The organism is Pigmentiphaga sp. (assembly GCF_033795525.1).
Classification (GTDB): Bacteria; Pseudomonadota; Gammaproteobacteria; order Burkholderiales; family Burkholderiaceae_B; genus Pigmentiphaga.
This window is the reverse complement of sequence record NZ_JARYGM010000002.1, coordinates 170,987-283,319: the sequence shown is the minus strand read 5'-3', so window position 1 is coordinate 283,319 and position 112,333 is coordinate 170,987. Positions and strand designations below refer to the sequence as shown.

Here is a 112,333-nt window from a genome sequence, read left to right as displayed (position 1 = left end):
AATGCGCCAGCGAACGGGCGCTTTGCTGCCCGCCCACCATGGTGAAATGATCCTGATGGCCGTTGAGCCAGGCCATGAACACAATCCCTGTCTTGTAGAAGCGCGTGGGCGCAGCAAAGATATGGCGGGACAGCGGCACCGTAGGCTGCAGGATCTGGTTGAACCGGTCGCGGTTGCCGGCGGCCAGTTCGCCCAGCGCGGCGCTGGCGGCAGGCGCGATGGCATCGAAGATGCCCAGCAGCGCATCGCTGTGCCGGTGGGTCGGCAATTCCCCCTGGCCGTCCCCTGCGATCAGCTCGGCGTAGTTGAAGTCGTCGCCGGTATACATGCGCACGCCGGCGGGCAGGCGCCGCCGCATGGCGATTTCCCTGCCCTTGTCCAGCAACGAGATCTTGATGCCGTCCACTTTGCCCGGATGGGCGGTGATGACGCCCAGCGCCGCTTCCATGGCCGCATCGAGGTTCTCGCTGCCCCAGTAGCCCTTAAGCGCGGGATCGAACATGTCCCCCAGCCAGTGCAAGATGACAGGCTGGCGTGCTTGGCCCAGGACGCGCTCATAGACCCGTTCATAATCGGCAGGGCCCCGGGCCACCCGGGCCAGGGCACGGCTGGCCATCACGATCAGCCGCCCGCCCAGGGCCTCGATGGCCTCCATCTGTTCCTCGTAGGCGCGGATGACGTCATCTACGTTGCGCGCAGCCTCGGGCGCCAGCTGGTCCGTCCCGCATCCCGACGCAACGAGCGCGCCCGGCACGTCGCGCGCCGCTTCCAACGAACGGCGGATCAACGCCAGCGAGGTGGGCCAGTCCAAGCCCATGCCGCGCTGGGCCGTATCCATGGCCTCTGCCACGCCCAGGCCCAGGGCCCATAGACGCTGGCGATACGCGATAGTCGCGTCCCAGTCCACCGAGCACTGCAGCCAAGGATCGACGTCAGCCAACGGATCGCTCACCACATGAGCGGCCGAATACGCAATGCGATTGAACCGGGGAGTGGCCGGCGGCTCGAACGGGGCGGCAGCACGCAGTTCGTAGCGCGACAGTCCCTGGCTCAAAGGCAAGGTGATGGACAGGCTCATCGCGCGGCCCCGACATCCAGCCTGGGCACGTCTACCCACCGGCGTTCTTTCCAGCTTTGCAGCGCCGCCTCGACCAGCTGTACCCCCTTGGCGCCTTCAGGCAGCGTCCACCGATAGGGAGCATCTTCCACGACATGGCGGATGAAGTGTTCCCACTGCACCTTGAACCCGTTGTCGTAGACCTGGGTGTCGGGCACCTCCTGCCACTGCTCGAAGAACGGCATGGTCTGCTTGACGTCGGGATTCCAGACCGGCTTGGGCGTGTTGACGCGCGACTGGGTCCGGCAGTCGGTCAGCCCGGCGACCGCCGATCCATGCGTGCCGTCGACATGGAAGGTCACGAGGTCGTCGCGCCGGACCCGCGTGACCCACGAGCTGTTGACCTGGGCGACCACGCCGCCCGCGAGCTCGAAAGTGGCATAGCAGGCGTCGTCGGCCGTGGCCTCGTAGGGCTTGCCGGCTTCGTCCCAGCGCGTGGGGATATGGGTCTTGCCCAGGCACGACACCGCCTGGACTTCGCCAAACAGGTTGTCCAGCACATAGCGCCAGTGGCAGACCATGTCGAGGATGATGCCGCCCCCATCCTCGGTACGGTAGTTCCAGGAGGGGCGCTGTATGGGCTGCAAGTCCCCCTCGAATACCCAGTAGCCGAACTCGATGCGCACCGAGAGGATCTTGCCGAAGAAGCCCGCCTTGTTGAGCATATCCAGTTTGCGCAGCCCGGGCAGGAAGAGCTTGTCCTGCACGGCACCGTGCTTGAGGCCCGAGTTCTCGGCCAGCCGGCAGATTTCTACCGCTTCATTGAGATTGGTGGCAATAGGCTTTTCGCAATAGACGTGCTTGCCCGCCCGAATGGCCTTGGCCAGGAGCGTAGGACGCATCTGCGTCGTTCCCGCATCGAAAAAAATCGTGTCGTCCGGATTGGCCAGGGCCTCGTCCAGGTTGGTCCCCCACCGCGGAATGTCGTAGGCGCGTGCGAGCGCTTCGATTTTTTCCGCGTTGCGGCCGATCAGGACCGGATCCGGCATGACCCTGTCGCCGCTGGATAGTGTGACCCCGCCCTGGTTGCGTATGGCCACGATGGACCGGATCAGGTGCTGGTTCATCCCCATGCGGCCGGTTACCCCGTGCATGATGAGGCCGAGTCGTTGTGTAGCCATGCGTTGTCTCCGTATCAGCGGGTGGTTTGCACTTAATTCACTATTTGGTGAATAGTGGAGACGAAGCGGCGGGATGTCAACGGCGCCCGCGCCATGCGGACAGCCGGATAAACCCTAGGTCGATGGGGCGCAAGGCGTGCACCGGCAGGGGACGAGCAAAAAAAACCGCGCCGGGGAAACGGCGCGGTTGCGTGGGGCAACGAGGCGGCTGCTTAGAAGTCCATGCCGCCGGCGGCAGGAGCCGGGGCCTTTTCTTCCTTGGGCAGCTCGGCCACCGTAGCGTCGGTGGTAAGGATCAGCCCGGCGATGGAGGCCGCATTCTGCAGTGCGGTGCGAGTCACCTTGGTGGGGTCCACCACGCCGATCGCGACCAGGTCGCCGTATTCCCCGGTGGCGGCGTTATAGCCGAAGTTGCCCTTGCCTTCGAGCACCTTGGACACTACGACCGACGGCTCTTCGCCCGCATTGGCGACGATGGCGCGCAACGGGGCTTCCAGCGCACGTTGCACGATGCGTATGCCCGCATCCTGGTCGGCATTGGCGCCCTTGAGCTGTTCGACCGCGGCTCGCGCACGCAGCAGCGCAACGCCGCCGCCCGGCACGATACCTTCGTCCACGGCGGCACGCGTGGCGTGCAAGGCGTCGTCGACGCGGTCCTTTTTCTCCTTCATTTCCACTTCGGTTGCCGCGCCGACCTTGATCACGGCCACGCCGCCGGCAAGCTTGGCGACGCGCTCCTGCAGCTTCTCGCGGTCGTAGTCGCTGGTGGCCTGCTCGATCTGGGTCTGGATGGACTTGACCCGGGCATCGATGCGCGACTGCTCGCCGGCACCGTCGATGATGATAGTGTTTTCCTTCTGGACCTCGACCCGCTTGGCCCGGCCCAGGTCTTCCAGCGTCGCCTTGTCGAGCTGCTTGCCAGTTTCCTCGGAAATGACCGTGGCGCCGGTGAGGATGGCGATGTCTTCCAGCATGGCCTTGCGCCGGTCGCCGAAGCCTGGCGCCTTGACCGCCGCGACCTTCAGCACGCCGCGCATGGCGTTGACCACCAGGGTCGCGAGCGCTTCGCCGTCCACGTCCTCGGCCACGATCAGCAAGGGCTTGCCCGCCTTGGCGGCCGTCTCGAGCACAGGCAGGAGCTCGCGGATGTTGGAGATCTTCTTGTCGTGCAGCAGGATCAGCGGATCATCGAGCTGGACGATCTGCTTCTCCGGCTCATTGATGAAGTACGGGCTCAGGTAGCCGCGGTCGAACTGCATTCCCTCGACGATGTCGAGTTCGTTTTCCAACGACTTGCCGTCCTCGACGGTAATCACGCCTTCCTTGCCGACCTTGTCCATGGCCTCGGCAATGATCTTGCCCACCGCTTCATCGGCGTTGGCCGACAGCGCCGCGACCTGGGCGATTTCCTTGCCGGTCGAGATAGGCTTGGAAAGCTTGCGCAGCTCGTCGACTACCGTCGATACGGCCTTGTCGATGCCGCGCTTGAGGTCCATCGGATTCATGCCGGAGGCGACATACTTCATGCCCTCCTGCACGATGGCCTGGGCCAGCACCGTGGCGGTGGTGGTGCCATCGCCGGCGACGTCGGCGGTCTTGGAGGCGACCTGCTTGACGATCTGCGCCCCCATGTTCTCGAACTTGTCCTTGAGTTCGATTTCCTTGGCCACCGACACACCGTCCTTGGTCACGACCGGAGCGCCGAAGCTGCGTTCGAGCAGCACGTTGCGGCCCTTGGGACCGAGGGTCACCTTGACCGCATCGGCCAGTATGTTGACGCCCTGCACGACACGGGCACGGGCGCTATCGTGAAACTTGACGTCTTTCGCACTCATGTTTTTCTCCTCGTAGCCGTTCGATCGTCAGGCAGCTTTCTTGAGTTCCCCCTGGTCACCCTCGAGGACCCCCAGTACGTCTTCTTCACGCATGACGAGGAATTCCTCGCCATCGATCTTCACGGTCTGGCCGGCGTACTTGCCGAACAGCACGTGGTCGCCGACCTTGAGCTGCAGCGGTCGCACGCTGCCGTCATCGAGCGTCTTGCCGGGTCCCGCCGCGACGACTTCCCCCTGTTCGGGCTTTTCCGCCGCAGTGTCCGGGATCACGATCCCCGAGGCCGTCTTGCGTTGCTGTTCGATCCGCTTGACGATCACCCGGTCGTGAAGGGGACGAATCTTCATGATCAATCTCCTAAGCGATTGCAGATCATCAAAAAGGGATACCGGCGCCCCCGTTGGGATGGGCGCCTGGCAGGCTATTGCTGCGGAGCGAAAATATGAGCGCCGCCTCGGCCTTCAAGAGGCCGAGGCGCACGCCATTTGTATCCAATTGAAACAATCAGAAAATAATGCGGTCGACCTTGCCGAGGCGATAAACAGCCCGCCCGGCGCGGGCCGTTTCAAGCGGATACGGCGCGAACGGGCACGGCAGCGCCCTACCCCCAGCGCTGTCGAGGGTGCTGTCCTCGTCGGCGACCTCCCCCCACAAGCCCCCCTTGCGGGGGCGGAACAGCCAGCGCACGTAGCCTTTGTGGGCCGCCATGCGCATCAATTCATCGCGGTCCGGCGCTTCCATGACGACGCCGGGCTCGCCGTCATCGGCATCGGGATAGTCACCAAAGGCGCGGTGCCCTGCCAGCGCCTCGCTGGCCGGTGCGCCCAGCCGCCACCAGGGCCGGCCCACCTGGCGCTCCAAGTCCCACGCGCCCAGCTGCCAGGCGGCATCGAGCAAGGACTGCTCGATCTCTTCGATGCCTTCGCCGCGCGCCTCGATTTGCAATGCCGAGCCCGCCACCGAGCGCAACGGCACCGGGATGCCGGGCAGCCTCAACGGCGTCTCCCGCGCAAAGCCATGCCAGTGGATGATAAGAATGATGGGCGTATCACGCCGCGGGACCGTCGCCGCGGTAACCGCGTAGATAGGCAATCGGGTGGCCGTCACCTGGGCCGAAATCGTTTCAAAGACGTCCATCTAGCCTCCGATTCGATTTGCGATCGTCTCGCCGCCTGCCCGGTCTACAGGCCGGACCCCGGGGCGAAAACCTGCAGCGCCGCCGCGCATGCATGCCAAAAATGTATCGCGGCGCCTCGGCGCCTTCAAGCATGCGGGGGCGCATGCCTGAGGGCGCCGGGCGCCGCAAACTAAATGCCCGGGGTCTCGGAGATGTGAGGTCAGCCGGCCTTCGGCGGCTCCGTGCCCTCGACCTGCACGCGGAAGCCCGAACGAACGTGGGGCCAGTAGTCCCAGATCGCCTTGTGATGAGTACAGCGGTTATCCCAGAACGCGATCGAATGGGGTTCCCAGCGGAAGCGGCAGGTCCATTCGGGCTTGTTGCAATGATCCACCAGGAATTGCAGGATCCGGTCGCCTTCCAGCTTGGGCAATTCGTTGATGCGCGCGGTGAAATCGGTATTCACGAAAATCAGCTTCTTGCCGCTTTCCGGATGCTTGACGATGACCGGATGCGACGAGATGGGCGTGCCGGGGCCGAACACCCGGGTGCCGTCGTGGGTCGCGGTGAGGCCCTCGAGGTAGGTCTTCATCCGGGGCGACAAGGCGTCGTAGGCGGCATACATGCTTGCGAACATGGTGTCGCCGCCGCCATGGGGAGGCACGGTGTGGTTGTACAGCATGCTGCCCAGCGGCGGGATAGGCGCGCAGGACTGGTCGCTATGGAAGTTCTCGCCCGAGATCTGCTTGGAGGTCTCGTCGTAGTGGAACTTGCGCACGTACGGGTTATCCGTGGTCTTGCTGATGGTATTGACGCCGACGTGCTTGCCGAGCGGACCGAAATAACTCGCGGTACGGATCTGGTCTTCGAAACTGATTTTCTGGTTTCTGAAGAAAATAACCTGGAATTCGATGAATGCCGCCTTCAGTTCGGTCACTTCCTGGTCCGTCAGGGGCCGGGTGAGATCGATATTTCCGATTTCCGCGCCAATATGCGGAGATATCGGGGTAACGGTGATGCATTCGTATTTCATAATCTGCTCCCTGACTCGGCGAAAATAAATCCGGAAAATAAAAATGCGAGGGCACCCAATCCGTACCCCTCCGGTATGGAGCGAATCATGCTCCTTGCCCGGCATTTCAGCTAGCATCGAGCTCGACTACTAGTTATGCACTTTTCGCATTACTCAGTCGATAGGCTCGCTGCCCACCAAGGTATCGGCCGCGGTTTGCCGCAGCAGGTCCACGGTTTTTGTCGTCAGCAGCGTCGGGGGACGCCGGCTGTGGGTCACCAGGCCGATGCTGGCCGCGATGACCGGCTCGACCAGCGGACAGATCCGCAATTCGGTACTTTGCATGCCGGCACGCACCAGGTTGTAGGGCACCACGGCCGCGCCGAATCCCTTGTCCACCAGCGCCACGATGGCTTCTACCCCATCGATCTCGAAGGCGATGTCCAGCGCGATGCCCTGGCGTGTGGCCTCGGTTTCCACGAGCGTGCGCAGCGGGTGGGGCTCGGTGGGAAAGATCAGCCTATGCTCGGCAAGATGGGAGAAGGCCAGCGGCTTGCTGTCCCCGCTTTCCTCGGTCTTGCGCAGGATCAGGCACAAGGGCTCGCGGACGATGGGCTCGATTTCGGTCAGCGTCGAAACGGAGGGGTCGTACATCAACGCCGCGTCGAGCTTATCGGATATCAGCCGCTCGTACAGCGTCATGCTCAAGGCTTCGACGATGGTCAGCCTGGCCAGCGGAAAGCGCTCGCTGAAAGCACGGACCAGCGGCACGGTAAGCACGCGCCCCAGGGACGGCGGCATGCCGACCACCACGCGGCCCGTGATCTCGGTTTCCGAGCGGGACAATACCTGGGTCGCCGCGTCGAACTGTTGAAGCACGCTGCGGGCGAACAGGCAGAATTGCTCGCCGGCATCGGTCAACGCAATGCCCCGCCCGTGGCGATGGAATAGCGTCTTGCGCAGTTCCACCTCCAGTTGGCGGATCTGCCGGCTCAGGAACGGCTGCCCCACCCCGAGCGCGGCGGCGGCGCGGCTGAAACTGCCGTGTTCGGCCACCCGGACAAAGTGCTCCAGCTGCTTGAAATCCATGTTTTTTCGCTTAACAGAAATGCATTATTTGCATAGCTTGTTGCTATCTTCCCGTCTCACGCCAGTTTTGACAAGCGGCGGGAAAAATTTCTTGACAGGCCAAGACACCGCCTTATAGTGTGTCACCAATTAACCATTGGACCATATACGAAACACCATACTGGGTTTTTACATCACTCATCTATCGGTTGTTCCTGATACCCGGCCATGGTTTGCGCAAATCGTCTGGTTTGCACGAATTACTTTAGGAAGAGACACCCGGATAAAAATCCGGAATACCTGAGCCGGTTCGGCCGGATAAATATTTTCTTCCCATTTTTTCGTCGAGAGAGCATTACCATGGCTTTGAGAAAATATGCGCTGCCCACCTGTGTTGCCGCAGCGATCGCATCCCTGGGCCTGGCCGGCGGCGCCCATGCCCAAGGTTATCCCGCCCGTCCCGTCACTATCGTGGTGCCGTTTGCAGCCGGTGGCTCTTCCGACATCCTGGCGCGTGCATTCGGCGCTTCCCTGGCTCAACGCCTGGGGCAGCCGGTCATCATAGAGAACAAGCCGGGCGCGGGCGGCATCATCGCCTCCGACTATGTCTCGCGCGCCCAGGCCGACGGCTACACCCTACTGTTCGGCACCATCGGCACGCACGCCATCAATGCCGTGCTGAAGAAAACCCTCCCCTTCGACGTCAGCAAGAGCTTTACCGCTATCGGCAGGCTGCAGGACGGTCCGCTGGTGCTGGTCGTCCACCCCAAGCTGCCGGTCAAGAACCTGAAAGAACTGGTTGATTATGCCCGGGCCAACCCGGACAAACTGTCCTACGCCTCGGCCGGCATAGGCGCGATCTCGCATCTCGGCGGAGAGCTGTTCAAGTCCGAAGCGAAGGTCGACATTACGCACATTCCCTATAAAGGGGGTGGCGCCGCGATGCCCGACCTGCTGGGCGGCCAGGTCGAGCTGATGCTCGAGACCATCCCCAATACCCTCTCCTCGGTGCGCGCAGGCAAGTTGCGCGCCCTGGCTATCAGCAGCGAAGCGCGTTCGGCCTCCCTGCCCGATGTGCCTACCTTCAAGGAAGGCGGCCTGTCCGGACTGAACGTCACGACCTGGACCGGTCTGTTCGGCCCTGCCGGCATGCCGGCCGACGTCACGGCGCGCCTGAATGCCGAAATCACCAAGATTGCCAGCGATCCGGACTACATCAAGCGCATCGAGGCGACCGGCAGCGAAGTGGCCAAGCCCATGTCCGGCGACCAGTTCGCCGCCTTCGTCGCCAGCGAAGTGACCCGCTGGCGGAAAGTGGCGGAAGCTGCGGGCGTCCAGCCGGAATAAGTCTCCATCGCCCTGTTAAACCCGGAAATGACCGCAACGGCGCTGTAACCCCTCATGGCGAAGCGGGCCGCTAAGCTGGGCCTGTGAACGAAGGGGACGCCCGCCATGCGTATTCCACCCACGACGCGCGAGACACGCTATACCGCCGAGGCGCATCTGCGGTCGGTCGTCTCGCCGCTGCGCCCGGATATCCCGGCGCACGCCGTCACCATCGAGACCGACGAACGGGGGCTGTGGAGCGCCCAGATTTTCGGTGTGGAGCAATCGCTGCAAAGCCCCGGCGAATCGCTGTACAGCGAGGTCCTGGACCGGCTGTCGCACTGGCACCCGATCTACGACCGGGAAGAAATGGCCGCTCTGCTGACTACCCTGAAGATCATTGCGCCCAAGGCAGGGGTGGCCATCCCGCCGGGGGCCCTGAAACTGATCGAGCTTCCGGCCGGCGTACTGGTGCTGACGCTGAACGACAGGGCCGTCGTGGCCTCCGAAGACCCGCTCCACCTGCTTTCCCAGGCCGTACTGCGGCTGCGCGCCCGGCAGGACGGCGCCCGCTAAGACCCGCGGCCCGTTCCAGGCGGCAGCCGGGCTGGTATCATTCTTTCTCCCCGCCCTGGCGGCGGGCATGCAACAGGTGAAGAATGTTTCCAGCACGACTCACGGACGGCTACCGCTCGTTCCTCGGCGGCCGCTTCAATGACGAGCGCGCCCGCTATCAGACGCTCGCCGAAAAGGGCCAGAAGCCCGAAATCATGGTTATAGGCTGTTGCGATTCGCGCGTGGCCCCCGAAGTGATCTTCGACGCCGGCCCGGGCGAGATCTTCGTCGTTCGCAACGTTGCCAATCTCGTCCCGCCTTATGAAGGCGGCACCCAGAACTACCACGGCACCAGCGCAGCGCTGGAGTTCGCGGTGCAGTCCCTGCGCGTCAAGCACATCGTGGTGCTGGGCCATGCGCTGTGCGGCGGCATTTCAGCCTTCGCCAATAGCGCCGACCCGCTTTCCCCGGGCGACTTCATCGGCAAGTGGATGCAGCAGATCGCGCCGGTGGTCGAACGCATTGTCCCGCCGGGCGAGAATCCAGCCATGTATATCAGGCAACTCGAGCTGGCGACGGTCGAACACAGCCTCGCCAACCTGATGAGCTTTCCCTGTGTCCGCATCCTCGTCGAACGCGGCCAGCTGCAATTGCATGGCGCCTACTTCGGCGTGGCGACCGGTGTGCTGCTGATACGCGATCCTGCGACAGGCGAATTCCGCCCGGTCACGGAAACCCCGCCGCTGGGCTGACCGGCGGCGCAACAACTTTTACGCAACGTCATCCGGCCCCGGCGGTCCAAGCCCCTTTAGGCGCTCACCGTCGGTGTGCATGGAGCCAGGATCATGATGCTACGGATTGCCGTCGCGGCGGCTTTATTCCTACCCCTGCTCGCTCACGCGGCAGGCACCGCAAAACTGGCTGGCGTGGATGACCAGGGCCGCCCCTTCTCCGCCTCCGTCGAATACTCGGGCGACCACCTGCGTGCCGCCTCGCCCCAGCAGCCGAATACCTACCTGCTGTCCCGTGGCGGCAAGGTCTATGCGGTCAGCAGCGTCAACGGCCAGCAGGTCGTAATGGAAGCAGCCGATCTCATGCGGGTGGCCGGTGGCCTGATGCCGAGCCCCACCGCCGCGCTCGAGCAGGTCAGCGCCATCGTTTCGCTGCAGCCGACGACGCGGCGGGAAACGGTCGCCGGGCTCGATGGTACCGTCTACGTCTTGACCTATGAAGACGGCCAGCGGCGGCGCCGCACCGAGGAGCTGGTACTGTCGCCGTCCCCTGCGGCGAGCGAACTGACCTCGGCAGCGGTGAGGCTGGGCAAGACGCTGGCGAAGCTGGCCGGCACGCTGCTGCCCAAGGGGGCCGACGAGCTGGCCGCCCGCCTGCAGGCCGACGGGCTGGGCCTGTTGCGCTTCGGTGACCGCTTCAAGGTAGAAGCCATCGATGACCGCCCTCCGGCGTCCCAACGTTTCGAGCTGCCCAGCGGCTCCTTCCAGTTGCCGGACCTGCGAGGCTTGCTGCCCGGGCTGGGAGGCCGCTGATTGCCCACACGTGCCGCCCGATTCAGCGTGGTAACGATTGCCGTGGGCGTCATCGTCCTCGGCATGAAATATGTGGGCTACCTGCTCACTGGCAGCATTGCACTCTACTCCGATGCCCTTGAGAGCATCATCAATGTCGCCACCGCCGTCGTCACGCTGATCGCGGTTTCGGTAAGCGCCATTCCCGCCGACTCCAACCATCCCTATGGCCACAATAAAGCCGAATACCTCTCGGCTGTGCTGGAAAGCACGCTGATCCTCGTGGCCGCGTTCACCATCCTGCGGGAAGCCTATGAAGGCTTCCTGCGTCCCCGCCCGCTGGAAACGCCGCTGCTCGGCACCGCCATCAACCTGGCCGCCACCTTGATCAACGGGGTCTGGGGGGCCATGCTGATGCGCTATGGCCGCCGGTGGCGCTCTCCGGCGCTGGTGGCCGACGGCCGCCACCTATGGACCGATGTCATATCGTCGGTCGGCGTGGCGGCGGGGGTAGCCCTGGTCGCGCTGACCGGGTGGCTGCGCCTGGACGCCATCGTGGCCGGCCTGGTTGCCCTGCACATACTGTGGTCGGGATGGCGGCTGATGCGCGAATCGGTCGGCGGCCTCATGGACGAAGCGCTACCCGAGGAAATCGTCGCCGGCGTGCGGCAGATCATCCGCGACACCGCGACGGGCGCGATGCAGGCCAATATGCTGCGCTCGCGGCGATCCGGCTCGCGCGTCTTCATCGAATTCAACCTGGTCGTTCCGGGCGACATGCCGGTCGCCGCCGCACATGCCATCTGCGACCGGCTGGAAGATGCCATCCAGCGCTATGTCGAAGGCAGTTCGATCGTCATCCACCTTGAACCCGAACAGCGAGCCCTGGCCTCGCCCGACGTCCGTATAAGCTGACAGACATGTTCACGTCCCCCTCCGATGCGCTTTCCCACGAGGCCATCATCGCCGCCGTCCGTACGTGGCTGGAGAAGGCCGTCATCGGGCTGAACCTGTGCCCCTTTGCCAAGGCCGTCCATATCAAGGACCAGATCGCCTATCGGGTCAGCGATGCCCGGGACCCGGACGCGCTGCTCGAGGACCTCGCCAGCGCGCTGCGCGAACTGGCGCAAAGCGATCCGGAGCGCGTGGATACCCTATTGCTTGTCCATCCTTGGACGCTGGCCGATTTCCATGACTACAATGATTTCCTGGATGACGCCGATGCGGCCGTGGAAGCGTTGGGCCTGGCCGGCGAAATCCAGGTCGCCAGTTTCCACCCGGACTACCAGTTCGCCGATACGGAACCGGACGACATCGAAAACTACAGCAACCGCTCGCCCTACCCCATTCTCCACCTGTTGCGCGAAGCCAGCGTGGACCGCGCGGTCGAGGCGTTCCCGGATGCCGAGCGCATCTACGAACACAACATCGAAACGCTGCGGGAACTCGGTCTTGAAGGTTGGAAGAAGCTGGGGCTGTAAAACGAGGGCAGCCCTTTCAGTCCTCGTTCACGCGGCCCCGCAGCCGCTTGATTTCGCCATGCTGCACCTTGCGCTGCAGGCGGCGCTGCTGCGAGCCTTTCGTTGGCCGGGTGGGCTTGCGCGGCTTGGGCGGCTCGGCCACCGAGGCCAGCAAGACCCCCAGCCGCTCCAGTGCGTCGGCGCGGTTCTTCTCCTGGCTGCGGTAGGCCTGGGCCTTGATCACCACCACGCCGGCACTGGTAATACGCCTATCCTTCTTCTGCAGCAATGCCTGCTTCCAGTCCTCGGGCAGTGAAGACGCGCCGATGTCGAAACGCAGATGGACGGCGCTCGACACTTTGTTGACGTTCTGCCCTCCGGCGCCCTGGGCGCGGATCATCGTCACGACGACCTCGTCCTCCTCGATCGCAACGCCCGGGGCGACATGAAGAAGCGGCATGCACGTTCCCGGCTAGTGAGCGCCGGTATCGGCGCGCATGCCGAGTCGCCGCAGCAGTTGCCGATCCGCCTCCGCTTGGGGGTTCTCGGTGGTGAGCAGGCGATCGCCGTAGAACATCGAATTGGCCCCCGCCATGAAGCACAAGGCCTGCAATGCGTCGTCCATTTGCTCGCGCCCCGCGGACAACCGCACCATTGCTTGCGGCATGGTGATGCGCGCCACGGCGATGGTGCGCACGAACTCGAAAGGATCCACGGCCTCGTTGACCGCCAGCGGCGTCCCTTCGACGCGTACGAGATTATTGATGGGCACTGACTCGGGATAGGGATCGAGGTTGGCGAGCTGTGCGATGAGCCCGGCCCGCTCGCGGCGCGATTCGCCCAGGCCGACGATGCCGCCGCAGCAGACCTTGATGCCGGCATCGCGCACCCGGTTCAACGTATCGAGCCTATCCTGGTAGGTGCGCGTCGTAATGATCTGCCCGTAGAACTCGGGCGACGTATCGAGGTTGTGGTTGTAGTAGTCCAGGCCCGCTTCGCGCAGTTGCTCGGCCTGGCCGTCGCGCAGCATGCCCAGCGTCACGCAGGTTTCCAGCCCCATAGCCTTGACCGCCTGCACCATTCCGGCAACGGCGTCGACCTGGTGGGGCTTGGGGCTGCGCCAGGCCGCCCCCATGCAGAAGCGCGTAGCGCCATTGGCCTTGGCCGCGCGGGCTGCCTCCAGCACCTCGTCCATAGGCAGCAGCTTCTCGGCCTCGACACCGGTTTCGTAGCGCGCCGACTGGGGACAATAGGCGCAATCCTCCGGGCACCCTCCCGTCTTGATCGACAGCAAGGTGGACAATTGGATGGTGTTGGCGTCGAAGTGCTGCCTATGGACTTGCTGGGCGCGATAGAGCAGGTCGGCAAACGGCAGCTCGTACAAACCCAGGATCGCCTCCACATCCCAGGATGTGCAATTGCGGCGAGATGTAACGGGCCGAGCCGCGGTGGCCACGGCAGGATCTGCTTGCATGAGGGACTCCTTCACAACCAATCGATGCACCGGCAGCCGGTGTCAGCGCACATGGTAAGCAAGCTGCACCGCATCATCAAATGCGTAAAATTCGCTTTTTCACGTAAAAATCGGCGAAATTGTTGCCTTCCCCGGGAATTTGAGCGCATTCCTCAGCAACATGCGCGCTACGGCTGTTGCAAATTTTCCTTTTTTTTGGGGTAAGGTGGGGCAACGCGCCCGCAGTAGCCGCTTTCGCAGGCATGAGCGCAAGGCGCGGTCACCCGTGGCCGGACTTGCATTTCTTCTCCAAGATTGTTTGAATGCCGGCTCTGTGCAGAGGCAGCCAGCCACTCCGGCGGTCTGCCGTATTTTTTAAGGAGTACGCATGCGCACCAAGAAGGAACTGATCGACGCTCTCGCCGAGCGCACTCAACAACCCAAGAATGTCTCCGAAGCCTTCATCGATGCGTTGGGCGATGCGCTGCGCGCCTCGCTGGCCCAGGGCGACGAGGTCGTGCTGCCTGGCGTCGGAAAGTTCTCGGTGAAAGAAAAAGCCGCCAAGACCGGCCGCAACCCCCGCACCGGCGAGGCCATCCAGATCGCCGCGCGCAAGGCCCCCGCATTCAGCGCCGCCAAGGTCCTGAAAGACGCCGTCGACGTCCGCTAACGTCGTGCGTACCGCCGCATCGAAGCCGTGGCTTCGGTGCGCTCCGCTGGCTCGGACGAATAAGTCTGCCTTACACTGGCAACAACCAGTCGTCCACGGAGCCATTCTTGTCCACCGAGCACGCCAACGAGCCGTTCAACGGGCCAAGCACCACTTACCTGATTTCTCAGGTTCACCATCCCCTTAGAAACTTCAGCGATGCCATCCTCAAGCCTTATGGGGTCACGGGCATCCAGTTCACCGTGTTGTCCGTGGTCGCGCACCGCGAAGGACTCTCGTCCGCGGACCTGTCCCGCCGCTTCTACGTCACGCCGCAATCCATGGGCCAGCTGCTGGCTACGCTGGAAGAACGCGGCTTGCTCGAACGCAAGGAAGACGCCAACAACCGCCGCATCCTGCGTATCACGCTGACCGCCGCCGGGCGCGACGTGGTGGAGTCCGGCAGCCACGAAATGGCCATGCTCGAGCAGGATGCGCTGCGTAGCCTGAGCGCCAAGGAAATCAAGACTCTGCGCGGCTTGCTGCGTACCGTGATCGACGACTTGCGCAGCCGGCGGATCGGGTCGGCGTGACGGCTGCGGCGGCACGCGGCGTTTCTATCGAAATTCCTTGTGATCCGATAATTATTATGTGATTCAACTGGCTGGGCGCTCGTCCTATATTGCCCCTCGCACCTATAACAGCAGAGAGGGGACGACGATGAACGCACCAGCCGACAAGACGGCGGCCTCGCGGCGCCGCATATGCCTGGGCATTCTTGCCACTGCCATCGCGACATTCGGCGCCGCGCCGCAGGCCGCGAACTTTCCGGAAGGCCCGGTCACCATAGTCGTGCCCTTCCCGCCCGGCGGGCCGACGGACACCACGGCCCGGCTCCTAGGCAAAACCCTGGCCCGGCAGCTGGGCCAGCCTGTCGTGGTCGAGAACCGGGCCGGCGCGGGCGGCACCGTGGGTTCGGCCTACGTGGCGCGCGCCAAGCCGGACGGCCATACGCTGCTGTGGGCCAGCACCAGCAGCCTGGGCGTAGCGCCCGGACTCTACCGCAACCTTCCCTACTCCCCCGTCAAGTCGTTCGAGCACATAGGCTTGGTGGCCCGCAGCCCCATCCTGCTGGTGGTACGCGCTTCGCTGGAAGTCGACAGTCTGCAGGCGCTGACCGAGTACGCCGCCAAGCACAAGGTTTCCTACGGCTCGGCGGGCAACGGCTCGATCAACCACCTGACCGGCGAATGGTTCAAGGAAGTATCGGGCGCCAAGCTGCTGCATGTGCCCTACAAGGGCGGCGCGCCGGCGCTGGCCGACATGCTCGGCGGCCAGATCGAAATGACGCTGGAGACGATCACCGTCGTGCGGCCTTACCTGGAATCGGGCCGCGCCAAGGTACTAGCCACCGCGGGCGCTACGCGCTCGCCCGACATGCCGCAGGTTCCCACCGTGCGCGAAATCTATGGACAAGACTTCGAGTCCTACTCATGGACCGGCCTGGTCGCCCCCGCCGGTACGCCGCCCGAGGTCGTGCGCAAGCTCAACGCCGCGCTGCATGCGGCACAGGACGATCCCGAACTGGTCGCGCAAATGAAAAGCGGCGGCCAGGACGTGACCAAGACTACGCCCGAAGAATTCAAGCGGTTCCTGGTTGGCGATACCCAACGCTGGGCCGAACTGATCAAACGCACCAACACTTCATTGGACTGATCCATGCGCATCATCATCGCCGGTGCCGGCCTGGGCGGACTCACCGCCGGGCTCGCCCTTCTCCAACAAGGTTTCGACGTCCGCATCCTCGAACAGGCCACCGCGCTCAAGGAAGTCGGGGCGGGCATCCAGCTCGGTCCCAACGCGGTCCACGTGCTGTACGCGCTGGGGCTGGAAAAAAGCGTGATGGAGCAGGCCTGCGAGCCCGAAGGCAAGATCGTACGCCTCTGGAACACGGGCCAGACCTGGACGCTTTTCAACCTGGGCGACGTCTCGCGCGAGCTCTATGGCTATCCCTACCTGACCGCGCACCGCGCCGACCTGCACCAGGCGATCGCGGCCGGCGTGCAGCAAGAGGATCCCGATGCGCTGGTGCTGGGCGCCAAGTTCGTCCGCTTCGAGCAGCACGCCGACAGCGTCACGGTGCATACCGCCGACGGCCGTCGCTTCGAGGGTGATGTGCTGATCGGTGCCGATGGGGTGCATTCCCAGGTTCGTGCGCAACTCTTCGGCGCGGATCGTCCCTCTTTCTCGGGCCTTGTGGCTTGGCGCGGCGTGATCGAGGCAGAAAAGCTGCCGGATCAACTGCGGCGCCCCGTCGGCGTGAATTGGGTGGGCCCGGGCGCCCACGTCATCCACTATCCGCTGCGCGCGTACAAGCTGGTCAATTTCGTTGCCGCGGTGGAGCGGTCCGACTGGCAGGTCGAATCCTGGACCGAACGCGGCACCACCGAGGAGTGCCTGGCGGACCTTAAGGGCTGGAACGAGGACGTGCATACCCTGGTGCGGGCCATCGACGTTCCATACAAGTGGGCGCTGATGGTGCGCGATCCCATGGCGAGCTGGAGCCGCGGCCGCGTGTCGCTGCTGGGCGACGCCTGCCATCCTACCCTGCCCTTCCTGGCGCAGGGAGCCGGCATGGCACTCGAGGACGGCTATATCCTGGCACGGGCGCTGCGTGCCTATGCCGATGATCCCGAGCACGCTCTGCAGCGCTACGAAGAAGCCCGCAAGGAACGCACGGCTGGCGTCATCAACGGCTCCAACGCCAATGCCAAGCGCTTCCACAACCGCGAACTTGCACACGCCGAAGGCGCCGCAGCCTACGTCAACCGCGAGTGGCAGGAAGAGCGGGTCAAGGAACGCTACGAATGGCTGTTCACCTACGACGTGGAAACCGTGCCGGTGTAGCCGCGGGACCGGCTCAGTCCTGTTCCATCACCGCTTTGAAGATGGCGGCGAACCGGGCCAAGGTCTGCGGCACCGGCGCGCCGGTGCGCATGACGTAGCTGAAATCGAACTTCACGGCCGGGCTGATGCGCCGCAGCTCGACCGCATAGCGCGCACAGGCGCTTTGCGAAAATGCGGGGACGATGGCGATGCCGAACCCCTGCTCGGCCATGCCCAGCGCCGTATCGAGGTGCTGGACAGCCATGCGGGCGCCGATGTCCACCTGGTACTTGAACAGCGCTTCTTCAGCCAGTTGCTGGATGGGGCTGTCCCCCGTCAGGGCGACGTACGGCTGGCCACGCAGGATTTCCCAGGTGGTGTCGTCCTCGCCCGGCGCGGAAGGCACCGGGCTGAACCGGCTGGGCGCGTAGACGGCCAGCAGTCCGGACGACGCCAACGGCTTGCGCACCAACCCCGAAACCTTGGTGAAGAAAGCGCCGAAGGCGGCATCGATTTCGCCCGTTTCGGCCAGTTGCTGGATCTCGAGCGGGCTGCCGGCGATGATTTCGACGTCCACGCCCGGACACTCGGCATGGAAGCGCTTGAGCGTCTCGGGCACCACGTTGGCCGCCATGAGCGGCGTAAACGCCAAGCGCAGCGCGGTCCCTTCCTGCCTTCCCATTTCCTTCAGGCGGGCCGCGGCGGCCGTCAGTTCGCGCTCGACCAGCTCGGCCGACGGAAGAAATGCCTTGCCGGCTTCGGTCAGCACCACCGCGCGGGTGGTGCGTTCGAACAACCGGGTATTGAGCTGGGACTCGAGTTCCCGGATGGTGGCACTGAGCCCGGCCTGGCTCAGATGCAATCGCTGGGCCGTCCTGGTGAAATTGCCTGATGCCGCAACACCGAGGAAGGCTCGTAGTTGGCGCAAAGAAATATTCATGCGCCAATTATTTCATGTTAATTCAGGTTCAGCCCCACCTGCTTGACGATGTCGCCCCACTTGGCAATATCGGTGGCGATCAGTTTTTGCAGTTCCTCGGGCGAAGTCGGACTGGGATCCGCGCCCGCGGCGCGTACCCGCTCGATGACCTGCGGATCGTTCAGCGCGGCAGTAATGGCTTGATTCAGCCGCTTGATGATGGGGTCAGGCGTTCCTGCCGGCACGGCGATCGCAAACCAGCCCATGGCCTCGTAGCCCTTCATGCCGGCCTCCGCCAAGGTGGGCACGTCCGGCAGCGACGACGACCGTTCGCTGGTCGTCACCGCGAAGGCCTTCAGCCGCCCTTCCTTGATATAGGGCACCGCGCTGGGGGTATCGCTCATTGCCAGCGGTATCTGGCCCGCCAAGGCATCGGTCGTGGCCGGGCCCGTCCCCTTGTACGGCACCAGTACCGTCTTGACCTGCCCTAGCTGGTTGAACAGCTCGCTGGCCAGATGCATGACCGTCCCCTGCCCGCCATGCCCCAGCGACAGCTTGCCCGGCGAGGCCTTGGCGTCGGCAAGCAAGGCCTGCACGTCCTTGTAGGGGGAATTGGCCGGCCCGACCAGTACGAACGGCGACGTGGCAACCAGGCTGACGGGCGCCAGGTCCTTGACCGGGTTGAACGGCATGGAGCGGTACAGCACGCTGTTGATGCCCAACGCACCCGCGCCGCTGAAGACCAGGGTATATCCGTCGGGTGCCGAGCGCGCCACCGCTTCGGCGCCGATATTGCCGCCCGCTCCGCCCTTGTTCTCGACCACGACCTGCTGGCCCAGGTTCTTCGACATGACGGGGGCCATGACCCGCGCGATCAAATCCGTGCTCCCGCCCGGCGGGAATGTCACGATCATGCGTATGGGCTTGCTGGGGAAATCATTCTGCGCCAGGACCGCTGGCGCGGCGAGCGCCGTCGCGGCTGCCACGGCGGCCAAGATGCTCTTCTTCACCGTTGTCTCCTTTGTAGGGTGTGCAACCGTGCTGCGCGAGCCCAGCCGGTTGTCTTTTTTTGATCAAGCTCAAATTTGATCGACGTTCATGATGGCTCATCCACCGGTATTGCGCATCAGGGCATTCACCATCATCGCGTTGACCTGGCTGCTCGCCTCATAGGCTGCCCAATGCCCCGCCCCGGGGACAAGATCGAACGACGCCTGAGGCAGAATTTCGAGCAACGCCCGGCCCTGCGCGGCGACATCGCCGCCGCCGTATACATCCAGTTCGCCGGCTATGCCATGGACGTCGCATCTGAGCGTGGTGAAGGCCTCCATCTGCCGGCTGGCCAGCAGCGGCCGGACGTCCAGCCTGCAACGCTCTACGTTGCGAGCCTGCACCGCGACCGCCGTGTCGTCGATCAGGTCAGGATTGCCGAACATCGAGACGGCCAAGTTGTGACGATGAATGCGTGCGCGTTCGGCCGGATCGTCGATGCCACGCCAGCGCATCAGGGTCTCCGGAGGCTTGGGAGAGGAGCGCATGAAGCTCCCGCGCAGCAGCACGACCTGCCTGACACTTGCCGGGCGCTGCATGGCCATGCTTTCCACCAGCAGTGAACCCAGCGAGAATCCCGCCAGGGCGACGCGACCTTCCTGTTGCGTCAGACGGTCGACGCCTTGCCAGAGCAAATCGGCGAAGTTCGCGCACGAGACCTCGCCCTCTGGCAGCTCGGAATCCCCATGCCCGGGCAGGTCGGGAACCAGCACCGTGAAATGCTGCGCCAGGGGCAGCACGTTGCGCACCCAGTGCGTCCACGATCCGCTGTTCCCGTGCACGAGCACGAGGACGGGCCCGCTTCCCCACTGGCGCCACGCCATGCCCCTGCCGCCGCAAGATACTTCGTGAACGACGGCAAGCCGTTCGGGTTCCTCGACCATGGCGTCCACGCTTGCCTCCTGGAAAGACGAGTTGCTACGCTGCCAAACAATAACGATACCTTATATAAGGTTGTCTTACTTAGTCAAGACTTTCCCCGGGATCCCGCCGCCTTTTCTTGCAGTCTTTTCTTCTAGAATAGGCGGCTGCTTCGGTTGCTCCGTTTCTCCTATCCATGTGCGCGCCTTCCCTTTCATGAAGAACCCGACTGCTTCGTCTGCCTACCCCCCGGAACTCGGTCTGCGCGAACGCGGCAAGCTGGACAAGCTCCGGCGCATCAAGCAAGCAGCGCGTGAAGTGTTCCTCGAGAAAGGCTACGACGCGGCCACCACGCGGGAGATCGCGCAGCGCGCCCAAGTGGCCATCGGCACGATCTTCGTCTACGCCGAAGACAAGCGCGACCTGCTGATGATGATCGTCAACAACGACTTGGACGCGGTCAACGTCAAGGGCGCCAAGGCCTTGCAGCAGGACGGCCCGCTCATCGAGCTGCTGATGGGGTTCTTCAGCCTGCGCTACAGGTACTGGGCCAGGAATCCTCAGATATCGCGGCCGGCCGTGCAGGCCACCTCCGACTTCCTCGCCACCATGGTGGACCGCGGCGAAGAGACCCGGCGTTTCTACGCCCGCCGCGCCAGCATTTACGCCATGCTGGCCGACGTCGTCCGGCGCAAGCAGGCGAACGGCGACATCGGCAGCAATGCAGACCCGGAGCTGATCGCGGCACTGTTCGTCACCATCTACCTATCCGAAGTCCGGCGCTGGCTGAGCCAGCCGGCGCCCAAGCCGACGGCCGGCCTGGCCCGCCTGCGGGCACTCCTGGAACTGGCCATCGAGGGATTGGGGCCGACGCCGGCCGAACGGCAGGCGCTCGGACGCAAGGACTAGAAAGCCGAGTCCTGCCGCGGCTATGCCGCTCCGCCCAGCAGGTCGTGGGAATCGAGCAGCGCGTAGACAATTTCCGGATTCTTTTCGAAACAACGCCGTATGGCGGCCGGTATGGCCTCCCGCGTCTTCCTGCACAATCCCGGCCGCTCTTCGATTTCGATGCTGATGCCCCGCAGCGTGCGGACGCCATAGATACTCGGAGTGATGTGCAGCACGATACCCAACTGCGCCTGCATGCGTGTTTCCATGTGCCTGAGGTCGTCGAAACTGGAGATACTCTCCAGGCGCGCCACCAGCCGTTTTTCTTCTTCCTTGGTCAGCCGCAGGATGCGCACGTCTCCCTGCGGATCGGCCAGCAGCCGATCGCGGTCGCATATGCATGCGCCCGGCGGGCATTCTTTACGGATAGGAAACGGAGCGTCCATGCCCCGGGATTTTATCCCCTGCCGAGCAAGGGCATGGAGAGAGGAAAGATCGTGCTTTCGTAAAGGTTGACTTCGGGCGGCAAGGTCGCCATCAACACGACCACGCGGGCCACATCCTCGGCCTTCATCAACTCTCCGGGCTCGAACTTGCGGCCGGACTTGGCCGCAAGGGCCGATTCGGTCACGCCCGGATGCAGCATGCTCACCGCGATGCCGTGTGCGCGCCCGTCCAGCGCCAAGGCATGCGTCATGCCGGCCAGCCCATGCTTGGTCGTGGTGTAGGGCACGGAGTCCGGACGCGGTACCTTGGCCGCCACGCTACCCATGTTGATGATGCGCCCGCCCGATTGCGCCTTCATGATGCGGAAAGCTTCACGGCTGCAAAGGAAGGCGCCGGTCAGGTTGACGTCCAGCACCTGCCGCCATGTTTCCAGGCTCATGGCTTCGATGGGCTGGCTCGTGGTCACGCCGGCGTTATTGACGAGTATGTCCACGCGGCCATAGGTGTCGACGGCAGCGGCGAAGAGCCGGGCCACGTCGTCCTCGCGGCTGACGTCAGCCGCGCAGGCCAGTGCCGCGCCCCCGACCTCCCGCACCTTGCCTGCGGCTTCCTCGAGGGCCTCGCGGTGACGGGCGGCCAGTACGACCGACGCACCCGCTTGCCCGAAAGCGATGGCTACCGCGCGGCCTATGCCCGAACTGGCCCCCGTGACAACGGCGACCCTGCCTTCCAGACTGCCCATAGCTGCTCTCCTGTCCAAGGACGCCGGCCGGCCGCCCGTATCATTCCGCCGTCATACCGGCCGCACGTATGATCTTGCCCCACTTTTCCGTGTCGACGGCCACCACGCGTGCCAGATCGTCGGGACCGCCGGGCAAGGGTTCGGCCCCGATGCTCCGCAGAAAGCGGGCCAGCTCGGGACTGGCGGTCACCTTGGCCAGGGCCGCGCTGAGCGTCTTGCGCACCGGTTCGGGCGCGTGCGCGGGCAGGAAAATGCCGAACCACCCCGAAAGATCGTAGCCGCGTACCCCTGCCTCGGCCATGGTGGGCACATCGGGTAGCGAGGTCGGGCGGGTGCTTCCCGTGACGGCCAGGGCCTTGACCCGGCCGCCCTTGAGCTGGGGAATCGCCAGCGTGGCGTCGGCGAACAGGAAGGTGATGCGGCCGCCGATCAGGTCCGTCAGCGCAGGCGGAACGCCCTTGTACGGAACGTTGACGGCGTCGACCCCGGCCAGTGTCTTGTAGAGCTCGCCGGCGACCTGCCCGGTCGCATTGCCGCTTCCCCAGGAGTACCTGCCCGGATGCTGCTTGAGCATCGCGGTCAATTGCTCAACGGAGCCGACCTGCGTGTGTTCGGGCGCGACCAGCAGCACGAAGCCCAGGCTCGCCACCGTGCCGACCGGCATGAAGTCCTTGATGGGATCGAAGGGCAACTTCTTGAACAGATGCACATTCGCCGCGTGCGTGGAATTGGGCGTGAACAGAATGGTGTAGCCATCGGGCGGCGCCTTCGCGACGAAATCGGCGGCCAGGTTCCCCAGCGCCCCGGCCTTGTTCTCGACGACTACCGGCTGCCCCAGCGCCTTCTCCATGCCAGCCGCCACTTGGCGCGCCACGTTGTCGATCCCGCTCCCCGCAGGATAGCCCAGCAACATGCGCAAGGGTCGCGCCGGATAATCCGCCGCGACCGCGGGTGCGCCCGCCGAGCAGGCAAGGACTGTGGCCAGCAGGGCCAGGAACTTCGTCACCATTGATTTCGTCTCCTATTTTCTTGCGGCGCGGATGCGCCTGGACGGCCGCCTTGCGGGAGCCGTGAACCGGTCCGCGGCTGCCCTCAACGGGCTACCCGGCCCCGCCTTATGGTTTCCCAGATGACCGGTGGCGTGGCGGGCATGGGAAGCTCTTCGGTGGTGACGGCTTCCAACGCATCCGCCAGCGCGTTGAAGATGGCTGCGGTCGCGGGCGTAATGCCGCTTTCTCCGCCTCCTTTCACGCCCAGCGCATTGCCGTGCGTCGGATCTTCGGTCAATTCAACGTCCAGCCGCGGCGGCATGACCTCGGCACGCGCCACGCCGTAATCCATGTACGAGCCGCTGAGTACCTGCCCGCTTTCGGGATCGATCTGGTAATCCTCCAGCAAGGCCTGGCCTATGCCCTGGGCCAGCCCCCCGTGCACTTGCCCTTCGACGATCTGCGGATTGATGGGGCGTCCCACATCGTCGATGGACGTGTAGCGGACGATCTCGACATCGCCCGTTTCCGGGTCCACCTCGAGCTCGCATACCGCCGTGCCGGTCGGATGCGCAGGAATCCGGCCATTGAACTCGGCGGCGGCCGCATAGCGCCGCACCTCGGGCTGGCCCGGCATTCCGTCCCGCTCGATACGCGCCGCGACCTCGAACAGGCCGGCCGACCGGCCGGTGGCCGGATCCACGAAGCGCCCCTGTTCAAAGCGCAATGATTGCTCGTCGCATGCGAGCAACAAGGCGGCGACCGGCGCCCCCGACGACCGCAACTGGGCGGCGGCGTCCCCGATCAAATGACCGACCAGCCGCATGGAGCGATCCGAATGGGACCCCCCTCCCACCTTGACGAAGGCGGTGTCCCCCGTGCGCATTCCTATGGACTCGAACGGCACGCCCAGCTCGTCGGCCAGGACCTGCCGGAACGTCGTCTCGTGCCCTTGGCCGGTACTCTGCGTGCCTACGACGCAATCGACCCTGCCATCGCCCGCGATGACGAGCTCGATCCGCTCCCGGGGCGCACCCACGGGTGACTCCACGTAATTGGCCAAGCCCACGCCCAGCCACTTGCCTCTCTTCAGCGCCGCCTGCTTGCGCGCCTCGCGGCCGTCCCACTCGCAGACGACGAGCGCCCTTTCCATATTGGCGGCGAACTGGCCGCTGTCGTAGGTCAGTCCCATGGGACTGCGGTAGGGCATTTGCTGAGGCTGGATGAGGTTGCGGCGTCTCAGTTCGATGCGGTCCATGCCGATCTGGCGTGCCGCGATGTCCAGCATCCGCTCCATCACATGCGTGGCTTCCGGCCTGCCCGCACCCCGGTAAGGGCCCGTCGGCGGCGTGTTGGTCAGCACGGCGGACAGCAGCGCCGTGGCCACCGGCACGTGATAGACCGTGGTCATGATGCGCGAGCCGTTGGCCAGCGGAACATAGGACACGGTGTGCGCGCCGACGTTGCCGATGACTTCGTTGTCGATGGCCAGGATGCGTCCTTGCTCGTCGAAGGCCATCGCGGCACGGATGACCTGGTCCCTGCCCTGGTAATCCGCGAGGAAGGCTTCGTTGCGGTCACTGGTCCACTTGACCGGTCGGCCCACCCGGCGCGCGGCCCACAACACCGCGAGCTGGTCGGGGTTCACGCAGCTGCGTGGGCCGAAGCCTCCGCCCACGTCGTGGGACACCACGCGCAGCCGCTCCGGGGGAATGCCCAGCGCATCCGCCATGCAGAGCTGTTGCCGCGTCACGCCCTGGCTGCCGGCGATCAGCAAGTATTCGTCCGTGCGCGCATCGTAGCTGCCGAGCACCGAGCGGGGCTCCATCTGGCAATTGACGATGCGGCTGTTGCGGAATTCCTGGCGCACCACATGGCGCGCGCGCGCAAACGCCTGCCGCACGGCTTCCTCGTCGCCGATGCGGGTCTGGAAGCACAGGTTGCCGGGCGCGCCGTCCCACAGCTGCGGCGCATCGGCGTCCATGGCCCGGACCGCGTCCACCACGGCCGGCAGCGGTTCGTAGTCGATCTCGACCAGGTCGCAGGCATCGCGGGCTTCGCGCACGCTGCGCGCCACCACCAGCACGACGGGCTCGCCGACATGCCGCACGCGGTCCACCGCAAGCGGCAAGTGCCGCTGGTTGAATATCGCTCCTGTCAGGGATTCGGTGAAGGCCCGTTCGCGGAAGGCGACGGCATCGGCCGGATTGGGAATGTGATCCATGCCCCGATGGCCGTCGTCGAGATAATCCTGGCCGCGCAGCACGGCCAGCACGCCAGGGGCCTCCAGCGCGGCTTGGGCATCGATGGCGCGGATCACGGCATGGGGATGAGGGGAACGAACGAAAACGCCATAAACCTGGTCCGGCAGGTTCATGTCGTCGGTATAGCGCCCCTGGCCGCTGACCAGGCGGACATCCTCCGCGCGGGGCAATGGCTGGCCTATGAATCTATCCATGGCGGTGCGTCCCGAGCGGCTTGCCGGCGGCCATGCGCGCCTGGGCGGCGTGCTTGACGGCACGAATGATGTTGACATAGCCGGTGCAGCGGCAGATGTTGCCCTCCAGCGCGCGGCGGATGTGAGCGTCGTCGAGCGAACCGTCGGTATCCAGGTAGTAATCGATCGCCATCATCATGCCCGGCGTGCAGAATCCGCACTGCAGGCCATGGCACGCCACGAAGGCCGCCTGCACCTCCCCCAGCGCATCCGGCCGGCCCAAGCCTTCCACCGTGACGACTTCACCGCCGCTGGCCTGCGCGGCCAGCACCGTGCAGGATTTCACGGCGGCGCCGTCGAGCTTGACGGTACATGCCCCGCATTGGCTGGTGTCGCAGCCAACGTGGGTGCCGGTCAATCCCAACTCGGAGCGCAGCAACTCGACCAGCAGCGTGCGGTCGTCGACCTCCCGGCTTACCGGCGCGCCGTTCACGCGCAATTCGACCTTGATCATGTCTGGGCCTTCTCGCCGGCCATGGCGCTGAAGCGCCGGAAGAACTCCTCGGCCAGCTTGTTGGCGACCGAGCCGATCATCCGCGATCCGATCTGCGCGAGCTTGCCGCCGACCTGGGCCTGGGCCCGGTACGACAGCAGCGTGCCCTCCCCGTCGTCGGCCAGTTCGACGTCGGCCACCATCTTGCCGAAGCCGGCCATGCCGCCATCGCCTTGGCCGACGAGGCGGTAGCGGATCGGCTCCTCCTTGTCGGCTATCGCCAGCGTACCTTTGAACCGGGCCTTGACCGGCCCGATGGCTGCGACCACGGTAGCCGCATATTGGTCGGCGCCGGTTTCGTCGAACGATTCGCAACCCGGCACGCAAGCCTGCAGGATTTCCGCAGTATTGAGGTATTTCCAGACCAACGCACGCGGCGCTTCGAGCCGATGCGATCCCTTCAGTTCCATGTTGTCTCCGACTGTGTTTTGGGTGCCGGTTTGCCGGCGCCGACCTATTCCGCCGCCCCGCCGGGCCCTTGCAGCGCAGCCCAGGCGCGCCGCGTCAGGACCCGTACCAGGTTGGCGCGATAGGCCGCGCCGCCGGCGCGATCCTCGTTCAGCGTGGATTCGTCCAGGCCCGCTTCCTCCACGGCCGCGATACCGCCGGCGGCAAGCGCCTGCTCCGCTTCCTGCCAGCGAAAGACGCATGGCCCGGCCCCCGTCACCGCTACCCGTGGCCCGGCAGCGGTCTCGGCGATGAAAACACCGGCGACGGCGTAGCCCGTGGCCTTGTGGCGGTATTTAGCGTAGGCACTGCGCCGGGGGATGGGAAACTCGAAACCGACGATGACCTCCCCGGGTTCGAGCGCGGTCTCGAACATGCCGGCGAAGAATTCGTCGGCCGCGATGCGGCGCCGGTCGGTCAGCACGGTGGCGCCCAGGCCCAACACGGCAGCCGGGTAGTCGGCGGCCGGATCATTGTTGGCGACCGAGCCTCCCATCGTGCCGCGATTGCGCACCTGAGGATCGGCAATGACCTCGGCCAGGCTGGCGAGCCCGGGGATGGCGCCGCGCACCACGGCCGACGCGGCCACCTCCGCATGCCGGGTGGCCGCGCCGACCCGAAGCAAACCATTGTCCGCCGACACGCCCCGCAGCTCCTGCAGCCGGGACAGATCCACCAGATGGGACGGCGCCGCCAGCCGCTGCTTGAGCGTGGGGATCAGCGTCATGCCGCCAGCCAGCGGCCTTGCCTCGGGTTCGCGCGCCAGCCAGTCCAGCGCCTCCTGCAGCGATGCCGGACGCACGTAGCTCAAGGGATACACGATGTCTCCGTTTATTGTTCCGGGGGCGGCAGCCGGCCGCCGCCGTATCGCGCTCTACTGTAGAAGAAACGGCCGTCCGGCTGAAACACGGGATTGCGATGGATTAACAAGCAATTTCGATCAGTGCGCGCGGCTCACGCCTCGTAGCGCTTGAGCATGGCGCGGGCGATGACCAGCTGCAGTACCTGGCTCGTCCCCTCGTAGATGCGCAGGGCCCTGGCATCCCGGTACAGCCGTTCGACATGGTGCTCCGCCACGTAGCCGGACCCACCGTGAATCTGCAGGGCCCGGTCGGCGATCCGGGACAGCGCCTCGGAACAGAAATACTTGGCGGCGGCCGCCTGGCTGCGCGCGTCTCCGCCGGCTTGCAGTACCTGGGCCGCTTGCGTCACCAGCGCATGCCCGGCCAGGTACTCGGTCTCGGAATCGGCCAGCATGGCCTGAACAAGCTGGAACTGCGCAATGGGCTGGCCGAATTGCCGGCGCTGCACCGCATAAGTGGCCGCTTCGTCGATCAGGCGGCGCGCCATGCCCAGGGCGGAAGCCGCGACACTGAGCCGGCCGCCGTCGAGGACCTGCATGGCCGTCTTGAAGCCTTTCCCCAGCGCGGCCTCGCCTCCGATCACGTTCGACACCGGGACGCGCACATCCTCGAAGATCACATCGCTGATGGGCGAGCCGCGCTGGCCGAGTTTCTTTTCCGGCTTGCCGACATGCAGGCCCGGCGTGTCCCGGTCGACGATGATGGCGCTGATGCCTCCGGCCCCTGGTACGCCTGGATCGGTACGGGCCATCACGGTAAAGACGTGTGCCCGGGTCGCGTTGGTAATGAAGCGCTTGGTGCCGTTGATGACCAGCATGTCGCCGTCGCGCTCGGCGCGGGTCTTCAGGCTGGCGGCATCGGAACCCGCATCCGGCTCGGTCAGGCAAAAGGCTGCACGCAAGTCGCCGCTCGCCAGGCCGGGCAGGTATTTGCGTTTCTGCTCCTCGGTGCCGGCCAGGACGATGCCCTTGCTGCCTATGCCCACATTGGGCCAGAACACCAGCCTGAAGGCAGGCGAGGTATAGCTGAAGGCCATCTGCACCTGTACTTCCTGCATCAGGTCCAGCTCGCACCCGCCGTACTCCTCGGGAATACCCAGGCCGAACAGGCCCATCCGCTTCATCTCCTCGATGATTTCGGGCGGCACCTCTTCGCGCTCTTCGACTTGCCGCTCCAGCGGCATCAGCCGCTGGCGGATGAAGCGGTCGATGGCATCCAGCAGTTGCGGAAAGGTCTCATGATCGAATGCCGGCATTGTGGGCTGCCTCCTGTCCAGCCATGACGAACAAGGCATCGAGTGCAACGATGCCCTCCCCTGCGGGCAGTGCGATAAGCGGGTTGACGTCTACTTCGACAATCTCGGGATTGGCCAGCACCAGGTCGGCCAGCTTGCGCACCGCCGCGGCGACTGCCGCCACATCCACGGCCGGGCGTCCGCGCAGTCCGGACAGCAGCCGGGCCCCCTTGAGCTTGCCCAGCTCGCGCACGATCTGGGCCTCGGTCAGGTCGGGCGCAAGCAGGCGGACGTCCTGCAAGGCTTCGATCCAGATCCCTCCCAGTCCGACAAGCGCCACCACGCCCCAATTCGGATCACGCCGGCAGCCTATGACCAGTTCCAACCCGGGTGCAGACATGGCCTCGACCAGCATGCCATCCAGCACCAGGCCCGGACGATACCGCCCGATTGCCGCTTCGATCCGCTGCCAGGCGGCTTCCAGTGCCTGGGCATCGGCCAGGCCGATCGCCACCCCGCCCGCATCGCTCTTGTGCATCAACGCATCGGCCTGGGCCTTGAGGACCACCGGATAACCTATCCTCCCGGCAATTTCCAACGCTTCCTCGCGAGTCCGGGCCAAGCCGCCCGAAGGCGTTCCGATGCCCAGATCGCGCAGCCATTGCTTGCCCTTGTACTCGGCCAGCGGCCCGGGGCGCAACTCCGGAATCCGGGCCCCTCTGCCTGCGCTGCGATCGCCGGCCGCAGCGCGCAACCGCCCGTAGCGGTGCACGTGCGCCATGGCACGCAATGCGCGGTCGGGCGACCTCAGGAACGGCATCCCGCTTTCCTTCACGCGCGCGAGGAATTCCTCGCCCAGCGGACCACTGTCGCCCATCATTACAAAACAGACGGGCTTGCTGGAGGTCTGCATGACCGGCAACAGCGACTCGGCCTTGGCCAGTTGCTGGGCGGGCGATCCCCCCATGAGCGGCATGACGAGGCTGCCTACGTCAGGGTCATCGAGGATGGCGCGTGCGGACTGACCGAAGATCTCCGGCTTTTGCATGCCGATGGCGGTCAGGTCCAGCGGATTATCGGGCGCCATGAAGTCAGGCAGGATCTCGGACAGCGCCTGCATCGTTGCCGGGGCAAACTCTGCCAGCTCGAGTCCGATGTCCTCGCAGAAATCGAGCGCCACGCCTCGCAGCGCGCCGGAATTGGACGCGACCGCCGCCTTGCCCTGCGCGACGGGCGCCGGATAGCGGGCCAGGATGGCTGTCACATCGAACAACTCGTCCATGGTGTCGACGACCACCACGCCTTCGCGCTCGGCCAGGGTGCGCATGGTCTGGTAGTCGCCGGCCAATGCTCCGGTATGGGACTTGGCGGCCTCGCGGGCGCGCTGGCTACGGCCCGGGTGCATCAGCACCAGGGGCTTGCCGAGTTCGCGAGCGCGCGCCGCCACCCGCAGGAAGGCAGCCGGTTTGCGCAGCATCTCGACGAAAACAGCAAGCGCGTCCACGTCGGGCGCCTCTACCAGCGCGGCAAGGAAATCCTCGGTGCTCAGCACGGCTTCGTTGCCGGTGGAAACCGAAAACGACACCCCCAGTCCCTTGCCGTGGAAAGCCTGCCGCAGGTTGCCGCTCATCGCCCCGCTCTGGGCGACGATACCGATCCGCGGCCCGTGCCCGACGGACACGGGCTGTACCGGCTCGAACGTCAAAGGCACGCCATCGGCGAAGTTGATGAACCCCAGGCAGTTGGGACCGAGCACCGCAACACCGCCTTGCCGGGCAATACGCGCCAGTTCATCCTGGCTTGCACGCCCGTCGTCGCCAAGCTCGGCAAAACCGGAAGCAAACACGACTGCCGCCCCGACGCGGCGGCGCCCGCACGCGGCAACCGCCTCGCACACCGCCGCCTGCGGCACGACCAGGACGGCAACATCGACACCTTCAGGCAGGTCATCGATGGTCTTGACGCACGGTATGCCGTCGACCTCGTCGCGGCTGCGGCTGACCAGGTGCAATTTCCCGGCATAGCCGAAGCGCCGCAGGTTGGCCAGCAGCAGCCCGCTGACCGACGCCGGCTCGGGCGAAGCTCCCACGACCGCGATGGACTGCGGCCGCAGCAAGCGGTCCAGATCAATGGAAGACATGGAAGCCCCCTGCGCTATCAGCGCTGATAGGCGCCGAGGCCCGGCTTGAACGTCTTTTCGTCGAGGAACTGCTTCATCGCGGTATCGCGGCCGCGCTCGGGATCATGGAACGTGCCCTGGTCGACCTTGGCCATGAGGTAGTCCGCGGCCTGCTCCCAGCTCATTTCCGCGGCATAGCGATGGGCGATCTTGGCCTGGCGCAGCACCGTGGGATTCTTCTCCATCAGGACACGCGCCAGTTCGCGGGTGCGCTCGCGCAGGCGCGCAAGGGGCACGGCTTCGTTGACCAGGCCGATGTCTGCGGCACGGCGGCCATCGAAGGTTTCGCCAGTCATGACGTAGTACATGGCCTCGCGTTCCCGCACCAGGGTAGCCAGCGCCCGGCTCACCACCCCTGCGGGAATGATGCCCCAGTTGATTTCCGAGAGGCCGAAGGTGGCTTCCTCGGCCGCAATGGCCAGGTCGCACGACACCAGCGGCGTGAAAGCGCCGCCGAAGCACCAGCCGTTGACCATCGCGATGGTGGGCTTGGAATAGAACCGCAGCTGGCGCCACTGCCACAGGCCGTTGGCCCGGAACAGACGGGTACGTTCCTTGGGATCGTTGTCCGTCGCGCGGAAGTACTCCCGCAAATCCATGCCGGCAGAAAAGGAATCACCGGCACCGGTGAGGACCATGACCTTGCAGCGGTCGTCCGCTTCCAACTCTTCCAAAATGCGGACCATGTTGTAGACGATGCCCGGATTGATGGCATTGCGTTTTTCCGGGCGGTTCAGCGTCACCCAGGCGATGCCGTCTTCGAAATCCACCAGGACGGGGGGACGGTCGGCGGGGGACTGGGATGCGGTATTGGCGGTCATGGGGTCTCCTCGATAAGTTGGCGCAATGGTGGTTGCGCGTGCGTCTAGTGCACCTACTATATAAACTTGGTTTATATAAAGCAACTTGTTTTTTTCGAGTAGCCGCCAGACGCCTTTCCCCCGCGGAAAGTAACCCGATAGCGCGACGGAAAGATTCCTTTGCTAGGGCGTATTGCCGGCAAACAGCGGGCGGGGACGCTGGCGCAACAAGAAGGCGGCACCGGCTGCCACGGCAAGGATGACGAACAGGAGCAGGCTCCACAGCTCGTAGCGCACGCCGAGCAGGTCGACCGCGGCATCGGCGCAAGTGGCGTAGATGCCGAACACCTGCGGCACCGCCTCGTCCAGGCCCGACGCGCTCATGAAACGGTCGGCGAAGGTCTGGGCGCAACTCATCAATTGCGAGGCCACGTTGTGCTGGTAGACCGCGGCGGCCACGCCCGCGACCGCCAGCAAGGCCACGACGCCCGCGCAGGCCTTCTGCGCGCCGGCGGCCCGCCGCAGCACCAGGCCCAGCACGGCGAATACCGCGATGGCCAGGTAGATCAAGCGTTGGAATACGCACCAGGCACAAGGCTGCATGTCGAACACATGTTGCGACACCAGCGCGATGGCGACCGCCCCCAGGCTGGCCATGGCAATAAACGCGAGCAGGCGATCGACGAGGACGGTTTTCATGAATGCGGGTTGCTCAGGTAGGTGGATACAACGCAGCCTGGCGCAAGATGCTCAGGATCATTTCGGACGCACCGTCCCAAATGATCTGGACTCCCAGGCACAACAGGATGAATGCGGACAGGCGCAGGAACACGGCCGTTCCCGTATCGCCCAGCAGGCGCAGGAGCTGCTGCGCATAGCGGAAGGCGAGCAGCACCGAGACGGCTACGATGACCAGTCCGAACACGGCCCCCACGATGCGGGTCGCGCTTATGATCAGCGTGGCGTGATCGTGCAGGCTCGCCCCGACAGTAATGGCGGCCGCAATCGAACCGGGCCCGCAGGCGATGGGGAACGTCAACGGAAAGAAGGCCCGGTGGTTGGCCATTTCGGCCGTAAAGCCCTCGGCCATGCGTGCCGAGCGCTCCGCCCCGCCGTCGCTGGAATTGAGCAGCCGCCAGGCGCTGGCCACCACCAGCAGCCCCCCGCCCACCCGCACGATGGCCAGCGAAATACCAAAGAAATCGAGCACGATGGACCCGATCAACATGGCGGCGCACAGCAACAGGAAAACGTTGCGGGCAATCTTGGCTGCCAGCACTTCCCGCATGCTTGTGGAAGCGCCTTCGGTCAGGGACAGAAATATCGGCGCCGTCGCGGTGGGATTCAATATAGGGACAAGCGTCGCCAGCGAGAACAGGAAGCTCTTTCCCAGCGCCAGCCCAAAATCTTCGATCAACATGACCGAAGTGTAAGAGAAATAGGGTCAGGCCGCAGCGATCTGCCCTGCTCCCTGGGCCGGCAGTTGCGCGCCCTGCTCGATCAGTTCGGCATAGACCTCGCCCACCAGGATCAGCGCCGGCCCGCCGGCCAATTGCCGCGCCGTTTCGGGCAGGCGCGCCACGGTGGTGGGCAAGACCCGCTGGGTCGGCAAGGTGGCATCCTCGACCAGTACCGCCGGACGCGCCGGGGGCACGCCGGCCGCTAACAGGCCCCCGGCGATCGCCTCTGCCTGCCGGCTCGCCATGTAGAGGACCGCGGTCTCGGCGCCCCTGGCGGCGTCGGCCCACGCATGGGGACGCTCGCCCGTGCCTACGGCGGGCGTCAGGAACACTACGCTGCGGCTCAGCCCGCGCCGAGTGAGCGAGCGGCCCAGCGCGGCACTGGCACCGAATGCCGCGCTGATGCCGGGCACGACCTCGACGTCGATGCCGGCATCGAGCAGCGCGGAGATTTCCTCCTGGGCGCGGCCGAACAGCATGGGGTCGCCCCCTTTGAGCCGAACCACGCATCCGTGGCGCCTAGCGGCGTCGACCAATTGGCGGTTGATGAAATGCTGCGCAGTGGACAGCTGGCCGCAGCGCTTGCCCACGGCCACGCGGCGGGCCTGCGGTGCCATGTCGAGCACCGATTCGTCGACCAGCGAGTCGTGGAAGACGACATCGGCGCGGGCCAGCACGCGTGCCGCCCGCAAGGTCAGCAGATCGGCTGCGCCCGGCCCTGCTCCCACCAGATATACCTTGCCCATCGGTGATCTCCCTGGACCGTCAGACGGCCTGCGGCACGGGGTAGGTTTTCTGGTAACCGGCGGTAAAAGTGCCCAATGCCTTCAGCGCCTCTTGCGGGTCATGACCGGGCTTGACCGCGAAGCTGTCGAACCCCGAGCGCGCCTGGTAATGAATGGTATCGATCATCACGTCGCCCACGGCGCGCAGCTCGCCCTGCCAGCCAAAACGCGTACGCAGCAAGTAAGCGATGGAATAACCGCGGCCATCGGTGTAGACCGGGAAATCGACGGCGATCAGCGCCAGGCCCTGCGGATCGACGCGGCCGCCTTCCGCCAGCTCGGCCGGGTCGTCGGCCGGCGCAAGCAGCACGCCCACCGGCTGGCTGCGGCCGCGCAACCGGGCCTGCGCCGACAGCCAGAGCGGAAGCGGCACCAGCCAGTTTCCGCTTTCCGGCGGCAAAGGTTGCGCGTCGGTCGCCTCGAAGCGCTGCCAGTTGTCGACTTCGAGCTTGCCTGCGCGGATCAAGGTAGCTTGTTGGCGGACTTCAGACATGAGCTGCCTCGGTAATGGCCTTGGCCTGTTTGCGTTCGGCATAGACCCGGGTTTTGAAAGGATCGATGCCGACGCGCTCGACGACATCGATGAAACGCTCGGCATCGCTGTCGCGCAGTTCGAGGTAGGTCTCGACCAGGTTGGCGACGACGTCGGCCACTTCGCCGCGCGCGAACGACGGCCCGATGACCCGGCCGATGGCGGCACCGCCGCCCCGCGTGGATTCGATATCGGGCAAGGGCTTGGCAGCCCCGCTCTGGCGACCGCCTAGCGTGACCTGGTACCACTCCTCGCCCGCCTTGTCGACGCCGAGGATGCCGATGTGGCCCACGTGGTGGTGGCCGCAAGAATTGATACAGCCCGAGATGTTCAGGTCGAGTTCGCCGATTTCGTACAGGTAGTCGAGATCGTCGAACCGGCGCTGGATGGCCTCGGCCACCGGGATGGACACGGCGTTGGCCAGCGCGCAGAAATCGCCGCCCGGGCAGGCGATGATGTTGGTCAGCAGGCCGATGTTGGGCGTGGCGAGCTTGAGCTCGTCGAGCTCCTTCCAGAGCGCGTAGAGCTGGCTGCGGGCGACGTCGGCGAAGACCAGGTTCTGCTCGTGGGTGACCCGCATTTCGCCGAAGCTGAAACGGTCGGCCAGATCGGCGACGGCATCCATCTCGTCGGCGGTGATGTCCCCCGGCGGCACGCCGGTGCGCTTGAGCGACAAGGTCACCGCCGCATAGCCCGGCACCTTGTGGGGATGGGTATTGCGCCGCAGCCACTGTGCGAAGCGCGGATCGTTGCCGGCGTGCTGGGTGGAGGTATCGAGCCCCGGATCGGCCGCGTACGGCGTGGCGGTGAAGCGGCCCGCGACGGCCTCCACCTGTTCCGCCGTCAAGGTTTCCGGCCCGTCCTTCAGGTGCTGCCATTCCTGTTCGACCTGCTCGGCAAACACCTGCGGCGTGAGGTCCTTGACCAGGATCTTGATCCGCGCCTTGTACTTGTTGTCCCGGCGCCCATGCAGGTTGTAGACCCGCAGGATAGCCTGCAGGTAGGTCAGCAGATGCTGCCAAGGAACATAGGAATTGATCAGCTGGCCGACGATGGGGGTCCGGCCCAGGCCGCCTCCGACCCAGACGCGAAAGCCGGTTTCGCCGTCCTGCTCGACGGCTTGCAGCCCGATATCGTGCACGCCCACGGCCGCGCGGTCGGTTACCGCCCCGCTCACCGCGATCTTGAATTTGCGCGGCAGGAAAGCGAATTCCGGGTGGAAGGTCGACCACTGCCGTATCAATTCGCACCACACCAGGGGATTGACGATCTCGTCCGGCGCGACCCCCGCGAACTGGTCGGTGGTCGTATTGCGTATGTCGTTGCCGCTGGTCTGGATGGCGTGCATCTGTACCTTGGCAAGTTCGGCGAGGATGTCGGGGACGTCCTCCAGGCGGGGCCAGTTGAACTGGATGTTCTGCCGGGTGCTGAAATGGCCATAGCCCCGGTCCCACTTGCGTGCAATGGTTGCCAGGGTACGCAGTTGGCGCGAAGCCAGCATGCCGTAGGGGATCGCGATGCGCAGCATGGGCGCGTGGCGCTGGATATACAGCCCGTTCTGCAGCCGCAGCGTGCGGAACTCGTCCTCGCTCAGTTGCCCGTCCAGGAAACGCCGCGTCTGGTCTCGGAACTGCGCGACACGCTGATCGACCAGCAGCTGATCGATGGGTTGGTACTGATACATGCAGCAAGCCTCTACGGATGTGGCCAAATAGGAGAAGGCGGTACGCGCCCGATCGGCAGGGAGCAAGCGCGCGCTAGCGCAGGACGAACGCATCCCCGGGCACAGCTTACAAATACCGGCTTATGAATAAAACGAAGGGTTCGTAATGTGTATATACAAAATAATGTCTAAAGCCAGGGTTCAGGTAGAACGTGCGCTTATATTCGCCGCCGGAAACGACAGCGCGCACCCGCGGTGCGCGCTTCGCCGGCCGCTGGCGCGCCGCCGGCCCGGCCCGGGGCCTCAGCCGTCGTTGGCGGCGTAGCCCATGTTGACGCGCAGGCCGCCCGCCCCGCCGTTGTCGCGGTCATTGCGCATGCGTTCGATGTGGTCCAGGTACTCCGGCGTCACGTCGCCCGTTACGTAATGGCCGTCGAAACACGAGGTTTCGAACTGCGTGAGCTGGGGATTCATATCGGTCACCGCCTGGCGCATTGCCGTCAAGTCCTGGTATACCAGCGCATCGGCGCCGATGACACGCGCGATTTCCTCGTCCGAACGGCCATGGGCGATCAGTTCGCTGCGCGTCGGCATATCGATGCCGTATACATTGGGGAAACGTACCGGAGGCGCAGCCGACGCGAAAAACACCTTGTTGGCCCCCGCGGCGCGCGCCATCTCGACGATCTCGCCGCTGGTGGTGCCCCGGACGATGGAATCGTCGACGATGAGGACATTCTTGCCTTTGAATTCCTCGCTCATGGCGTTGAGCTTCTGGCGCACCGACTTCTTGCGCACGGCCTGGCCCGGCATGATGAAGGTCCGGCCCACATAGCGGTTCTTGATGAAGCCTTCGCGATAGTCCAGGTTAAGCCGGGCGGCCAGCTGCATCGCCGCCGGGCGGGCCGAATCGGGAATCGGCATCACCACGTCCACCTCGCCCAGGCGCAGGTTGCGGGCGACCTTGTCGGCCAGGTACTCGCCCATGCGCAGGCGGGCGCTGTATACCGATACCCCATCCATCAGCGAATCGGGCCGGGCAAAGTACACGTATTCGAAAATGCACGGGCTCAGCTGCGGATTGTCCGCACACTGGCGGGCGCTGAAACGTCCGTTGTGGTCGACGAAGATGGCTTCGCCGGGCGCGACGTCGCGCTCGAGCTTGAATCCCATGCCCTCCAGCGTGACCGATTCCGACGCCACCATCCATTCGACGCCGGCCTCGGTTTCGACCTTGCCCACGCACAGCGGCCGGATACCGTAGGGATCCCGGAAAGCCAGCATGCCGTAGCCGGCGATTTCGGCCACCACGGCGTAGGCGCCTCGTACACGGCGGTGCACGGCCGATACCGCCTTGAAAATGGCGTCCTCGTCCAACGACACGCCGTTCGACGAGCGCTGCAGTTCGTGCGCGAGGACATTGAGCAGCACCTCCGAATCGGAGTTGGTGTTCATGTGACGCCGATCGACACGGAACAGCTCTTCTCGCAGCGATTCCCAGTTGGTCAGGTTGCCGTTGTGGGCGAAGGTGATCCCGAACGGCGCGTTGACGTAGAAAGGCTGCGCCTCTTCCGCGCTGGAGCTGGAACCGGCGGTGGGATAACGGACCTGGCCGATACCCGAGGTGCCGGGCAAGGAACGCATGTTGCGCGTACGGAACACGTCCCGAACCAGTCCATGCGCCTTGAACATATTGAATGTGTTGCCTTGCGACGTGGCAATGCCCGCCGCGTCCTGACCGCGATGCTGCAACAGCAGCAGACTGTCGTAGAGCAACTGGTTAACCGGCGCGTGCGAGACGACACCGACGATTCCACACATGAGAGCCTCTTATCAGCAGCACAAACTTCTTAATAGCGGATCCAGTCCGAGAACTGTTCCGGCAGATACGGCTTGATCGCCCGCACGCCTTGCTCGGCATAGGGAGACAAGGCCGCTTCGGTCCACCAGGCCTCCTTGGGCATGGGCGTGAACCCGGCGGCGACCACGAGCACCAGCACGATCACCAAGCCTCGCGCCAGGCCGAAAACCGCGCCCATGCCCCGGTCGGCCAGCGACAGCCCGGTGGCTTTGAGCAGCAGCCCAAGGGCGACATTGACGACGCCCACCGCCAGCAGCACGGCGATGAACACGCCCGCATAGCCGATCGCCATTCGCAACACGGGATTCTCGATGTACGTCACCAGCCATTCGTAAACCGCCGGTCCGTACCGCATCGCACCGACGAACGCCGCGACGTAGGCCACCAGCGACAAGATTTCCTTGACCAGGCCGCGAAACAGGCCGATTACCACCGACGCCCCCAGGATGAGCAAGACGCCGTAGTCGAAAGTCGTCACAACGGTACGATCGAACTGCTGAAGCCGGCCGACGTGATACGGGCGCGGGCGGCATCGGCGGCTTCGCGCGAGGCAAAGGGGCCCACGCGGACGCGGAACACGTCGCCTTTGCCGGTCTTGACCCGTTCGGTAAAGCTCTTGATGCCGGCGGCATTCAACCGGTCGCGCATGTCGTTGGCGCGATCCTCGGTGGAAAAGGCCGCGATCTGTACCGCGAAACTGCCCTTGCTTTCCGCCTTCGGCGCGGCCGGAGCCGCACCCCCGCCTTCCAGCAAGGCCCGGGCCCGGGCCGCCTCGGCGCGGGCAGCGTCGGCCTTGGCCGTGTCGCTGGGCGCCGGCCGTGTCGGAGCAGGCGGCGCCGCAGCCGGTTTGGGCGGCTCAGGTTGGACCGCGTCCGGCTTCGGAGGTTCAGGCTTTGCAGGCTCGGGTTTGGGTGGCTCGGGTGCCGGTGCCGGCTTGGGAGGCTCGGGCGCGGCCACGGGAGGCTCGGGCACCGGAGCCTGGGCGACAGGCGGCTCGGACGACATGTTGCGGTCGGGAATCTGGATGGGGATGTCGTCGGGCAGGAGCTGCGGCTCGGAGTCGAGCACCATGGGCAGCACGATCACCGCTGCCAGGACCATCGCGATGGCGCCCACGAGACGGCGGCGGGCGCGGCGGCGCGCTTCCTGTGCGGGATCCTGCGAGTCGGCCCCGGCTCCATAGCCGGCGCGGTTGGATTTGGCCGTGGTGGCCGCCTTCTTCTTGCGCTCGAGCAATCCCATTGATACGTCCGGCTGAAACACGCGGCGGCGGCCTGCGCCTGCCTTGCAAGGGCCCGGCTCAGCCCGCGCGGGCGGCCTTGGCCGCACGCATGGACGCCAGTACGCCCGCCACGGTAAGGAAAGATCCGAAGACCAGGATTCTATCACCCTCGCCCGCCCGTTCTTGCGCTGCCGCAAAGGCAGTTGCCGGATCGGCGTAGGCCTGGATCGACGAATCCTTGCCCTCCTGCACGCCCCGGGCCCGCAAGCGCTCGGCCAGCGCCTCCCCTGACAAGCCACGGGGACCGGGCAAGCCGGTGCAATACCAGTGGTCCACGCGATCGCCGAGCTTGGCCAGGACGCCATCGACGTCCTTGTCGTTCAGCATGCCGAATACCGCATGGGTATAGGGGTAGAAACCCATGTTGTCGAGGTTGTCCGCCAGCACGGCGGCCGCATGCGGATTGTGCGCCACGTCGAGGATGACGGCCGGCCGGCCCGGCAGGATCTGGAAACGGCCCGGCAATTGGACTTGCAGCAGTCCCAGGCGCACTGCCTGCTGCGGCACCGGCAACCGGTCGCGCAAGGCCTCGAGCGCGGCCAGCGCCGCCGACGCGTTCAGGAGCTGGTTGGCGCCTCGCAGCGCGGGGTATGCCAGCGCATTGCGCCGCTGGCCCCGCCCTCCGTAGCTCCACTGCTGCTTGTCGCCGGAATAGTTGTAATCGCGGCCGAAGCGCCACAGGTCCGCACCGATGGCCTCGGCATGGTCCAGCAGCGACTGCGGAGGAACGGGATCGGCACAGATTGCCGGCCGGCCCGGCCGATAGATGTGCGCCTTTTCCCAGCCGATCTTCTCGCGATCCTCGCCCAGCCACTCCATGTGGTCGAGGTCCACGCTGGTCACGATGGCGCAGTCCGCACCGACGATATTCACCGCGTCCAGCCGTCCTCCCAACCCCACTTCCAGCACGACCACGTCCAGGCCCGCCTGGGAGAACAGCCGGAGAATGGCCAGCGTGGTCAGTTCGAAATACGTCAGCGAAATATCGCCCCGCGCCGCGTCTACCGCCGTGAACTGCTCGGCCAGGGCTGCATCGGCGGCGGGCTCGCCGTTGATCCGTGCGCGTTCGTTGAAATCGAGCAGATGCGGCGAGGTATACAGCCCCACCTTGTATCCCGCGCACAACAAGATCGACTCGAGCATGGCGCAGGTCGAACCCTTGCCGTTGGTGCCGCCGACCACGATGGTCACGGCGCCGATCTCGAGCTGAAGCCGCTGCGCCACGATACGGACGCGGTCCAGCCCCATGTCTATCGGACGGCCATGAATGGATTCGAGATAAGTCAGCCATTGCGCCAGCGGACTTTGCGCATCGGGGCGGGGAACAGGTTGCGAAGACGACATGAAAACGACCGGAAAAAAAGACTATGGGACGCCGGCCTGACAGGCCTTGCGTGCCGGTGCTGAAAGGCTGCGCAGCCCGGCGCTTAGCGCTTCGCGGGCCACTCGGTGAGGATGTCGTAGCCATCGTCCGTGACGGCCACCATGTGCTCCCATTGGGCGGACAATGAGCCGTCCACCGTCACCACGGTCCAATCGTCGTTCAGGACTTTCACTTCATGGCGGCCGGCGTTGAGCATGGGCTCGATGGTAAAGACCATGCCCTTCTTGAGGCGCAGACCCGTGCCGGGGCGGCCGTAGTGCAACACTTGGGGCGGCTCATGGTACTTGCGCCCGATACCGTGCCCGCAGAAGTCGCGAACTACGGAAAAACCGGCGTCCTCGGCATAGGTTTGAATGGCCGCGCCGACATCGCCCAGCGTGGCCCCCGGCCGCACTGCGGCGATCCCGCGCAACATGCTTTCCAGCGTCACATTGACGAGCCGCTCGGCCTGCGGCGACGGCTTGCCGGCAAAGTACATCCGGCTGGTATCGCCATGCCAGCCGTCCTTGATGACGGTCACGTCGATGTTGATGATATCGCCATCGCGCAGCACATCCTGAGGTTTCGGTATGCCATGGCATACGACGCCGTTGATGGACGTGCAGAGCGTCTTGGGAAAGCCGTGGTAGCCGACGTTGGCCGGGACGGCCTTCTGTACCTTGGTAATGTATTCGTAGCAGCGGCGGTCCAGTTCTTCCGTCGAGACGCCGGGCTGCACGTACTCGCCTATCATTTCCAGGACCTCGGCCGCCATGCCGCCCGCAACACGCATAGCTTCGATTTCTTGCGGGGACTTGATCGTAATTGCCATGCAGGACTCCATGTTTACGCGATTTTACCGCTGCCCGTCGCCAGACTGGGGGGCCGGCACCGGGCGTGCGGTACGCGCCGGCGCGGCCTTGGCCGTCCACCTGTCCAGCGACCGCATGACAGCGCGGGGCCGGTCCAGTACATCGTGGCTCCCGCCGTAGCGGGCCTGCATGTCCATCAGCGCCGCCGAGGCGGCGCCGCGCACCCTGGCCGCATGAGCGGCCGCCCACTTGCGCTCGAGCCCGAAGGCGAGCGCGTAAGGCAAGTAGCGTTCGTAGCGCGCCAGTGCCGTCTCGGGATCTTCGGGCAGCGTACCGGGTCGCGCCAGGAAGCGCCGGAAACCGTCGATCCGGTTCCGCAGCTTCCGGCCTTGCGAGGTGTAGCCCCGCAAGCCCAGAAAACCGGCGCATACCCATGGCAACAGTAGCAACGGGGCCAGCGATACCAGCAGCAGCGTTTCCGATTCCGCATTCAGGGCAATCACGGCCACCCCGCCGGCCAGGCAACCGGCGGCGAACAGGCCGAGAACGGTCCGGCTCGCCACACTGGTGGCGCCGGTTCGCCATTGCTGGTATGCCGCAAAACATGCCGGCACCGCGGGTAGCGGCAACAGGATTCCCCATGCGGACCACGCGAGCAGCGTCCCCTCGCGTATGAGGACCAGACCCACCAGGGCCACGGTCATGACGATCCACAAATAGAGCCCCCGCCTCGCCGCCTCGTCGTAGGATACGAACAGGCGGCGCGCATAGGCTTCGTCCAGCCACTCGCGCTGGGCGCGCTGCGCTTCGTCATAGCAGTGCCGATACAGTCCGTCGAACCGCAACAATGTCCGGCCCGCGGAGAAGAACCGGCCCAGCATGCCGTTGAGCAAAGGATCGTGGCGGCCATCGGTCCCGGTCTGGTTGCGCAGCCGTTCGACATACCGCCCGTCCGGCTTGACGCAGACGCGGATGGAGCGCCGCGCCAGCAGCTCCATCATGCCCGACAGGAACACCCAGCGGTCATATCCTTTTTTATAGACATAGCGCAGCACAGGCGCCGACAAACCGTCGGGCGGTTCCGCCGCCATGCTCTTGTCCCGGCGCCCCAGCCTGTGCACGCGCGCCCAGGCCAGCAGGTAATGCAGCAGCAACAGCGCCGCACCGGCCGCGGCAACCCAGGATTCGGCATGGTCCTGCACGCCCAGCCACCAGGCCCGCAGCGGCCCGGGCCGGACCACGTGGCCGGCCGGCCAGGCCAGTTCGATGGCCATCGTTTCGCCAGGCGCCAGGGATCGGCCGGAAACGAATACCGCGCGCCCATCCTCTTTTTGTTGCACGACACCGGGCACCCTTTGCCCTGCCACGGCCGCGTGCAACACGGGCGCGTCATCCGGCAGGACGACACGCACGCGGACTTTGTCGATGGGAAACCGCCACGATGCGCCGGTCACGTCCCACGCGAGCCGGTCCTCGCCGCCGGCATGGATCAGTTGCCGGCTCACCCGGTAAGTCAAGGTGTACAGGTACTCGCCGGGGCGAAAGACGACGTCCTGGCGGCCAGTGGAGATGCGCACGCCATCTCTGAGGCGCGACGACACGAAGGGCTCGGCACGGCCGTCGCGCCGCACGGATATAACGTCCAGGCGCGCGGTGTTCCGCGAGCCGTCGGCGTGCCGGTACAAATGCGCGAAGTCCCGCTCGATCCCGCGCTTGATCTGCCTGCCTTCGGAGCGCACGCGCAGGTTCTCGGTGACCAGCAGGTCACCGCCGCGCTCCACTTTGATATCGCTGAAAAACTCGAGGACGCGCTCGTCCGCCTTCGCCGTGCCGCTCAGAACGAGCAGCCAGCACAGGGCCAGCAGCCAGACTCTCATGCACGACCCCGTCAAAGCACTGGGCCGGGCCGCCCGGTCCGAGCCGCGCATGGCCTGCCCACCCTAGTGGCAGCCTCGCCACGATCATAGAAAATGCCGGCCGCCCCGGCCATTAGGTTCGATCCGCAATCCGACATGACACCAGCCTTGTTTTCGCAGGACTGTACCACCGGCTACGCCCGCCGGCCCGGTAGCCGGTCTCAAGTTGTTTCCTTGCAAAGAGCCCGGGCGCCGCGCAAAGGCAACTGGACGATTGACATGCCGATATCTGGCACATAAAATTTTTGAACTATATGTTCATTTTTGTACACCTCCAAACAATACAGGGGAGTCTTATGGCATCGCCTCTCATCGGCATCAGCGGTGCAGGCATAGGCGGGCTGGCAGCGGCGATCGCCTTGCGCAAGCTCGGGCTGGAATCAGTCGTGTTCGAACAAACCGCCAAATTCGGACGTGTGGGGGCCGACATCAACCTGACCCCGAACGCCGTACTGGCGCTGGACGGTCTTGGAGTGGGCGCAGCATTGCGCGAGACGGCCGCCCGGCCCACGCACCGCATCAGCCGCACGTGGGATACCGGAGAAGAAACCTCGCGGCTGGAGATGTCGCAAGCCGCCGAAGCACGCTATGGAGCGCCGCAACTCACCATGCATCGGGCGGACCTGCTCAGCACACTGGAACAGGCGGTCCCGGCCGATACCATTCGCTTGGGCAAGCGCACGGTGGCCATCGAAGAGGACGGCGACGGCATTACCGTTCGATTCGAAGATGGCACTTCTCAGCGGGTGGACGTCCTCGTCGGCGCCGATGGCATCCACTCGACCGTGCGCAAATACTTGCTTGGCGACGAGTATCCGGAGTTCACCGGTGTCGTGGCCTACCGGGCGGTGGTTCCAGCCTCCAGGCTCGAAGGCCTTCCCAACCTGGGCGCGTTCACCAAGTGGTGGGGCCCGAACCCCGAAACGCAAATCGTTACCTTCCCCCTGAACCGCGGGCGCGACATTTTCATCTTTGCCACCACGCCGCAGGACAGCTGGCGCCATGAATCGTGGACCATGCCCGGCAGCGTCGAGGAACTGCGCGCGTCCTACGCCGACTTCCATCCCGAGGCGCGGGCGCTGCTCGATGCCTGCGACGAGGTGCTGAAGTCCGCCCTGTACGTACGCGATCCGCTGCCCGCGTGGTCGCGGGGGAACATCACGCTGTTGGGAGACTCCTGCCATCCCATGATGCCGTTCATGGCGCAGGGCGCCGGCATGGCGATCGAAGACGCGGTGGTACTGGCCCGCCAGATCGCCGCCTCCCCCCATGAGCCCGCCGAAGCGCTCAAGCGTTACGAAGCGGTTCGCCGCGAACGCACCGCCAAGATCCAGATCGGGTCGCGCGGCAACAACTGGCTCAAGGAAGGCGGCAATGCCGACTGGGTGTACGAATACAATGCCTGGAGCATGACTCTGGTCTGATTGCCATGTCCCTTCCTGCCGCAGCCCTCGATAACGACGAGCCCACCGCCAAGCCGGGTGCCCTGGTGTCGCCGGTGGTGCGGGCGTTTCGCCTGCTGCGCTACGTGGTCGAGGGCGGAAGCACCTCCAATCTCAGCGAAGTGGGAAGGACCATAGACGTCAACCGTATCACGGTCATGAGACTGATCGCCACGCTGGAACACGAGGGCGTACTCGAGGCCTTGCCGCAAGGCGGGCACCGGATCGGCCTGGCCTTTCTCAAGCTCGCAACGGCAGCCACCGCAGCCAGCGACATGCTGGACCTCGGACGGCGCGTGCTCTCCACCGTACGCGAGCAATTGAACGTATCGGCCTATCTTGCGGCGCTGGACGGCGGCTACGTGGTCTACCTGCTGCGCGACATGCCGGAAGCGGGACTGATCAGCAGCGTGAAAGTCGGTACGCGCGTCGCAGCGCATCTGACCACGCCGGGCCGCATGCTGCTGGCGTGGCAGAACGATCGCAGGCTGGAGGAGCTGTTGGCGAAGGAACCGCTCGCCGGCACCCATCCCGGCAAGCTGCGCGCCCAGCTGGCGACGGACCGCCAGCGCGGCTGCGCGTGGAGCTTTTCCGGTTTTGAACAAGGCATCAACGCTTGCGCGGTGCCGGTCTTCGATGCGCTGGGCGAAGCAGTCTGCGCCATCAGCGTGGCGGGGCCCGAACTGGCCTTCGACGGGGCCGCCGCGCTCTCCCGCATCGAACGCGCGGTCAAGGAGGCGGCGCGGGATCTCTCTTCATTGCTGGGGTGTCGCGACTACCCTTCGGCCGACCCGGCTCCGGGTCGCAGGCCTGCCCGCAGGCGCTGAGACCGTCCGCTATTCCGCCAGAAACCGTTCCCTGACCTGCCCCGCCGTCGCCAGAGGCCGTCCCAGCGCAGTCGCGACCTCTGCGACTTGCCTCACCAGCGCAGCATTGTCCGGTGCCAGCGATCCATCGCGCAGGCAAAGATTGTTCTCGAAGCCCACACGCACGTGGCCCCCGAGCGCCGCCGCGGCCGCCGCGCAGGCATGCTCGTGGCGGCCGAACGCGCACATCGCCCAGGGATACGCATGGTCGTAGACGCCCAGGAAAGGCAGCAGGTCGGCCGGCGAGGAAGTCTGGCCCTCGCTGTAGCGGCCCAGCACGAACAGTACGAACCAGGGAGCTTCGGGCACGGCTCCCTGGCGGCGATAGGCCAGCCAGCGCTCGACGTCGACGGTGTCGTACAGGATGACCTGGGTCATGACGCGCTCGCGCGCCAGCCATCCGAACAACGACGCCACCCGCGCATCCGCCTGCGGGCCCAGGGCGATCTCGCGCAACCCTACCGAGACCGCCTCGGGTCTGACCGCCATGACGGCGGCTACTTGTTCGTCCGGCGCATACACGCCAGCCGCCTCGGTAGTGACTTGCACGATCAGTTCGGTACCCACGGCTTGCCGCACTGCCCGGGTCGCCGCGAGGTACGCCTCGGGTTCGAGGCTATGGGACTGGTCGGCCTTGCGCACATGCATGTGGAGGATCGCCGCGCCTTCATCCAGGCAGCGCCGGGCTGTCTCGGCGAGCTGGCCCGGCGTGACCGGCACCGCTGGGTGGTCGGAAGTCTTCTTATACGCGCCGTTGGGGGCAACGGTGAGGATGAGCGGCGCATCGAGGTCCGGCGCGATGGAAGCCGGTGGGTGCATGCTCGTCTCCTCAGGCGCCGACCGGTTCGCGCATCGTGACGAACTCCTCGGCCGCGGTGGGATGTAGCCCTATGGTCTGGTCGAACTGCCGCTTGGTCGCGCCGCATTTCAGCGCGATCGCCAGTCCCTGGATGATTTCCGGCCCGTCCGGCCCCACCATGTGGCAGCCCACCACACGGTCCGTAGCGTCGTCCACCACGAGCTTCATCATGGTCTGCTCGTCCCGTCCGGACAAGGTGTTCTTCATGGGGCGGAATTTCGACCGGTAGACGCGCACCTTGCCGTAGCGCGCACGGGCATCCTGCTCCGACAGGCCCACGGTGGCGACCGGGGGCTGGCTGAATACGGCGGCCGGCACGTTCTCCGGATCCGCTTGCATGGGATTGTCGTTGTACAAGGTCTCGGCCAGCGCGCGTCCTTCGGCGATGGCCCAGGGCGTCAAGTTGAGCCGGTCGGTCACGTCGCCCACGGCGTAGATATTCGGCACACTGGTACGCGACTGCGCATCCACCTTCACCGCGCCGCGCTCGCCCAACACCACGCCGCAGGCCTCGAGCCCCAGGCCGCGCGTATTCGGAGCGCGGCCCGTTGCCATCAGTACCTGGTCCACCACCAATATTTCGCCATCGTCGATCTGCACCGCGATGCGGCCCTCCCGCCGCGCCAGGCCGATCACACGGGTATGCGGGCGGATGACGATGCCGCGCCGCTGCAGCGCATCGGCCATGGTGGAACGGATATCCTCGTCGAAGCCGCCCAGCACCTGGTCGCGCCGTATGGCGAGCGTCACGTTGGCACCGGCGCCGCGGAAGATGCCGGCGAATTCGAGCGCAATGTAACCGCCGCCCACGATCAACACATCGTCGGGCCGCTTATCGAGCGACAAGGCCTCGTTCGAAGTAATAGCCAACTCGATGCCCGGGATGTCAGGCAGCATGGGATGCCCGCCGGTGGCGATCATGATGCGCTCGGCCGTATAGCGCCGGCCTGCGACTTCGACCGTATGCGGATCCACGAGCACCGCGCGCCCTTCCAGCAGCGTGACCCCGGCCTGGTCCAGCATCCTCCGGTAGACGCCCTCGAGCCGGTCGATCTCCTTGTCCTTGGCGGCCACCAGCGCCCCCCAGTCCAGGCGTGCGCCCTCCACGCTCCAGCCATAGCCGGCCGCGTCCTCGAAAGCCTCGGCGTACTGCGACCCATACATCAGCAGCTTCTTGGGCACGCAACCGCGAATCACGCAGGTGCCGCCCACGCGGCTGTCTTCGCAAATCGCCACCCGCGCGCCATACGAGGCTGCACGGCGGGAACCCGCCACTCCCCCCGAACCGGCGCCGATAGTGATAAGGTCATAGTCGAACGCTGACATCGAGCACGTCTCCGGCAACAAAATCATCGATAACGTCGGCTTGGATCATACCCCGTAGGACCGGCTCCGCCCGCATCCGAATCATGACGACTCCGCTCCCCGATATCTCCGCACCCACCCTGGACTACTACGAACGCAACGCGCATGCGTTCTGGGAAGGCACGCGCGACCACGATGTGTCGCAAAACATCGATACCCTGCTGCGGCACATCGACGCTGCGCCGCCGCTCTCCATCCTGGACTTCGGATGCGGCCCGGGCCGCGACCTGAAAACGTTGCGCGACATGGGGCATGAGGCCATCGGCCTGGAAGGCTCGCCGTCGTTCGTAGCGATGGCGCGCGCGCACAGCGGCTGCGACGTGTGGCACCAGGACTTCCTGGCGCTCGACCTGCCCGCCTCCCGTTTCGACGGCATCTTCGCCAACGCCTCCCTGTTCCACGTGCCCAGCAGCGAGTTGCCGCAGGTGTTGACCGCGCTGCACCGCGCGCTCAAGCCGGCCGGCGTCCTGTTTTCATCCAACCCGCGCGGCAACAACGAAGAAGGATGGAACCGGGGCCGGTACGGCGTCTATCACGACCTGGAGCAATGGAGACGCTACCTCGATGCGGCGGGCTTCGACGAGCTCGAGCATTATTATCGGCCCGCGGGCCTGCCCCGGGCACAACAGCCCTGGCTGGCAACGGTATGGCGGCGCCGATAGAGTAGACTCGCTGCCTCTTGCCGCCTACTGACGCCACGCCGTGACCACCTCCACCGACCTCCTGCATTGGCAGGACCCCGAACCGCGCCAGGCCCTCTGGCTGTCCGCCAGCGGCCACCCTGCCCCCCGGCGCGTGATGACGGCCGACGACAGCGTGTCGGCCGACCGCGCCTATCGGTGGGCGTGCGAGGGAACTGCGCTGCTGTGGCGCGGCGACTTCCAGAACGCCCGTCAACTTTTGCAGGCCATGGCGCGGCGCGTGGATCGCAAGCCCTTCAAGCCTGGCGCCACGATTACGCAGACCTTCCACCTCTATCGCCAGGCGCAGCTGCAGCGGGCACGCGTACTCGGCATGGTGCTGGTGCCCCTGAACGCAGACCTGCGCATACCGCTGCGCCGCGCACCGGACGTGCGGCAGGCCTGCCTGGAAGCATACGGCGACATCGGACAGGACGCGGTCGTATCGCTGCGCGAACTGCAAGGCGCCGTGGGTGCGCACGAGTGGCGCAAAAAAGGCGTGCCTATCCCTGCGCTGGGCGCCCGCATCCATCCCCACTACGGTGTGTTTTCCCCGATCCGGGGCGAATATGTCGATCTCGTGGCGCGTGCGCCGCTGCCCCAACCGAGCGAGGCCATCGATGTCGGTACGGGCACCGGCGTTCTGGCGGCCATGCTGGCCAAGCGGGGCGTACGGCACATCGTAGCGACCGACTCGGATCCCCGGGCGCTTGCCTGCGCGCGGGATAACGTCCAAAGGCTGGGCCTGGCCGGGCGGATAGAGGTGGTGCAGGCCGACCTGTTCCCACCCGGGCGGGCGCCGCTGGTCGTCTGCAATCCGCCGTGGGTGCCGGGCGCGGCGCACGCCGGCCTGGACCGGGCGGTCTTCGACCCGGACAGCCGCATGCTTCGCGGTTTCCTGGCCGGACTGCCGGCGCATCTGGAACCGGGCGGCGAAGGCTGGCTCATTCTCTCGGATCTCGCCGAGCACCTGGGGCTGCGCTCACGGGAAGAACTGCTGGGACTCATCGAGGGCGCCGGGCTGCAGGTCATCGACCGGCTCGAGGCCAGGCCGAGCCACGCCAAGGCCCAATCGGAATCGGATCCGCTGCATGCCGCACGGGCGGCGGAGATAACGTCCCTGTGGCGGCTCGCACTCCGTCCGGCATGATGCCGGTTTTCACTCCGTCGCGCCGGGATACCCCAGGCGCCGCGAAAGCGCTTGCGCCGCCTGGCGCACGGCCGCAGCAATCGGGCCGCCGGGATCCGAGTCGAAACGCGCGCTATTGCCCAGTGCGGTAATGGCCAAGACCAGCTTGCCGTCGTAGTCGAAGACCGGCGAACTGACCGAATCGACACCCGGCAGCACGTCGCCGGTCACGCGTCCGAGATGCTGCGCGCGCACGCCGGCCATCAATTCGCGCAGTTCGCCTGCGGTCGACGGATAGGCGCCGTGGGCGGCGCGCTCCCCCAGCTCTTCCTCGATCAGCCCGGCGGTCAGGCGCTCTTCCATGAAGGCGGCGAAAACGCGTCCGGTGGCAGAGGACAGCAGCGGCAGGACCGAGCCCGGCCGCACGTTCACCATGACAGGCCGCGGCGAATCCCGCCATTGCACCACCGTGGGCCCACGGTTGCCCCATACCGCCGCCAGGACCGTTTCCCCCAGCATGTTGCTCAACTCGTCCAGCAGCGGCGTGGCAAGGCGCACCGCATCGAGCGCCGCCAGGCTGGCCAGCCCGATGCGCAGCGCGCCCCGCCCCAGGCTGTAACGCCCCTGCACATCCTGCTCCACGTACCCGCGCCTCACAAAGCTGGCCAGGTAACGGTGGACTTTGGCGGGGTGCATCCCGGCCGCTTGAGCGATGTCCTTGAGCATCATCGGCCGGATTGCATCGGCAAAGACATCCAGCACCGTCAGACCGGTTTCCAGCGCCTGGACGCCTCCGGCGCGACCGGTCCCCTCTTCCTGTTCCGTCGGGACTCCCGGGGATGCGGCCTGTTTATCGTTCACGGTGCACCCTTAGAATTACGTATAGCGTAATCCTAGCATGCACAACGTAACAGCTTGACGAAGCAGCGCCCGATAATTACGCTTATCGTAAATAGATTACTTTGAACGTAAACAACTGGCGGGCCTTTTCCTGGCATTTCCATCGCAGGCAACGCGCCCCCAAACCGGCAAAGCGAGACAAACCCTCCACGGCCGCCCGCACCGCTTCCGGGCTGCGGCGCCGCCTTTCCAGTGCGGGACCACCATGAACGCTTCCACCCGACCCGTCGACTCACCCGCCAGCGCCGGCTATATGTCCGGATTCGGCAATGAATTCGCCACCGAGGCTTTACCGGGCAGCCTGCCCGAAGGCCGCAACTCGCCACAACGCGCTCCCTACGGACTGTATGTAGAACAGTTCTCGGGCACCGCATTTACCGCGCCCCGCAGCCACAACCGGCGCTCCTGGCTCTACCGGATCCGGCCGGCGGCCGTCCATCTGCCCTTCCAGGAAATGGAAAGTCCGCGGCTGGTGGGGGATTTCGCCCAAGTGCCGCCTACCTCCCCCAACCAGTTGCGATGGGATCCGCTGCCCATGCCCGACACGCCGACGGACTTCATCGAGGGCTGGGTCACGATGGTCGGCAACGGTTCGGCCGACGCCATGCAAGGCTGCGCCATACACCTGTACGCAGCCAACCGGTCCATGCAGGACCGGTATTTCTATAGCGCCGACGGCGAATTGCTCATCGTGCCGCAGCAGGGGCGCCTGCAGATAGCGACCGAGCTGGGCGCGATCGATCTCGTCCCCCAGGAAATCGCCGTCATTCCCCGCGGCTGCCGCTTCAAAGTGGCGCTGCCCGACGGGCAGGCACGCGGGTACATCTGCGAGAACTTCGGCCCGTTGCTGCGCTTGCCCGACCTCGGCGTCATCGGCTCCAACGGTCTGGCCAATCCGCGTGACTTCCTCACGCCCCGGGCCGCCTACGAAGATCGCGAAGGCCGCTTCGAGTTGGTCGCCAAGTTCGGCGGGCGCCTGTGGCGGGCGCAGATCGGTCATTCGCCGCTCGACGTGGTGGCCTGGCATGGCAACTATGCCCCCTACAAATATGACTTGCGCCTGTTCAACGCGATAGGCTCGATCACCTACGACCACCCCGACCCATCCATCTTCCTCGTCCTGCACGCACCCAGCGATACCCCGGGCGTGGACTGGCTGGACTTCGTCATTTTCCCGCCCCGCTGGCTGGCGGCCGAGAACACCTTCCGGCCTCCCTGGTTCCACCGCAACGTGGCCAGCGAATTCATGGGGCTGGTACACGGCGCCTACGACGCCAAGGCCGAAGGATTCGTGCCCGGAGGCGCGAGCCTGCACAACTGCATGTCCGGCCATGGCCCGGACGGCGACACCTTCGAGAAAGCCTCGAACGCCGACACCACGCGCCCACGCAAGGTGGAAGACACCATGGCCTTCATGTTCGAAACCCGCACCGTCATCAGGCCGACCCGCTACGCGCTGGAAACGGCACAACTGCAAAGCCAGTACTTCCAGTGCTGGCAGAACCTGAAAAAGCATTTTTCGCCGGAGACCCGATGAGCAAGAACGACCCCACCATCGCAGCAGACCTCAGAAGCTGGGTGGAAACTGCCAATGCGGCGGACAGCCACTTTCCCATCCAGAACCTGCCCTACGGCGTGTTCAGGCCAGCGGCCGGCGCGCAACCGCGCGTAGGCGTGGCCATCGGCGACCAGATCCTCGACCTCTCCTATCTGGAGCGATCCGGACTGCTGCGCACACCGGCGCCGCTGTTTGCCGCCGCGAGCCTGAACCCGTTCATGGCGCGTGGCCCCGAGACCTGGCGCAGCGTGCGCGCGCAGATCAGTTCGCTGCTGGCCGCCGGCACGCCGACCTTGCGCGATGACGCGGCCGCGCGCGCACAAGCTCTGGTCCCGCAGTCATCGGCCACCCTGCTGCTGCCGGTGGAGATACCGGGCTACACCGATTTCTATTCTTCCAAGGAACATGCCACCAATGTGGGGGCGCTGTTCCGCGATCCCAAGAACGCCCTGCTGCCGAACTGGCTGGAAATCCCGATCGGCTACAACGGACGCGCCTCATCGGTGGTGGTCAGCGGCACCCCGGTGCACCGGCCCAATGGCCAGATCAAGCTGCCGGGCCAGGAACGGCCCGTTTTCTCGCCCTGCCTGAAGCTGGACTTCGAGCTCGAAACCGGTTTTTTCATCGGCGTGCCCAATGGCATGGCCGAGCCGGTTGCTTGCAGCGACGCCGAGTCGCGAATCTTCGGCATGGTGCTGCTCAACGACTGGAGCGCGCGCGACATCCAGGCCTGGGAATACGTGCCCTTGGGCCCGTTCAATGCCAAGGGCTTTGCCACCACGATCTCGCCATGGGTCGTCACGATGGACGCGCTCGAACCGTTCCGCACCCGGCAACCGGCGCAGGATCCCGAGCCCCTGCCGTATCTGCGCCATGACGGCTCGCATGCCTTCGATATCCATCTCGAAGTCGCGCTGCGTCCGCAAGGCCGCGAACGGGCCGTCACCATTGCCCGCACCAATTTCAAGACCATGTATTGGACGATGGCGCAGCAGCTCGCCCACCATACCGTCTCGGGGTGCAATACCCGCGTCGGCGACCTGATGGGATCCGGCACGATCAGCGGCACCGATGCCGGCTCGTACGGGTCGCTGCTGGAGCTCACGGGCAACGGCAAACAGCCCTTGGACCTCGGCGGGACAACCCGCGCCTTCATCGAAGACGGCGACGAGGTCACGCTGACCGGCTGGTGCCAGGGCGACGGCTATCGCGTCGGCTTTGGCGAGTGCAGCGGCACCATTCTGCCCGCCTTGCCCACCCAAGGCTAGGCGGTCCGCTTGAACGGCCCGGCGGCTGTGCCACCGGGCCGAACGACGACAACCAGGAGACAAACATGAAAAGCAAATGGACGACGGCACTGGCCGCATCGGCGCTGGTTTTCTGGACTGGCGCGGCGCAGGCGGCAGACTCCTATCCTGCCAAACCCATCCGTTGGATCGTGCCCTACGCCGTCGGCGGAGGCTCGGACTTCCTGGCGCGGACCATAGGCGCGCAGCTTGCGGAAAACATCAAGCAAGCCGTGGTGGTCGACAACAAGCCCGGCGGCAACACCGCCATCGGCGCCACCGAAACGGCGCGCGCCACGCCGGACGGCTATACGGTTCTGTCGGCCGACAATGGCACGTTGGTATTCAATCCGGCCCTGTACAAGAGCCTGAGCTACAACCCCAGCCGCGACCTCGCTCCGGTCACGCTCATGGGCAAATTCCCGATGATCCTCATCGTCGGCCCTAATACGGATTTCAAGGATGCCAAGGACTTCATCGCCAAGGTAAAGAGCCAGCCGGGCAAGTACAGCTACGCCTCCGCGGGCGCGGGCAGCCCGCACCACCTGGCGATGGAACTGCTCAAGGAGCGCACCGGCCTGCGCATGCTGCACATCGCGTATCGCGGCGCGGCGCCGGCGCTGGTCGACGTTGCCGGGGGCCAGTTGCCTGCGATGATGACCGACCTGGCCGCCGGCAATGCCTTCATCAAGGGCGGCAAGGTGCGGCCGCTGGCCGTGGCCAATGCCACGCGGCTACCGCAATTGCCGGACGTGCCGACGTTCGCGGAACTGGGCATCAAGGACGTCGAGGCCTCGGCCCAGGTCGGCATGGTCGCGCCCGCGGGCACGCCCGCCAACGTAATCGGCGCGCTGCAAAAGCAGGTCGCGGCGGCGATCAAAACGCCGGCGGTGAACAAGAAGCTGGTGGACTTCGGGATCGAACCGGTGGGCAGCACGCCGCAGGACTACGCCGCGCTCATCAAGAGCGAAAGCGAGCTTTGGCAGAAGCTGATCCGCGACCTGAAGATCACCCTCGATTGATGGCTAGGCCGCAGCCGCCATGGGCACGAACGCGTCGCAATAGAACGCGTCCTGCGGCAGGCCGCGGTCATGCACGAAAGATTGCCGGGCGGCGCTGATCATCGCAGGCGCGCCGCAGGCATAGACTTCGCAGTCGGCCAGCGACGCGTAGTCGTCCAGCACGGCCTGGTGCACGAACCCCGTCCGTCCGTCCCACCCCTCGGGCACCGGATCGTCGGACAACACCGGCACGAACTTGAACCACGGGTATTTGTCGGCCCACTTGCGCGGCAAATCGGCCATGTACATATCCTCGGCGCGCCTCGTGCCCCAGTACAGGGTCATGGGGCGCGAAAGCTTGCGCTTGACCGCGTCCTCGACCACGGACTTGATCGGCGCGAAACCCGTGCCGCTGGCGACCAGCACCGCCGGCTTGTCCGAATCGCGCAGGTAGAAGTCGCCGTAGGGCAGCGATACATCGAGGATCTGGCCCGTGCTGACCGACGAAGCCAGGTACTCGGAAAACTTCCCCCCCGGCACGTGGCGCACGTGCAGCTCCACGCCGTCGTTCTGCTGCGGCGCATTGGCCATCGAGAAATGCCGGATGGTGCCGTCTTCCATTTGCACGTGCAGATACTGGCCCGCCTTGAAGCGCACCCGCGTCCCGGCGGGAAAGCGCAGCTGCAGCACCGTCACGTCGTGGGCCGCGCGCGTGAGCCGGTAGACCTTGGCGGCCACCGTCTTGCTCGCCTGGGGATCCCGGCGGGCAATATCGCGCACCGCCACCTGGAGGTCGGAACAGGGCTTGGCCTGGCACAACAGCACATGCCCGTCCCGGCGCTCCTCGTCGCCCAATACGCCTTCGCCGGTACCGCCGCGGCTTTCGCCGCCGACGATCCGGCCGCGGCAACTGCCGCAAATGCCGGTGCGGCATGAATACGGAATCTCGTAGCCGGCCGCGAGCGCGCCGTCCAGCACGGATTGTCCGGCGTCACAGGGAAATTCGATGTCTCGTTGGTCGATGCGTATGGTGTATTGCATGGATTCCATCCTCGGCCGGTTGGGAACTACCATCCGGCCAACATGCGTACCGTGCGTAGCACGGCCGACGGGTCGCCGACGCCCTGGCCTGCGATGTCGAAGGCGCAGCCATGGCCCACGCTGCTGAAAAAGACGCCGCCGCCCACCGACAGCGCGCTGGCCTGGCGGGGGCTCAGCAGCTTGATCGGGATATGGCCCTGATCATGGAACATGGCCAGGTATACGTCGTGGCGTCGCTCCGACAACATGACGTCAGCGCCCTGGGGACCGTCTGCGTCCAGTCCCATGGCGCGCAGCCGGGCCACCGCCGGCTCCGTTATCGCCTGGTCTTCATCCCCAAACAAGCCGCCCTCGCCGGCATGCGGATTGATGCCGAACACGCCCAGCCGCGGCTTCGGCACGCCCAGCCGCCGCACGGCCTCGACCACCGCCTGCGCTGCGTCGACAACCAGGTCCACGTCCATCCGACCCAGTGCATGCCGCACCGATTCGTGCAGCGTGACGTGGCCGATCCTCAATTCCGGCGAAACGAGCAGCAGGAACACGCGGTCGTCCGGCGTTCCCGTCAACTCCGCGATCAAGCCTGGATAACCGGAGAAGGGAATGCCCGCGCGGGCCACGGAGGTTTCCGAATGCGGGCATCCCACGACCGCATCGACCAGTCCGGCCTGTGCCAGCCGCACTGCCTCGCGCACATAGGCCACCGTGGCGGCGCCCGCTGCAGCGCGGACTTCACCTGGCGCGTAGTCAGCCGCCGGCAGCGCCGTCACCTCCGCCCACGGCAGCTCGCCGGGACGACGCCCGGCAGCCGGATCGAACGCCGTCAGGGTCATGCCAGGCGCGTAACGGGAAACCTGCTCGCGCAATACAAAGCCGTCGCCTACCAACACACAGTCCACAGGCTCGTCCCGCAGCTGGTAGGCGGCCTTGACGGCGATCTCCGGGCCGATGCCGTTGGCATCGCCCAGCGTAATCGCGATGCGCTTGCGGCTCACGTTCATAGCGGAATCGCCAGCAACGTGTCGATGTTCTGGCTGTCGCATACGGCGATACGTTCGGCGAATTTCAATTGGCCATCGGCGCCTTCGACGACGCGGTCCAGGTAGCGTCCCGATGCGAACACGTCCGTCGTGCCGTCGCGCATGATCCGCACTACCAGGAACGGCGTCTCGACCCGGACCGCATCCTCGTCGACGCCCAGCACGAACGGCAGGCCGACGATGTGGCGATAACGGTGGCGTTCGTAGACGTTCGCCTCGCGCAGCGCCGAGACACGGTCCTGCAGCATCGCCCGCGTATCGGCATAGATCACGCCCGCCTGCATGCCGGCCGCATGGTTGTCCGCGGTATTGACGACATACAGGCAGCGTTCCTCGAAAAACGCCGGCCAGGCTTCCACGTCATCGTTGTCGATGCAGCGCGCGTACGCCGCATTCAGGTTGGCCAGCCGTGCTTGCGAAAAATCCGCCATGCTCAAATCTCCATGTAACCGCGATAGGCGTTCCAGAAGCCGCGCACCGATGCCTCGGTCGTCCGGTTTTCCTGGGTCTCGATACCGCCGCCGCCCATTTCCAGGACGGCGTCCTCGGCGTCGGTCCCTGCAATGCCGCGTTGCACGAAGCCGCCTACGGCGCCGTCCTCCATCGAGACGAATCCGGCCGGCCCGGTCAGGTTGGACTGCTTCAGGCGCATCCGGCGCAGCTCGGGCGTATCGTCTTCGAAGCCCAGGTACGTCCAGTTCAGCACGGTCTTGTCCAGGCCGGTGGGCAGGATCTGGCGGATGGCGATCGTGTTCTGGATCTGCGCCAGCACGAATCCGGGAAAGACCGACAGGATCTGCAAGGTCACGCCGTCGCCGAACTCGTCGCAGCCGTCCAGCATGGTGGGGTCGGCCAACGCGTAGCCTTCCTTGTCGGAACGCAACTTCTCGGCGCTGTATTCGGTATTGGGCTGCGGCTGGTGCGACACCTTGGAATAGCTGACGTGGTGCGCGCCCGTTTCGCTCACGATCACGCCGCCCTTCTGCGACAGGCGGTTGATGTTGAACGTCGTGAAGAACACATGCAGCAGGCTCGCATGGTAGGAGTCCTTCACGTTCTCCATGTAGAGCTTCCAGTTGTTCGGTATGGTCTGCTTGAAGCGGCCGATGATCTCCACCGGCTTGTGCAGCACCCGCTCGATTCGCTCCAGGATCTCGTCGCCCAGGTATTCCTCGATGGACGGCACGTCCTCGTCCAGGCTGCCGAACACCATGCCGGCCACGCTGGCGGTCCGCAGCTTGCGCGGGTTGTGCTCTTCCATGCGGAACTCCGGCGGCATGCCGCCCTTGCCGTTCACGCCCTGCTGGAAAGCCACGCCGCGCAGGTTGCCCTGCAGGTCGTAGCGCCATGCATGGTAGACACAGGCGAAGTCGCGCGTCTTGCCTCCATCCTCGAGCGCGATCAGTGCGCCGCGGTGAGCACAGCGGTTCTCGAAGGCCTGCAGCTCGCCTTCTTCATCGCGCGTAACGATGACCGGCATCTCGCCGACGAAGGTCGTGCGGTACGAGCCGGGCTCGGCCAGCTCGGCCTCCAGGCACAGGTAGTTCCAGGTCGGGCCCTGGAATATCCGCCGCTGCTCGGCGTCGTAGACATCCCGATCGCGATAGAGCCAGTAAGGCACCCGGGTCAGGCCGGGCTCCCAGGTTCGCGGGGATTCGTGAGTCTCGCTGTGGCTCATGGACTTCCTCGTTAATGCAAAATCAATTGATGGTGACGTCGGCCGTATCGATGGCCTTCTTCCATTTGGCGCGCTCGGCCTCCAGGAACTCGGCCGTTTGCGCCGGCGTATCTCCGCCCACCTCGGCACCCTGCTCGATGAATTTCTGCTTCACGTCGGGCATCTTCAGCACTTGGGCGATGTCCGCATTGAGCTTCTGCACGATATCGGCCGGCGTGCCGGCCGGCGCGGCGACGCCGAACCAGGTGCTGACATCGAAGCCGGTCAGCCCGGACTCGGCCAATGTCGGCGTATTGGGCAGCAGCGGGCTGCGCTTGGCGCTCGTCACGGCCAGGATCCGCACCTTGCCCGACTCGTGCTGGCGGTACGTCGAACTGATGTTGTCGAAAAACGCGTCGACCTGCCCGCCCATCAAATCAGCCAATGCAGGCGCCGTGCCCTTGTAGGGAACGAACACGAAGCTCAGCTTGGCCTGGTTGGCGACCAGGGCGCCCGTCAAGTGCGAGGTGGTGCCATTGCCCTGCGTGGCGACGGTTACGCGGCCGTCATTCTTGCGCGCATAGTCGATGAACTCCTGCGCCGTCTTGACCGGCAGGTCGTTCTTGACTGCAAGCACGTTCGGCACGCGGGCCAGCACGGTCACAGGCACGAAGCGCTCCGGATCGAAGGACAGGTTCTTGTACAGGTATTGATTGATGGCCAGTGGCGCCGGCGGTGTAGCCACCAGCGTATAGCCGTCCGGCTGCGACTTGGCGACCATGTCGGCGCCGATATTGCCGCCCGCGCCGGGGCGGTTGTCGATGATGACGGGCTGGCCCCACATGGCGTTGAGCTTTTCGCCGATGATGCGCGGCAGGACATCTGCCGTCCCGCCCGCCGAAAACGGCACGACGATGCGCACGGGACGCTGCGGGAACTTGCCGGCGTCGGCGTGCGCCACGCCACAGGAAACCGCCCATGCCGCGATCGCGGCACAGGCTGTCAATGCATGTTGTCTCATCCTTGACCTCGTCTGTGTCTATGAAAAACAGCGGATGGCGTTCTTTTCCATCCGAACATAAAGTCGCAAAGCGAATATTAGTTCGCGTATAAGCTGCAATCAAGAAAATCGGTTAGAATGTTCGCAAAACGAACGCTCGCAGCACATGACCTCGACATCCGATACACGTACTAAAGAAGACAAGGAATACGTGGCCGGCCTGGAAAAAGGCCTGGCCGTCATCGAGGCGTTCGGCCTGCGCAGCGGCCCGCTGACCCTGAGCGAAGCGGCAGAGATCACGGGGCATCCCCGCGCAACCGCCCGCCGTTCGCTGCTGACCTTGCAGCGTCTGGGCTATGTAGAAAGCGACGGCAAGTATTTCCGGCTGGCCCCGCGCGCGCTGCGCCTGGGGCACGCCTATGTCAGTTCCAGCCCGCTGCCCAAGCTGGTGCAGCCGGTGCTCGAGACCATCAGCGAGCGCACCAAGGAATCGAGCTCCCTGGCGGTGCTTGACGGCGGCGAAGTGGTGTTCGTGGCGCGTGCCGCCACCCGGCGGAGCCTGTCGGACGGCCTGGGCATGGGGTCGCGCCTGCCCGCGCATTGTGCCGCGACGGGACGCGTACTGATGGCTGCGCTGTCGGCCGAGGAAATTTCCCGCCTGCTCGGCAGGATGCCCCGGCGTGCGCTCACCCCGCGCACCCGCACCGAGATTCCGGAGCTGCTGGCCCTGCTCGAAGAAGCGCGGCGCCTGGGCTATGCCACCAGCGACGAGGAACTGGAGCTCGGCGTGCGGTCGATTGCCATCCCCATCTACGACCAGACGGGCCGCACCGTCGCGGCCATGAGCCTGGTGGCCGCCACCAGCCGCTATACCCTGGACCAGATGGTCGAAGCCTTGCTGCCGGAACTCCAGGGCGCCCGCCGCATGCTCAGCGCCATGCTCTAGCCGGCCGTCCGGGCCGCGGGCGGTTTCCGGTATGCTTACGCCCCCAAGAACGAGGAGACCCCCATGTTCCGACAATTCCTTGCCTTCGCCGCACTGGCGCTGGCCGCGGTGGGCGGCGCGCAGGCGCAGGCCTACCCGTCCAAGCCCATCCGTCTCCTGATCCCCTTCCCGCCCGGAGGCGGCACGGACATCCTGTCGAGGCTGGTCGCCAACAAGCTCAATGAAGTGGAAAAATGGACCATCGTGTCCGAGAACCGCGCCGGCGCCGGCGGCACGATAGGCATTGCCACCGCCGTACGCGCCGAACCCACCGGCTATGAGATGGTGATGGGCCAGAAGGACAACCTGGTGGTCGCGCCCTGGCTCTACAAGAGCGTTGCCTACGACCCCACGCGGGATCTCGTGGCCGTGGCGCACGTGGGCTACACGCCCATCGTCATCGTCACGCAGGCCAGCTCGCGCTTCAAGACCCTGGCCGACGTCGTCGCGGCGGCCAAGGCCGCCCCCGGCTCCATCACCTACGGCTCGCCCGGCAGCGGGACCACCATCCACCTGGCCGGCGAGATTTTCAAGGACGCCGCCAAGATCGACATAAGACACATTCCCTACAAGGGATCGAACGCGGCCATGATGGACGTGCTCGCGGGCAATGTGGACTTGATGGTGTCGTCGGTGCCGTCCGCGATGGCGCAGATCCAATCCGGCAAGTTGAGGCCGCTCGCCGTCACGAGCGCCAAGCGCAGCACCTCGCTGCCGGACGTGCCGACCATCGCCGAGCTGGGCTACAAGGGATTCGACGTCAGCACCTGGTACGGCCTGTTCATGCCAGCCGGCACGCCCAAGGAAATCGTCTCCACCGTCAACACGGCGGTCAACAAGCTCCTTGCGATGCCGGAGACTCGCGATGCCATCCATGCCCAGGGCGCCGAAGCGCAAGCCATGTCGGCCGAACAGTTTGCCGAACTGCTCAAGGCCGACTACCAGAAATGGAAGGGCATTGTGCAGGCCGCCGGCGTCAAGGTGGACTGACGCGACGGCCCGGCGGCCGAGCGCTTCAGGCGGCCGCTTCCGCGTGTAGCCTTTGCTCCAGCGAGGCCTTGAGGTCGGCCGGCAGTTTCAGCTGCCGCGCCAGCTCGTCCAGGTAGGCCCGCTCCATGTAGCTTTCCTCATCTACCACGATGAGGCTGGCCAAATACATTTCGGCCGCCATTTCCTGCGTCGCTGCCGCCTGCGCGATAACCGCGGGATCGAGCGGGCGCGCCAGTTCGGCCTCCAGCCACTGTCGATCCGCCGGGTCTCCTCCCAGCTTCCCGATTTCGGTCTCGAGCAAGCGGCGCTCTTCCTCGCCGATGTGGCCGTCGGCCTTCGCCGCGCCGATCATCGCGGTAAGCATCGCGCGGCTATGGCGCTCGGCCTCGGGCGGGGGAAGGCGGTCGGCGGTCTGGGGCTCGTGGGCGGGCTGGGTCTGTTTGGCCTGCCAATCGTTATAGGCGCGATAGGCCAGCGCGCCCAGCGCCGCCATGCCGCCGTAGAGCGCGACCTTGCCACCGATTTTGCGCGCTTTCTTGCTTCCCAGGAGCAGCCCGATCGCACCAGCGCCCAGCGCACCGCCGGTCAAGCCCGGCAACAGGTTCTCCAAGCCGCCGGCGGCGGAACCGGCTGGTCGATTGCGGGACCCCGCGACATCGCGGACGAGGCCCTGGCCGGATTGTAGAAGTTGATCGAGTAGTTGACGTGCGCTCAAGCGAACACCCCGCAGTAGTTGGTATCGGTCTGGTGATAGACCCTGCGCCCATGCGCAAGTTCTCGACAGGATACCGCCGCAGATGTTTCAGTCGCCTTCAAGGGCCGCCGATACGGGGCGCGAAGACATAGAATGCCTCCGACGCCCGCAATTCCACGGCGTCGGTCCTTCAAGGAGAACACCATGGCAGCCAAGCGTTTACTGGCGCAGTTGTTGATAGGTACCCTGCTGGCGGCCTCCACGGCTGCCTACGCGCAGGGAGGTCCTCCAGGAGGCAGGCCGGGCAATGGTCCAGGCATGGGAGGCCGTGGCCACGACGGCCCCGGACATTCCGGCATGAACCGGCCCGCGCCGGGCGGCCCCGGCCACATGGGGCCCGGCCCGTCGCGTCCGCCGGTCCACGCCCATCCCGGCGGCCGGGCCGACCCCCCTTATCACCGGTGGGCCAAGGGCGATCGCGTCCCGCTGCCCTACCGCGGTCCCCAGTATGTCGTGGACGACTGGCGCGGCCACAGGCTGTCGCCTCCTCCGCGAGGCTATCGCTGGATCAGCGTCGGCCCGGACTATTTCCTGGTAGCCATTGCCACCGGCCTCGTGCTGCAGGCGATCCTGAACCCATAGCGCCGCGGCAGTGGGCCCGGCTCGACGGGCCGGCCCCATCATAGGGCCCATACTCCTCGCCAAGCCGGCAGGAACCCGGATTTGCCTTCCTGCTCGCGGCCGGAATCAGGAGTAGGTCCGCCCGTCGCCCACCGGCCAGATCGACGCCAGCCGTGCAGCGGCGTCGATCAATCGCGGCGCGCTGGCCTCCAGGTCCTGCCGATTCATCCTGGCGCACGGTGCCGCGAGCGTAATGACGCCCACGCATTCTTTCTTGTCCCCGAACCGGCGGATGAGGATGGGGACCCCTATCGCCCCGACTCCCAGCGAGTGTTCTTCGTACGAAATCGCGTAGCCGCGCCTTGACGAAATCTTCAGGTCCTCCAGAATCGCTTCGACCGTGCGCAGCGAATGTTCGGTGGCCGGCTCCAGGCCGTTCTTGAGCACCAGGCCGATGGCCCGCTCGCTGTTCATGGTGGACAGCCACGCCTTGCCCGCGGCGTGCAAATGCAGGCGCACCTCGAAGCCATAGCTGGGATTGAGTTGCAACAACCGGCTTTGGGCGAGGATGGACGAGACCCAGGTAATGCTGTCGCCCTCGACCACGGCCAGGCGGATCAACTCGCCGGTGCTGTCGGCCAGCTCGCGCAAAATGGAATTGCTCTGGTCCAGCAGCAGGGAGCGGGACATTTTCCGTAGACCCAGGTTGCTCATCTTGAAGGTCAGGAAATAGCGCCCCGAGGTCTCGTCACGGAAAACGTACCGGCAGCCGATCAAGGTGTTGATCAGCTTGAACGCGATGGCCTTGTTCACCTCCAGCAGCGTCACGATGTCGGTAAACGACATGCCGTCCTTGGCATCGGCCAGAGCCTCGAGGATCTCGAGCGCGCGTTGGACCGCGGCGATCTGCTCGCCCTTGGGACTCTCGCCTTGCCCCTGCTCTTCATTCATGGTCTTGCTTCTGCCTTGTGATGATGCCCGGTGCGCCGTCCCGCGAGGCCGGCGCCTGCCGCATTCGGGCCGCCTTCCCAAAGGGCACGCTGCGCCCTGGGCCGGAATCCGGGAAACCGTGTTACCTATTTATAACACATTGATTTTATTGGCCTATTGCCCTTATCTCGGCCCCCGTTGACCTTATGAGGTAACCTAGGTTACCTTTTAAAAAACGAGACGGCATCCCGAGCCGGGATCGCCCTACACGCACACCACAAGGCAGGGACATGAGACAAGGCAGCCGGCTTGCCGCCGACATCGGCGGCACTTTTACGGACGTGGCGCATTTCGACGCCGCCACCGGGACACTGTCGTTGGGCAAGTCGCTCAGCACACCGCGCCACTTGGTCGAAGGCATCGCCAACGGAGTGGAACAAGCCCAGACCCGGTTCCGGGACGCTGAAATCTTTCTCCACGGATCCACCGTCGCCATCAACACGCTGCTCGAGCGGCGCGGCGCACGTACCGCCCTGCTCGTCACTGAAGGGTTCCGCGACATCTACGAGATCGGGCGCATCAACCGTCCGGATGCCTACAACCTGTTTTTTTCCAAGCATGTCCCGCTGGTCGAGCGGGCCCTGCGATTCGAAGTCGCGGAACGCCTGACCGCCGACGGCCAAGTCCTCGTTCCGCTCGACGATGCCGGAGTGCATGGCATTTGCGACCAGCTGCTGGCCCACGACGTCGAGGCGGTGGCCATCCTGCTGCTGCACTGCTATGCCAACCCGGCCCACGAGCTTCGCGTCAAACAGATCGTCCGGCAGCGCCTGCCCCACGCTTTCGTGACCGCGTCGCACGAACTGTCTCAGGAATATCGCGAGTTCGAGCGCTGCTCGACCGCAGTGGCCAACGCCTACGTGGGGCCTATCGTGAGCCGGTACGTGGGCGAGATCGAGACCCGGCTGCAACGCGACGGATTCGAGGGCTCGTTCCTGCTGGTCCAGTCCACTGGCGGCCTGTATGCGTCGGACCAGGCTCGCCGGGAATGCGTCCGCATGCTCGAATCAGGGCCGGCCGCCGGTGTCGTCGGCGCGCATGCGCTATGCCACCGGCTGGGCATCGCCAATGCCATCGCGTTCGACATGGGCGGCACGACCGCCAAGGCCGGCGTCATTCTCGACGGCCGCGTGCTCACCGGCAACCTTGCCCTGGTAGGCGGGTACAACGAAGGGCTGCCGGTCCAGATTCCGCTGGTCGACGTGTTCGAGGTCGGAACCGGAGGCGGCAGCATCGCCGAGATCGATCACGGCGGCGCCTTGCGCGTCGGCCCGCGCAGCGCCGGCGCCGACCCGGGCCCGGCCTGCTACGGCCGCGGCGGCACGGCCCCCACCGTCACGGACGCCAACCTGGTCCTCGGCCGCCTCAGCCCCGAACGGTTCCTGGGGGGACAGATGCCGCTCGATGTCGAGGCGGCCCACCGGGCGATCGAAACAGCGGTCGCTGTGCCGTTGGGCCTCGGCGTCCAACGGGCGGCAGAAGGCATCTTGCGCATCGCCGCCACCAAGATGTCGTACGCGGTCAAGGGCGTCTCTACCGAACGAGGCCTGGACGCGGCCTCGTTCACGCTGATCGCGTACGGCGGCGCAGGGCCGCTGCATGCGTCTTCGGTGGCGCGCGAAATCGGCATGAAACACCTCATCATTCCGCGCGCGCCCGGCCACTTCTGCGCCTTTGGCATGCTGCACTCCGACCTGCGCTATGACTATGTACGCACCACCTTCAAGAAACTGGAAGAGGCCCAACTGGCGGACATCATGGAAGAACTCGACGCCCTCGCCCGCCAGGGGCGCGAGGCGCTCGCGGCGGGCGCCGTGTCCCCCTCGGAGGTCTGCGTGACTTATTCGGCGGACATGCGCTATGTCGGCCAGGAACACTCGGTCACCGTCGAACTGGACGAGGCGGCGCTGCGCGCGGAAGACAAGCCCGCCATCAAGACCCGGTTCGACCAGGTACACCAGCAGCGCTACGGCACTTGCGCACCGGCCGAACCGGTAGAAATCGTGACATTGCGGGCAGCAACCACGGGCGTGATGCCCAAGCCCCCGATGGAGCGCATCGAGGGCGCGCCCTCCAGCTCGGCGCAGGCGGCACGGATAGGCGAACGCCGGGTGTACTTCTCCGACGCCTTGCCGGACGTGTCCACGCCCGTCTATCGCCGCGACCTGCTGCTCGCCGGCCACCGCCTGCAGGGCCCGGCGCTCATCGAAGAGCATGCCTCCACCACGGTGGTCTTCCCGGACGACGGGCTGACCGTCGATGAATACGGCAACCTTCACATCGAATTGGGAGCTTCCCGATAATGCCCAGCGCTGCGCTTCTTCCCACCGACCTGCCCCGGCCCGATGCCGTGCTGACCGAAATCGTGCGCAACGGCGTCCTGGCCGTGACCGAAGAGATGAAGACCAATCTCATGCGCACGGCCTACAACATGATCATTTACGAGGCGCTGGATTTCACGGTGGGCCTGTTCACCGCCGACGGCCAGACCGTATCGATCGGCATCGGGCTGCCCAGCTTCATCCGCGGCATGGCCAATGCGGTCCAGGCAAAGCTGGCGCGCTACGGCCCCGACGGCATCGAGCCGGGCGACATCCTGGTCACCAACGATGCCTACATCACCGGCAGCCATCTCAACCACTTTACCTTCAGCCAGCCCATATTCTTCGACGGCAAGCTTACCGCCTGGGCTTGCTGCATGGCGCACTGGCCGGACGTCGGCGGCTCGCTCGGCGGCGTCACGTCGGACATCTATTCCGAGGGCATCCAGATCCCGGTCATGAAGTATCAGCGGGCCGGCGTCGTCAACGATGACCTGGTCGAGATCATCAAGACCAATGTGCGGCTGCCAGAACGCGCCATGGGCGACCTGCGCGCGCAGATCGTCGCCGTCAGTACCGGCGCGCGGCGTTTCACCGAGCTGCTGGAGCGCTACGGCCGCTCGCCGGTGCTGGGCGCCATCATGAACATCATGGATCAATCCGAAGCGGCGGCGCGCGAGCGCACCCGCTCCATTCCCGACGGCGTCTACGAAGCGGAATCCTTCATGGACGACGATGGCCTGGACATCGGCAAGCCGGTGCCCATCAAGGTCCGGGTGATCAAGCAAGGCGACGAGCTGACCGTGGATCTCTCCGACATCAGTCCGCAGGTGCGCGGCTTCTTCAACTCCGGTCCCAGCACCGGGTACTCCTGCGCCCAAGTGGCATACAAGTGCCTGACCTCGCCTACCGACTATCCCATCAACGACGGCAGCTTCCGTGCGCTGAAAGTCATCGTGCCCGAGGGAACGGTCGTCAGCGCGGTCAAGCCGGCGGCCATGCGCAAGTGGATGACCTTTCCCATGACCGTGGTCGATACCATCTTCAAGGCCATGGCGGCCGCGATTCCGGACCGCACGATCGCGGCCCACCACGCCGATCTCGTCATCGCGCTGTTCCATGGCATCTCGCCGGCGGACGGCAAGTTCTTCATCGGCTTCATTGGACCGACGGGAGGCGGATGGGGCGCCAAACGGTCCGGCGACGGCATGAGCGGCGTGGTCTGCTCCAATGACGGCGACACCCATAACAGCCCCTGCGAGCAGCTCGAGGCCAAGTACCCCATCCTCATCGAGCGCCATGCCTTGCGGCCGGACTCCGGCGGCGCAGGCCGATATCGCGGCGGCCTGGGCACGGAGGTGGTGGTGCGTGCGCGCTCGCCCATTTCGGTCGACGTACAGGCGGACCGCATGCAATGCGCGCCCTGGGGCCTTGAGGACGGGCACGCCGGACATCCCAACAAGGTCTTCGTTACGCGCCATACCGCCGACGGCCCGCAAGTCATTGCCGGCAAGATCCGCAATGAACGCCTGCGGGCCGGCGACACACTGCATCTGCTGGCCGGCGGCGGCGGCGGATTCGGCCCGCCCGAGCAGCGCGACCCTGCAGCCGTGGCCAACGACGTGCGGCAGGGCTACGTGTCCGAGGATAGTGCACGGGACGTCTACAAGGTCGCCATCCGCGAGGGCAAGCTTGATGCGGCGGCGACAACGGCACTCAGGCGCGCCATGCCGGCACGCTGATCGCCCCCACCAACGAGGAGACATCATGATCCAACACCTTATCCCGTCCGGATCGAAGGCCTGGCACAAGGCCGCACTGGGCGTGGCGGCAGGCTGCGCCTTATTGGCCGCCCCCGCCGACGGCGGCGCCGCCGAAACCTTCCCTGCGCGTCCCGTCACGCTGGTGGTCCCGTACCCGCCCGGCGGCGGTGCCGATATCCTGGCGCGCACGGTGGCCAGGTATCTCAGCCGCGAATGGAACCACCCCGTTATCGTCGAGTCCCGCGCCGGGGGTGGCACGACCATCGGCGCCGGCTACGTCGCGCGCGCCAAGCCCGACGGCTATACGCTGCTGGTCAGCGTGACGCAGCACGCCATTGCGCCATCGCTGTTCAAGCAACTGCCGTACGACTACCTGACGGACCTGGCCCCCGTGGCGCTGTTGAGCGACAGTCCCTTCATCCTCACGGTGCCCGAACGCTCGCCGCTGGACAGCCTGCCCAAGCTGCTGGACGCGCTCAAGCAAAAGGGAGCGTCGATGAACTTCGGCTCGTCGGGGCCGGCCAGCGTCCCGCACTTGGCCGGCGAACTGCTCAACCAAGCTGCAAACGCCAAGGCCTCGCACATCCCCTTCCCCGGGACGGCCCCTGCCTTTACCGCGCTGCTGGGCGAACAGATCGACTACCTGTTCGGCGACACCTCGGTATTGCCCAGCGTACAGGCCGGCAAAGTGAGGGCGCTTGCCGTCACCACGCGCGAACGCAGCCCCAGCCTGCCCAAGGTGCCGGCCGTCTCCGAATTCATACCGGGCTTCGCCTTGTCGTCGTGGGTGGGGCTGGAAGCGCCCGCCAGCACGCCGCAGCCGGTCATCGCGTCGATCAACGCCACGGTGCAGAAGATCCTCAAGGATCCGGAACTGGCCAAGGCCTTCGCGGAAACGGCCAAGGAGCCCTTGTTCTCCACGCCGGCCCAGTATGCGGAGTTCAGGAAAAGCGAGGTCGAAAAATTCCGCAAGCTGACGCGCGACATCGGGGTCAAACTGGAGTGAACGCGCCGCCGCAGGATCCCCGCCTGAAGGCGGTGTCGCTGGCTGGCCGCTGGCAGCGGCTGGTGCAAAGCCACTTGCCGTTGCGCGGTGGCCCGTGCGCGTGCCTGCTCGGCGTCGGCAACATTGCGGTAGCGGATTTCGAGCAGGACTTGATGGACTTCCTGCATGCCAGGTACAACGGCGGCGGGAAGATGGACCGCCATTTTGTCCGTGCCGGGCGCAACCAGGACGCAGCCGGCAGCCTGGCCGGACTGCTGCAGTCCATCGCCCAGGATCCCCAGCCGGACGCCGATGCCGATCGCCTGCTGGAAGGGCTGGAAAGCTCGCTGCGTTCGCTGGAGTCCAGCCATTGAAAAACGCGAGGGCATTGCCCTCGCGTCGTGGGTCCCGCAGCCTTCCCTTCCGTTACAGCTGGATATTCAACTTCTCGACCAGCTTGCCCCACTTGCGCTCGCCCTCGGCAATGGAACGCCTGGCGTCTTCCACCGAGCCGCCGGCCGGTTCGGCGCCTTCGCTGCTCAGGCTCTCCCTGACCGCCGGCGATTTGAGCACCTGGTTCACATCGCGGTTGATGCGGTCCAGGATCCCCTTGGGCGTACCCGCGGGCGCCATCAGCCCGAACCAGCCCACCGCTTCATAGCCCGGCAGCCCGGCCTCTGCCACCGTGGGCACGTCGGGCAGGACCGGGGAGCGCTGGGCACTGGTCACCGCCAGCGCCTTGAGCTTGCCGCTCTTGATATGCTCGCGCACCAGCGGAAAAGGCGCGAAATTCAACTGGATCAGCCCGGCGATCGTGTCCGACACCGAGGGCCCGCTGCCCTTGTACGGCACGTGCGTGAGCTTGACGCCCGCCATGGAGGCGAACAGCTCGCCGAACAAGTGATTCGACGAACCGTTGCCCGAGGAGCCGTAATTGAGCTTGCCCGGGTTGCGGCGGGCATACTCGATCAGGCCTTTCACGTCGTTGAACGGCAGCCCGGCATGGGCGACCAGGACCACGGGCGGTGTCGCCAGGAGCGCCACCGGTTCGAGGTCCTTGGTGGGCTCATAGCCGAGATTCTTGTACAGGCTGCGGGCAACCAGAATATTGCCGAACGATCCGAGCACGGTGGTGTAGCCGTCGGGCTTGGACTTCACCACCATTTCCACGCCTATCGTGCCCGCGGCGCCCGGCTTGTTCTCGACCACCACCGATTGGCCCCAGGCCTGGGACAGCCCCTGGGCGATCACCCGGCCCAACAGGTCGGTGTTGCCCCCGGGGGTATAGGGCACGATCAGCCGGCTGGGGCGCGACGGAAAGCTTTCATCGGCCTGCGCGGCGCTGCCGAACGCCAGCATGCCGCCGACCAAGGCGGCCACTACGTGTTTGACCCTCATGGCGGCCTCCCTACGACACCGATACTGCAGTCTGGCCGTGACGGCGCTCGTACGAAGTCCCGAACTCGCGGGTCTGCCCGAATACGGCAGGAAGCGGCCGTCCGTTGGGCAGGGTCAGCCATGCCCGCAACAAATGGCGGCGGCGCGACGGTTCGTCGTAATCCTGGTACTTGGTGCGTGCATGCAGCACGGCATAGTTGTTGCCGATCTGGATATCGCCCGGCTCCATGCTGAAGCTGAGCTGCACCTGGGGGTCGTTGCAAATTTCTTCCACCAGCTCGATGGCCTGCGCCTGCGCCTCGGTCCAGCGCGGCACCCCGGGAAGCTCCTGCGCCAACCGCAGATAGCGCCGCTTGTAGAGGGCGCTCAGACGTCCCTCGTAGAAGTTGAGAATAGGCACGGTCTGGATGCGCAGGCCGCCCCGGTGCTGTCCGCGGGTATCGAAGTGGAACGGCTGCTGCAGCACGTCGACCAGGTCGGGCCGGCGGCGCAATACCTCGTTGTACAAGGTCGACACGCTGACCAGCTTGCTGACGCCGCCGGACTTCGCGGTACGCAGGCACAGCAGCATGAAGGCATCCCCGCCGTCGTTGTGGAAGGTCAACTCGTCATCGGTCTGATAGCTGCGTACCGAATTGTCGTTCGATACCTTCAAGCCGGTATTGGTCACGCTGTGCATGCGGTTGCCGGCGCCGTCCTGCTCCTGCGGGTCGCCCAGGTGCACGGACAGCCCCCAGAAGAGCACGCGGGCCTCGTCATCGGAGTAATCGCCGATGGGCAGGCCCCGCAGCAGCGCGAAGCCCCGCCCTCCCTCGAGCTGCTGGCGCACCGCTTCGAGCCGTGCGGCCATGCGGGGGATGGGGAAATCCCGCGCTTCGAACTCCGTGGGCTTGAGCCCCTTCGCACACGCCGCGGCCGTGGCTTGGGCCAGCTCACGGATCTCGTCGGCATCCAGGCGCCAGATCCAGTCGGTGGTACCGGCCAGGCTGGCACCGCTCCATACTTCGGGCCCCACTATGGGTTGGAGTCCTTGCGGTTTCATGTCGTCTCCTCGTGTCTAGTTTCTGAGCATTTTAACATTGTCGACAATTCAGGCCATTATCCCGCCAGGCCCGGCGCCTTCCCCACGCGGGAAAACCAGAACAACATCGTCCCGGCTCAAGCCGCGCCGCTTTCCTTCAGCACACGGTGTATTTCCTTGCTGTTTTCCTCCAGACGCATGGCCCACAGCCGCTCCGCCTCGTCCGCATCGTGCCGGCGGATCGCCTGCACCGACTTGCGCCACAGGGTCAGCGACCGCTTGCGGCGGTCCGTGGACCGCAATCCCAATCGGGTATAGCGGGACATCTGCAGCGACAGCGAAGTAATCAGGGTGAACAGGCGATCATTGCCGCTATAGGCGGCGCAGCAAAGCGTGAGCCGGGACAAGGTTTCGCCGAAGGCATCGCCGCCTCCCGGATCGTCGGCCAGCGCGGCAAGCTTGGCGACGCCCTCCTCCAGGATGACCAGCAGGTCAGGCGACGCCTCTGCGGCAATGCGGCGCGCCACCAGCCGGATCAGTGCCAGGCGCACTTCCAGCAAGTCTTCGATTTCCTTGAGCGACAACTGCGTGGCCTGGGCGCCCCGCCGCGCATGGATACGGACGATGCCTTCTTTTTCGAGCAGCCGCATGGCCTCGCGCACGGGGCTGCGGCTGACGCCGAACTCGTCGGCGATGTCCTGTTCACGCACCCACTCGCCGGGCTGAATGACGGCATTCAGGATACGGTCTCCCACGTGCGCGGCGATCTGCTCAGGCAGCGTCAGGGTCTTGGATTGGCCCAGCAGCCAGCGGAAGCTGGTCGCGCTCCCTTCGTCGGTGGCTTGCAGGAAGGCGGAAGATCGGGTGATTGCGGACGGCTCCATCGAATGCCCTGTTCTGTTGGTCTGCACTGGCCAGCGGGCAGTATACGGTGCGCTCCCGGCGGCCCGCCCGGTGGCTGCGGCCGCTCTTCCAATCCACGGGCACTATTGCGCCGATCAATAATTCCCCTCGCACAGCCTGGTACGGTCCCCTGCCGGGGCACGGGTTTTCCCTCGGGGAAACCGCGCATTAACGGCGTTAATAGAAAGTCTTCTTTCCTAGCGATAGTTCTGCGCCGGCGTGCTTATTAGACTGTCGGCAAACTAAACAACCGCGCCCCGGCACGCCGCGCGCGGCCGGAGAGACATGAGCCATACCGTCACCCTGCAGCCCAGCGGCCACGCCTATGCCTGCCCGCCCGGCACGCCTATCCTGAAGGCCGGCCTGGATGCGGGCCTGTTCATGCCCTATAGCTGCCGCTCGGGCGTCTGCCGCACCTGCCGCGGCACCATTGCGCAAGGCAGCGTGGACTACGGCGATGTCCACCCCAACTACCTGAGCGAAGAGGATAAGCAGGCGGGCCTGGCGCTCCTGTGCAAAGCCACCCCGTTGACGGACGTGGTGGTGGAGATAGGCGAACTCGACCCGGCCGAGGCAGTGCGTCCGAAGTACATGCCCGCGCGCGTGCTGAAAATGGAGAAGGCGGCCGATGACGTCATGATCGTCACCCTGGGCTTGCCCATGAACGAACCGACACGGTTCCGCGCCGGCCAGTACCTCGACATCCTCCGTCCGGACGGCAGCCGCCGCAGCTACTCCATTGCCAACGTGCCCCAGACCGAGGGCGTACGGCAGGTCGAATTGCACATCCGGCTGATGCCGGGCGGCCAATTCAGCGAATACGTGTTCTGCGCCATGAAGCCGCGCGAAATCCTCAAGCTCGAAATGCCGCTGGGTTCGTTCTTTCTGCGCGAGAGCGGCAAGCCCCTCATCATGGTCGCATCCGGCACCGGTTTCGCCCCGATCAAGTCGGTCATCGAACACTCGCTGCAGCGCGGCATCCGGCGCCCTGTCTTCCTGTACTGGGGCGGGCGCCGGCGCACCGATCTCTACATGCATGACCTGGCCAGCGCCTGGGCGGGGCAGCACCCACATATCCGCTTCGTTCCGGTGCTGAGCGAACCGACCGAGGCCTGCGGCTGGCACGGCCGGACGGGCTTGGTGCACTTGGCGGCGATGGAGGATTTTCCCGACATGTCCGGCCACCAGGTCTATGCCTGCGGCGCGCCGGTCGTGGTCGAGACGGCACGGCGCGACTACGTCGGCCGCTGCGGCCTGCCCGAGAACGAATTCTTCGCCGATTCGTTCCTCACCACCGCTGATAAATGAACCGGCGCGCCTCGGCTGCAGCAGCGGCGGAGCGCGATCTTCAGAACGAGGAGACAGCCATGTTGCCTGAGAACTGCAGAGTCGATCCCCCTGCGCACGAATCCGTCGTCAAGCCCTTTTGCCTTGGACACGGCACTCTGGAGTGCTACAGCCTGAAGGCCTCGCGGCGCTTCTACGAGGAGTTCCTAGGCTTGGAGTGCGTACGCCACGGTAAGCCGGCCATGGCGGTACGCCTGGGCATGCGCTTTCACATCATCTGCGTGGAGGTCGGCGACCAGGTGCATCCGGTCAACCTGCTGAATCACTGGGGCCTGGACCTTCCTACCAAGAAAGCCGTCGAGCAGGCGCATGCCGATGCGCTGCGCTGCCAGGACAAATACGGTATCCGCCAGGTACTGCCGGTACAAGACATGCACGGCGTCTATTCGTTCTATCTCGAAGACCTGGACCACAACTGGTGGGAGCTCCAGTACTACGAGAACGGATTCCAGCACGACGACCTGTTCGACTTCGGCGACCGCTTCTCCATGGACGACGCCGCCGACATCGGTTCGCTCGAAGAACTCAAGATACGCAACCAGGGTGCTGCATGATCCAGCTCGTGACCTTCCTGCACGAGGGCCAGCAGAAAACCGGCCTGCTGCACGACGGCGATATCTATGCCTCGCCACGTTATGGGTGTGTGCAGGAAGTGCTGGACGACTGGCCGCGCGCCGACGACAGGCTCGGCATGCTAGACGGGGCGCTTCCCGGGCGCGAACCGGTCCGCGGCGCGACGCTGCTCGCCCCGCTTCCCCACCCTCCTACCATCTACTTTGCAGGAGCCAACTACCGCGACCACGTGGAGGAAATGCAGCGCGAGCTGTCCATGCAGCTGGAGGCCGACCCCAAGAAGGCCGGCCTGCTGCCCTGGCATGCCATCAAGGCTTCGCGCAGCACCGTCGTCGGTCCCGATGCCCAGGTACGGGCGCCACGCGGCACCCCCATGCTCGATTGGGAATTGGAACTGGGCGTGGTCATAGGCAGGACGGCCAAGGAGGTGGACGTGCATGGCGCCATGGCGTGCGTGGCGGGCTATGTGGTGGCCAACGACCTCTCGGCGCGCGGGCACTTCGGCCGCCCCGGCGTGGGCGAGGCTTCACCCTTCAAGTGGGACTGGATCGGCCAGAAGTCCTTCGACGGCGCCTGCCCGCTGGGCCCGGCCATTACCCCGGCCCGCTTCGTACCCGATCCCATGAACCTGGCCATGAAGCTTTGGGTGAACGACGAGCTGATGCAGGATTCGAACACTTCGCACATGCTGTTCAGCATTGCCGAACAGATTGCGCACTTGAGCTCGCGCCTGACGCTGGTGCCGGGCGACCTGATCCTGACCGGCACGCCGGCCGGCGTGGGTATCGCCCGCAAGCGCTTTCTTCAGCCCGGCGATGTGGTACGGCAATGGATCGAACACATCGGCACGTTCCAGTTCACGATCGTGCAATGAGCCCGCGCCGCACAGATGCGCGACGAAGCAAGACGTGCCGGTCAAGGCTGGAAACCGATGCTGTCGATACAGCTGGCAACCTGCCCTCGGAACCATTGGCTCGCGGGATCCTTGTGGAAACGGTCATGCCAATACAAGGCCACCTCGAAATGGCCCAGCGGCAGCGGCAACGGCTTGACGAGCAGCGGAAAATACTTGCACAGCTCCACGACCAGCGATTCCGGACAGGTCCAGATCAAGTCCGAATTCAGCACCAGGTGCGGCGCCGCCAGGTACTGCTGCATGCGGACCCGGATCCGGTCCTTGGCGCCGGCTTCGTTCAGCGCGCGTTCGAGCAGGATGTGGCCGCTGCCCGCGTACTCCACCAGAAGGTGCTGCTGCGCCACGAACCGCTTCTGCGTGAGCTCTTGCCGGGCAATCGGATGCCCTTTGCGCATCAGGCACAGGTAGCGCTGCTTGAACAACACCTTCTTGTGGATATTGCGCTCCAAGGCCGGCAGGTATCCCAGCGCTACATCGATGCGGCCGGTCGACAAGCCTTGCACGGTCTCGTCGATAGGCGCGAACACCACATTCAGGTTGACCCCGGGAGCTTGCTGCGCGATACGGGCGAAGAGGCTCGGCAGCACGACTACCTCGCCGACGTCGCGGGTCCGGATGGTAAAGGCACGCCGGGACTGCGCCGCGTCGAACGACGACAACATGCCGGATGTCTTGCGGACCGTATTGAGGGACTCGAGCAAGGCCGGAGCCATTTCTGCCGCGAGGGCCGTCGGTTCCATGCGGCGGCCGGCCAATACGAACAATTTGTCGCGGTACTCCAGCCGCATGCGCTTGAGCGCGCTGCTGACGGCTCCCTGTGTCACGCCGAGGTTCTCGGCCGCCAGCGTCACCGAGCGGTCGCGCCAGAGGGCCTCGAACACGTACAGCAGGTTCAAGTCTTTCACGTCCTGCCTCCGCGGCCCATGAAACCGGACCGTCCATCAACGACGTTAATAGTTTGGAATCACCGCCAACCTATGGATGGCGGTTCACATTGTGCAGATACTCGACTCCGGGAGCTGCAACTATAAACCGCGATAATGCCGCCGCGATCCGGCATCCGGGCATACCCCGATGACGGCGGCCATCTCCGCACCGGTGGGACAAGGAGACACACATGAAGCATCGTTCGGCTTTCATCCTCGGCCTGGCGGCCGCAGCCGCCGGCTCGCCTGCCGCGGCCGACCTCAAGATAGGCTTCCTGGCCACGCTGTCCGGCCCCTCGGCCGACGTGGGCCAGGACCAGTACGACGGCTTCATGCTGGCCATCGAGCAAATGCACGGCAAGCTGGGCGGAGTACCGGTCAGTGTCGTCCGCGAGGACGACCAGATGAAGCCTGAGGTGGCCGTCCAGGGCTTGACCAAACTGCTGGACCGGGACAAGGTCGATATCGTCACCGGCCTGACCTACGCCAATGTGTTGATGGCACTGCAGGGGAAGATCGCATCCACCAAGATTCCCTTCATCGGTTCCGTCGCCGGCCCCTCGCCCACCGCCGGCGCTCAGTGCAAACCCAACCTGTTCATCACCTCCTGGCAAAGCGACACGACGGCCGAGGCACTGGGTAAGTACCTCACCGATGCGGGCGTAGACCAGATCGCGATCCTGGCCCCCAACTTCCTGGGATCCAAGGACAAAGTGACCGGCCTCAAACGCTTTTATCGCGGCAAGGTGGTGCAGGAAACCTATACACCCCTCACGCAGCTCGATTTCTCGGCGGAACTGGCCGCGGCCGGGTCGTCCGGCGCCAAGGGCATGTTTGCGTTCTTCCCCGGCAGCCAGGGTGTGAGCTTCGTGCGGCAATACCAGCAGTTCGGCATGCTGCAGAAGCTGCCGATGTATTCGGTGCACACGATCGAACCAGGTAGCGTGAACGCCATGGGCAAGGCCGGCATCGGCGCCATCGTGGCCGAATCCTGGCAGCCCAGCGCCGACAACGACCAGTCGCGCCAGTTCGTGGCGGCCTTCGAGAAAAAATACCGGCGCACGCCGACCTCGTTCGCGGCCTTCAGCTACGACGCCGCCATGTTGATCGACGCGGCGGTCAAGGACCGCGGCGGCAATGTGTCGGACAGCCAGGCCCTGACCGCCGCCATACGCAATGCGCAGTTCAAGTCGGTCAGGGGCGATTTCAAGTTCAACAAGAACAACTATCCCGTCCAGAACTATCACATCTACAAGGTCGTCGAAGGCCAGGGCGGCAAGCCCGAGTTCCAGGTGGCGGTGCGCAACGTACTGGCGCGCCACGGGGACGCGTACGCGCAAGCCTGCAACGCCCAGGCCGGCGCCTGACAGCTTGCATATCGCCGGTCTTTACACCGCCCCCGCCCCGGCGGCCTGGGCCGCCGCCTCGCCGATCAAGCTCCGGAACCACTTGTGCACCGCGCTGCGCTGCGTGCGCTCGTGCCAGTACAGGTAGTTGCTGACGCGGGGCAGCGCCCCCGGGAAGGCGGCGATCCGAATGGGAAACGTCTCCTGGATCTTGAGCGCCATGCGCCGCGGGACGGTCGCCACCACGTCGGAGACCATCAATGTTCCCAGCAAGGCCATCAACCCCTGCGCATGGATGCGGACATCCAGTTCCCCGCCCTGTTGCCGGACGAATTCGTCGATGACGCGCCCCGAGGTAGTCCGGCCATTGCCCTGCAGGCGCACATGGGGTAGCGCCATGTAGCCCGGCAGGGTCAGCAACTCGTCCAGCGCCGTGTTGCGCGGACCGCCGATCACGACGATTTCGTCGTCGAACAGCGGCGTGGCGCGCACGGAAGGCTGCGGATCGCGCACCCATCCCAGCCTGAAGTCCACCTCGCCCGAGGCCAGCAGGCCGCCAATACGCCGCTGGTCGGGTGCCCGCACGCTGAGCGTGATGCCAGGCGCCGCATGGCGAAGCACCCGCGCCAGATGAGGCAGCAGCAGTTGCTCGAGGTACTCGGGCGCCGTGATCACGATCTCGCGTTGCAGGTGCGCCGGATCGAAATCCTCCGGCGGAGCCTGGATATCGGCCACCCCGTCGAAAAACCGCTTCACCTCACGCTCCAGCGCGAGCGCCCGTTCGGTGGGCAACATGCCTGCCTGTCCTCGGACCAGCAAGGGGTCGCCGAACACCTGCCGCAGCTTGTTGAGCGCCTGGGTAATGGCCGGCTGCGATACGCCCACCACGAGCGAGGTACGCGTCACGCTGCGTTCGCTCATCAGGGTAAGAAAGATCTGCAGCGTGCGAAAGTCGATGTTGCCCAACGGATGCATGGAACTCACGGCCTGCGGGGCCCTCCTCCTCTTTCGGCGGCCGCCATTAGCGGCCGCTTATTTTCCTTATAAGCGCTCAGCGGCGTTCATCCAGCCCGCGCCCCGGTAGCATGCCTGCACCATACGCCGGAGCCGGCGGATAACGACAGTACCAAGGAGACAACCATGAAAACGCTCTGGGCTGCGGCCTTGCTGCTGGCTGCGTGCAGCACGCCCGCGGCGGCCGACACCAACTACCCCGTCAAACCCGTGAAACTGGTACTGCCCTTCCCCACCGGCGCCACCTTCGTAGTGGGGCAGATGCTGGCCGAGACCATGACCCGCGAGCTGGGCGAAGCGGTGGTGATCGAGAACAAGTCCGGCGCCGGCGGACGGATCGCGATGGAGCACGTCGCCCGCGCGCCCGCCGATGGTTATACCCTGCTGCTGGCTTCTCCCACACTGACGATTACCCCTGCCATCAACCAGAACCTGCGGTTCGACCCGCTCGCCGATCTCGCGCCGGTCGCCAAGGTGGCGGAGGTGCCCAACGTTTTCGTCGTCAATCCGCAGAAGTTCGGCCAGGCCGACTTCGATGCGTTGCGCAAACAGCTCGCCGCCCATCCCGGCAAGTTCAGCTACGGGTCGGGAGGGGCAGGCTCCTCCAACCATTTGGCCTTCGAGAAATTCAAGGCCCTGACCGGGACGGACATTCTGCACGTGCCCTACCAGGGTGCCTCGCAAGCCGTTACCTCTGCGGTCGGCGGCCAGATCGACATGGTGATCAACGGCCTGCCCAATTCCGCTCCGCTGATCAAGGGGCAACAGCTCAAGGCCATGTTCGTGCTGACGCGGGAGCGGCAGCCGCTGCTGCCCGACGTGCCGTCGGCCGTCGAAGTGGGCCTGCCCGACATGGTCGTGACGACCTGGTATGGCGTGCTGGCGCCCAAGGGAACCCCCGCCGCCATCGTCGACAAGCTGGCGCGCGCCATCAAGCAGGGCCTGTCGGCGCCCGAGGTGCGCCGGCGGCTGGCCGACAACGGCATCGACTACGTTTATTCCGGCCCAGGCGAGTTCAGCGCCTTCATCAAGGACGACTACGCCGGTTGGAAGAAGGTCGTAGCCGAGGCCGCCATCAGTATCCAGAACTGATTTTCCCCTCCGCAACAGGAACCCTTATGAAGACCGAATGCCCCACCCTGGCCGACATGCAGCACCGCATCGCGCGGTTCAAGCAGCTCAAGCCGCGTGCCTCGCACTGGAACGATAACCTCGGCATTCCGGCCGAAGCGCTGCAGTTGTTCAACCCCAAGGCCAACTATGTCTTGATGGCTCCCGCATCGCTGCCCGGGCGTCTGTCGCCCAATCCCGCCATCGTCGATGGCGACAAGGGTGTGATCCGGGTCGGGCTGGCCCTGGCCGCGCCCAACGACGGTCCGGAATTGCACGTGCACTGGAAGACTCACGAAACCTTCATGGCGCTCTCCGGCCGCTGGCTGATACGCTGGGGCGATGAAGGCCAGGAAAGCATAGAGCTTGAACCGTACGACATGATCGCCATGCCGCCGCGCGTCGCGCGGCAATTCATCAATATCTCCGACCAGGACGCGCATCTGTTGGTGATCATCCAGGGACAACCCGAGGATTTCGACGACGTGGGACGCCTGCCGGCCATCCGCCAGAAGATCATCGACCGCTACGGCGAACAGGTGCTGGCCAATATGGAAAACAACGGCTGGGACTTTTCGCTGGTGCCCAAGAGCATGCGCAAAGCCCAGGCGGCGGAGGACCGGACATGAAGCCCACGGCCGCGTCGCCCTCGCCATGGCTGGACGGGACCGCAGCCATGCCGCCCTTGGCCGGCGTCGATCCCGCCTTGGCCACGCTCCAGGGCAAACTGAAGGCCGACGGTTGCGCCCAGGCCGACCCGACTTCCTTGCCGTTGGCCGATGCGCGGGCGCAGCAGGACCGGTACTTCGCCGCGGTCAACGCCGACTTGCCTGCCGTGGAGTCGGTCCGGGATCTGGTCGTCGCGGCACCCGGCCGGGACATCCGCGCGCGGCTCTACCGGCCGCAAGCAGCGCGCGACGATGCCTTCGCAGTATTCGTACGCGGGGCCGGCTGGTGGGCCGGCGGGCTGGATTCGCATGAAGGCGTGTGCCGCGGGGCTGCCCATGCCCTGGGAAGGCCAGTGCTCGCGCTCGATTATCGCCGTTCGCCCGAGAGCGTCTTTCCCGCCCAGCGCGACGACGTCGTCGCCGCCACCGCGTGGTTGCTGGAACACGCAGCCGATCTCGGATTGCCGCCGCGTGCCGTCCTGTGGGGTGAATCGGCGGGGGCATCGCTCTGCGTGCTGGCCTGGCGCCAGTTGCAAGACCAAGGCGTGGGTGAGGCCGTGCCCGCGCTGGTGCTGTTCTATGGCAACCTGGGCGGTCCCCGCGAAAACCTGCGCCCGCAATCCAAATGGGTCTGGCGCCAATACCTCGGCCCGGCTTGGGAATCCCCGCCCGCTGCCGCCATACCGTGCAAGACCGACCTGCGCGACTTCCCTCCGGTCTGGCTGGGCGTAGGCGACGCCGATCCCTTGATCGAGGATTCGTTCCAGTTCGCCAAGCTGCTGCACGCCGCTGATCGGCCGCATCGGTTACACGTGTATTCCGGCATGCCGCACGGCTTCTCGGCCTATGCGCGCCAGTCGGCGATCGCCGAAATGGCTACGGCCGACGCGGCGGCGTTCGCCGACGCGGCCATTGCGGGCAGCCTTTGACCGCCGCTAGGCCGGGCGCTCGCCCTGGACCTGCATTTCCCACAGCGCCTGGAACAGGCCGCCGCCGCGCCTGAGCTGCACGGGCGGCCCGTCTTCGACAATGCGCCCCTCGTTGAGCACGACGATCCGGTCAAACCCGGACAAGGTGGACAGCCGGTGGGTCACGGCAATCACCGTGCGGCCGGCAATGAGCTGCAGCAGCGCTGCCTGGAGCTCCCGTTCCGAACGGCTGTCCAGGGCCGATGTGGCCTCGTCCAGGATCAGGATGGGGGCATTCTTCAAAAAGGCGCGGGCAATGCCCAGGCGCTGGCGCTGGCCGCCCGACAAGGTCGCGCCGCGCTCCCCCAGCATGGTGTCGTAGCCGGCCGGCAACCGGCGGATGAAGTCGTCGCACCTTGCCGCGCGCGCCGCTTCGTACACGCGCTCGGCGGGCGCGTCCGGATCGCCATAGCTGATGTTCTCCATGACCGACCGCCTGAAAAGGCTCACCTCCTGGGGAACGACCGCGATCCCCGCCCGCAATGAGTCCTGGGTCATTCCGGAGATAGGCTTGCCGTCGATGAGAATGGCCCCGGCATGGACGTCGTCCAGGCGCTGCAGCAAACTCAGCAGGGTCGACTTGCCGCCTCCCGAAGGCCCCACGATACCCAGTTTCTGGCCCGCGGGAATCTCAAGGTCGAAGTGTTGGAACAACGGCGGTGCGCCAGGATAGCCGAAACACACGTTCGAGAAGCGGATCCCCCCGCCGCCGGGTTGGAATACCGCCGCGTTGGCGGCATCGTGCAGGCTGTGCGGCTTGCCGATGATCTTGAGCATCTCGGCAATGACGCCGAACTCCTGCGAAGTACCCACCAGAGCGAGCGCGAGGTCGCGCGATCCATGCAGGATGCGGAAGGTCAGCGCGCTGATCACCACGACGTCGCCCGCAGTAAGCAGGCCCCGCTGCCAGGAATAGACTGCCCAGGCCAGCATCGAACCGGCCAGCACCCACAGGCATACGTCATGCATGACCCTGGCCTTTTCCAGGTACATCCAGCTGCGCCGCTGCGCGCTGGCCTCGAGTCCGAGCTGCCGCGCCATGCGGGCCCGCTCGCGGTGCCGCGCGGTAAAAGCCTTGATGGCCCAGATGTTGGATACGGCATCGACCAGTTCTCCGCCGGCCCGCGCCGCCTGCTCGCCATATTCGCGGTGCAGCGGCCGGCCCCGGACGCCGAATGCGACGATGATTCCTCCGACAACGGCGACGAACAGGATCAGCGCCACCGCCATATGCCAATCGATGATCATGAGCACGACAATGGCGCCGATGAAGTCGACACAGGGCGGCACGATGTTCCAGGTAAAGGTGGAGAAGATCGCGCCGGCCGATCCCGCCGTCGCCGTGATGCGATTGCCCAGCGAGCCGGAGAGGTGGTCGTTGAAATAGCGCATCGGATGGCCAGTCAGGTACTCGAACAGATCGACGCGGATATCCACCCCCGACGCCACGACGGTGCGACATCCCAGCCACCCGCCCAGGCGCCAGAGCATGCTTTCCGCGGCGATCAATCCGATGAACAGCCCCAGCGGAAACCAGACGCCGGCGGCGGCCCGGTCTTCGGTAGCCATCGCGTCCACGATCAGCTTCATGCCATATTGCACCGCCACCGCGCATGCCCCGGCTGCGACGATAATGCATGCCAGTGCCCCGAACTGCCAGGCCCGCGCCTTGATGTAGATCAACAGGAACTGAGCAGGGTCGGTCGGGATCGCGACCGTGCCGCCCTGCATCGGAACGCCTGCGTGCAGCGGCGCGTTCGGCTTCACGCCCTGCTCTCAGCCAACCGCGGGGATGGGGACACGGCCGTTTCTGTATCCCAGCCGCCGTGCCAGCTCCGCAGCCAGTTCCGCCTGAACGGGCCGCCTGCCCACGCGATCGGCCGCACCGAGCAGTCCCGCGGGGCAATGACGCTCGTTCTCCCACCCGGGATAGTCGAGGATCGGATACAGGCACACGCCGTGGAGCGGCACCCCCTGCGCCATGGCAGCCGCCACTTCGTCACAGACGTAGGCGAACCAGTCGGCGCGTTCGTCGCCCTCGGCGCCGGTCTCGGCCACGAACATCGGACGCCCATAGCGGGCGTGGACCTGGAGCAGCATTTCGCGCAGCGGCCGGTAGCGTGCATGGCCGCGGCGGACTTTCGGACCGTCGTATATCCATTGGTTGTCCGGGTAGTAGTTCACCCCCACGATGTCCAGATACTCGGGTTTGCCCCCCAAGCCGGGCATCAGCTTGCCGCTGATCATGTCCCATGCCTGATACTGCGCGGCGTCTGCGTTCGCGGCGCGGCGCCGCATGCGTGGCGATCCTGCCATTACATGGATGGCGGGATCCGCGTGGACGATGCGCGCGCGGGCGTCGACCCGCCGGATGGCTTCGATCGCGGCCAGAGCGGCCCGGACCAGTTGTTGCTTCAAAGCCAGGCCGCGCCGCTCGGTACCGGGATTGAAATACGCCACATCGCCGCCCGCCCAGGCCCAGAACGATATTTCGTTGATCGGACAGTAGAAAGGAACGCCAGGCAGCTCATTGCGCACGACGGTGGCCACAGCGGCTGCGAAGGCAGCGAAACGATCGACGAAAGCCGGACGCCAGATGTCGATATGATCGGGCCAGCCGTAATGACACAAGTCCCAGACGGGTTGTACCCCCGCGCTGCGGGCGGCGCGCAGCATGGGCAGGAAGCTGGACCAGTCATACCGTCCCGCCGACGCCTCCACCAGGTGCCATCGGATACCATCCCGGACGGTACGCAAGCCAAGCCCGGCCACCGCGGTGTAATCCTGCCGGGCGAACCGGTCGTGCCCGGTCGATGCGATCAGATCCAGCCGGCGTCCATCTTTGCGCCGGTGGGTAGAGCACTCGAATCCCGCCTGAAAGAAGCTTTCGAACAAGGGCTCCATGGCCGCCTCCCTCTAGGCGGTCCTGGCCACGACACGGGAAGACCTCGGTTCGTCGTCATGCCCGTGCCCGGCCGGTGCCGCACGCCGGCCTTGCCCCGGATCCGCCCGGTGCATCAGGGCATGCATGCTGCGCCACGTCAGATCCCACGACATCCCGCGCAGGACAGCGTCCGCGCTCGCCATGAAAGCATGCCGGTCGCGCGCTTGCTCCAAGGCAATTTCGATCGCCCGCTCGAAGGTGCACGCGTCGGCGGCAATGTGCACGATGTCCGTGTTTCCAAACATGCGCACGACATCCGTAATCGGCGTCGATACCACGGGGCGTCCCGCTGCCAGATATTCGGGCGTCTTGGTAGGACTGATAAAGCGTGTCGACTCGTTGCGTGCGAAAGGCATCAGTGCCACGCTCCAACCACCGAGATAAGCAGGAAGCTCCGAGTACGGCTTCTGCCCCAGGTAATGGATATTCGGGCGCCGGGGCAACACCGCGGCATCGATCTTGACCACCGGGCCGACCATGACGAAGCTCCAGTCCGGCCGGCGGGCCGCCAGTTCGTCCAGCAACGCAACGTCGAATCGCTCGTCGATCACGCCATAGAAGCCCATGCGCGGCCCGGGAATCGCGGCCTGGTCGGCCGGCTCGGGAAGGCTCCCGCGCGCGGCGGTGAAATGAGCAAGATCGACACTGCTGGGAAAGGGATGAGTATTGGGATTGAATACCCGCTTGGCTTCGTAGAGGCTGACCCCACCGGTAAAAACGACATCGGCAATGGACAGAAGCTGCGTTTCGCGCTGGACCAATTGCGGCGGAGCGCCACGGAACGCCGACAACTCGTCCATACAGTCATACACCACGAGCGCTGGGCTCAGATGCGCGGAGAACGCCAGACTCATGGGCGTGTAATACCACAGCAGCAAGCTCTTCTGGCGAACGCGGCGCAGGCGATCGTTCAGCAAGCTTCGAAGCGCGCGGTCGCTCTCGGCGGCGCCGGTACCGGCGGGAAGATGGGGCACGAGAACGCTGACGCCCGACGCGGCGCGCCGTTCCACCAGCAACGGCGCGCCCTGAGCGGGGACCGGCTCCTCCAGGAACAGGACGTCGTACTCGGACGCGAACCGGCTCATCAAATGTTGCGGCCTCTGGTAGACGAAGTCCCAGCGAAGATGGGAAAAACACAGCAGTGTGCGGCGCGCAGTCGGGAAATTCGGGGCAAAGGAACTACCGCCGGCGGCCAGCCGATCTACGTTTTTCATGGGATACCCCTATAGAGTGGGACCGCTCCGCAGAACGGGACCGGGACGGAAACAGGACAGGCCTCTATGAATAGCAAGCCCCGTGCCGCTCCGGCGACTCCCTCCACTCTTCCAAGGCCCTGGCCGGCCCGGACTATTTGCGTGGCGGGCCGCCGGTCGATTCCGCCCCGCTTGCACCGCCGCCGCCGGGCCCCTGGCCACCTCCCGTCGTGGGCGCGCCGCCTTCGGTGCCCGTACCCGCGGCGCCCTGGCCCGCTTGCTCGGTACGGCGCAGCGGGCCGCTGGTACCGCTCAGGGCGCGCTGGCGCAGCGTCCGGGTCTCGGCCGCCTGGGCGGCCATACCGGCAGGCAGGGGCAAGCTGGAAAAGTAGGCCGCCAGCGAGGCGATATCCTCGCTGCTCAGTTGCTTGGCGATGAACTCCATCTGGCCCGACGGGTCGGTCTTGCGGCTGCCATTCTTGAACGCCTCCAGCGCCGCTGCCAGATACCCCGCGTGCTGAGCCGCCAGCAACGGATAATCGGGCGCCTCGCCCATTCCGCCCGGGCCATGGCAGTTCACGCATCCCTGCACCTGCAGGGCCTCATCGCCCACCGTGGCCAGCACTTTTGCGCGCTCGGGATTGCCTTTGGGCTGATTGCCCGGCGGCGGGACCGCGGCAGGCGATTCTTCAATAGGAAGCGCCGCATAGTAGGCCGACACCGCGGTACGTTCTTCCGGGCTCAACGACTTGGCGATAGGCGTCATCACCGGGTTTTCGCGCTCGCCCTGGGCATAGCCAACAAGCTGGCGCGCCATATATACCGACGACAGTCCGGTAAGACGCGGAAACCCGGCCGCGGCGTTGCCCTCGCCGCGCGCGCCGTGGCAGCTCGCACAGGCGGCCACGCCCCGCGCCGGGACGCCTTGTTCCGCCAGCATCCGGCCGGTATCGGCTGTCGAAGCCTGGGATGGCGGAGATGCCGGCGCGGCAGCCGGACCCTGCGCGTGGACCGCCGAAGCACCCAGGGCGAAGAACGCCGCCAGGCTGCCGGCGGCGCACAGGCGGTCAGAGATGGATGGCTTCATACCTTCACCAAGGGCCCGGGAGACCGGAGATATTGTTTGACGATGGCATCGGCTGCCCAATAGGCAAGCGCACCTACCGTATCGGTGGGGTTGTAGGAGGCGTTCTGCGGAAAATTCGACGCGCCGATGACGAATAGATTGGGAATGTCCCAGCTCTGCAGATAGCGGTTGACCACGCTGGTCGATGGATCGTCTCCCATTACGGTGCCGCCGGTATTGTGCGTGGTCTGGTATTGCGTGATCGTGTAGGGACTCCGGCGCGCGCTTCCGTAGACTTCCTTGGCTCCCATCGCCTTGCCTATTTCCACCGCCTTGCCGGTCACGTACTGCGACATCTTCAGGTCGTTCTCGTGGAAATCGAAGGTCATTCTCAGCAGCGGCAATCCCCAAGCATCCCGATAGGTCGGATCCAGGTCCAGGTAATTGCGGGTACACGACACCGAGCTGCCGTGTATGTTGAGCACCGACGTATGGTTGTAGTGCTTGATGACGGCCTTCTTCCAGTCCGATCCCCACGGCGGCGTACCGGGCGGGGTGGGATGGAACTCGATCGGCCGGCCATGGCTCATGACCTCGCCAATGTAGGCGCCGCCGACGAAACCCAGCGGGCCGTGATCGAAGTTGTCGCTGACGAAATCGGAGATGACCGTACCGCACGCGCCCGACCGCATGAACGGGTTGATATGGGTGTTCTGGTCGTAGAACACCTGTACGGGACTCATCGTCTGATAGGCGTAGTTGCGCCCGACGACGCCCTTGCCCGTTTGCGGATCATAGGGCGTTCCGATGCCCGACAACAGCAGCATACGCACGTTGTTCAACGCGTAGCCGCCCAGTATCACCAAATCCGCCGGCTGCTCGAATTCGCGCCCCATCCCGTCCACGTAGGTCACGCCGGTCGCGCGCCGGCCACTTGCATCCTTGTTGATGCGCAGAACCTGGCACCGGGTCCGAAGCTCGAAGTTCTTGTCTTTGAGCAACACCGGCAACAGCACGGTCTGCGGCGATGACTTGGCATAGTGCTCGCAGCCATAGCGCTCGCAGAAACCGCAGAACATGCAGGTATTGAGCGTGAGCCCTTCGGGGTTGACATAGGGCTGGCTCAGGTTGGCCGAGGGCTGCGGATAGGGATGGTAGCCCAGGCTTTCGGCGGCGCGCCGGAACATCGCCGAACCATAGGGCTCCTTCATCGGCGGCGTCGGATAATCACGGCTGCGGCTATCCTCGAAGGGGTTGCCGCCCGGGATTTTCTTCCCGTTCAAATGCCCTGCCTTGCCGCTGATGCCCAGCAGATATTCGAACTTGTCATAGTACGGCTCGAGGTCCTGCGCGCTGACGCCCCAATCCTGCACCAGCAGGTCCTTGGCCATGAAGTCGGCGCCGTAGCGCTCGATGGTTTGCGTGCGCATGCGAAGGTCGCTGTCCTGAAAGCGGTAGGTCTGGCCGTTCCAATGGACGGCCGCCCCGCCCAGACCGGTGCCCGGCAGGAAGCCTTCCCAGCGCCGGATGGGCAGCGCCATCTGCCCCGCGTGGTTGCGGAAGGTGACGGTCTCCTTGGTGTTGTCCTGCATCAGCGCCTTGCGCACCGAGTACTTGAGCTCGTCGTGCATGTGAGGGCCTTGGAAGTCCGGAACCGTATGGCGCGGTTCCCCGCGCTCAAGCCCCACTACCTTCAGGCCCGCTCGAGTCAGCTCCCGACCCAGCATGGACCCTACCAGCCCCACGCCGATGAGGACCGCGTCCACTTGTTGCAGACGAGTCGCCATATCAGTTTCCTTTTTTCTGGGTCGCCCCGGCAGCGTCCTTGCCGCTCGGTACGGCGTGCAAATGAATGACTCCCTGGCTGTTCTGCGCCAGGCTCATAGGCGGCCGGTCGAAGGCCAGCCCATGCTGGTCCACCAAGTGATAATAGTTGGCGTAGGCGCCCGGAAAACCGACCATCTTCCACGAAACCATGTCCTTGTTGCCGCCATAGACCGGATCGCAGAAAAAACCTTCGACGGTCAATGCCCACAGCGAGTCGAAGAAGATCTCCGAGGGCATGCCATCCAGGTCTCGCTTGCCTGTCCGCAATTCCTCCAGATACGCATCTTGCCGTTCGGCCGGAAGACCTCCGAAATCGGGCGAACCGTAGTGACGCCCGAGGTCCGTGCGCACGGCCTTGAGCCCATGCCGGAACAGCTCGGCCGGTGTAAACGACAGTTGGTATCCCTGCTCGGGCGTGCCCAGCTGCCAGGGCCCGCTGCGGTACAGACGCTCGCCGGCTCCCCAGGCCCCCGCCAGTTGCCGGTCGATGTAGCCCGGCACGCCGGCCTCTATGGCGCCCGGTCCGGCGTCATCGGCAGGGATGAGCCGGGCCACGGCCGCCTCCATGAAGGCGGCCTCTTCGGCGTTGAAGAACTGATAAGGGGCATCAGCCGATCCGGCTCCTGCCTCGGCGTGCTGCCCTTCGTGCTGGGGCTCTTGCGACGCCGCCAGGCGGGCCTGCGCCGCGACATCGCTGCCGGAGACCACCGCGGCGGCACCGGCTGCCTTCAGGAAAGTTCTACGGGATTCATCCATTGCTTTTCTCTAGCAGATGAGCGGCATCCCGATGCGGGCGGTGACGCCGCGCAACGGTTCACTTTTCCGGCCCGCCAGCCAGGATCCAGTCCACCAATGTCTTGACTTCCTCGTCACTGATCCCGGGGTTGGGCGGCATCGGCACTTGGCCCCATACGCCCGAGCCGCCATTGCGTATCTTGCCGGCGAGATAGTCGGGCGCCTTGGGATCGTCCCGGTACTTGGCCGCCACTTCCTGGTAGGAGGGCCCGACGAGCTTGGTCGCCGTGGTATGGCAGGTCAGGCAGTTATGCTGCTTGGCCAGTTGTTGGGGGGAAGTAGATTGCGCCTGCGCAACGGCGGCGGCCGACAGCCACAATGCCCCGGCCGCCAAGACGATAGAGAGGTGTTTCACACGGACCCCCGTTCAAGAAAGAATGGAGGCGCGACGAGCCTCGCCACGCCGACCGGCCGCGGATTCGCAAGACCCGTTCCCGCAGGCGGCAGAGTCCGGCCCTTGCCCGGCGGCCCCTGACGGCGCGCGTTTCACCCCCGGATCCCGTGAGGTCCGTGCATGTCTTATGTGGTGTTTTTTCTACTTCGCACGAACGAACTGCTGATCCGTGAGGCCATGTCAGCACTCAATGGTGGCGCCAGTACCCTTGGATGTCGTCGATCACCGGGACAGCCGCCAGCAGCGTCAGCAACAGCGCCAGCGGAACGGTCGAGACGAAACCGAAATGCGCGAACGACAACGCGCCCGCCACGCCACCGGCGAAGAAAAGCCCCACCAGCATGCCCAGTACGCGCAGCTTGTTGCGATCGGCGCGCACGAAGTGCGCTGGATCGGCGCCGCGCGAGACGTTCCAGTAGAACAGTTTGCCCAGCTCGATGCCGATGTCGGTCACCATGCCGGTGACGTGCGTGGTGCGTATCTCGGACCGCGACATCTTGGTGATGATGGCGTTCTGCAACCCCATGATGTAGCACAGCAGTACGACGGTAATCGGTACCGCCAGCCAGCGGAAGGGTTCCAGGTTGCCGCCCAGCAGCCCGAACGCCAGCAGCAGCATGGCCTCGAGCAAAAGGGGCAAGGCGAACTCGCTGGCCAGCCGCGCCCGCCGGCCGAAATTGACCAGGACGGCCGAGGTTGCGGCGCCCAGCATGAAGGACAGCAGCGCTGCCAGCCCTTGCAGGAAGACCGCCATCGCACCCAGCGCCAGGTGATCGGCCATGGCCGAAAGAATGCCCGACATGTGCGAGGTGTACTGCTGGACGGCCAGAAAGCCCCCGGCGTTGACGGCACCGGCCGTGAACGCCAGGTAATACGCAAGATGCCGGTTGGCCTGGGGGCTGCGCTCGACGGCAGTCAACCGGCGAAGGTAGAACAAGGGCATGGCGCGGGTTCCGGAAAGGGTTCGGCACGGGCGCGACCCTGGTCCGTGCGGAAACCCGACAAGCATAGAGCTTTTCACCGCGCCTTGCGGCCCGCTCGAGCATGGAGACCGGAAACGGTCAGGCGGTCGTGGAAACGCGCAAATCACCGTTGCGCGCCAGCACGGCCGCCACCACTTCCGAGCCGGCCCGCCGCAACGCCACGTCCACCGACTCCTCGCCGATCGACAACCGCCTGAGCACCACCTCATCCAGGAAATCGGGCAAGACGGGATGTTCGAACTTGATTTCCCGGGTGACCGGATCGAACCTCATGCCCAGGCAGGATTGGATCAACGACAAAGGGGCCGCTGCAGCCCACGCCTGCGGCGCACACGCGACCGGATAGAAGGTGGGACTCTGGCTGCGCCGGCGGGAGAAACCGCAGAACAGTTCAGGCAGGCGCCTCAGGTCGATATAGATCGAGGCTGCGAACAAGCCCTCGAATATCTTCGCGGCTTCCTGGCGGAACCCATAGCGCGCCAGGCCGGCGGCCAACAAGGCGTTGTCATGCGGCCAGACCGAGCCGTTGTGGTAGCTCATCGGGTTGTAGCGCCGCTCGGTGGAAGCCAGCGTGCGCACGCCCCACCCCGAGAACAGCGATCCCGCCATGAGCGTCGCAGCCACGGCCGGCGCTCGCTCGCGATAGGCTATTCCGGTCAGCAGCGCATGCCCTGCATTCGACGAGCGAACCCGGCACGGCTTCTTGTCGCCGTCCAGGGCCAGGACATAGGTTCCCAGCGCCTCGTCGAAAAAGGCCTCGTCAAAGCGCGCCCGCAGCGCCTGGGCCTTGGCCGCCAGGTCCTCGGCCAGCCGCGGCTGCTCCAGCCGGCTCGCGATCCGGGCGGCGGCGCACCGGGCGCCGTACACATAGGCCTGGACTTCGGCCAACGCGATCGGACCGCGCGCCAGGCTGCCATCCGCGTGTGAAATGGAGTCGTGGCTGTCCTTCCAGCCCTGGTTGATCAAGCCTTCGCCAGTCCGGCGCCCGTACTCCACGAATCCGTCGCCGTCGCGGTCGCCATACTCGTCTATCCACTTCAGCGCCGCCTTGAGGTTGGGCCATAGATGCCGCAGCAGTTCGATATCGTCGGTACGGTCGAGATAGGCGCCCGCCAGCATGATGAAAAGCGGCGTGGCGTCGATGCTGCCGTAATAGCGGCGGAACGGCACTTCTCCCAGCTCGGCCATCTCCCCATGCCGGACCTCGTGCAGGATCTTGCCCGGTTCGGCGTCGGCCCCGGGGTCTACCTCTGTCGCCTGGTTCGCCGCCAGGTACCCAAGCACACCCCGCGCAATGGCCGGATCGAACCACAGTGTCTGCAAGGCGGTAATCAAGGCATCCCGGCCAAACAGCGTGCTGAACCAAGGGATGCCGGCATAAGGGTACGGCCCCTGCGGCGTATCCGTAATGAGCATGTAGAGATCGGAGACGCTGCGCCGGATCGCCTCGTTGAAGATCTCGTTCGAGGTGGCTATCGAGGCCGCACGCGAGGACGAGGCGCGCAACGCGCGGCGAGCGTCCCTGAGCGCGGTGAAGTAGGCCCGTGGCGGTGCGAGGTCCGAAGGCGCCGCATCGCACCGCACTTCCATGAAGGCCCGCTCCACGGCGCCCGGGGTCAGCTCCAGCTCGATGACCGCACGCGCCGAGCCGATAACCTGGGGTGCGGGATGAAAGCGCAGGAAGGTATGGCGCTGCAGCCCGTCCAGGCCGGCGTAGCTCAACCTGATACAGTTCTTGCCGATCTCCGGAGGCAAGGATGCGCCCCGCTGCTTGCGGCGGCTGCCGCGGACCTCGAACAGATCCGCGAAGTCCGCCCCGAAGGCGATTTCCAGCCGGACGCGCTGGGGCGCATCGCTGAAATTGCGCAGCATGATGCGCTCGTAGCACGTCGCCTCCCAGAGGAAGCGGGACCGGCGGATATGGATGAGGTCGTGCTCCAGGACCAGCCTGCCGTCCGCATCGTAGATATCCGAGTTGGTCAGGTCGGAGGTCAGGATGGCATTGTCGTCCCGCAGCGTCGAGCTCAACAGCATCGGCCGGACCCCGTCCACCGTCAGGTACAGGTGCGACAAGTGGCGGGTGTCGCGGTAGTACAGACCTTCCGGGCTGCCGGGTCCTGACAGGGCATCGCCGTTGTGGTCGAACACCGCGAAGGTGTCGCCGTGCTTGAGGGTACGCGGGCGGCGCTCCTGCAAGGAAGCGCTCGCGGGTATGAAAAACTGGGCGATGTGGGCCGCCGAGGCGCTGCCCGATGACGGCCCGTGCGCAGCCGCGTCCTTGATCGGTTCTCCCATAGGCTGCTCCCGCACGCACTAGGCCATGACGCGAAACTCGCTGTCGTTGACGCCTTCGATGACCGGCATGGGTTCCGCCTTGCGGCCACCGAGCAGGCGCCGATACAGGGAAACGTAATTCTCGGCCATGCGCCGGACAGTGAAGCGCCGGGCGAAATAGGCGCGCACCGCCGACCGCGAAAGCCGGTTGATCCGTTCGACTGCCGCCACGGCAGCATCCACCGACTCGACCATGAACCCCGAGACACCTTCTTCGATGACCTCGGGAACGGAACCACTGCGGAACGCGATGACCGGCGTGCCGCAGGCCATGGCCTCGATCATCACCAGGCCGAAGGGCTCCGGCCAGTCGATAGGGAACAGGAGGGCCGCGGCGTTTCCAAGAAAATCGGCCTTCTCATGCTCGTTGATCTCGCCGATGAATTCGACGTTCCGGTGCGCCGCGATCATGGGGCCTATGACCTGGTCCCAATAGGCCTGGTCAGCCTTATCGACCTTGGCGGCGATCTTGAGCGGCATGCCGGCCCGGGCGGCGATCTGGATCGCCCGGTCGGGGCGCTTCTCCGGCGAAATCCTGCCGAGGAAGGCAAGATAGCCCTCGGGATCCGCCCGGAAAGGCAGCAGGTCTTCCGGCAGGCCATGGTAGACAGTGCCCAGCCAGTTCACCGGGGGCATGGGCTGGCGCTGGAAGTCCGAAATGGACACCAGCGGGAATTCCGAGAACGCCCGGTAGAAAGGCTTGAGGTCGGGCAGGTCCAGCCGGCCATGCAAGGTGGTCACGGTGCGGTGGGCGAACTCGCGGACGAGCGGAAAATGCAGCAGATCGATATGGAAATGCAGGACGTCGAATTCATCGGCGAGCCGCCGCACCTGGTCCAGCATCATGATGTGATAGGGAATCGGATCCCGGACGTCGGGGTCCAGGCGTAGCGCCTGGTCCGAGCAAGGAATCAGCGACGCCGCCGTCAGCGAGTCGCCGCTCGCGAACAAGGTCACCTCGTGCCCTCGCCTGACCAGCTCGTCGGTGAGATAAGCCACCACACGCTCGGTCCCGCCATACAGGCGGGGCGGGCAACGCTCCATCAGCGGGGCGATCTGGGCAATTTTCATCGATAATCCTCCTCTTGCAGACGAAGTATCAGCAACGAAGTTGCGACAGTCGGTACCACCGATACAGTCGGTTCCACCGGAAATAATAGCGTAGATGGCGCCGGCGACACATTCCAGGGCCGGTGGACCGCAAGCGGCGCGACGCGGGTCGCCCCGTTCAGGCGGCCCGGCCGCGCGCAGTCTTTTTCGGCCCCTCCGCGCGGGGAGGAGCCGGGCCGGCGGCCAGTTGTTCCATCCAGGACAACGCGTCGGCGTAGGACAGGAAGTGGCGAAGATATTCCGGCGCGACTTGCTGCATCAGCGTGAGCGACCGGTGGACCAGGTGCAGCGAATTCAACGGGCCGGCATTCTCCGGCACGTTCTCGGACGAGCGCCGCAACTCCCGCCCCACGCTGAGCGTTGCCCAGGTCTGGCGGAAGTACTCCAGCACCGCCAGTTCGCCGGAAGCGTCGGCGCCGCCCATTATCGGCTCGGCCTCGCGGCGGCTCGCCTCCAGGCGCTCGGCCAATGCCGCCAGCGGCCCGGGCTCAACGCCGCTCGCCGGTTCGGACGCATCGCCCGCTGCCGCGGGTGCCACCCGCTCCAGGTCGTCCCGATAGGCGGCCAGCAGGCGTCCGAGCTTGTCGTGCAGGATGCGCCGGGCCTGCCCTGCATGGCCGGCAGCACGCCGCGCCAACGCTTCCATGAAATGAAAGCGCACCGGATCCAGGCAATCGGCGCCCTGCTCGCGCCAGGCCTGGAGGACGGCTGCGGCCTCGCGGGCGGCGGCCTGCTCATCCATGGGGCTTGGCATTCGCATGGGACGAACGGGGCACCGGGGCGATCTCCACACGGCGGTTCCGCGCCCGCCCCTCGGCATCGTCGTTAGGCGCCACGGGCTGCTCGGCACCGAACGCTGCGGCAAACACCGCCGAGGACGGAACTCCCTCGTCGATCAATGCGCGGGTCACCGTCAATGCACGCTGGGCCGACAGTTCCCAGTTGTCCGCAAACCTGCGGTTGCCCTCGCGGATCTGCCTGTCATCGGTAAACCCGCTCACCATCAGGACTTCATCGCGTGACTGCAGGTAGGCGGCCAACGGCCCCGCCAGGCTCTTGAGCACCTGCCTCCCCTCGGGCTGCAAGGCATCGGAGTTCAGCGCGAACAATACGCTCCCGCTGATCCCGATGCGGCCATTGTCCAGCGTCACCCGGCCGGTGGCCAAGGGGCCGGCCAGCGCCTGCTCCAGGGCCTGCCGGCGCTGTGCTTCGGCCTGGCGGCGCTGGACCTCCTGTTCCAGGCGGGCGGAGAGCTCCAGCTGCGTGCCGACCACCGCCACCAGGATCAACACGAAGGCGCCCAGCATGACGGACATCAGGTCGCCGAAGACCGCCCACACCGGCGACGCCGGCTCCAGGTTGGACTCGATGTCGTCCGCCATCACGGCGCCTCGCCTGCCGGGGCCCGCTGAACGTCGAGTTGCCGCAGCTCCTCGACGATCTGTTTCTGCGACATCATGCTCAGGTCGATCACGTCCTTGGCCTGCGCGACGTAGTAGGCGAGCTGTTCGTCGCTACGCGCGATAGCCTTGGCCAGCGCCCCCTCGATACGCGCCAGGTGATCCACCAGCTTGTCGTTGGCCTCGCTGAACAGCTTGACGGCCTGGCCCAGGGCTTCGCCCAGGCTGGCCACCTCTGCCGCGCTGCCGGTCACGTGCGCGGCCACCGACTCCAACTTGCCGGTCTCGGCGCCCACCTGCTCCGTGAAGCGCGCGCCGACCCGCTCCAGCATATCGGCCGAAGCGGCTACCAGCGCATCGACGGCCTGCCGCTGTTCGGTGCTGGCATGGTTGACCGTGTCGAGCAGGTTGCCAACGGTGTCCAGCAAGCGCTGCCGTTCCTCCAGCATCGCGTTGTCGCGCGCCATGCTGTCGGTCAGTTTCTGCCGCAGCTCCGCAATGACCTCGGCTGCCGCACGCGGTGCCTCCGATGCCGTTTGCACCAGCCGCTCGACCTCGGCGATGGTGCTGCGGGCATGCGCCTCGGCCTGGGCCGAGACCTCGCCCGCCGTGCGCGCCAGGGTCTCGCAGATTTCCTGTTGCCGGCGGACCGCCTGGGCTCCCGCGTCGCGCCACTCGTGCTGCAAGGTTCCAGCCATCGTCTCGAGGGCCTGGGTCCAGGCCGCCTGCCGCGCCTCGTCGCGCTCGGCCTGCTCGGTACGCCATTCGGCATGCGCCTTGCCGACCGTCGCCGACACGCCTTCGATCAGCGTCGCGGAACGCTCGGCGAACGTTTCGGAAAAACGGTCCAGAGAACCCCGCAAATCGCCCGTCAGCGCTACGCTGGCGCGCCGGTGCTCGCCAAGGGCCGTCTCCCAGGCCTGCGACATGGCCCCCGTGGCCGCCTCCAAACGGGTGGCCACCCCTTCCAGCAGGCTGGCCGAGCGCTGCTCCGCCGCCTGCGCAAACCGCTCGAAGGTCGCGCGCAGCTCTCCCGACAACGCGTCGTTCGCGTGCCGATGCCGGGACAGCGCCGACTCCCAGCTCTCCGACACGTTGGCGGCGGTCGCTTCCAGGCGCGCGGACACCGCATCCACCATGCTGGCCGAGCGTTGTTCGAATGTCTCGGCGAACCGGCCGAGCGCGGCATGGAGATCTCCCGACAGCGCCTGGCTGGCCTGCCGGTGTTCGGCCAGCGCAGTGTTCCAGGTGTCGGCCACCGTCTTCGTGCTGGCGTCGAAGCGCGTAGTCAGCGTGTCCAGTTGCCGCTGCACCGCTTGCGACACGGCATCGTGCAGCGTCGCGCTCTCGCGGGCGATGCCCGCCATGGCGGCGTCGACGGCCGGGCGGATGGTGGAGCCGGCGATGCGGGCGCTTTCGGCCACGGCCCCCTGGAGGCACTGCTCCACCGAGGCGGCCAGGCGCCGGTACTCGGCCTCGATCCTGCCGTGGAAATGCTCCTGCCCGCTGGCCAGGCGCTCGCCCAGCGCCTGGTTTTGCTGGGCCATGGCCTCGGCCATGCCTTGCAGCCGATCGACCAGCGCCGGCATCATGTCGGCCTGCCGCTGCAGCAGCTTGAACGACTCCTCGCGCTGGTGGGCCAGTGAATACGATCGCAGCGTAGTGGCAATGCGCGTGTCGAGCATCTGCGCTGCATCCTGCCGCGCGCGGCGGCACAGCGCCGCCAGCAGGCCGAGCATGGCGGACGCCGCCACCCCGGCTACCGAGGTACCAAAGGCAAAGCCCAGCCCCTGGACCGGCGCGGCCAGCGACGCGCGAATGGCTTCCAGGTCAGTGGAGCTCTCCAGCGCCATGCCCGTGCCCCGCAGCGTGGCCACCATGCCCAGGAAAGTCCCCAGCATGCCCAGTAGCACCAGCAGTCCCGCCAGGTATGGCGTCAACGCCGGACCCGGCAAGCCGACGCGCTCGCCCTCGACCCGCAGGCGCACGGCATTTCGTATCGTAGGGTGCAAGCGTTCCAGCCAGGTGCCGAGACTGGCAGGCGGCGTGGCCAGGTCGGCCACGGCAGCGGCCAAGGTAGCGGTCGCTTCGTTGAAGCGCCGCAACTCGAGCGCCCCCAGCACATAGAACGCGCCAATCAGCAGGATGACGGCGAGCGCCAGCAGGTTGGAACCGACGTAACCCACGCCGACCCAGGCCACGATGGCCAGGCCGGCCAAGAAGATAATGAGATGCAGATATCGGGTCATCGACGCTTGCTCAGCTCTGGCGAAGGGCCGCGGCCAGCCCTTCCACCGGTTGTAATCGGAAATCCAGCTCGGCCATCAGCAACTGCTGCATGTCCTGGCGAAAAGCGTCCAGCCAGCGGACCGGACCGGCCGCGGCCTGAGGCGATGGCGCCGGCCCCTCGCCCGCGTCGGCCGTCTCCTCGCCAGCCCTGCGCAGCCGCTCGAAATGCCCTTCCAGCAAGCCGGGCACGGCTGCCAGCAGGTTGCGCTCTTGCGCGCCCAGCACCCGCTCCATCACCGCGTCCACCGCCGCCAACCGCGCCAGCTCGGACGACTTCGTCGCCAGGGCCGTCCGCAGGTTGGCGCGCGAGGCCGCGATGGCAACCTCCATGGCTTGCTGCTTGGAAAGATAGCGTTCGCGGTAGAACGCGAAATCGGTGATCAGCGCCACACTGGCGGCATGCCGCGCATGCGGCCCGCGTCCGCCGCTGCGTGCCGGCTGGAACGCACTGTCCTGGGCGATCGCTCCCGCCAAGCTACCCCGCAAGCGGGCGCATTCGCCGCTCCCTTCCATGGGAGCTTCCCGGGTTCCCGCGGGCGCGGTCTTCGGACTCGCGTTCAATGCCGCGGATAGCGCGATGGCGTCTGTCCAGCCCAGCCATTGGCTCAGGCGATCGACCAGGCTGGGGCGAGAATCGGGTACGTCGAGCTCCGCCAGCCGTGCAAGCAGGCGTATGAGCGCCGAGCCGCTGAAACTTGTCCGCGGGGACACTTGGACCATAGAGCCGAGTGAAAAAGCTGGAAGTTTACACGCCGCCGCCTCGACGGCCGCTTCCCGTTACTCCCCCGTCCCCTTGACGCGCCTTGCGCGGGGCGCGAAGTTGCCGCTATCATTTTCAATAATAGAACAAGATTCTGATAGACAGAACATCCTTTATCCCAACCTGCCGAGGTAGCCTTGAACACCACCCCTTCCGCCTTCCTCCGACGCGGTGCTCGCGCGCGTCGTTCGATGATCATCGCGCCCATGCTGGCGAGCGTGCTGCTGCCCGCGGCTGTCGGCATGGCTGCCGAATCCTCATATCCCTCACGTCCGGTCCAGATCATCGTGCCCTTTCCACCGGGAGGCAGCCTCGATGCCTTGATCCGACAGATCGGCCAGGAACTCGGGCAGCGCTGGAAGGCGCCGGTCGTGGTCGAAAACCGGGCGGGAGCAAGCGGCATCATCGGCTTGTCCGCCGCGGCCAAAGCGGCGCCTGACGGCTATACGCTCGCCGCGGTTGCCAACAGTTTCGTGGCGAACCCGCTGCTGCGCAACGACATGCCCTACGACGTATTCAAAAATTTCGCGCCGGTCAGCCTGCTCGGATCGGTGCCTTTCGTGCTGGCCGTCAACCAGGCCCTCCCGGTGAACTCCGTGTCGGACCTGGTGGACTACACCAAGAAGCATCCGGGGAAGCTGACTTACTCGTCGGGTGGAACTGGCACCATGTCTCACCTCGGCGCGGAAATGCTCAAGCAGGCCGTGGGCATCGATGGCGCGCACATCCCGTACAAGGGCCAGGCGCCGGCACTGACCGACGTCGTGACGGGCCATGTCTCGTTTACCATGGCCAACCTGCCCGAAGCAGTGCCCTATGCACGCGCGGGCAAGATCAAGGCGCTGGCAGTACTGGCCGGGACGCGTTCGGCCTTGCAGCCCGATACGCCGACGCTGGGGCAAGCCGGCTATCCTTCCTTGCAGATCGGCTCGTGGTATGGCCTGGTCGCGCCGCATGGCACGCCGGCCCCGATCGTGCGGCGCATCCAGCAGGAAATCGGCGCCATACTGGCCCAGCCCGAGATGCGAGCGAAGCTTCAACAGCAAGGGTTTGATATCGCAGGCAGCACACCGGACGACTTCGCTGCTTTCCTCAAGCAGGAAGCCGCCGTCTACAAGAAGATCATCGAGACGGCCGGCATCAAAGGCGAATAAGCCGGCGCTTGCGTTGCGGCGGTACGCCTCAACGCAAGCCGGCAAACAGTTTGGCGTCGCCGCCGAGGCGGCGCGTCAGTTCGATGGCGGCGTCCCGGACATCGCGGCTGAAACGCTCGACGGCCTCGCCGTCGAAGCGCGAAGCGGGGCCGGAGATCGCTATGGCGCCGCGCAGCTCCCGTCCCGGACCGAATACCGGCGCGGCCACGGCGGCGATGTCCGGCTCGCGCTCGCCTATGGTCACGATGACCGCGGACTCCGGAAATTTGGGAACGGAAGGATCGAACGCGAGCAGCACGCGGCCCGCGGCGCCGGTGTCGAGCGGCAGGATATCGCCGACATGCATATGGTCGCGAATGGAACGCCGGGAATCCACTCTGTACAAGCACAGGCGGACGTTCCCCTCGCGGCGGAAGAACGATGCCCCTTCCTCGGTCCGGTTGGCCAGCTCCGTCAGGACCGGCACCACGATGCTGTCCAGGCGTAGCGATGCCTGGTAGACGCTGCCCCAATGCAAGACGGCATGACCCAGCTGGTAGCGTCCGTCGGCTAGCTGCTGGACACAGCGAAACCGGATCAAGGAAGCCAGCAGGCGCAGGATGGTGCTTTTATAGAGCTGGGTCCGGTTGGCTATTTCGTGCAGCGAGAGCGCTTCGTCGCTATGCTGAAAAACATTCAAGATAGCGAGCGCCCGTTCGACCGCCGCGACTCCGTCGCTTCTGTCCGACATGAAAGTGCTTGAGGTTTAAATTAGGCGCATTCTACCAGTCCCGATGCGCCGGAACCGGCGCTCAGGCGGCCATGGACACGGCCGCCCGGATGCCGCCGCGCGCTAGGACAATGCCGGAGGATTGACGGCACGCTCGACCCTCATGTCGGGGTGGACGACATCCCCGTCACGAACGATCTCCACGCCGTCCAGCGTCAGGCTGCATCCCCGCAAGGGAATATCCAGGTGGCACGCCGTATCGTTGTCGCCCCCCAGCTCCACGTTGGGTCCGAGCGAAAACAGGACGTTTCCGTAGAACGACAACGCGTTCATCACGTGCTCGTTGTGAAGGTTCCTGGTCGACTCGAACTGGTACCAGCGCGCCGCGTCGTTCAGGCCCCAGCCGATATGGGACACCGCGTAGGCCCGCGGGTCGTGGAAGCTGTCCATGTAGGTGCGGATCAGGTCCGCGTCCATGCCCTGGCCTTCGATCTTGGTCACGTAGCCGTTTTCGATGGTGAGCACCACCTCGGACTGCAGGTAGCGCTTGAACGCGGCCAGGATGTCGCCGTGCCGCAGGACGACGCGGCCGTTCACCGCGCCATCATTGGCCTGCGTGAAAACGAAGCCGGAGGGGAAATTGTCCCAGCGCCCGGGCTCGTCGGTATAGCCGTACTCGGACATGACCGGATACTGGCCCAGCTCGTAATGAATGTCGGTGCCATGGCGCGACGTAATGTGCATATGCCGGGCGCCCATCAACAGGGAGCGGCCGCGTTCGACCCGCTGCGCAAGTTCGCGCGTGGGGAACATGGCGCGCAGCACGTTGACCGGCTCCATGATGCGCAGGATCCGCACCCCGGCCTTCTGCATATCGAGTTGCTCGCGGGAAAACAGCAGACCGACGAGGTCAATCACCATGTCGCATTGCTTGAGCGTCTCCAGCAGCAACGGCTGGTCGCTGAATGGATGGCGTCCCTGGACTGCCGCACGCAAGTCCTGGTTGCGCTGCACGTTCGCATTGAAGGTGCGCGCTCCCAGGCGCGAGGCCGCCTTCATCAGCGCCTGCGCATAGTGCGCCCATTCATCGCCCGCGGTCAGCACAGCCACCGTCTCGCCTGCGCGCACCTTGCAAAGCTTGAGTTCCTCGAGGAAGAGTTCGACGAGATCGAAATCGATCGTGCTCATATTTCGGTTTCCTTGAATGGAAGCATGGTGCGCAGCAGGGTGAAGAAGGTGTCGATATTCTCCGCCTGCATCTGGTGCGCGGCCCCTTCTGCAACGACGACCTTGAGTGCGGGCTGGCCGGCCTGCAGCGCGGCCAGCTCATCGGCGAGGATGACGCCGCTGGCCTGCGCCGGCACCAGCGTGACCGGGCACGCGATGCCCGCGACGTCGGCATGGAAGTCTTGCTCCTGGAAGTCCAGATAAGCCTCGTGCACCGCGCGCGGGTCGCAGGTTGCCAGCCACTCGGCCCGCTGCCGCAACAACGGTTCGGGCCACGGCGCGACATTGGCGCCGCGCAGGTAGGCGTCGCCTTCGCCGCGGCGGCAGGCTTCGAGCATCTTGATGGTCCTGTCCATCGGGACGGGATAGGGACGCTTGCCCGGCCCGCTGCACGGCGGGTCCAACATGATCAGCTCGCCGATACCGCCGCCGCGCGCCGCCAGCCGCGCCGCGATCCTGGCCCCCATCGAATGCCCGATCACGATAGGCGCACGAAGCGCCTGCGATGCGATGAAAGCCTCGAGATCGGCCGCGCACGCATCGACACGATAATCCAGATGGCTGCCCTGCTCGCTCAATCCCCGGCCCCTCACATCCAGGATACGGACGTCGAAGCCGGCTTGCAGGAACTCGCCGACGTGCTGCCAGAGCGCTGCCGGACTGACGATGCCGGGAACGATCACGATGTCCCGCCCGGGCCCCGGGAAGCGCAGATAGTGCTGCCGGATGCCATTGGCGCGCACGTGGGCGCCATAGAAGGATGGCGCGGCCACCGGTCAGCCTCCGAACGCGCACATTGCGACGGTGGCCGCCAGTGCGCCCAGCGACGCGGCCGCGATCAGCCAGGGGATAGAGCTGGCAGGCGGCCAGATCGATGCCGCACCGGCTTGCATCGCGGGCGCAGGCGCCACGGCGGCTGGCGGCGCCGCCGCATGCTGCGGGCGGCCCAGATGGGCCTGGAACCGATCGAAGAATTGCGCGGTCATCTTGGCGACCACGCCCTCGACCAGCCGGGCCCCCACTTGCGCCAGCTTGCCGCCTATTTCCCCGTTGGCCTCGTATCGAAGCCGGGTCTTGCCGGCGCCCGGTTCGTCCAGCTTCACGCGGACCTCGCCTTTGGCGAACCCCGCCGGTCCGGCATTGCCTTCGACCACCATGCGGTACGACTCGCGCTCGACCATGTCGAGCAGGCGCATCCTGGACCGCATGCGTACCCCCACGGGACCGACGGCCGCCTTGACTTCCAGCTCGTACTCGTTGGGCCCTGTCGCGGTAATACGCTCGCACCCCGGCAGGCATGCCTTGAGCACGTCGGGATCCAACAGCGCATCCCAGACCCGGCCTTTCTCTGCCTCGAGCAGATAATCACCCTCGATTTTCATCGGCTCCCCTGCTTGCCGCGAACGCGCATCGCGCAATAGCGCGGCAAGATTGTTCATGGAAATTGGTAAGGTAGTAATAGAGATGCCCATTCCGGCCAGGGCGTGCGACACGGCATTGCCGATCACCGCCCCGGTGGGCACGATCCCGCCCTCGCCCGCCCCTTTCACGCCCAGCGGATTGCCGGGCGACGGCGACAGTTCCAGGGTGTCGCCACGGATCACTGGAAATTCGGTACTCGTCGGCAGCAGGTAATCGGCGAACGTACCCGTCAGCAATTGCCCGCTTTCGTCGTAGACGAATTCGTCCAGGAACGTGCCCCCCAACCCCTGCATGGCGGCGCCTATGGCCTGGCCATGGACGATCTCGGGGTTGATGACGCGGCCCAGGTCCTCGACGCAGTAGTAGTCCAGTACATCGACGCTTGCCGTCTGCGGATCGACCGCCACTTCCGCAAGGTGCACACCGAACGTATAGGTGAGTTGGTCGGAGAAGTACTCTCCCACGACCTCGACTTCGCCCCGATCGGTGGGGTGGTCATGAGGAGCTATGCCTTGCGCCAGCTGGGACAGCGTCAGGCTGGCCTCGCCGGTCTCGCCGTCGACCACGCAGCCGTCGCGCCATGCGAGCGAGGCGGCTGGCCGCCCCAGCTGTTGCGCCGCACGTTCGAGCAGCCGCTCGCGCATGGCAAGCGCGGCGCGATGTACGGCGCTTCCGCTCATGACCGCCGATCGGCTGTGATAGGCGCCGAATCCTTTATCCAGCAAGGTCGTCGAGCCATGCCAGACCCGGATGGCCGCCATCGGCACATCCAGTTCCTCTGCCAGCACCTGCGCCATGGAAGTCTCGTGCCCTTGCCCGGCCGTCGACGCGCCCACCGCCAGATCCAGGCAGCCGTCATGGCGTAGCGTCAAGCGGGCATATTCGCCCGGCCCTCCGCCGGTCGACTCGACAAAGCACGCCAGGCCGAAGCCGATATACCGGCCGTCCCGCAGCTTCCCATTGTCCTTTATGCGCTCCTGCCACCGGAAGGCTTGGAGGGCGCGCGTCAGGACCTCTGGGTAGTTTCCGGAATCGTAGACGGCCGGCCCCATATTGGGCACGAGCGCACCCGCGTCATAGGGAAGCTCCTCGGGCCGGATCAGATTGCGCTGCCGCAGCACGACGGGATCGACACCCAGCTTCTGCGCGGCGATGTCGAGCAGGCGTTCGCGCGCGAAGGTCGACTCGTAACGGCCTGGGCCTCGGTAAGTCCCGGCCGGCGTCTTGTTGGTGCATACCGAGAACACATCGAACCGGGTAGCGGGCACTCGATATGGGCCAGGCAGGAACTGGGTGCCCTTGCCCGCCATGACGCCGGTATTGGTGCGCACGTAAGCGCCATGATCCACCAGCATGGTGCCGCGCATGCCCAGGATGCGGCCCTCGGCATCGAACGCGATCGCCAGTTCGCAGTGCGTCTCGCGCGAGTGGTTGAGCGCCATCAGGTTCTCGCGCCGGTCTTCCACCCACTTCACCGGCCGCGCCAACTTCCGCGCAGCATAAGGCACCAGGAAGTCTTCCGGATAGAAGTCGCCCCGGACGCCGAAGCTTCCGCCAACGTCGCACTCGATCATGTCGACCTGGCCCGGTTCGAGCCCCAGCATGCCGGCGAGGATGCCGCGATTCGCATAGGGGACCTTGGCGGCACCCCATACCGACATGTGCTGACGCCCCGCATCCCATTCGGCAACCAGGCCCCGGCACTCCAGCGGTACCGCGCTGTGCCGGTGGACATAGAAACGTTCCTGGACGACCAGGTGGGCCCGTTCGAACGCGTGCTCCGCGTCTCCGAATCCGACCTGGTATGCGGCGGCCTTGTTCGTGCCCTGCGCCGGATGCAGCAGGATCTCGTCTTTCATGGCCTCGTGCGCGTCGACCACGACGTCAAGCGGATCGATCCGGGCTTGCACCAGCTCGGCCGCATCCTCGGCCAGGTACGGATCGTCCGCAATGACCAGGGCCACGGGTTCGCCGACATAGCGCACCGTATCCACTGCCATGGGCAATTGCGCAAAATGCTCCATGCCCGGCAACGGAACGGTCCGCTGCGGAATAGGCTTGAGCAACGGCGCAAGTTCCACCCCGGTGATCACATCGAGCACCCCGGGCAGCCCACGCGCGGCCTCGCAGTCGATGCCCCGGATGACGCCGTGGGCCACGGCCGATCTCACCACGCGGGCATACACCTGTCCCGGACGCTGGACGTCGTCCACGTAGCGGCCGCGGCCGGCCACGAAGCGGGTGGCCTCGACCCGCGGAACCGCCTGCCCGATCATTCGATTGCTCATGACTCACCTCGCCGGGCGGCTTCGTCCACGATGGCCTCGACGATGGGCTGGTATCCCGTGCAGCGGCAGATGTTTCCCGAGATCGCATGCCGGACGGCATCCGGATCGGGACGCCCGCCCTTGCGCAAATAGGCTTCGGCGGTCACGATCATGCCCGAGGTACAGAAACCGCACTGCAGCGCGTGGTGTTCGCAGAAGCGCTGTTGCAGGGACGACAGCTCGCCCTCGGGCGTGAGTCCCTCTACTGTGGTGATGGACTGCCCGTCGGCCTGGACGGCGAACATCAGGCAGGCCCGGACCGGCTCTCCGTTCAGCAATACGGTGCAGGCGCCGCAAACGCCGTGCTCGCATCCCAGGTGGGTGCCGGTCAGGCCTAGCTCCTGGCGCAGGAAATCGGCCAAGGTCAGCCGGGCAGGCACCCGCGCGCCATGGCTCTGTCCATTGATGGTCAAAGAAATTGCAAGGCGTTCCGTCATCGGGCCGCTCCGATAGGTTCGGGTCCGGCGGCGTCGCCGAGCGCACGCTCCACGCAAGCCAGGACCAAGTCTTGCCGGAAATCGGCGCTCGCGTGCAGGTCGGAGCGGGGAGATACCGCCGTGGCCGCCGACAGCGCCGCCATGGCCAATCCGTCCGCCGCAGGCGCATGCCCGACCAGGTGCGACAGTGCGGCATCCATCCGGCGGGGCCGGTCTTCTACCGCAAACACCACGAGCCGGGCCTCCCGGATTACGCCGGCGTCGAACCGCAACCCGGCCATCGCTCCGGCCAGGGCAAAATCGCCATGCCGCCGCGATATTTCGCAGAAACCCCAGCGCCATCCAGGCGCAAATGGAGGAAAGGCCACGCCGGCGAGCAACTCGCCTTCCTTGAGCGCGGTCTCGTAGACGCCCACGGAGAAATCCGGGGCGCCGACCTCCCGGCTATAGCCCGGTCCGCATATCGTCATGCTTGCATCCAGCAACATGCACAATGCCGGCCACTCCGCGGCCGGGTCGGCATGGCAGAGGCTTCCGCCCAGCGTGCCGCGCGTACGGATAGCCTCGTGCGCGACATAAGGCATGACCTTGCCGATGGCCGGCCAACCGGCCTGCACCCGCGGGTCGTCCAAGAATCGCGCATGCGTAACCATGGGTCCGGCGAGCAGGCGGCCGCGCTCATCGACGGACAGTTCCGACAAGGCCGGGATCCCGCCCAGGTCGACCAGTACGCCGGGGGCCGCCAGGCGAAGATTCATCGCGGGCACCAAGCTCTGGCCGCCGGCAATGATCTTGGCTTCGCCCGAAAACTCTCGAAGAAGATCGAGCGCTTCCGTCACGCTGCGCGGGCGCCGATAGCTGAATGAACCGGGTTTCAAGCAAGGCCCCTTAGTTGACTTTCAATCCCAGGCGATCGACGAGGGGTTGGAACTGGTTGATTTCCTTGGCATATCGCGCCATGGCATCGGCCGGCGGCATCCCTTCGGGCTTGATTCCCATCTGCTTCAGGCGGCCGGCCACTTCCGGCGAATGCAGGGTGGCGTGCAATTCTTCCTGCAGGTACTTGACGATGTCGGACGGCGTGCCTTTGGGCGCCGCAACCGCCGAATACAGCGAAAAATCAAAATCCTTGATGCCCGATTCAGCCACCGAGGGAACGTCCGGCAGGATCGGGTTGCGCTCAGCGGAAGTCACCGCGAGAGCCTTGGCGCGTCCCGAGGCAACCAGCGGAGCCCCCGGGCCCACGTCGGCGCTCAGCAGCTGGATGTCGCCTGCCATCAGTGCCTGGGCGGCCAGTGCCGTGCCCTTGTACGGGACCTGCATCATCGTAATGCCCGCGACTGCGGCAAAGTACTCGGTGGGTACCTGGAACGAGGCACCGGCCGAACCGTAGTTCAGCTTCCCGGGATTGGCCTTGGCATATTGGATCAGTTCCTTGACCGTGTTGAACGGCTGGTCCTTGCCCGCCACCAGCACGATGGGATACGAACCCAGGATGGTGACGTGTTCGAAATCCTTGTTAGGATCGTAGGGCAAGGTGTTGTAGGTAATGGGGTTGAACACCATCGGTCCGCTGCCGCCCACCAGCAAGGTGTAGCCATCGGCCTGGGCACGCGCGACGTACTGCGCGGCGATGATGCCGCTCGCGCCGCCCTTGTTTTCCACTATCACGTTCGCGCCTATGCGCTTGGACAGTTCCGAGGCGACAAGACGGGCCACGAGATCCGTGCCGCCGCCCGGGGCGAACGCGACCACGAAACGAATGGGTTCCTTGGGATAGCCGCCGGGCCCATTGCCGGCCATGGATACTCCGCCCGCCAGCATCGCGACGAGAAAAGTGATGAGTTTGCGTTTGAACATTGGGATCCTCTTCAAGCTTGGGGAATAACAGGGGCCGGCGGCCTTACAGGCTCGTAGTCACGGCGTCGTAGCTCATAATCCACTCGTAGCGCTCGCGGATTTTCTCGGGTGCCCACTCCTTATCGACGTAACCGTCGGCGGTCGCGGGATCCAGCAGGGCGTGATTGTGGAAGCGGCCGAGGTTCTCGGCGGACTTGTTGACGATCCGGGTCGTGCGCTCCACGCGTGCCTGCTCATAACGCTGCAGGCCCGCTTCGACGTCGTCGAACTCGCTCAGCGCTCGTGCAAGAACCAGGCCATCCTCGATGGCCATGTTGGCGCCTTGCGCCAGGTAAGGCAGCGTCGCATGGCACGCGTCTCCCAGCAGGGACACGCGGCCCTGGCTCCATTTCTGCAGCGGCTCGCGCAGGAAAAGCGCCCATTTATAGGGCGTGTCTATCTGGCCCACGATGGTCTGGATATCTTCGTGCCAGCCCGCATAGTCGCGGCGCAGCTCCTCGTGGCTGCCCTCTTCCGTCCAGGACTCGCTGGCCCATCCCTCGCGCTCTACGTGGCCGACGAAGTTCAGCAAGGAGCCGGAACGGACCGGGTACAGGATGACGTGCCCTTCCGGACCGATCCAGTTGACACCGACCGGCCGACGCAGGTGCGCCGGCAAGCGCTTCATATCGATAATGCCGCGCCAGCAGCAGCCGCCGGTAAACTCCGGTTTGTCGGGTCCGAAGAGCCCCTTGCGGATGTTGGAGTGCAAGCCGTCCGCGCCGATGAGGACATCGCCCGCGACCGAACGCCCGTCTTCCAGCTGCAGCGTCACGCCGGAGCCATCTTGCTCGAACGACACGGCGCGGCTGTTGATCTCGCACGCGTCGGGCTTGAGCTTGAGTACGCTCTCGAGCAGGATCTTGTGCAGGTCGGCACGATGCATCATCAGGTAAGGCACGCCATAGCGCTCGATGGACTCGGCGCCAAGGTTGAAGAGCGGCCAGGTCTTGCCCGAATTCCAGACGCGCACTTCCTTGCCCTGGGCATCGACCCCCAGCCGGTCGGCCTCGGCCTTCAAGCCCAGCGCATAGAGCACGCGGACGCCGTTCGGACTCAGCTGAACGCCGGCGCCGATCTCGCGCAAGGCCTGCGCCTGCTCGAAAACCGTCACATCAAAGCCCTTTTGCAACAAGGCCAGGGCCGCCGTCAGTCCGCCGATTCCGCCGCCGGCGATAAGAACATGTTGTTTGCTTGACATGAAAAGTCGCTCGCTCGATTAAAGGTTAGATAAGCGCCAGGACGTCATCGGTCTTCATGACGTCGGCGTACTTGCTGTTCATGTCAAACAGGTTGACGGCATGGGAGGTTTGCGAGCGATCGAACACGGCGTCGTAAGGAACCATGATGGGATAGCCGAACGACGAGCCATCGATGACCGAGGCCCGGATGCATCCGCTGGTAGTGGTACCGGCCATGACCAGGCCGTCCACGCGCAGCGTCGTCAAGTAGCTCGCCAAGGGGGTGCCGAAGAACGCACTGGCATGGTGCTTGGGCAGCAGGATGTCGCCCTCCTGGGGTGCACATTCCTCGACGAATTCATAGCCGTCCAGCGGGATACCCATGATGGCCGGCACTTTCTCGGCGAAGCGCTGCCCGTCGTGCGCCTTCTTAGGCGCCACGTGGGGATAGATGACGGGCAGTCCCTTGGCTCGAAAAGCCTGGATCAAGCGCGCGATATGAGGAATGGCGCGCCAGCCGAACTCCCCGCAGCTGGTCGGGTACTGCTTGATGGATTCTTCGATCGGGGCGCGCACCCGGCCGACGGACCGGTACTGCACATCCACGACCAACAGTGCGGGCCGTTTCGGCGGGGCGCTTGAATTCCCGAAACCGGCGTGCGCGTACAACGCCAGTTCGTGCGGGGGGATGATCGAGGCCCAAGGAGGCGCCTCCGTAGCCAAGCGTGCATCAGTCATCTGCGGTCTCTTGTGTGTCGCGTTTCAATTTCAGAACGCAATTCTGACAGACAGAACTCATGGTGTCAACGAAAAGCTGCGCTGGCGATGCAGCGCAGCTGTTTTGCTCGGAATACGGTGGAGAAAGCCCGGGCGGCCCCTAGCCCAGGTACTTCCGGCGGATGGACCCCACGTGCGCTTCCATGGTCCGCACGGCTGCCTCGCGGTCGCCGCGCACGATGCAGGCAAGCAGGTCCTCCAGCTCGGCGACGTTGGCGCGCTCGGCCGCGTCGACCTTGGGCCGGAACCACAGCAGCATGGAGCGGTCGAGCAGCAACGCGGCAAACTCGGCCAGGGTGCGATTGCCGGCGGTCTCGTACAAAAGGTGGTGGAAGCGCCGGTCGATCTCCATGCCGCCGGCGTGATCCTTCTGCCGATAGCGTTCCCAGCCCATGGCGACCAGCGCTTGCAATTGGTCCACGATTTCGGGCCGCATGTTGTCCACCGCCAGGCCAGTCAGGAACGGCTCGACCAGTTGCCGCGCCGCAATCAGCTCCAGGAAGCCATCCAGGGTCTCGGCCTTGACCAGCATGCCCTTGCGCGGCAGGATCTCCACCAGCCCTTCGCGAGCCAGCCTATGGGTCGCCAGGTGGACCGGGCTGCGGCCCAGCCCCAGCCGTTCGCACAATTGGGCGACGTTGATGTACTCGCCCGGCCGCAGTTCATGCGACAGGATCAGCCTCTTGACCGCCACATAGGCCTGCTCCCCCAACGACAACGCGGAAAGGTCGTGATCGGCCCCGTCGCCGGCAGGAGTACGCGAGGTCTTCGAAGATCTAGGCATGCGGCGTGTTCAAGTGGTGTGAAGCGATGAAGCGTATGCGCCCGCGATTGTAGCCTCCCGGGCACCGCCCGCCTCCCTCGCTTAGTCCGGCTTGAGTCCGGCCTTGTCCACCGCCACCCGGTACTGGTCCGATTGTTGCTGCAGGAAGCGCGCGAAATCTGCCGGCGCGGACGGCTTGGCCTCCATGCCTTGCTGCCGCAGGGTCTTCTGCACCTCCGCATCCTGCAGCGCCTGCGCGAACAGCCGATGCAGGCGCTCCACGCGGTCGTCCTCGACGCCCGCGCGGGTGAGCAGGCCCATCCAGGTCTCGGAGGTAAAGCCCGCCAGTCCTGCCTCGGCGAAGGTCGGTACGCCCGGCAATGCCGCCGACCGCTGCGATCCCGATACCGCCAAGGCCTTGACCTTGCCTGCGGCAATATGCGGCGCCACTACGCCAACATCGCCTAGCGTTGCGTCAACCTCGCCCGACAGCACCGCCATCGTGGCCGGCGCCGATCCCTTGTACGGCACGTGCAGCATATCCACGCCGGCACGTTGCTTGAACAGTTCGAAGCCGAGGTGCCCCGAGGAACCATTGCCGAACGACGAAAAGCTGGCCTTGCCCTGCTGTGCCTTCGCCCAATCGATGAACCCCTTCAGATCGCTGGCAGGCACCTTGGACGACACCACCAGCACATGCGGATTGGACGCCAATTGCGTCACCGGCTGGAAGTCCTTGCGCGTGTCATACGGCAAGCTCTTGATCAGGTAGGGATTGATGACGAAGCTCGCCGCCATCATGAACAGGGTATGGCCGTCGGCGGGCTTGCCCAGCAGCGCCTGCGCGCCGATCACGGTACTGCCGCCCGGCCGGTTTTCGACGATCACGCCGACCCCGGCCTCCTTGCCCACTGCCTGGGCCAATGACCTGGCCAGCGCATCGGACGAGCCGCCGGCCGCATACGGCACGACCAGCGTCAACGGTTGCGAAGGAAACTTCTGCGCCGCGGCCGCCGCGGACAGAAGGCACAAACTCAAACCCAGCACGAACTGCTTCATGGAAACTCCCTGGAACGAGGCACGACAAGAGGACTCGGCACGCGGCGCGGCCGACGGAATACAAATGGCTGCGAGCGTCAACCGCCCGCTCCCAGGCGGGCCTGGCCCTGGATCTCGACCAGGATCTCGGGCTTGGCCAGGCCTTTGACTTCCACCAGCGCGCAAGCCGGGAAATCGCCCGTGAAGAACTCCCTGCGTGCACGCCAGACGCCCTGGTTGCCTGACATCCGCGTCACGAAGACCGTCAGCGTGACGACATCGTCGATCTTCCCGCCCGCCGCTTCCACCAAGTGCTTGATCTTGGTGAAGATGACGCGCGCTTGCTCGTATTCGTCGCTGCCTTCGATCGTGGTGCCATCCTTCGCCCGCGAGGTCAGGCCCGACAAGTAAAGGGTGTCGCCCACCTGCAGGCAGTTGGACCACAGCCCGGGCTCCGCCTCGGCGACGTGGGGGGAAATAATGCGCTGCTTGCGCGTCATTGCTGCTCCTTGCCATGTGAAATTTCAGTGAAATTTCACTATCATATCGATGATCACGGCATTTGACCAGCGCGGGCCCACCCGGCGGGGTACGGCAAAAAAGTGATCGTTATTTGAAAACTGCGCGAGGTCCCGGACGTGTTTTGCGGCATCATCGCGGGCCATGCCGTTGCCTTCATGCCCCTGCGACTCCATGAGCAAGCTCATCATCCGCGACGCCCAATGGACAAATAGCGCGGCAGCCGCCGCGCGCGCCCTGCTGGCCTCCCTCTCCATAGTGGCGTTTTCCGGCTGTGCGACAGTCACCCCGCCTCCTGGCGCCGCACCGGCGACGGTGTCCATGGACGCGGGCCAGGCCGAGAAAAGCTACCTGGACCGCGCGACCGGCCAGGCCCTGACACGCGATCGGGTCACTGTCAGCGTCGCGGCCTTGCGCGACGAGGAAAGCGCCGCCAGCTTCGGCTTGCCCATGGCCGAACGCGGCGTGCAGCCCGTCTGGGTCAAGATCGAAAACCGCAGCTCGCTGCCGTACTGGTTCATGCCGGCGTTCATGGACCGCGACTTCTACTCGGCCCGCGAAGCCGCCTACCTCTTTCACTCCGGCGCCGGCGGCGCATCGGCCCAGCAGATCGAACGCAAGTTGACCGAGCGCCAGATCAAGGTGCACGTCGCGCCCGGCCAGACCTCGAGCGGCTTCGTCTACACCAACCTCACGCGGGGCATCAAGCTGATCAACGTCGAGCTGCTGGGCGCGCGGCACGTGCTGCGCTTCGACTTCGCCCGGGAACTGCCCGGCGGCCATTTCGACTACCAGACCGTCGATCCGGAGCGGCTCTACCAGCCGGAGCGCCGCAAGCGGGTCGACCTGAGTTCGCTGGGTGCCGAACTGGAGAAGCTTCCCTGCTGCACCACCAATGCCGCGGGCACCCAGCAAGGCGATCCCCTCAACCTGGTCATGGTCGGGTCCGAGCATGACGTACTGGTGGCGCTGGTCCGCGCAGGATGGGATTTCACCGAAACCATCAATGCGTCCAGCGTCGGCCGCATGATCAGCGTGTTTGCCTTCGGCGGGAACTACCGCACCTCGCCCGTCAGCGCGCTGCATTTCGACGGCCGCCAACAGGACTTCTCCATGCAGCGTGCGCGCGCCAGTATCTCGCAGCGCAACCACCTGCGTCTTTGGCTGACGCCGCTGCAGGTAGGCGATGCGCCCGTCTGGATCGGCCAGATCAGCCGCG

General features: G+C 65.5%; 108 protein-coding genes and 1 pseudogene (2 of these 109 cut by a window edge). 34 read left to right on the top strand and 75 right to left on the bottom strand.

The features are described from left to right. The 7 genes from QHC78_RS06085 to QHC78_RS06055 all read right to left on the bottom strand — a co-directional run. On the bottom strand, positions 1–1,078 hold the 5' portion of the coding sequence (locus QHC78_RS06085; protein ID WP_319742997.1) for a dihydrodipicolinate synthase family protein. 101 nt of this gene lie to the left of the window's left edge; 1,078 of the gene's 1,179 nt are visible here — the first part of the coding sequence; its start codon is at positions 1,076–1,078; the stop codon falls past the left edge of the window. After that, entirely contained in the window at positions 1,075–2,238 is a 1,164-nt protein-coding gene (locus QHC78_RS06080; protein ID WP_319742996.1) for a Gfo/Idh/MocA family protein, read from the bottom strand. Before QHC78_RS06080 ends, QHC78_RS06085 begins: the two co-directional genes overlap by 4 nt. A 212-nt stretch (positions 2,239–2,450) precedes the next feature. Continuing rightward, positions 2,451–4,073, bottom strand: a complete 1,623-nt coding sequence (gene groL / locus QHC78_RS06075) for a chaperonin GroEL (RefSeq protein ID WP_319742995.1) — start codon at positions 4,071–4,073, stop codon at positions 2,451–2,453. A 27-nt stretch (positions 4,074–4,100) separates the two neighbouring features. Beyond that, entirely contained in the window at positions 4,101–4,418 is a 318-nt protein-coding gene (gene groES, locus QHC78_RS06070; protein WP_319742994.1) for a co-chaperone GroES, read from the bottom strand. Between the two features lie 157 nt (positions 4,419–4,575). Further along, on the bottom strand, positions 4,576–5,208 hold the full coding sequence (locus QHC78_RS06065) for a diguanylate cyclase (protein WP_319742993.1): 633 nt from the start codon (positions 5,206–5,208) through the stop codon (positions 4,576–4,578). A gap of 200 nt (positions 5,209–5,408) precedes the next feature. Next, the gene (locus tag QHC78_RS06060; protein ID WP_319742992.1) at positions 5,409–6,221 is read right to left on the bottom strand and encodes a TauD/TfdA dioxygenase family protein; all 813 of its coding nucleotides are present in this window, start codon (positions 6,219–6,221) and stop codon (positions 5,409–5,411) included. A 153-nt stretch (positions 6,222–6,374) separates the two neighbouring features. After that, positions 6,375–7,289 carry a LysR family transcriptional regulator gene (locus tag QHC78_RS06055; protein WP_319742991.1) on the bottom strand — a complete coding sequence of 305 codons (915 nt, stop codon included), beginning with the start codon at positions 7,287–7,289 and terminating at the stop codon, positions 6,375–6,377. 339 nt (positions 7,290–7,628) lie between these two features. Here QHC78_RS06055 and QHC78_RS06050 point away from each other — a divergent pair, with 339 nt between their 5' ends. The 6 genes from QHC78_RS06050 (at position 7,629) to QHC78_RS06025 (ending at position 12,153) form a co-directional block, all read left to right on the top strand. Then, a complete protein-coding gene (locus QHC78_RS06050; RefSeq protein ID WP_319742990.1) occupies positions 7,629–8,615 on the top strand; it encodes a Bug family tripartite tricarboxylate transporter substrate binding protein in 987 nt (328 codons plus the stop codon). Positions 8,616–8,720: 105 nt separating this feature from the next. After that, complete coding sequence (locus tag QHC78_RS06045; RefSeq protein ID WP_319742989.1) at positions 8,721–9,170, top strand: hypothetical protein; 450 nt, start codon at positions 8,721–8,723, stop codon at positions 9,168–9,170. An 83-nt stretch (positions 9,171–9,253) separates the two neighbouring features. Beyond that, complete coding sequence (locus QHC78_RS06040) at positions 9,254–9,901, top strand: carbonic anhydrase (RefSeq protein ID WP_319742988.1); 648 nt, start codon at positions 9,254–9,256, stop codon at positions 9,899–9,901. Positions 9,902–9,994: 93 nt separating this feature from the next. After that, positions 9,995–10,693, top strand: a complete 699-nt coding sequence (locus QHC78_RS06035; RefSeq protein WP_319742987.1) for a hypothetical protein — start codon at positions 9,995–9,997, stop codon at positions 10,691–10,693. Continuing rightward, entirely contained in the window at positions 10,694–11,587 is an 894-nt protein-coding gene (locus tag QHC78_RS06030; RefSeq protein WP_319742986.1) for a cation diffusion facilitator family transporter, read from the top strand. It abuts the gene before it with no gap. Between the two features lie 5 nt (positions 11,588–11,592). Further along, positions 11,593–12,153, top strand: coding sequence for a DUF1415 domain-containing protein (locus QHC78_RS06025; RefSeq protein ID WP_319742985.1), 561 nt, complete (start codon positions 11,593–11,595; stop codon positions 12,151–12,153). A 16-nt stretch (positions 12,154–12,169) separates the two neighbouring features. Here the strand turns inward: QHC78_RS06025 and arfB are convergent, their stop codons facing one another. Together arfB and bioB are read right to left on the bottom strand one after the other, a co-directional pair. Further along, on the bottom strand, positions 12,170–12,592 hold the full coding sequence (arfB, locus tag QHC78_RS06020) for an alternative ribosome rescue aminoacyl-tRNA hydrolase ArfB (protein WP_319742984.1): 423 nt from the start codon (positions 12,590–12,592) through the stop codon (positions 12,170–12,172). A 12-nt stretch (positions 12,593–12,604) separates the two neighbouring features. Further along, positions 12,605–13,606, bottom strand: a complete 1,002-nt coding sequence (bioB, locus tag QHC78_RS06015; RefSeq protein WP_319742983.1) for a biotin synthase BioB — start codon at positions 13,604–13,606, stop codon at positions 12,605–12,607. Positions 13,607–13,973: 367 nt separating this feature from the next. On the opposite strand from bioB, the gene QHC78_RS06010 reads away from it, so the two are divergent. From QHC78_RS06010 to QHC78_RS05995, 4 genes are all read left to right on the top strand, one after another. Further along, positions 13,974–14,255: an HU family DNA-binding protein gene (locus QHC78_RS06010; protein ID WP_319742982.1), complete on the top strand. Its 282-nt coding sequence runs from the start codon at positions 13,974–13,976 to the stop codon at positions 14,253–14,255. Positions 14,256–14,362: 107 nt separating this feature from the next. Next, positions 14,363–14,827, top strand: coding sequence for a MarR family winged helix-turn-helix transcriptional regulator (locus QHC78_RS06005; protein ID WP_319742981.1), 465 nt, complete (start codon positions 14,363–14,365; stop codon positions 14,825–14,827). Between the two features lie 127 nt (positions 14,828–14,954). Continuing rightward, positions 14,955–15,950 carry a Bug family tripartite tricarboxylate transporter substrate binding protein gene (locus QHC78_RS06000; protein WP_319742980.1) on the top strand — a complete coding sequence of 332 codons (996 nt, stop codon included), beginning with the start codon at positions 14,955–14,957 and terminating at the stop codon, positions 15,948–15,950. 3 nt (positions 15,951–15,953) lie between these two features. Further along, on the top strand, positions 15,954–17,141 hold the full coding sequence (locus QHC78_RS05995; RefSeq protein ID WP_319742979.1) for an FAD-dependent monooxygenase: 1,188 nt from the start codon (positions 15,954–15,956) through the stop codon (positions 17,139–17,141). A gap of 13 nt (positions 17,142–17,154) precedes the next feature. Here the strand turns inward: QHC78_RS05995 and QHC78_RS05990 are convergent, their stop codons facing one another. The 3 genes from QHC78_RS05990 to QHC78_RS05980 form a co-directional block, all read right to left on the bottom strand. Continuing rightward, on the bottom strand, positions 17,155–18,060 hold the full coding sequence (locus tag QHC78_RS05990) for a LysR family transcriptional regulator (RefSeq protein ID WP_319742978.1): 906 nt from the start codon (positions 18,058–18,060) through the stop codon (positions 17,155–17,157). A gap of 17 nt (positions 18,061–18,077) precedes the next feature. Continuing rightward, positions 18,078–19,049 carry a Bug family tripartite tricarboxylate transporter substrate binding protein gene (locus tag QHC78_RS05985; protein WP_319742977.1) on the bottom strand — a complete coding sequence of 324 codons (972 nt, stop codon included), beginning with the start codon at positions 19,047–19,049 and terminating at the stop codon, positions 18,078–18,080. A gap of 96 nt (positions 19,050–19,145) precedes the next feature. Then, positions 19,146–19,973: an alpha/beta fold hydrolase gene (locus QHC78_RS05980; RefSeq protein WP_319743460.1), complete on the bottom strand. Its 828-nt coding sequence runs from the start codon at positions 19,971–19,973 to the stop codon at positions 19,146–19,148. A gap of 193 nt (positions 19,974–20,166) precedes the next feature. Between QHC78_RS05980 and QHC78_RS05975 the strand changes: the two genes are divergently transcribed. Next, positions 20,167–20,859: a TetR/AcrR family transcriptional regulator gene (locus tag QHC78_RS05975; RefSeq protein ID WP_319742976.1), complete on the top strand. Its 693-nt coding sequence runs from the start codon at positions 20,167–20,169 to the stop codon at positions 20,857–20,859. A 20-nt stretch (positions 20,860–20,879) separates the two neighbouring features. On the opposite strand, the gene QHC78_RS05970 is transcribed toward QHC78_RS05975, so the two are convergent. The 21 genes from QHC78_RS05970 to QHC78_RS05870 form a co-directional block, all read right to left on the bottom strand. Beyond that, complete coding sequence (locus QHC78_RS05970) at positions 20,880–21,284, bottom strand: hypothetical protein (protein WP_319742975.1); 405 nt, start codon at positions 21,282–21,284, stop codon at positions 20,880–20,882. A gap of 11 nt (positions 21,285–21,295) precedes the next feature. Beyond that, complete coding sequence (locus QHC78_RS05965; RefSeq protein WP_319742974.1) at positions 21,296–22,027, bottom strand: SDR family oxidoreductase; 732 nt, start codon at positions 22,025–22,027, stop codon at positions 21,296–21,298. Positions 22,028–22,067: 40 nt separating this feature from the next. Further along, the gene (locus QHC78_RS05960) at positions 22,068–23,036 is read right to left on the bottom strand and encodes a Bug family tripartite tricarboxylate transporter substrate binding protein (protein ID WP_319742973.1); all 969 of its coding nucleotides are present in this window, start codon (positions 23,034–23,036) and stop codon (positions 22,068–22,070) included. A gap of 83 nt (positions 23,037–23,119) precedes the next feature. Beyond that, a complete protein-coding gene (locus QHC78_RS05955) occupies positions 23,120–25,474 on the bottom strand; it encodes a xanthine dehydrogenase family protein molybdopterin-binding subunit (protein ID WP_319742972.1) in 2,355 nt (784 codons plus the stop codon). Next, positions 25,467–25,967, bottom strand: a complete 501-nt coding sequence (locus QHC78_RS05950) for a (2Fe-2S)-binding protein (RefSeq protein WP_319742971.1) — start codon at positions 25,965–25,967, stop codon at positions 25,467–25,469. The genes QHC78_RS05955 and QHC78_RS05950 overlap by 8 nt, the downstream gene beginning before the upstream one ends. After that, on the bottom strand, positions 25,964–26,416 hold the full coding sequence (locus tag QHC78_RS05945; protein ID WP_319742970.1) for an SRPBCC family protein: 453 nt from the start codon (positions 26,414–26,416) through the stop codon (positions 25,964–25,966). The genes QHC78_RS05950 and QHC78_RS05945 overlap by 4 nt, the downstream gene beginning before the upstream one ends. A 44-nt stretch (positions 26,417–26,460) precedes the next feature. Continuing rightward, entirely contained in the window at positions 26,461–27,273 is an 813-nt protein-coding gene (locus QHC78_RS05940; RefSeq protein ID WP_319742969.1) for an FAD binding domain-containing protein, read from the bottom strand. A 134-nt stretch (positions 27,274–27,407) separates the two neighbouring features. Further along, positions 27,408–28,571, bottom strand: coding sequence for an acyl-CoA dehydrogenase family protein (locus QHC78_RS05935; protein WP_319742968.1), 1,164 nt, complete (start codon positions 28,569–28,571; stop codon positions 27,408–27,410). Then, a complete protein-coding gene (locus QHC78_RS05930) occupies positions 28,552–30,690 on the bottom strand; it encodes an acetate--CoA ligase family protein (RefSeq protein WP_319742967.1) in 2,139 nt (712 codons plus the stop codon). The genes QHC78_RS05935 and QHC78_RS05930 overlap by 20 nt, the downstream gene beginning before the upstream one ends. Positions 30,691–30,707: 17 nt before the next feature. Continuing rightward, positions 30,708–31,550: a p-hydroxycinnamoyl CoA hydratase/lyase gene (locus QHC78_RS05925; protein WP_319742966.1), complete on the bottom strand. Its 843-nt coding sequence runs from the start codon at positions 31,548–31,550 to the stop codon at positions 30,708–30,710. Between the two features lie 162 nt (positions 31,551–31,712). Further along, entirely contained in the window at positions 31,713–32,228 is a 516-nt protein-coding gene (locus QHC78_RS05920) for a disulfide bond formation protein B (RefSeq protein WP_319742965.1), read from the bottom strand. 13 nt (positions 32,229–32,241) lie between these two features. Beyond that, the gene (locus QHC78_RS05915) at positions 32,242–32,949 is read right to left on the bottom strand and encodes a MarC family protein (protein WP_319742964.1); all 708 of its coding nucleotides are present in this window, start codon (positions 32,947–32,949) and stop codon (positions 32,242–32,244) included. Positions 32,950–32,973: 24 nt separating this feature from the next. Next, positions 32,974–33,735, bottom strand: coding sequence for a uroporphyrinogen-III C-methyltransferase (gene cobA / locus QHC78_RS05910; RefSeq protein WP_319742963.1), 762 nt, complete (start codon positions 33,733–33,735; stop codon positions 32,974–32,976). A gap of 19 nt (positions 33,736–33,754) precedes the next feature. Then, positions 33,755–34,267, bottom strand: a complete 513-nt coding sequence (locus QHC78_RS05905) for a DUF934 domain-containing protein (RefSeq protein WP_319742962.1) — start codon at positions 34,265–34,267, stop codon at positions 33,755–33,757. Further along, on the bottom strand, positions 34,260–35,990 hold the full coding sequence (locus QHC78_RS05900) for a nitrite/sulfite reductase (RefSeq protein WP_319742961.1): 1,731 nt from the start codon (positions 35,988–35,990) through the stop codon (positions 34,260–34,262). The genes QHC78_RS05905 and QHC78_RS05900 overlap by 8 nt, the downstream gene beginning before the upstream one ends. Positions 35,991–36,272: 282 nt before the next feature. Next, positions 36,273–37,790, bottom strand: a complete 1,518-nt coding sequence (purF, locus tag QHC78_RS05895) for an amidophosphoribosyltransferase (RefSeq protein ID WP_319742960.1) — start codon at positions 37,788–37,790, stop codon at positions 36,273–36,275. A gap of 29 nt (positions 37,791–37,819) precedes the next feature. Then, positions 37,820–38,308 carry a CvpA family protein gene (locus tag QHC78_RS05890; protein ID WP_319742959.1) on the bottom strand — a complete coding sequence of 163 codons (489 nt, stop codon included), beginning with the start codon at positions 38,306–38,308 and terminating at the stop codon, positions 37,820–37,822. Beyond that, on the bottom strand, positions 38,305–39,072 hold the full coding sequence (locus QHC78_RS05885; RefSeq protein WP_319742958.1) for an SPOR domain-containing protein: 768 nt from the start codon (positions 39,070–39,072) through the stop codon (positions 38,305–38,307). The genes QHC78_RS05890 and QHC78_RS05885 overlap by 4 nt, the downstream gene beginning before the upstream one ends. 58 nt (positions 39,073–39,130) lie before the next feature. After that, a complete protein-coding gene (folC, locus tag QHC78_RS05880; protein ID WP_319742957.1) occupies positions 39,131–40,456 on the bottom strand; it encodes a bifunctional tetrahydrofolate synthase/dihydrofolate synthase in 1,326 nt (441 codons plus the stop codon). Between the two features lie 83 nt (positions 40,457–40,539). Next, positions 40,540–41,307: a type I methionyl aminopeptidase gene (map, locus tag QHC78_RS05875; protein ID WP_319742956.1), complete on the bottom strand. Its 768-nt coding sequence runs from the start codon at positions 41,305–41,307 to the stop codon at positions 40,540–40,542. A 24-nt stretch (positions 41,308–41,331) separates the two neighbouring features. Beyond that, entirely contained in the window at positions 41,332–43,164 is a 1,833-nt protein-coding gene (locus QHC78_RS05870) for a DUF2207 domain-containing protein (protein WP_319742955.1), read from the bottom strand. A gap of 335 nt (positions 43,165–43,499) precedes the next feature. On the opposite strand from QHC78_RS05870, the gene QHC78_RS05865 reads away from it, so the two are divergent. Then, entirely contained in the window at positions 43,500–44,627 is a 1,128-nt protein-coding gene (locus tag QHC78_RS05865; RefSeq protein ID WP_319742954.1) for an FAD-dependent monooxygenase, read from the top strand. Positions 44,628–44,632: 5 nt separating this feature from the next. Further along, on the top strand, positions 44,633–45,472 hold the full coding sequence (locus QHC78_RS05860; protein ID WP_319742953.1) for an IclR family transcriptional regulator: 840 nt from the start codon (positions 44,633–44,635) through the stop codon (positions 45,470–45,472). A 9-nt stretch (positions 45,473–45,481) separates the two neighbouring features. On the opposite strand, the gene QHC78_RS05855 is transcribed toward QHC78_RS05860, so the two are convergent. Both QHC78_RS05855 and gor read right to left on the bottom strand, forming a co-directional pair. Next, entirely contained in the window at positions 45,482–46,330 is an 849-nt protein-coding gene (locus QHC78_RS05855; RefSeq protein ID WP_319742952.1) for a beta-keto acid cleavage family enzyme, read from the bottom strand. 10 nt (positions 46,331–46,340) lie between these two features. Beyond that, positions 46,341–47,696, bottom strand: coding sequence for a glutathione-disulfide reductase (gene gor / locus QHC78_RS05850; RefSeq protein ID WP_319742951.1), 1,356 nt, complete (start codon positions 47,694–47,696; stop codon positions 46,341–46,343). An 83-nt stretch (positions 47,697–47,779) separates the two neighbouring features. Here gor and QHC78_RS05845 point away from each other — a divergent pair, with 83 nt between their 5' ends. Both QHC78_RS05845 and QHC78_RS05840 read left to right on the top strand, forming a co-directional pair. Beyond that, positions 47,780–48,397 carry a class I SAM-dependent DNA methyltransferase gene (locus QHC78_RS05845; RefSeq protein ID WP_319742950.1) on the top strand — a complete coding sequence of 206 codons (618 nt, stop codon included), beginning with the start codon at positions 47,780–47,782 and terminating at the stop codon, positions 48,395–48,397. Between the two features lie 40 nt (positions 48,398–48,437). Beyond that, positions 48,438–49,565: a class I SAM-dependent methyltransferase gene (locus QHC78_RS05840; protein WP_319742949.1), complete on the top strand. Its 1,128-nt coding sequence runs from the start codon at positions 48,438–48,440 to the stop codon at positions 49,563–49,565. A gap of 9 nt (positions 49,566–49,574) precedes the next feature. Here the strand turns inward: QHC78_RS05840 and QHC78_RS05835 are convergent, their stop codons facing one another. Next, positions 49,575–50,405, bottom strand: coding sequence for an IclR family transcriptional regulator (locus QHC78_RS05835; RefSeq protein ID WP_319742948.1), 831 nt, complete (start codon positions 50,403–50,405; stop codon positions 49,575–49,577). 244 nt (positions 50,406–50,649) lie between these two features. Here QHC78_RS05835 and hmgA point away from each other — a divergent pair, with 244 nt between their 5' ends. The 3 genes from hmgA to QHC78_RS05820 all read left to right on the top strand — a co-directional run bounded on the left by hmgA (position 50,650) and on the right by QHC78_RS05820 (position 54,310). Next, positions 50,650–51,981, top strand: a complete 1,332-nt coding sequence (gene hmgA, locus QHC78_RS05830) for a homogentisate 1,2-dioxygenase (RefSeq protein WP_319742947.1) — start codon at positions 50,650–50,652, stop codon at positions 51,979–51,981. Further along, the gene (gene fahA / locus QHC78_RS05825) at positions 51,978–53,270 is read left to right on the top strand and encodes a fumarylacetoacetase (RefSeq protein ID WP_319742946.1); all 1,293 of its coding nucleotides are present in this window, start codon (positions 51,978–51,980) and stop codon (positions 53,268–53,270) included. The genes hmgA and fahA overlap by 4 nt, the downstream gene beginning before the upstream one ends. Positions 53,271–53,335: 65 nt before the next feature. Further along, positions 53,336–54,310 (top strand): Bug family tripartite tricarboxylate transporter substrate binding protein, encoded by a 975-nt coding sequence (locus tag QHC78_RS05820; RefSeq protein WP_319742945.1) that lies wholly within the window; start codon positions 53,336–53,338, stop codon positions 54,308–54,310. A 3-nt stretch (positions 54,311–54,313) separates the two neighbouring features. Here the strand turns inward: QHC78_RS05820 and QHC78_RS05815 are convergent, their stop codons facing one another. From QHC78_RS05815 to QHC78_RS05795, 5 genes are read right to left on the bottom strand one after another with little or no spacing between them, the layout of a single operon-like run. Next, a complete protein-coding gene (locus tag QHC78_RS05815) occupies positions 54,314–55,330 on the bottom strand; it encodes a 2Fe-2S iron-sulfur cluster-binding protein (protein WP_319742944.1) in 1,017 nt (338 codons plus the stop codon). Positions 55,331–55,356: 26 nt separating this feature from the next. Further along, positions 55,357–56,331 (bottom strand): PdxA family dehydrogenase, encoded by a 975-nt coding sequence (locus QHC78_RS05810; protein WP_319742943.1) that lies wholly within the window; start codon positions 56,329–56,331, stop codon positions 55,357–55,359. Then, positions 56,328–56,801 (bottom strand): aromatic-ring-hydroxylating dioxygenase subunit beta, encoded by a 474-nt coding sequence (locus tag QHC78_RS05805; RefSeq protein ID WP_319742942.1) that lies wholly within the window; start codon positions 56,799–56,801, stop codon positions 56,328–56,330. Before QHC78_RS05805 ends, QHC78_RS05810 begins: the two co-directional genes overlap by 4 nt. A gap of 2 nt (positions 56,802–56,803) precedes the next feature. Next, positions 56,804–58,048 carry an aromatic ring-hydroxylating oxygenase subunit alpha gene (locus QHC78_RS05800; RefSeq protein WP_319742941.1) on the bottom strand — a complete coding sequence of 415 codons (1,245 nt, stop codon included), beginning with the start codon at positions 58,046–58,048 and terminating at the stop codon, positions 56,804–56,806. Positions 58,049–58,070: 22 nt separating this feature from the next. Beyond that, positions 58,071–59,048, bottom strand: a complete 978-nt coding sequence (locus tag QHC78_RS05795) for a Bug family tripartite tricarboxylate transporter substrate binding protein (protein ID WP_319742940.1) — start codon at positions 59,046–59,048, stop codon at positions 58,071–58,073. Between the two features lie 145 nt (positions 59,049–59,193). Between QHC78_RS05795 and QHC78_RS05790 the strand changes: the two genes are divergently transcribed. Together QHC78_RS05790 and QHC78_RS05785 are read left to right on the top strand one after the other, a co-directional pair. Further along, the gene (locus QHC78_RS05790; protein ID WP_319742939.1) at positions 59,194–59,973 is read left to right on the top strand and encodes an IclR family transcriptional regulator domain-containing protein; all 780 of its coding nucleotides are present in this window, start codon (positions 59,194–59,196) and stop codon (positions 59,971–59,973) included. A 63-nt stretch (positions 59,974–60,036) separates the two neighbouring features. Continuing rightward, positions 60,037–61,002 (top strand): tripartite tricarboxylate transporter substrate binding protein, encoded by a 966-nt coding sequence (locus tag QHC78_RS05785; protein ID WP_319742938.1) that lies wholly within the window; start codon positions 60,037–60,039, stop codon positions 61,000–61,002. Positions 61,003–61,027: 25 nt separating this feature from the next. Here the strand turns inward: QHC78_RS05785 and QHC78_RS05780 are convergent, their stop codons facing one another. Beyond that, on the bottom strand, positions 61,028–61,600 hold the full coding sequence (locus tag QHC78_RS05780; protein WP_413816418.1) for a tellurite resistance TerB family protein: 573 nt from the start codon (positions 61,598–61,600) through the stop codon (positions 61,028–61,030). Positions 61,601–61,900: 300 nt separating this feature from the next. Between QHC78_RS05780 and QHC78_RS05775 the strand changes: the two genes are divergently transcribed. Beyond that, positions 61,901–62,338 carry an RcnB family protein gene (locus QHC78_RS05775; protein WP_319742936.1) on the top strand — a complete coding sequence of 146 codons (438 nt, stop codon included), beginning with the start codon at positions 61,901–61,903 and terminating at the stop codon, positions 62,336–62,338. A gap of 105 nt (positions 62,339–62,443) precedes the next feature. Here QHC78_RS05775 and QHC78_RS05770 read toward each other — a convergent pair whose 3' ends face one another. After that, positions 62,444–63,268, bottom strand: a complete 825-nt coding sequence (locus QHC78_RS05770) for an IclR family transcriptional regulator (RefSeq protein ID WP_319742935.1) — start codon at positions 63,266–63,268, stop codon at positions 62,444–62,446. 269 nt (positions 63,269–63,537) lie between these two features. Here QHC78_RS05770 and QHC78_RS05765 point away from each other — a divergent pair, with 269 nt between their 5' ends. Genes QHC78_RS05765 through QHC78_RS05750 form a run of 4 tightly spaced genes read left to right on the top strand, consistent with a single transcriptional unit; the run spans position 63,538 to position 68,750 of the window. After that, positions 63,538–65,610, top strand: a complete 2,073-nt coding sequence (locus QHC78_RS05765) for a hydantoinase/oxoprolinase family protein (RefSeq protein WP_319742934.1) — start codon at positions 63,538–63,540, stop codon at positions 65,608–65,610. Then, positions 65,610–67,370, top strand: coding sequence for a hydantoinase B/oxoprolinase family protein (locus tag QHC78_RS05760; RefSeq protein ID WP_319742933.1), 1,761 nt, complete (start codon positions 65,610–65,612; stop codon positions 67,368–67,370). The genes QHC78_RS05765 and QHC78_RS05760 overlap by 1 nt, the downstream gene beginning before the upstream one ends. A 25-nt stretch (positions 67,371–67,395) precedes the next feature. After that, the gene (locus QHC78_RS05755) at positions 67,396–68,397 is read left to right on the top strand and encodes a Bug family tripartite tricarboxylate transporter substrate binding protein (RefSeq protein ID WP_319742932.1); all 1,002 of its coding nucleotides are present in this window, start codon (positions 67,396–67,398) and stop codon (positions 68,395–68,397) included. Further along, complete coding sequence (locus tag QHC78_RS05750; protein WP_319742931.1) at positions 68,394–68,750, top strand: hypothetical protein; 357 nt, start codon at positions 68,394–68,396, stop codon at positions 68,748–68,750. Before QHC78_RS05755 ends, QHC78_RS05750 begins: the two co-directional genes overlap by 4 nt. A gap of 52 nt (positions 68,751–68,802) precedes the next feature. Here the strand turns inward: QHC78_RS05750 and QHC78_RS05745 are convergent, their stop codons facing one another. From QHC78_RS05745 to QHC78_RS05735, 3 genes are all read right to left on the bottom strand, one after another. Then, on the bottom strand, positions 68,803–69,774 hold the full coding sequence (locus QHC78_RS05745) for a Bug family tripartite tricarboxylate transporter substrate binding protein (RefSeq protein WP_319742930.1): 972 nt from the start codon (positions 69,772–69,774) through the stop codon (positions 68,803–68,805). Positions 69,775–69,784: 10 nt separating this feature from the next. Next, on the bottom strand, positions 69,785–70,816 hold the full coding sequence (locus tag QHC78_RS05740; protein WP_319742929.1) for a TauD/TfdA family dioxygenase: 1,032 nt from the start codon (positions 70,814–70,816) through the stop codon (positions 69,785–69,787). A 116-nt stretch (positions 70,817–70,932) separates the two neighbouring features. Next, positions 70,933–71,679 (bottom strand): GntR family transcriptional regulator, encoded by a 747-nt coding sequence (locus tag QHC78_RS05735; protein WP_319742928.1) that lies wholly within the window; start codon positions 71,677–71,679, stop codon positions 70,933–70,935. 304 nt (positions 71,680–71,983) lie between these two features. Here QHC78_RS05735 and QHC78_RS05730 point away from each other — a divergent pair, with 304 nt between their 5' ends. From QHC78_RS05730 to QHC78_RS05720, 3 genes are read left to right on the top strand one after another with little or no spacing between them, the layout of a single operon-like run. Then, on the top strand, positions 71,984–73,006 hold the full coding sequence (locus QHC78_RS05730) for a CDP-6-deoxy-delta-3,4-glucoseen reductase (protein WP_319742927.1): 1,023 nt from the start codon (positions 71,984–71,986) through the stop codon (positions 73,004–73,006). 59 nt (positions 73,007–73,065) lie between these two features. After that, positions 73,066–73,599: a VOC family protein gene (locus tag QHC78_RS05725; RefSeq protein ID WP_319742926.1), complete on the top strand. Its 534-nt coding sequence runs from the start codon at positions 73,066–73,068 to the stop codon at positions 73,597–73,599. After that, positions 73,596–74,492, top strand: a complete 897-nt coding sequence (locus QHC78_RS05720) for a fumarylacetoacetate hydrolase family protein (RefSeq protein WP_319742925.1) — start codon at positions 73,596–73,598, stop codon at positions 74,490–74,492. Before QHC78_RS05725 ends, QHC78_RS05720 begins: the two co-directional genes overlap by 4 nt. 41 nt (positions 74,493–74,533) lie before the next feature. Here the strand turns inward: QHC78_RS05720 and QHC78_RS05715 are convergent, their stop codons facing one another. Continuing rightward, entirely contained in the window at positions 74,534–75,439 is a 906-nt protein-coding gene (locus tag QHC78_RS05715) for a LysR family transcriptional regulator (RefSeq protein WP_319742924.1), read from the bottom strand. A 212-nt stretch (positions 75,440–75,651) separates the two neighbouring features. Here QHC78_RS05715 and QHC78_RS05710 point away from each other — a divergent pair, with 212 nt between their 5' ends. Then, on the top strand, positions 75,652–76,827 hold the full coding sequence (locus QHC78_RS05710) for an ABC transporter substrate-binding protein (protein ID WP_319742923.1): 1,176 nt from the start codon (positions 75,652–75,654) through the stop codon (positions 76,825–76,827). A gap of 21 nt (positions 76,828–76,848) precedes the next feature. Here QHC78_RS05710 and QHC78_RS05705 read toward each other — a convergent pair whose 3' ends face one another. Further along, positions 76,849–77,781, bottom strand: a complete 933-nt coding sequence (locus QHC78_RS05705) for a LysR family transcriptional regulator (RefSeq protein WP_319743459.1) — start codon at positions 77,779–77,781, stop codon at positions 76,849–76,851. Positions 77,782–77,946: 165 nt separating this feature from the next. On the opposite strand from QHC78_RS05705, the gene QHC78_RS05700 reads away from it, so the two are divergent. Genes QHC78_RS05700 through QHC78_RS05690 form a run of 3 tightly spaced genes read left to right on the top strand, consistent with a single transcriptional unit; the run spans position 77,947 to position 80,527 of the window. Then, positions 77,947–78,912, top strand: coding sequence for a Bug family tripartite tricarboxylate transporter substrate binding protein (locus tag QHC78_RS05700; RefSeq protein ID WP_319742922.1), 966 nt, complete (start codon positions 77,947–77,949; stop codon positions 78,910–78,912). Between the two features lie 26 nt (positions 78,913–78,938). Further along, a complete protein-coding gene (locus QHC78_RS05695) occupies positions 78,939–79,559 on the top strand; it encodes a cupin domain-containing protein (RefSeq protein ID WP_319742921.1) in 621 nt (206 codons plus the stop codon). Then, positions 79,556–80,527, top strand: a complete 972-nt coding sequence (locus QHC78_RS05690; RefSeq protein ID WP_319742920.1) for an alpha/beta hydrolase — start codon at positions 79,556–79,558, stop codon at positions 80,525–80,527. Before QHC78_RS05695 ends, QHC78_RS05690 begins: the two co-directional genes overlap by 4 nt. A 6-nt stretch (positions 80,528–80,533) precedes the next feature. On the opposite strand, the gene QHC78_RS05685 is transcribed toward QHC78_RS05690, so the two are convergent. From QHC78_RS05685 to QHC78_RS05620, 14 genes and pseudogenes are all read right to left on the bottom strand, one after another. Then, complete coding sequence (locus QHC78_RS05685) at positions 80,534–82,333, bottom strand: ABC transporter ATP-binding protein (protein WP_319742919.1); 1,800 nt, start codon at positions 82,331–82,333, stop codon at positions 80,534–80,536. 9 nt (positions 82,334–82,342) lie between these two features. After that, positions 82,343–83,470 (bottom strand): beta-glucosidase, encoded by a 1,128-nt coding sequence (locus QHC78_RS05680; RefSeq protein WP_319742918.1) that lies wholly within the window; start codon positions 83,468–83,470, stop codon positions 82,343–82,345. Positions 83,471–83,482: 12 nt separating this feature from the next. Then, entirely contained in the window at positions 83,483–84,724 is a 1,242-nt protein-coding gene (locus tag QHC78_RS05675; protein WP_319742917.1) for a glycosyltransferase family 1 protein, read from the bottom strand. A gap of 133 nt (positions 84,725–84,857) precedes the next feature. Next, entirely contained in the window at positions 84,858–85,790 is a 933-nt protein-coding gene (locus tag QHC78_RS05670; RefSeq protein WP_319742916.1) for a c-type cytochrome, read from the bottom strand. After that, complete coding sequence (locus QHC78_RS05665; protein ID WP_319742915.1) at positions 85,787–87,556, bottom strand: GMC family oxidoreductase; 1,770 nt, start codon at positions 87,554–87,556, stop codon at positions 85,787–85,789. Before QHC78_RS05665 ends, QHC78_RS05670 begins: the two co-directional genes overlap by 4 nt. A gap of 1 nt (position 87,557) precedes the next feature. Beyond that, positions 87,558–88,352 (bottom strand): gluconate 2-dehydrogenase subunit 3 family protein, encoded by a 795-nt coding sequence (locus QHC78_RS05660; protein WP_319742914.1) that lies wholly within the window; start codon positions 88,350–88,352, stop codon positions 87,558–87,560. A gap of 58 nt (positions 88,353–88,410) precedes the next feature. Next, positions 88,411–88,746, bottom strand: coding sequence for a c-type cytochrome (locus QHC78_RS05655; RefSeq protein ID WP_319742913.1), 336 nt, complete (start codon positions 88,744–88,746; stop codon positions 88,411–88,413). Positions 88,747–88,981: 235 nt separating this feature from the next. Further along, positions 88,982–89,728: pseudogene (locus QHC78_RS05650) on the bottom strand (YoaK family protein); the annotation flags it as partial. A gap of 118 nt (positions 89,729–89,846) precedes the next feature. Next, complete coding sequence (locus tag QHC78_RS05645; RefSeq protein WP_319742912.1) at positions 89,847–92,063, bottom strand: amylo-alpha-1,6-glucosidase; 2,217 nt, start codon at positions 92,061–92,063, stop codon at positions 89,847–89,849. Positions 92,064–92,081: 18 nt separating this feature from the next. Beyond that, positions 92,082–93,173 (bottom strand): glycosyltransferase family 4 protein, encoded by a 1,092-nt coding sequence (locus QHC78_RS05640; protein WP_319742911.1) that lies wholly within the window; start codon positions 93,171–93,173, stop codon positions 92,082–92,084. A 157-nt stretch (positions 93,174–93,330) separates the two neighbouring features. After that, a complete protein-coding gene (locus QHC78_RS05635) occupies positions 93,331–93,954 on the bottom strand; it encodes a DUF2894 domain-containing protein (protein ID WP_319742910.1) in 624 nt (207 codons plus the stop codon). Beyond that, the gene (locus tag QHC78_RS05630; RefSeq protein WP_319742909.1) at positions 93,947–94,594 is read right to left on the bottom strand and encodes an OmpA family protein; all 648 of its coding nucleotides are present in this window, start codon (positions 94,592–94,594) and stop codon (positions 93,947–93,949) included. The genes QHC78_RS05635 and QHC78_RS05630 overlap by 8 nt, the downstream gene beginning before the upstream one ends. Beyond that, positions 94,594–96,861 (bottom strand): DUF802 domain-containing protein, encoded by a 2,268-nt coding sequence (locus QHC78_RS05625; protein WP_319742908.1) that lies wholly within the window; start codon positions 96,859–96,861, stop codon positions 94,594–94,596. The genes QHC78_RS05630 and QHC78_RS05625 overlap by 1 nt, the downstream gene beginning before the upstream one ends. A 10-nt stretch (positions 96,862–96,871) precedes the next feature. Next, positions 96,872–97,621 (bottom strand): DUF3348 domain-containing protein, encoded by a 750-nt coding sequence (locus QHC78_RS05620; RefSeq protein ID WP_319742907.1) that lies wholly within the window; start codon positions 97,619–97,621, stop codon positions 96,872–96,874. 177 nt (positions 97,622–97,798) lie between these two features. On the opposite strand from QHC78_RS05620, the gene QHC78_RS05615 reads away from it, so the two are divergent. Then, positions 97,799–98,815 (top strand): Bug family tripartite tricarboxylate transporter substrate binding protein, encoded by a 1,017-nt coding sequence (locus QHC78_RS05615; protein WP_319742906.1) that lies wholly within the window; start codon positions 97,799–97,801, stop codon positions 98,813–98,815. A gap of 28 nt (positions 98,816–98,843) precedes the next feature. On the opposite strand, the gene QHC78_RS05610 is transcribed toward QHC78_RS05615, so the two are convergent. The 13 genes from QHC78_RS05610 to QHC78_RS05550 form a co-directional block, all read right to left on the bottom strand. Next, positions 98,844–99,545, bottom strand: coding sequence for an IclR family transcriptional regulator (locus tag QHC78_RS05610; RefSeq protein ID WP_319742905.1), 702 nt, complete (start codon positions 99,543–99,545; stop codon positions 98,844–98,846). Between the two features lie 102 nt (positions 99,546–99,647). Then, positions 99,648–100,712 carry a 2,5-dihydroxypyridine 5,6-dioxygenase NicX family protein gene (locus QHC78_RS05605; protein WP_319742904.1) on the bottom strand — a complete coding sequence of 355 codons (1,065 nt, stop codon included), beginning with the start codon at positions 100,710–100,712 and terminating at the stop codon, positions 99,648–99,650. Then, the gene (locus QHC78_RS05600) at positions 100,709–101,524 is read right to left on the bottom strand and encodes an alpha/beta fold hydrolase (protein ID WP_319742903.1); all 816 of its coding nucleotides are present in this window, start codon (positions 101,522–101,524) and stop codon (positions 100,709–100,711) included. The genes QHC78_RS05605 and QHC78_RS05600 overlap by 4 nt, the downstream gene beginning before the upstream one ends. Positions 101,525–101,527: 3 nt before the next feature. After that, the gene (locus QHC78_RS05595) at positions 101,528–104,461 is read right to left on the bottom strand and encodes a molybdopterin cofactor-binding domain-containing protein (protein WP_319742902.1); all 2,934 of its coding nucleotides are present in this window, start codon (positions 104,459–104,461) and stop codon (positions 101,528–101,530) included. Continuing rightward, positions 104,458–104,937, bottom strand: coding sequence for a (2Fe-2S)-binding protein (locus QHC78_RS05590; RefSeq protein WP_319742901.1), 480 nt, complete (start codon positions 104,935–104,937; stop codon positions 104,458–104,460). Before QHC78_RS05590 ends, QHC78_RS05595 begins: the two co-directional genes overlap by 4 nt. Beyond that, on the bottom strand, positions 104,934–105,815 hold the full coding sequence (locus QHC78_RS05585) for an FAD binding domain-containing protein (RefSeq protein ID WP_319742900.1): 882 nt from the start codon (positions 105,813–105,815) through the stop codon (positions 104,934–104,936). Before QHC78_RS05585 ends, QHC78_RS05590 begins: the two co-directional genes overlap by 4 nt. A 10-nt stretch (positions 105,816–105,825) precedes the next feature. Beyond that, a complete protein-coding gene (locus tag QHC78_RS05580; protein WP_319742899.1) occupies positions 105,826–106,797 on the bottom strand; it encodes a Bug family tripartite tricarboxylate transporter substrate binding protein in 972 nt (323 codons plus the stop codon). A 43-nt stretch (positions 106,798–106,840) separates the two neighbouring features. After that, on the bottom strand, positions 106,841–108,037 hold the full coding sequence (locus QHC78_RS05575; protein ID WP_319742898.1) for an FAD-dependent monooxygenase: 1,197 nt from the start codon (positions 108,035–108,037) through the stop codon (positions 106,841–106,843). 25 nt (positions 108,038–108,062) lie between these two features. Beyond that, positions 108,063–108,755: an isochorismatase family protein gene (locus tag QHC78_RS05570; RefSeq protein ID WP_319742897.1), complete on the bottom strand. Its 693-nt coding sequence runs from the start codon at positions 108,753–108,755 to the stop codon at positions 108,063–108,065. Between the two features lie 139 nt (positions 108,756–108,894). Then, a complete protein-coding gene (locus QHC78_RS05565; protein ID WP_319742896.1) occupies positions 108,895–109,578 on the bottom strand; it encodes a GntR family transcriptional regulator in 684 nt (227 codons plus the stop codon). A gap of 81 nt (positions 109,579–109,659) precedes the next feature. Then, positions 109,660–110,616 carry a Bug family tripartite tricarboxylate transporter substrate binding protein gene (locus QHC78_RS05560; protein ID WP_319742895.1) on the bottom strand — a complete coding sequence of 319 codons (957 nt, stop codon included), beginning with the start codon at positions 110,614–110,616 and terminating at the stop codon, positions 109,660–109,662. A gap of 77 nt (positions 110,617–110,693) precedes the next feature. Beyond that, on the bottom strand, positions 110,694–111,095 hold the full coding sequence (locus QHC78_RS05555) for a RidA family protein (RefSeq protein ID WP_319742894.1): 402 nt from the start codon (positions 111,093–111,095) through the stop codon (positions 110,694–110,696). A 24-nt stretch (positions 111,096–111,119) separates the two neighbouring features. After that, a complete protein-coding gene (locus tag QHC78_RS05550; protein WP_319742893.1) occupies positions 111,120–111,305 on the bottom strand; it encodes a hypothetical protein in 186 nt (61 codons plus the stop codon). Here QHC78_RS05550 and QHC78_RS05545 point away from each other — a divergent pair. Then, positions 111,289–112,333: the 5' portion of an LssY C-terminal domain-containing protein gene (locus tag QHC78_RS05545; RefSeq protein ID WP_319742892.1), read on the top strand. It continues 332 nt past the right edge of the window; only the first 1,045 of its 1,377 coding nucleotides appear in the window; its start codon is at positions 111,289–111,291; its stop codon lies off the right edge, out of view. The genes QHC78_RS05550 and QHC78_RS05545 overlap by 17 nt on opposite strands.

Bases quoted from the DNA above. Each gene is read 5' to 3' on its own strand.
- QHC78_RS06080 (WP_319742996.1), bottom strand. From the start codon at position 2,238: ATGGCTACACAACGACTCGGCCTCATCATGCACGGGGTAACCGGCCGC.
- groL (WP_319742995.1), bottom strand. From the start codon at position 4,073: ATGAGTGCGAAAGACGTCAAGTTTCACGATAGCGCCCGTGCCCGTGTC.
- groES (WP_319742994.1), bottom strand. From the start codon at position 4,418: ATGAAGATTCGTCCCCTTCACGACCGGGTGATCGTCAAGCGGATCGAA.
- QHC78_RS06065 (WP_319742993.1), bottom strand. From the start codon at position 5,208: ATGGACGTCTTTGAAACGATTTCGGCCCAGGTGACGGCCACCCGATTG.
- QHC78_RS06060 (WP_319742992.1), bottom strand. From the start codon at position 6,221: ATGAAATACGAATGCATCACCGTTACCCCGATATCTCCGCATATTGGC.
- QHC78_RS06055 (WP_319742991.1), bottom strand. From the start codon at position 7,289: ATGGATTTCAAGCAGCTGGAGCACTTTGTCCGGGTGGCCGAACACGGC.
- QHC78_RS06050 (WP_319742990.1), top strand. From the start codon at position 7,629: ATGGCTTTGAGAAAATATGCGCTGCCCACCTGTGTTGCCGCAGCGATC.
- QHC78_RS06045 (WP_319742989.1), top strand. From the start codon at position 8,721: ATGCGTATTCCACCCACGACGCGCGAGACACGCTATACCGCCGAGGCG.
- QHC78_RS06040 (WP_319742988.1), top strand. From the start codon at position 9,254: ATGTTTCCAGCACGACTCACGGACGGCTACCGCTCGTTCCTCGGCGGC.
- QHC78_RS06035 (WP_319742987.1), top strand. From the start codon at position 9,995: ATGATGCTACGGATTGCCGTCGCGGCGGCTTTATTCCTACCCCTGCTC.
- QHC78_RS06025 (WP_319742985.1), top strand. From the start codon at position 11,593: ATGTTCACGTCCCCCTCCGATGCGCTTTCCCACGAGGCCATCATCGCC.
- arfB (WP_319742984.1), bottom strand. From the start codon at position 12,592: ATGCCGCTTCTTCATGTCGCCCCGGGCGTTGCGATCGAGGAGGACGAG.
- bioB (WP_319742983.1), bottom strand. From the start codon at position 13,606: ATGCAAGCAGATCCTGCCGTGGCCACCGCGGCTCGGCCCGTTACATCT.
- QHC78_RS06010 (WP_319742982.1), top strand. From the start codon at position 13,974: ATGCGCACCAAGAAGGAACTGATCGACGCTCTCGCCGAGCGCACTCAA.
- QHC78_RS06000 (WP_319742980.1), top strand. From the start codon at position 14,955: ATGAACGCACCAGCCGACAAGACGGCGGCCTCGCGGCGCCGCATATGC.
- QHC78_RS05995 (WP_319742979.1), top strand. From the start codon at position 15,954: ATGCGCATCATCATCGCCGGTGCCGGCCTGGGCGGACTCACCGCCGGG.
- QHC78_RS05990 (WP_319742978.1), bottom strand. From the start codon at position 18,060: ATGAATATTTCTTTGCGCCAACTACGAGCCTTCCTCGGTGTTGCGGCA.
- QHC78_RS05980 (WP_319743460.1), bottom strand. From the start codon at position 19,973: ATGGTCGAGGAACCCGAACGGCTTGCCGTCGTTCACGAAGTATCTTGC.
- QHC78_RS05975 (WP_319742976.1), top strand. From the start codon at position 20,167: ATGAAGAACCCGACTGCTTCGTCTGCCTACCCCCCGGAACTCGGTCTG.
- QHC78_RS05970 (WP_319742975.1), bottom strand. From the start codon at position 21,284: ATGGACGCTCCGTTTCCTATCCGTAAAGAATGCCCGCCGGGCGCATGC.
- QHC78_RS05965 (WP_319742974.1), bottom strand. From the start codon at position 22,027: ATGGGCAGTCTGGAAGGCAGGGTCGCCGTTGTCACGGGGGCCAGTTCG.
- QHC78_RS05960 (WP_319742973.1), bottom strand. From the start codon at position 23,036: ATGGTGACGAAGTTCCTGGCCCTGCTGGCCACAGTCCTTGCCTGCTCG.
- QHC78_RS05955 (WP_319742972.1), bottom strand. From the start codon at position 25,474: ATGGATAGATTCATAGGCCAGCCATTGCCCCGCGCGGAGGATGTCCGC.
- QHC78_RS05950 (WP_319742971.1), bottom strand. From the start codon at position 25,967: ATGATCAAGGTCGAATTGCGCGTGAACGGCGCGCCGGTAAGCCGGGAG.
- QHC78_RS05945 (WP_319742970.1), bottom strand. From the start codon at position 26,416: ATGGAACTGAAGGGATCGCATCGGCTCGAAGCGCCGCGTGCGTTGGTC.
- QHC78_RS05935 (WP_319742968.1), bottom strand. From the start codon at position 28,571: ATGCCGGCATTCGATCATGAGACCTTTCCGCAACTGCTGGATGCCATC.
- QHC78_RS05930 (WP_319742967.1), bottom strand. From the start codon at position 30,690: ATGTCTTCCATTGATCTGGACCGCTTGCTGCGGCCGCAGTCCATCGCG.
- QHC78_RS05925 (WP_319742966.1), bottom strand. From the start codon at position 31,550: ATGACCGCCAATACCGCATCCCAGTCCCCCGCCGACCGTCCCCCCGTC.
- QHC78_RS05920 (WP_319742965.1), bottom strand. From the start codon at position 32,228: ATGAAAACCGTCCTCGTCGATCGCCTGCTCGCGTTTATTGCCATGGCC.
- QHC78_RS05915 (WP_319742964.1), bottom strand. From the start codon at position 32,949: ATGTTGATCGAAGATTTTGGGCTGGCGCTGGGAAAGAGCTTCCTGTTC.
- cobA (WP_319742963.1), bottom strand. From the start codon at position 33,735: ATGGGCAAGGTATATCTGGTGGGAGCAGGGCCGGGCGCAGCCGATCTG.
- QHC78_RS05905 (WP_319742962.1), bottom strand. From the start codon at position 34,267: ATGTCTGAAGTCCGCCAACAAGCTACCTTGATCCGCGCAGGCAAGCTC.
- QHC78_RS05900 (WP_319742961.1), bottom strand. From the start codon at position 35,990: ATGTATCAGTACCAACCCATCGATCAGCTGCTGGTCGATCAGCGTGTC.
- purF (WP_319742960.1), bottom strand. From the start codon at position 37,790: ATGTGTGGAATCGTCGGTGTCGTCTCGCACGCGCCGGTTAACCAGTTG.
- QHC78_RS05885 (WP_319742958.1), bottom strand. From the start codon at position 39,072: ATGGGATTGCTCGAGCGCAAGAAGAAGGCGGCCACCACGGCCAAATCC.
- folC (WP_319742957.1), bottom strand. From the start codon at position 40,456: ATGTCGTCTTCGCAACCTGTTCCCCGCCCCGATGCGCAAAGTCCGCTG.
- map (WP_319742956.1), bottom strand. From the start codon at position 41,307: ATGGCAATTACGATCAAGTCCCCGCAAGAAATCGAAGCTATGCGTGTT.
- QHC78_RS05870 (WP_319742955.1), bottom strand. From the start codon at position 43,164: ATGAGAGTCTGGCTGCTGGCCCTGTGCTGGCTGCTCGTTCTGAGCGGC.
- QHC78_RS05865 (WP_319742954.1), top strand. From the start codon at position 43,500: ATGGCATCGCCTCTCATCGGCATCAGCGGTGCAGGCATAGGCGGGCTG.
- QHC78_RS05860 (WP_319742953.1), top strand. From the start codon at position 44,633: ATGTCCCTTCCTGCCGCAGCCCTCGATAACGACGAGCCCACCGCCAAG.
- QHC78_RS05855 (WP_319742952.1), bottom strand. From the start codon at position 46,330: ATGCACCCACCGGCTTCCATCGCGCCGGACCTCGATGCGCCGCTCATC.
- gor (WP_319742951.1), bottom strand. From the start codon at position 47,696: ATGTCAGCGTTCGACTATGACCTTATCACTATCGGCGCCGGTTCGGGG.
- QHC78_RS05845 (WP_319742950.1), top strand. From the start codon at position 47,780: ATGACGACTCCGCTCCCCGATATCTCCGCACCCACCCTGGACTACTAC.
- hmgA (WP_319742947.1), top strand. From the start codon at position 50,650: ATGAACGCTTCCACCCGACCCGTCGACTCACCCGCCAGCGCCGGCTAT.
- fahA (WP_319742946.1), top strand. From the start codon at position 51,978: ATGAGCAAGAACGACCCCACCATCGCAGCAGACCTCAGAAGCTGGGTG.
- QHC78_RS05820 (WP_319742945.1), top strand. From the start codon at position 53,336: ATGAAAAGCAAATGGACGACGGCACTGGCCGCATCGGCGCTGGTTTTC.
- QHC78_RS05815 (WP_319742944.1), bottom strand. From the start codon at position 55,330: ATGCAATACACCATACGCATCGACCAACGAGACATCGAATTTCCCTGT.
- QHC78_RS05810 (WP_319742943.1), bottom strand. From the start codon at position 56,331: ATGAACGTGAGCCGCAAGCGCATCGCGATTACGCTGGGCGATGCCAAC.
- QHC78_RS05805 (WP_319742942.1), bottom strand. From the start codon at position 56,801: ATGGCGGATTTTTCGCAAGCACGGCTGGCCAACCTGAATGCGGCGTAC.
- QHC78_RS05800 (WP_319742941.1), bottom strand. From the start codon at position 58,048: ATGAGCCACAGCGAGACTCACGAATCCCCGCGAACCTGGGAGCCCGGC.
- QHC78_RS05795 (WP_319742940.1), bottom strand. From the start codon at position 59,048: ATGAGACAACATGCATTGACAGCCTGTGCCGCGATCGCGGCATGGGCG.
- QHC78_RS05790 (WP_319742939.1), top strand. From the start codon at position 59,194: ATGACCTCGACATCCGATACACGTACTAAAGAAGACAAGGAATACGTG.
- QHC78_RS05785 (WP_319742938.1), top strand. From the start codon at position 60,037: ATGTTCCGACAATTCCTTGCCTTCGCCGCACTGGCGCTGGCCGCGGTG.
- QHC78_RS05775 (WP_319742936.1), top strand. From the start codon at position 61,901: ATGGCAGCCAAGCGTTTACTGGCGCAGTTGTTGATAGGTACCCTGCTG.
- QHC78_RS05770 (WP_319742935.1), bottom strand. From the start codon at position 63,268: ATGAATGAAGAGCAGGGGCAAGGCGAGAGTCCCAAGGGCGAGCAGATC.
- QHC78_RS05765 (WP_319742934.1), top strand. From the start codon at position 63,538: ATGAGACAAGGCAGCCGGCTTGCCGCCGACATCGGCGGCACTTTTACG.
- QHC78_RS05760 (WP_319742933.1), top strand. From the start codon at position 65,610: ATGCCCAGCGCTGCGCTTCTTCCCACCGACCTGCCCCGGCCCGATGCC.
- QHC78_RS05755 (WP_319742932.1), top strand. From the start codon at position 67,396: ATGATCCAACACCTTATCCCGTCCGGATCGAAGGCCTGGCACAAGGCC.
- QHC78_RS05745 (WP_319742930.1), bottom strand. From the start codon at position 69,774: ATGAGGGTCAAACACGTAGTGGCCGCCTTGGTCGGCGGCATGCTGGCG.
- QHC78_RS05740 (WP_319742929.1), bottom strand. From the start codon at position 70,816: ATGAAACCGCAAGGACTCCAACCCATAGTGGGGCCCGAAGTATGGAGC.
- QHC78_RS05735 (WP_319742928.1), bottom strand. From the start codon at position 71,679: ATGGAGCCGTCCGCAATCACCCGATCTTCCGCCTTCCTGCAAGCCACC.
- QHC78_RS05730 (WP_319742927.1), top strand. From the start codon at position 71,984: ATGAGCCATACCGTCACCCTGCAGCCCAGCGGCCACGCCTATGCCTGC.
- QHC78_RS05725 (WP_319742926.1), top strand. From the start codon at position 73,066: ATGTTGCCTGAGAACTGCAGAGTCGATCCCCCTGCGCACGAATCCGTC.
- QHC78_RS05720 (WP_319742925.1), top strand. From the start codon at position 73,596: ATGATCCAGCTCGTGACCTTCCTGCACGAGGGCCAGCAGAAAACCGGC.
- QHC78_RS05710 (WP_319742923.1), top strand. From the start codon at position 75,652: ATGAAGCATCGTTCGGCTTTCATCCTCGGCCTGGCGGCCGCAGCCGCC.
- QHC78_RS05705 (WP_319743459.1), bottom strand. From the start codon at position 77,781: ATGCATCCGTTGGGCAACATCGACTTTCGCACGCTGCAGATCTTTCTT.
- QHC78_RS05700 (WP_319742922.1), top strand. From the start codon at position 77,947: ATGAAAACGCTCTGGGCTGCGGCCTTGCTGCTGGCTGCGTGCAGCACG.
- QHC78_RS05695 (WP_319742921.1), top strand. From the start codon at position 78,939: ATGAAGACCGAATGCCCCACCCTGGCCGACATGCAGCACCGCATCGCG.
- QHC78_RS05690 (WP_319742920.1), top strand. From the start codon at position 79,556: ATGAAGCCCACGGCCGCGTCGCCCTCGCCATGGCTGGACGGGACCGCA.
- QHC78_RS05680 (WP_319742918.1), bottom strand. From the start codon at position 83,470: ATGGAGCCCTTGTTCGAAAGCTTCTTTCAGGCGGGATTCGAGTGCTCT.
- QHC78_RS05675 (WP_319742917.1), bottom strand. From the start codon at position 84,724: ATGAAAAACGTAGATCGGCTGGCCGCCGGCGGTAGTTCCTTTGCCCCG.
- QHC78_RS05670 (WP_319742916.1), bottom strand. From the start codon at position 85,790: ATGAAGCCATCCATCTCTGACCGCCTGTGCGCCGCCGGCAGCCTGGCG.
- QHC78_RS05665 (WP_319742915.1), bottom strand. From the start codon at position 87,556: ATGGCGACTCGTCTGCAACAAGTGGACGCGGTCCTCATCGGCGTGGGG.
- QHC78_RS05660 (WP_319742914.1), bottom strand. From the start codon at position 88,352: ATGGATGAATCCCGTAGAACTTTCCTGAAGGCAGCCGGTGCCGCCGCG.
- QHC78_RS05645 (WP_319742912.1), bottom strand. From the start codon at position 92,063: ATGGGAGAACCGATCAAGGACGCGGCTGCGCACGGGCCGTCATCGGGC.
- QHC78_RS05640 (WP_319742911.1), bottom strand. From the start codon at position 93,173: ATGAAAATTGCCCAGATCGCCCCGCTGATGGAGCGTTGCCCGCCCCGC.
- QHC78_RS05635 (WP_319742910.1), bottom strand. From the start codon at position 93,954: ATGGATGAGCAGGCCGCCGCCCGCGAGGCCGCAGCCGTCCTCCAGGCC.
- QHC78_RS05630 (WP_319742909.1), bottom strand. From the start codon at position 94,594: ATGGCGGACGACATCGAGTCCAACCTGGAGCCGGCGTCGCCGGTGTGG.
- QHC78_RS05625 (WP_319742908.1), bottom strand. From the start codon at position 96,861: ATGACCCGATATCTGCATCTCATTATCTTCTTGGCCGGCCTGGCCATC.
- QHC78_RS05620 (WP_319742907.1), bottom strand. From the start codon at position 97,621: ATGGTCCAAGTGTCCCCGCGGACAAGTTTCAGCGGCTCGGCGCTCATA.
- QHC78_RS05610 (WP_319742905.1), bottom strand. From the start codon at position 99,545: ATGTCGGACAGAAGCGACGGAGTCGCGGCGGTCGAACGGGCGCTCGCT.
- QHC78_RS05605 (WP_319742904.1), bottom strand. From the start codon at position 100,712: ATGAGCACGATCGATTTCGATCTCGTCGAACTCTTCCTCGAGGAACTC.
- QHC78_RS05595 (WP_319742902.1), bottom strand. From the start codon at position 104,461: ATGAGCAATCGAATGATCGGGCAGGCGGTTCCGCGGGTCGAGGCCACC.
- QHC78_RS05590 (WP_319742901.1), bottom strand. From the start codon at position 104,937: ATGACGGAACGCCTTGCAATTTCTTTGACCATCAATGGACAGAGCCAT.
- QHC78_RS05580 (WP_319742899.1), bottom strand. From the start codon at position 106,797: ATGTTCAAACGCAAACTCATCACTTTTCTCGTCGCGATGCTGGCGGGC.
- QHC78_RS05575 (WP_319742898.1), bottom strand. From the start codon at position 108,037: ATGTCAAGCAAACAACATGTTCTTATCGCCGGCGGCGGAATCGGCGGA.
- QHC78_RS05570 (WP_319742897.1), bottom strand. From the start codon at position 108,755: ATGACTGATGCACGCTTGGCTACGGAGGCGCCTCCTTGGGCCTCGATC.
- QHC78_RS05565 (WP_319742896.1), bottom strand. From the start codon at position 109,578: ATGCCTAGATCTTCGAAGACCTCGCGTACTCCTGCCGGCGACGGGGCC.
- QHC78_RS05560 (WP_319742895.1), bottom strand. From the start codon at position 110,616: ATGAAGCAGTTCGTGCTGGGTTTGAGTTTGTGCCTTCTGTCCGCGGCG.
- QHC78_RS05555 (WP_319742894.1), bottom strand. From the start codon at position 111,095: ATGACGCGCAAGCAGCGCATTATTTCCCCCCACGTCGCCGAGGCGGAG.
- QHC78_RS05550 (WP_319742893.1), bottom strand. From the start codon at position 111,305: ATGATGAGCTTGCTCATGGAGTCGCAGGGGCATGAAGGCAACGGCATG.